104 protein-coding genes, 2 tRNA genes and 1 pseudogene are annotated in these 100,407 nt (G+C 35.3%); 44 read left to right on the forward strand and 63 right to left on the reverse strand.

Translation table 11 applies throughout. The features are described from left to right. Positions 1-661: 661 nt before the first annotated feature. Both Q4Q55_RS00720 and Q4Q55_RS00725 read left to right on the forward strand, forming a co-directional pair. Positions 662-2,410: a hypothetical protein gene (locus tag Q4Q55_RS00720; protein WP_303370909.1), complete on the forward strand. Its 1,749-nt coding sequence runs from the start codon at positions 662-664 to the stop codon at positions 2,408-2,410. Positions 2,411-2,662: 252 nt separating this feature from the next. After that, positions 2,663-2,872 (forward strand): hypothetical protein, encoded by a 210-nt coding sequence (locus tag Q4Q55_RS00725; RefSeq protein WP_303370910.1) that lies wholly within the window; start codon positions 2,663-2,665, stop codon positions 2,870-2,872. Positions 2,873-3,041: 169 nt separating this feature from the next. Here Q4Q55_RS00725 and Q4Q55_RS00730 read toward each other — a convergent pair whose 3' ends face one another. Further along, positions 3,042-4,496 carry a sodium-dependent transporter gene (locus tag Q4Q55_RS00730; protein WP_303370911.1) on the reverse strand — a complete coding sequence of 485 codons (1,455 nt, stop codon included), beginning with the start codon at positions 4,494-4,496 and terminating at the stop codon, positions 3,042-3,044. A gap of 73 nt (positions 4,497-4,569) precedes the next feature. Here Q4Q55_RS00730 and Q4Q55_RS00735 point away from each other — a divergent pair, with 73 nt between their 5' ends. Further along, positions 4,570-4,947 (forward strand): hypothetical protein, encoded by a 378-nt coding sequence (locus Q4Q55_RS00735; RefSeq protein ID WP_303370912.1) that lies wholly within the window; start codon positions 4,570-4,572, stop codon positions 4,945-4,947. Positions 4,948-4,954: 7 nt separating this feature from the next. On the opposite strand, the gene Q4Q55_RS00740 is transcribed toward Q4Q55_RS00735, so the two are convergent. The 22 genes from Q4Q55_RS00740 to Q4Q55_RS00845 all read right to left on the reverse strand — a co-directional run bounded on the left by Q4Q55_RS00740 (position 4,955) and on the right by Q4Q55_RS00845 (position 25,741). After that, entirely contained in the window at positions 4,955-6,526 is a 1,572-nt protein-coding gene (locus Q4Q55_RS00740; RefSeq protein WP_303370913.1) for an Ig-like domain-containing protein, read from the reverse strand. A 44-nt stretch (positions 6,527-6,570) separates the two neighbouring features. Then, a complete protein-coding gene (locus Q4Q55_RS00745) occupies positions 6,571-8,400 on the reverse strand; it encodes an Ig-like domain repeat protein (protein ID WP_303370914.1) in 1,830 nt (609 codons plus the stop codon). 428 nt (positions 8,401-8,828) lie between these two features. After that, positions 8,829-9,902, reverse strand: coding sequence for a CapA family protein (locus Q4Q55_RS00750; RefSeq protein WP_303370915.1), 1,074 nt, complete (start codon positions 9,900-9,902; stop codon positions 8,829-8,831). Positions 9,903-9,906: 4 nt separating this feature from the next. Beyond that, complete coding sequence (gene ftsY, locus Q4Q55_RS00755) at positions 9,907-11,406, reverse strand: signal recognition particle-docking protein FtsY (RefSeq protein ID WP_303370916.1); 1,500 nt, start codon at positions 11,404-11,406, stop codon at positions 9,907-9,909. Positions 11,407-11,525: 119 nt separating this feature from the next. Next, positions 11,526-11,933, reverse strand: a complete 408-nt coding sequence (locus tag Q4Q55_RS00760) for a hypothetical protein (RefSeq protein WP_303370917.1) — start codon at positions 11,931-11,933, stop codon at positions 11,526-11,528. Positions 11,934-12,048: 115 nt separating this feature from the next. Next, entirely contained in the window at positions 12,049-12,483 is a 435-nt protein-coding gene (gene pfdA, locus Q4Q55_RS00765; RefSeq protein ID WP_303370918.1) for a prefoldin subunit alpha, read from the reverse strand. 19 nt (positions 12,484-12,502) lie between these two features. Then, positions 12,503-12,727 (reverse strand): 50S ribosomal protein L18Ae, encoded by a 225-nt coding sequence (rpl18a, locus tag Q4Q55_RS00770; RefSeq protein ID WP_303370919.1) that lies wholly within the window; start codon positions 12,725-12,727, stop codon positions 12,503-12,505. A 24-nt stretch (positions 12,728-12,751) separates the two neighbouring features. Beyond that, positions 12,752-13,426, reverse strand: coding sequence for a translation initiation factor IF-6 (locus Q4Q55_RS00775; protein WP_303370920.1), 675 nt, complete (start codon positions 13,424-13,426; stop codon positions 12,752-12,754). 45 nt (positions 13,427-13,471) lie between these two features. Beyond that, positions 13,472-13,717 carry a 50S ribosomal protein L31e gene (locus tag Q4Q55_RS00780; protein ID WP_296881772.1) on the reverse strand — a complete coding sequence of 82 codons (246 nt, stop codon included), beginning with the start codon at positions 13,715-13,717 and terminating at the stop codon, positions 13,472-13,474. Positions 13,718-13,728: 11 nt separating this feature from the next. Continuing rightward, positions 13,729-13,884: a 50S ribosomal protein L39e gene (locus Q4Q55_RS00785; protein WP_004032463.1), complete on the reverse strand. Its 156-nt coding sequence runs from the start codon at positions 13,882-13,884 to the stop codon at positions 13,729-13,731. A 20-nt stretch (positions 13,885-13,904) separates the two neighbouring features. Beyond that, positions 13,905-14,489 (reverse strand): hypothetical protein, encoded by a 585-nt coding sequence (locus Q4Q55_RS00790; protein ID WP_303370921.1) that lies wholly within the window; start codon positions 14,487-14,489, stop codon positions 13,905-13,907. A gap of 5 nt (positions 14,490-14,494) precedes the next feature. Beyond that, positions 14,495-14,860, reverse strand: coding sequence for a DNA-binding protein (locus tag Q4Q55_RS00795; RefSeq protein ID WP_303370922.1), 366 nt, complete (start codon positions 14,858-14,860; stop codon positions 14,495-14,497). 21 nt (positions 14,861-14,881) lie between these two features. Then, complete coding sequence (locus tag Q4Q55_RS00800) at positions 14,882-15,319, reverse strand: 30S ribosomal protein S19e (RefSeq protein WP_303370923.1); 438 nt, start codon at positions 15,317-15,319, stop codon at positions 14,882-14,884. A 98-nt stretch (positions 15,320-15,417) separates the two neighbouring features. After that, on the reverse strand, positions 15,418-15,675 hold the full coding sequence (locus Q4Q55_RS00805) for a YhbY family RNA-binding protein (protein ID WP_303370924.1): 258 nt from the start codon (positions 15,673-15,675) through the stop codon (positions 15,418-15,420). Next, positions 15,644-16,009 carry a ribonuclease P protein component 4 gene (locus Q4Q55_RS00810; RefSeq protein ID WP_303370925.1) on the reverse strand — a complete coding sequence of 122 codons (366 nt, stop codon included), beginning with the start codon at positions 16,007-16,009 and terminating at the stop codon, positions 15,644-15,646. The genes Q4Q55_RS00805 and Q4Q55_RS00810 overlap by 32 nt, the downstream gene beginning before the upstream one ends. 384 nt (positions 16,010-16,393) lie before the next feature. Further along, positions 16,394-16,930: an adenylate kinase family protein gene (locus Q4Q55_RS00815; protein ID WP_303370926.1), complete on the reverse strand. Its 537-nt coding sequence runs from the start codon at positions 16,928-16,930 to the stop codon at positions 16,394-16,396. Positions 16,931-16,957: 27 nt separating this feature from the next. Continuing rightward, on the reverse strand, positions 16,958-18,052 hold the full coding sequence (locus Q4Q55_RS00820) for a GTP-binding protein (protein ID WP_303370927.1): 1,095 nt from the start codon (positions 18,050-18,052) through the stop codon (positions 16,958-16,960). Between the two features lie 48 nt (positions 18,053-18,100). Next, entirely contained in the window at positions 18,101-20,812 is a 2,712-nt protein-coding gene (locus Q4Q55_RS00825) for an STT3 domain-containing protein (RefSeq protein WP_303370928.1), read from the reverse strand. Between the two features lie 194 nt (positions 20,813-21,006). Further along, positions 21,007-23,160 carry a DNA topoisomerase I gene (gene topA, locus Q4Q55_RS00830; protein ID WP_303370929.1) on the reverse strand — a complete coding sequence of 718 codons (2,154 nt, stop codon included), beginning with the start codon at positions 23,158-23,160 and terminating at the stop codon, positions 21,007-21,009. A gap of 113 nt (positions 23,161-23,273) precedes the next feature. After that, positions 23,274-23,435: a hypothetical protein gene (locus Q4Q55_RS00835; protein ID WP_303370930.1), complete on the reverse strand. Its 162-nt coding sequence runs from the start codon at positions 23,433-23,435 to the stop codon at positions 23,274-23,276. A 44-nt stretch (positions 23,436-23,479) separates the two neighbouring features. Next, a complete protein-coding gene (gene serB, locus Q4Q55_RS00840) occupies positions 23,480-25,183 on the reverse strand; it encodes a phosphoserine phosphatase SerB (protein WP_303370931.1) in 1,704 nt (567 codons plus the stop codon). A gap of 12 nt (positions 25,184-25,195) precedes the next feature. Beyond that, entirely contained in the window at positions 25,196-25,741 is a 546-nt protein-coding gene (locus tag Q4Q55_RS00845; protein WP_303370932.1) for a TATA-box-binding protein, read from the reverse strand. A 460-nt stretch (positions 25,742-26,201) separates the two neighbouring features. Between Q4Q55_RS00845 and cyaB the strand changes: the two genes are divergently transcribed. From cyaB to fen, 6 genes are read left to right on the forward strand one after another with little or no spacing between them, the layout of a single operon-like run. Then, positions 26,202-26,750 carry a class IV adenylate cyclase gene (gene cyaB, locus Q4Q55_RS00850; protein WP_303370933.1) on the forward strand — a complete coding sequence of 183 codons (549 nt, stop codon included), beginning with the start codon at positions 26,202-26,204 and terminating at the stop codon, positions 26,748-26,750. 46 nt (positions 26,751-26,796) lie between these two features. Further along, a complete protein-coding gene (locus Q4Q55_RS00855) occupies positions 26,797-27,960 on the forward strand; it encodes a homocitrate synthase family protein (RefSeq protein ID WP_303370934.1) in 1,164 nt (387 codons plus the stop codon). A gap of 9 nt (positions 27,961-27,969) precedes the next feature. Further along, entirely contained in the window at positions 27,970-29,223 is a 1,254-nt protein-coding gene (gene hacA, locus Q4Q55_RS00860; protein WP_303370935.1) for a homoaconitase large subunit, read from the forward strand. Between the two features lie 9 nt (positions 29,224-29,232). Beyond that, positions 29,233-29,793, forward strand: coding sequence for a chorismate lyase (locus Q4Q55_RS00865; protein WP_303370936.1), 561 nt, complete (start codon positions 29,233-29,235; stop codon positions 29,791-29,793). Positions 29,794-29,802: 9 nt separating this feature from the next. Then, positions 29,803-30,363, forward strand: coding sequence for a chorismate pyruvate-lyase family protein (locus Q4Q55_RS00870; protein WP_303370937.1), 561 nt, complete (start codon positions 29,803-29,805; stop codon positions 30,361-30,363). Positions 30,364-30,371: 8 nt separating this feature from the next. Continuing rightward, positions 30,372-31,355 carry a flap endonuclease-1 gene (gene fen / locus Q4Q55_RS00875; RefSeq protein WP_303370938.1) on the forward strand — a complete coding sequence of 328 codons (984 nt, stop codon included), beginning with the start codon at positions 30,372-30,374 and terminating at the stop codon, positions 31,353-31,355. 216 nt (positions 31,356-31,571) lie between these two features. On the opposite strand, the gene Q4Q55_RS00880 is transcribed toward fen, so the two are convergent. Next, positions 31,572-32,222 (reverse strand): DUF2119 domain-containing protein, encoded by a 651-nt coding sequence (locus tag Q4Q55_RS00880; protein WP_303370939.1) that lies wholly within the window; start codon positions 32,220-32,222, stop codon positions 31,572-31,574. Positions 32,223-32,245: 23 nt separating this feature from the next. After that, positions 32,246-33,496 carry an adenosylhomocysteinase gene (locus Q4Q55_RS00885; protein WP_303370940.1) on the reverse strand — a complete coding sequence of 417 codons (1,251 nt, stop codon included), beginning with the start codon at positions 33,494-33,496 and terminating at the stop codon, positions 32,246-32,248. 146 nt (positions 33,497-33,642) lie between these two features. Between Q4Q55_RS00885 and Q4Q55_RS00890 the strand changes: the two genes are divergently transcribed. From Q4Q55_RS00890 to Q4Q55_RS00905, 4 genes are all read left to right on the forward strand, one after another. Further along, positions 33,643-33,752 (forward strand) — tRNA-Met (locus Q4Q55_RS00890). A 117-nt stretch (positions 33,753-33,869) separates the two neighbouring features. After that, the gene (locus Q4Q55_RS00895) at positions 33,870-35,036 is read left to right on the forward strand and encodes an aldo/keto reductase (protein ID WP_303370941.1); all 1,167 of its coding nucleotides are present in this window, start codon (positions 33,870-33,872) and stop codon (positions 35,034-35,036) included. 283 nt (positions 35,037-35,319) lie between these two features. After that, positions 35,320-36,675: a type I glutamate--ammonia ligase gene (glnA, locus tag Q4Q55_RS00900; protein ID WP_303370942.1), complete on the forward strand. Its 1,356-nt coding sequence runs from the start codon at positions 35,320-35,322 to the stop codon at positions 36,673-36,675. Positions 36,676-36,758: 83 nt separating this feature from the next. Continuing rightward, positions 36,759-38,441, forward strand: coding sequence for a DUF128 domain-containing protein (locus Q4Q55_RS00905; RefSeq protein WP_303370943.1), 1,683 nt, complete (start codon positions 36,759-36,761; stop codon positions 38,439-38,441). On the opposite strand, the gene Q4Q55_RS00910 is transcribed toward Q4Q55_RS00905, so the two are convergent. The 9 genes from Q4Q55_RS00910 to Q4Q55_RS00950 all read right to left on the reverse strand — a co-directional run bounded on the left by Q4Q55_RS00910 (position 38,442) and on the right by Q4Q55_RS00950 (position 45,542). Then, entirely contained in the window at positions 38,442-38,732 is a 291-nt protein-coding gene (locus Q4Q55_RS00910; RefSeq protein WP_303370944.1) for a DUF2097 domain-containing protein, read from the reverse strand. It abuts the gene before it with no gap. 123 nt (positions 38,733-38,855) lie between these two features. Then, the gene (locus Q4Q55_RS00915; protein WP_303370945.1) at positions 38,856-39,146 is read right to left on the reverse strand and encodes a DUF2097 domain-containing protein; all 291 of its coding nucleotides are present in this window, start codon (positions 39,144-39,146) and stop codon (positions 38,856-38,858) included. A gap of 46 nt (positions 39,147-39,192) precedes the next feature. Continuing rightward, positions 39,193-40,068: a formylmethanofuran dehydrogenase subunit C gene (locus Q4Q55_RS00920; RefSeq protein WP_303370946.1), complete on the reverse strand. Its 876-nt coding sequence runs from the start codon at positions 40,066-40,068 to the stop codon at positions 39,193-39,195. A gap of 2 nt (positions 40,069-40,070) precedes the next feature. Then, a complete protein-coding gene (locus Q4Q55_RS00925; RefSeq protein WP_303371007.1) occupies positions 40,071-41,786 on the reverse strand; it encodes a formylmethanofuran dehydrogenase subunit A in 1,716 nt (571 codons plus the stop codon). A 7-nt stretch (positions 41,787-41,793) separates the two neighbouring features. Continuing rightward, complete coding sequence (locus tag Q4Q55_RS00930; protein WP_303370947.1) at positions 41,794-43,170, reverse strand: formylmethanofuran dehydrogenase subunit B; 1,377 nt, start codon at positions 43,168-43,170, stop codon at positions 41,794-41,796. Continuing rightward, entirely contained in the window at positions 43,160-43,729 is a 570-nt protein-coding gene (locus tag Q4Q55_RS00935; protein WP_292845856.1) for a molybdopterin dinucleotide binding domain-containing protein, read from the reverse strand. The genes Q4Q55_RS00930 and Q4Q55_RS00935 overlap by 11 nt, the downstream gene beginning before the upstream one ends. Before the next feature lie 12 nt (positions 43,730-43,741). Then, complete coding sequence (locus Q4Q55_RS00940) at positions 43,742-43,972, reverse strand: 4Fe-4S binding protein (RefSeq protein WP_296802190.1); 231 nt, start codon at positions 43,970-43,972, stop codon at positions 43,742-43,744. A gap of 9 nt (positions 43,973-43,981) precedes the next feature. Next, positions 43,982-45,079, reverse strand: a complete 1,098-nt coding sequence (gene fwdF / locus Q4Q55_RS00945; RefSeq protein WP_303370948.1) for a tungsten-dependent formylmethanofuran dehydrogenase subunit FwdF — start codon at positions 45,077-45,079, stop codon at positions 43,982-43,984. Between the two features lies 1 nt (position 45,080). Next, complete coding sequence (locus Q4Q55_RS00950; protein WP_303370949.1) at positions 45,081-45,542, reverse strand: 4Fe-4S binding protein; 462 nt, start codon at positions 45,540-45,542, stop codon at positions 45,081-45,083. Positions 45,543-45,943: 401 nt separating this feature from the next. Here Q4Q55_RS00950 and mobB point away from each other — a divergent pair, with 401 nt between their 5' ends. Both mobB and moaA read left to right on the forward strand, forming a co-directional pair. Further along, the gene (mobB, locus tag Q4Q55_RS00955; RefSeq protein ID WP_303370950.1) at positions 45,944-46,981 is read left to right on the forward strand and encodes a molybdopterin-guanine dinucleotide biosynthesis protein B; all 1,038 of its coding nucleotides are present in this window, start codon (positions 45,944-45,946) and stop codon (positions 46,979-46,981) included. A 4-nt stretch (positions 46,982-46,985) separates the two neighbouring features. Beyond that, entirely contained in the window at positions 46,986-47,915 is a 930-nt protein-coding gene (gene moaA / locus Q4Q55_RS00960; RefSeq protein ID WP_303370951.1) for a GTP 3',8-cyclase MoaA, read from the forward strand. 81 nt (positions 47,916-47,996) lie between these two features. On the opposite strand, the gene Q4Q55_RS00965 is transcribed toward moaA, so the two are convergent. The 10 genes and pseudogenes from Q4Q55_RS00965 to Q4Q55_RS01010 form a co-directional block, all read right to left on the reverse strand. Continuing rightward, on the reverse strand, positions 47,997-49,202 hold the full coding sequence (locus Q4Q55_RS00965; protein ID WP_303370952.1) for a Coenzyme F420 hydrogenase/dehydrogenase, beta subunit C-terminal domain: 1,206 nt from the start codon (positions 49,200-49,202) through the stop codon (positions 47,997-47,999). 113 nt (positions 49,203-49,315) lie between these two features. Next, positions 49,316-51,385: pseudogene (gene fdhF, locus Q4Q55_RS00970) on the reverse strand (formate dehydrogenase subunit alpha); the annotation flags it as partial. A gap of 84 nt (positions 51,386-51,469) precedes the next feature. Next, the gene (locus Q4Q55_RS00975; RefSeq protein WP_303370953.1) at positions 51,470-52,264 is read right to left on the reverse strand and encodes a formate/nitrite transporter family protein; all 795 of its coding nucleotides are present in this window, start codon (positions 52,262-52,264) and stop codon (positions 51,470-51,472) included. 516 nt (positions 52,265-52,780) lie between these two features. Continuing rightward, positions 52,781-53,080 (reverse strand): DUF2149 domain-containing protein, encoded by a 300-nt coding sequence (locus tag Q4Q55_RS00980; RefSeq protein ID WP_303370954.1) that lies wholly within the window; start codon positions 53,078-53,080, stop codon positions 52,781-52,783. A gap of 4 nt (positions 53,081-53,084) precedes the next feature. Further along, a complete protein-coding gene (locus Q4Q55_RS00985; protein WP_303370955.1) occupies positions 53,085-53,726 on the reverse strand; it encodes a MotA/TolQ/ExbB proton channel family protein in 642 nt (213 codons plus the stop codon). Continuing rightward, entirely contained in the window at positions 53,723-53,914 is a 192-nt protein-coding gene (locus tag Q4Q55_RS00990) for a hypothetical protein (RefSeq protein WP_303370956.1), read from the reverse strand. The genes Q4Q55_RS00985 and Q4Q55_RS00990 overlap by 4 nt, the downstream gene beginning before the upstream one ends. Before the next feature lie 692 nt (positions 53,915-54,606). Continuing rightward, positions 54,607-55,176: an FmdE family protein gene (locus Q4Q55_RS00995; protein WP_303370957.1), complete on the reverse strand. Its 570-nt coding sequence runs from the start codon at positions 55,174-55,176 to the stop codon at positions 54,607-54,609. Between the two features lie 10 nt (positions 55,177-55,186). After that, positions 55,187-55,990: an ABC transporter ATP-binding protein gene (locus Q4Q55_RS01000; RefSeq protein WP_303370958.1), complete on the reverse strand. Its 804-nt coding sequence runs from the start codon at positions 55,988-55,990 to the stop codon at positions 55,187-55,189. After that, positions 55,981-56,994, reverse strand: coding sequence for an iron ABC transporter permease (locus Q4Q55_RS01005; protein WP_303370959.1), 1,014 nt, complete (start codon positions 56,992-56,994; stop codon positions 55,981-55,983). The genes Q4Q55_RS01000 and Q4Q55_RS01005 overlap by 10 nt, the downstream gene beginning before the upstream one ends. 9 nt (positions 56,995-57,003) lie before the next feature. Then, positions 57,004-58,110, reverse strand: coding sequence for an ABC transporter substrate-binding protein (locus tag Q4Q55_RS01010; protein ID WP_303370960.1), 1,107 nt, complete (start codon positions 58,108-58,110; stop codon positions 57,004-57,006). Between the two features lie 256 nt (positions 58,111-58,366). On the opposite strand from Q4Q55_RS01010, the gene fdhD reads away from it, so the two are divergent. Then, entirely contained in the window at positions 58,367-59,116 is a 750-nt protein-coding gene (fdhD, locus tag Q4Q55_RS01015; protein ID WP_368660126.1) for a formate dehydrogenase accessory sulfurtransferase FdhD, read from the forward strand. Here the strand turns inward: fdhD and hxlB are convergent, their stop codons facing one another. Next, positions 59,117-59,707, reverse strand: a complete 591-nt coding sequence (gene hxlB, locus Q4Q55_RS01020) for a 6-phospho-3-hexuloisomerase (RefSeq protein ID WP_303370962.1) — start codon at positions 59,705-59,707, stop codon at positions 59,117-59,119. It lies immediately after the preceding gene. A 123-nt stretch (positions 59,708-59,830) separates the two neighbouring features. Here hxlB and Q4Q55_RS01025 point away from each other — a divergent pair, with 123 nt between their 5' ends. The 8 genes from Q4Q55_RS01025 (at position 59,831) to lysS (ending at position 68,231) form a co-directional block, all read left to right on the forward strand. Then, positions 59,831-60,697 carry a LysR family transcriptional regulator gene (locus Q4Q55_RS01025; protein ID WP_303370963.1) on the forward strand — a complete coding sequence of 289 codons (867 nt, stop codon included), beginning with the start codon at positions 59,831-59,833 and terminating at the stop codon, positions 60,695-60,697. Positions 60,698-60,853: 156 nt separating this feature from the next. After that, the gene (locus Q4Q55_RS01030) at positions 60,854-61,768 is read left to right on the forward strand and encodes a carbohydrate kinase family protein (protein WP_303370964.1); all 915 of its coding nucleotides are present in this window, start codon (positions 60,854-60,856) and stop codon (positions 61,766-61,768) included. Between the two features lie 245 nt (positions 61,769-62,013). After that, a complete protein-coding gene (thiC, locus tag Q4Q55_RS01035) occupies positions 62,014-63,312 on the forward strand; it encodes a phosphomethylpyrimidine synthase (RefSeq protein WP_303370965.1) in 1,299 nt (432 codons plus the stop codon). Between the two features lie 280 nt (positions 63,313-63,592). Further along, complete coding sequence (locus tag Q4Q55_RS01040) at positions 63,593-64,042, forward strand: hypothetical protein (RefSeq protein ID WP_303370966.1); 450 nt, start codon at positions 63,593-63,595, stop codon at positions 64,040-64,042. A 5-nt stretch (positions 64,043-64,047) separates the two neighbouring features. Next, on the forward strand, positions 64,048-64,713 hold the full coding sequence (locus Q4Q55_RS01045) for a hypothetical protein (RefSeq protein ID WP_303370967.1): 666 nt from the start codon (positions 64,048-64,050) through the stop codon (positions 64,711-64,713). Positions 64,714-64,731: 18 nt separating this feature from the next. Then, positions 64,732-65,253 (forward strand): hypothetical protein, encoded by a 522-nt coding sequence (locus tag Q4Q55_RS01050; RefSeq protein WP_303370968.1) that lies wholly within the window; start codon positions 64,732-64,734, stop codon positions 65,251-65,253. Between the two features lie 122 nt (positions 65,254-65,375). Continuing rightward, positions 65,376-66,554 (forward strand): proteasome-activating nucleotidase, encoded by a 1,179-nt coding sequence (locus Q4Q55_RS01055; protein WP_303370969.1) that lies wholly within the window; start codon positions 65,376-65,378, stop codon positions 66,552-66,554. Positions 66,555-66,647: 93 nt separating this feature from the next. Next, positions 66,648-68,231 carry a lysine--tRNA ligase gene (gene lysS, locus Q4Q55_RS01060; protein ID WP_303370970.1) on the forward strand — a complete coding sequence of 528 codons (1,584 nt, stop codon included), beginning with the start codon at positions 66,648-66,650 and terminating at the stop codon, positions 68,229-68,231. A gap of 27 nt (positions 68,232-68,258) precedes the next feature. Here the strand turns inward: lysS and Q4Q55_RS01065 are convergent, their stop codons facing one another. Genes Q4Q55_RS01065 through Q4Q55_RS01075 form a run of 3 tightly spaced genes read right to left on the reverse strand, consistent with a single transcriptional unit; the run spans position 68,259 to position 70,165 of the window. Further along, the gene (locus tag Q4Q55_RS01065; RefSeq protein ID WP_303370971.1) at positions 68,259-68,636 is read right to left on the reverse strand and encodes a GNAT family N-acetyltransferase; all 378 of its coding nucleotides are present in this window, start codon (positions 68,634-68,636) and stop codon (positions 68,259-68,261) included. Next, positions 68,636-69,106, reverse strand: a complete 471-nt coding sequence (locus Q4Q55_RS01070; protein ID WP_303370972.1) for a nucleoside deaminase — start codon at positions 69,104-69,106, stop codon at positions 68,636-68,638. The genes Q4Q55_RS01065 and Q4Q55_RS01070 overlap by 1 nt, the downstream gene beginning before the upstream one ends. Before the next feature lie 39 nt (positions 69,107-69,145). After that, complete coding sequence (locus tag Q4Q55_RS01075) at positions 69,146-70,165, reverse strand: hypothetical protein (protein ID WP_303370973.1); 1,020 nt, start codon at positions 70,163-70,165, stop codon at positions 69,146-69,148. A gap of 203 nt (positions 70,166-70,368) precedes the next feature. Here Q4Q55_RS01075 and polC point away from each other — a divergent pair, with 203 nt between their 5' ends. The 8 genes from polC to Q4Q55_RS01115 all read left to right on the forward strand — a co-directional run bounded on the left by polC (position 70,369) and on the right by Q4Q55_RS01115 (position 79,552). Then, positions 70,369-73,668, forward strand: coding sequence for a DNA polymerase II large subunit (gene polC / locus Q4Q55_RS01080; RefSeq protein WP_303370974.1), 3,300 nt, complete (start codon positions 70,369-70,371; stop codon positions 73,666-73,668). Between the two features lie 206 nt (positions 73,669-73,874). After that, positions 73,875-76,205 (forward strand): anaerobic ribonucleoside-triphosphate reductase, encoded by a 2,331-nt coding sequence (gene nrdD / locus Q4Q55_RS01085; protein WP_303370975.1) that lies wholly within the window; start codon positions 73,875-73,877, stop codon positions 76,203-76,205. Between the two features lie 263 nt (positions 76,206-76,468). After that, complete coding sequence (locus Q4Q55_RS01090; protein WP_294999928.1) at positions 76,469-76,759, forward strand: 50S ribosomal protein L21e; 291 nt, start codon at positions 76,469-76,471, stop codon at positions 76,757-76,759. Between the two features lie 5 nt (positions 76,760-76,764). After that, positions 76,765-77,112, forward strand: coding sequence for an RNA polymerase Rpb4 family protein (locus tag Q4Q55_RS01095; protein WP_303370976.1), 348 nt, complete (start codon positions 76,765-76,767; stop codon positions 77,110-77,112). 152 nt (positions 77,113-77,264) lie between these two features. After that, a complete protein-coding gene (locus tag Q4Q55_RS01100; RefSeq protein ID WP_303370977.1) occupies positions 77,265-77,909 on the forward strand; it encodes a DUF655 domain-containing protein in 645 nt (214 codons plus the stop codon). Between the two features lie 8 nt (positions 77,910-77,917). Further along, positions 77,918-78,790 carry a 16S rRNA (adenine(1518)-N(6)/adenine(1519)-N(6))-dimethyltransferase RsmA gene (gene rsmA / locus Q4Q55_RS01105; RefSeq protein ID WP_303370978.1) on the forward strand — a complete coding sequence of 291 codons (873 nt, stop codon included), beginning with the start codon at positions 77,918-77,920 and terminating at the stop codon, positions 78,788-78,790. A 5-nt stretch (positions 78,791-78,795) separates the two neighbouring features. Further along, positions 78,796-79,380 carry a HemK2/MTQ2 family protein methyltransferase gene (locus Q4Q55_RS01110; protein WP_303370979.1) on the forward strand — a complete coding sequence of 195 codons (585 nt, stop codon included), beginning with the start codon at positions 78,796-78,798 and terminating at the stop codon, positions 79,378-79,380. Between the two features lie 13 nt (positions 79,381-79,393). Then, positions 79,394-79,552: a hypothetical protein gene (locus tag Q4Q55_RS01115; protein ID WP_303370980.1), complete on the forward strand. Its 159-nt coding sequence runs from the start codon at positions 79,394-79,396 to the stop codon at positions 79,550-79,552. Between the two features lie 9 nt (positions 79,553-79,561). Here the strand turns inward: Q4Q55_RS01115 and dapF are convergent, their stop codons facing one another. Together dapF and lysA are read right to left on the reverse strand one after the other, a co-directional pair. Next, complete coding sequence (gene dapF, locus Q4Q55_RS01120; RefSeq protein WP_303370981.1) at positions 79,562-80,422, reverse strand: diaminopimelate epimerase; 861 nt, start codon at positions 80,420-80,422, stop codon at positions 79,562-79,564. Positions 80,423-80,432: 10 nt separating this feature from the next. After that, a complete protein-coding gene (gene lysA, locus Q4Q55_RS01125; protein ID WP_303370982.1) occupies positions 80,433-81,716 on the reverse strand; it encodes a diaminopimelate decarboxylase in 1,284 nt (427 codons plus the stop codon). A 129-nt stretch (positions 81,717-81,845) separates the two neighbouring features. Between lysA and Q4Q55_RS01130 the strand changes: the two genes are divergently transcribed. Further along, on the forward strand, positions 81,846-82,250 hold the full coding sequence (locus tag Q4Q55_RS01130; RefSeq protein WP_303370983.1) for an NUDIX domain-containing protein: 405 nt from the start codon (positions 81,846-81,848) through the stop codon (positions 82,248-82,250). Here the strand turns inward: Q4Q55_RS01130 and Q4Q55_RS01135 are convergent. From Q4Q55_RS01135 to Q4Q55_RS01145, 3 genes are all read right to left on the reverse strand, one after another. Beyond that, positions 82,247-82,948 carry a hypothetical protein gene (locus Q4Q55_RS01135; RefSeq protein WP_303370984.1) on the reverse strand — a complete coding sequence of 234 codons (702 nt, stop codon included), beginning with the start codon at positions 82,946-82,948 and terminating at the stop codon, positions 82,247-82,249. The genes Q4Q55_RS01130 and Q4Q55_RS01135 overlap by 4 nt on opposite strands. A 27-nt stretch (positions 82,949-82,975) precedes the next feature. Next, positions 82,976-84,136, reverse strand: coding sequence for an acetylornithine transaminase (locus Q4Q55_RS01140; protein ID WP_303370985.1), 1,161 nt, complete (start codon positions 84,134-84,136; stop codon positions 82,976-82,978). A 140-nt stretch (positions 84,137-84,276) separates the two neighbouring features. Next, the gene (locus tag Q4Q55_RS01145) at positions 84,277-84,507 is read right to left on the reverse strand and encodes a hypothetical protein (RefSeq protein ID WP_303370986.1); all 231 of its coding nucleotides are present in this window, start codon (positions 84,505-84,507) and stop codon (positions 84,277-84,279) included. Positions 84,508-84,719: 212 nt separating this feature from the next. On the opposite strand from Q4Q55_RS01145, the gene Q4Q55_RS01150 reads away from it, so the two are divergent. Continuing rightward, entirely contained in the window at positions 84,720-85,151 is a 432-nt protein-coding gene (locus Q4Q55_RS01150) for a peptidylprolyl isomerase (RefSeq protein ID WP_303370987.1), read from the forward strand. 214 nt (positions 85,152-85,365) lie between these two features. Next, positions 85,366-85,665 (forward strand): hypothetical protein, encoded by a 300-nt coding sequence (locus Q4Q55_RS01155; RefSeq protein WP_303370988.1) that lies wholly within the window; start codon positions 85,366-85,368, stop codon positions 85,663-85,665. 48 nt (positions 85,666-85,713) lie between these two features. On the opposite strand, the gene Q4Q55_RS01160 is transcribed toward Q4Q55_RS01155, so the two are convergent. The 8 genes from Q4Q55_RS01160 to Q4Q55_RS01195 form a co-directional block, all read right to left on the reverse strand. Beyond that, positions 85,714-87,081, reverse strand: a complete 1,368-nt coding sequence (locus tag Q4Q55_RS01160; protein WP_303370989.1) for an MFS transporter — start codon at positions 87,079-87,081, stop codon at positions 85,714-85,716. A 587-nt stretch (positions 87,082-87,668) separates the two neighbouring features. Beyond that, on the reverse strand, positions 87,669-87,845 hold the full coding sequence (locus Q4Q55_RS01165; protein ID WP_303370990.1) for a hypothetical protein: 177 nt from the start codon (positions 87,843-87,845) through the stop codon (positions 87,669-87,671). Between the two features lie 195 nt (positions 87,846-88,040). Continuing rightward, positions 88,041-88,949 carry a DNA glycosylase gene (locus Q4Q55_RS01170; protein WP_303370991.1) on the reverse strand — a complete coding sequence of 303 codons (909 nt, stop codon included), beginning with the start codon at positions 88,947-88,949 and terminating at the stop codon, positions 88,041-88,043. Then, positions 88,946-89,770: an imidazole glycerol phosphate synthase subunit HisF gene (gene hisF, locus Q4Q55_RS01175; protein ID WP_303370992.1), complete on the reverse strand. Its 825-nt coding sequence runs from the start codon at positions 89,768-89,770 to the stop codon at positions 88,946-88,948. Before hisF ends, Q4Q55_RS01170 begins: the two co-directional genes overlap by 4 nt. 53 nt (positions 89,771-89,823) lie before the next feature. Beyond that, the gene (locus Q4Q55_RS01180) at positions 89,824-89,985 is read right to left on the reverse strand and encodes a preprotein translocase subunit Sec61beta (RefSeq protein ID WP_303370993.1); all 162 of its coding nucleotides are present in this window, start codon (positions 89,983-89,985) and stop codon (positions 89,824-89,826) included. A gap of 70 nt (positions 89,986-90,055) precedes the next feature. Continuing rightward, positions 90,056-90,523, reverse strand: coding sequence for a cyclic pyranopterin monophosphate synthase MoaC (gene moaC / locus Q4Q55_RS01185; RefSeq protein ID WP_303370994.1), 468 nt, complete (start codon positions 90,521-90,523; stop codon positions 90,056-90,058). A gap of 5 nt (positions 90,524-90,528) precedes the next feature. Next, positions 90,529-91,737 carry a tRNA pseudouridine(54/55) synthase Pus10 gene (locus tag Q4Q55_RS01190; RefSeq protein ID WP_303370995.1) on the reverse strand — a complete coding sequence of 403 codons (1,209 nt, stop codon included), beginning with the start codon at positions 91,735-91,737 and terminating at the stop codon, positions 90,529-90,531. Between the two features lies 1 nt (position 91,738). Beyond that, positions 91,739-93,088: a signal recognition particle protein Srp54 gene (locus Q4Q55_RS01195; RefSeq protein ID WP_303370996.1), complete on the reverse strand. Its 1,350-nt coding sequence runs from the start codon at positions 93,086-93,088 to the stop codon at positions 91,739-91,741. 97 nt (positions 93,089-93,185) lie between these two features. On the opposite strand from Q4Q55_RS01195, the gene hpt reads away from it, so the two are divergent. The 8 genes from hpt to Q4Q55_RS01235 all read left to right on the forward strand — a co-directional run bounded on the left by hpt (position 93,186) and on the right by Q4Q55_RS01235 (position 97,601). Then, positions 93,186-93,755, forward strand: coding sequence for a hypoxanthine/guanine phosphoribosyltransferase (gene hpt / locus Q4Q55_RS01200; protein WP_303370997.1), 570 nt, complete (start codon positions 93,186-93,188; stop codon positions 93,753-93,755). Between the two features lies 1 nt (position 93,756). Next, positions 93,757-94,761, forward strand: a complete 1,005-nt coding sequence (gene dph2, locus Q4Q55_RS01205; RefSeq protein WP_303370998.1) for a diphthamide biosynthesis enzyme Dph2 — start codon at positions 93,757-93,759, stop codon at positions 94,759-94,761. Between the two features lie 58 nt (positions 94,762-94,819). Continuing rightward, on the forward strand, positions 94,820-95,386 hold the full coding sequence (locus tag Q4Q55_RS01210; RefSeq protein WP_303370999.1) for an exosome complex RNA-binding protein Csl4: 567 nt from the start codon (positions 94,820-94,822) through the stop codon (positions 95,384-95,386). An 11-nt stretch (positions 95,387-95,397) separates the two neighbouring features. Then, the gene (locus Q4Q55_RS01215; RefSeq protein ID WP_368660127.1) at positions 95,398-95,682 is read left to right on the forward strand and encodes a DNA-directed RNA polymerase subunit L; all 285 of its coding nucleotides are present in this window, start codon (positions 95,398-95,400) and stop codon (positions 95,680-95,682) included. A 28-nt stretch (positions 95,683-95,710) separates the two neighbouring features. Continuing rightward, entirely contained in the window at positions 95,711-96,133 is a 423-nt protein-coding gene (locus tag Q4Q55_RS01220) for an NUDIX hydrolase (RefSeq protein ID WP_303371001.1), read from the forward strand. 74 nt (positions 96,134-96,207) lie between these two features. Next, entirely contained in the window at positions 96,208-96,519 is a 312-nt protein-coding gene (locus Q4Q55_RS01225) for a transcription factor S (protein ID WP_303371002.1), read from the forward strand. 9 nt (positions 96,520-96,528) lie between these two features. Beyond that, the gene (locus Q4Q55_RS01230; protein ID WP_303371003.1) at positions 96,529-97,506 is read left to right on the forward strand and encodes a topoisomerase IV; all 978 of its coding nucleotides are present in this window, start codon (positions 96,529-96,531) and stop codon (positions 97,504-97,506) included. 21 nt (positions 97,507-97,527) lie between these two features. Then, a tRNA-Arg gene (locus Q4Q55_RS01235) sits at positions 97,528-97,601 on the forward strand. On the opposite strand, the gene Q4Q55_RS01240 is transcribed toward Q4Q55_RS01235, so the two are convergent. Next, positions 97,602-99,431: a helicase C-terminal domain-containing protein gene (locus tag Q4Q55_RS01240; RefSeq protein ID WP_303371004.1), complete on the reverse strand. Its 1,830-nt coding sequence runs from the start codon at positions 99,429-99,431 to the stop codon at positions 97,602-97,604. It abuts the tRNA gene before it with no gap. Positions 99,432-99,526: 95 nt separating this feature from the next. Here Q4Q55_RS01240 and cobI point away from each other — a divergent pair, with 95 nt between their 5' ends. Then, the gene (gene cobI, locus Q4Q55_RS01245; protein ID WP_303371005.1) at positions 99,527-100,231 is read left to right on the forward strand and encodes a precorrin-2 C(20)-methyltransferase; all 705 of its coding nucleotides are present in this window, start codon (positions 99,527-99,529) and stop codon (positions 100,229-100,231) included. Here cobI and Q4Q55_RS01250 read toward each other — a convergent pair. Further along, the coding region (locus tag Q4Q55_RS01250) for a 4-vinyl reductase (protein WP_303371006.1) at positions 100,228-100,407 on the reverse strand (180 nt) is incomplete at its 5' end. The two genes, cobI and Q4Q55_RS01250, sit on opposite strands and share 4 nt — an antisense overlap.

The raw sequence follows: 100,407 nt of genomic DNA on the forward strand, positions 1-100,407 counted from the left end.
GTTGACTTAGGAAATGAACCGAACTAGATTGAAAAAATCTGGGAGGATTCATTCCCCCTCTTTTTTTAATTTTTCACATAAATGAGGACATGACTAAAGCTTTTGGTTTAACTCATTTAAATTGACTGAATTCAATACTATTAATCAGGAGTTTATAGTTGATTAAAAAAAATTCTTTTCGTTCTAAAACATCATGGCTATCGGTTTACCTGTTTAAGCACTACTGAATTGAGAATATGGCGGAAAACAACATTATTGACAACAATACACTAAAACCGAAATAATCCGTATGGGAAACAATTCTGCATTGAACACCAATCCAGAAATCACTGACGAAGCAACAGAATAGGGGACAGTATATTGTATAGACTCACCGACAAGAATGCAACAAAAAACCCTGTCAAATGTTGAATATGCAGTCTGCAAAAACTAACGACAATGATAATAAAAAAAATCCTTACAGATTCAGGAAAAATAGCCATCTATAAACTCCTTTCAAATTGAGATGCAAATCGCCGCAAGTCATGGATGAAACAGGCCGGCAAAACATCACAAAAACATGACATTACTTTTAAAATAAGCTCGCCACAATGAAAGCATTTTCTTTAACTGACTTAATATGTCATCCGTCCAATATATTACCAGTTAAGGAGTTTTTATTATGGCCAATAAGAAATTTTATATTTTTACACTGATTCTAGTCATAGTCTCCATCAGCCTTGCTTCGGCCGTTAGCGCAGGTGACAACACTGCAGATTCACTCGCCAACATTGAAAATGGCAATGATGTCGACGGACTGCTTCCAGATGATGATTATGACCCTGATGACGACTGGGAAGATGACGATGACTGGGAAGAGAAAATTATAACTGCCAAACTGGAAATAATCGACTATCCAAAACAGTATGGTGAAAACAAGGTTACATTCAAATTAACAAATGAAGCGGACAATTCCTCATTGGCAAACGTTGACTTATCCGTCATAGGATATGTTCCTAACTCACCAAAAAACGTTTCAGGCAATGACAAGTTAGGCGCCGATTCAAATTCAAAACCGTTGACATTCCTGGGAGACATATATAACCTCACCAAAATAACTACCGATTCAAACGGGATTGCCATCTACACAATCCCGGAGATATTCACAGACGATTTCTGTTTAATGGCAGGATTCTATATTGATGACGGCATCTCTTCATCAACCACAATCAACTACAATGGCGTGGAAACAGAAGTATACCTGACAGACTTTGTAAATGCAAACATGACCAGTTTTGCAACTGTCGCATCAATAGGTCTTTCAAAGGAAGGCTCATATTACGGTGATGTTGTCCTGAAAGTTTCAATGATTACCGTTCTCAACCATCCTCTATCAAACAAGACTGTTGAAATCAGATTTTCAAATGGAAAAACCGTAAGATTAACCACAAATTCCAATGGAACCGCTACATATAAAATTCCATTCGGCGCAGGAACCTATTCTGCCACTGCGAATGTTGTTTCAGAAAGGATTGTTGCAAATTCCACAAAATTGGATGGCATAGTGATTTCAAAAGCGCCGGTAAATATCAAGCCAACCAAAATAGCAACCACTTATGCTTCCGGAAAATACTTCCAGATAAAACTGATAAACACACAGACCAACAAGGCAGTCAGTGGAGCCCGATTGACTTTAAAAATATACACAGGAAGCAAATATAAAACAGTTACAGTGACCACCGATTCCAAAGGCGTTGCAAAGTATTCAACATCATCATTAAGTGTCGGTGCACATAAGGTGGTCATAAGCATTAAGGACACTGCATATTGCACAGGATCATCAAAAACCAGTTCAATTACAGTTTCCAAATCAGCAATTTCCATTTCCGCTCCAAAACAGTATTCAGTGTACAAGAAAGGTCCTGCTTTCAAGGTTACAGTTACTAACAAAGTATCCAAAAAAGCTGTCAATGGAATTGCAGTTACAGTTAAAATCAAAAACGGAAAAACCTATCAGACATTGACTGCAAAAACAAACAGCAAAGGTGAAGCTAGCTTTTCAACAAAAGCGCTCACAAAAGGCAGCCATGTGGTTTCAATCACTACAAAAGCCAATAGCAATTACAAGGCTGCAAGCGCAAAAAGTTCTGCGGTTGTTCTGGCCAAAAAAATAACAACCTCATTAAGTGTATGGGAAGGCGTTCGTTTCATTGCAAACGGCTATGTAATGTCATATACATTCGGCCCAACCTTAAGGGATGCTAATGGAAAGGAATTAGTCAAGCCGATTAAGATTTATTCCGGAGCGTATACCTGGACTGAAAATTCCGGCAGCATCTTCGGACTTCCTCCATCAGGCTATAACACATATACCTTCAGATTCGAGGGAGATGGCCTCTACGAGGGATCCCATTGGATAGTGACTGTGTAAATCGAAAAATATATCAAATGTAAAGGAAATTAAAACCTTTACACTTCTCTTTTTTTAAAATATTCATCATTATGATTTTTTTAAGAATCGACCGAATTTTAGGCAAACTTAAATAACTAAATCTTTAAATAAAATCCGATTGAAACTATTAACTGTAACTCCCAAGTTACACTAAAAAAATTTTTAGTTTAAGTCTGGAAAACTTGTTTTTCCAGACAATCTTGTTTTAGAAATTGACAGAGGTGATTTTTTATGAGTGCATTGACCAATGCAGTTCTTTCATTCATTATACCAGGACTTGGCCAGGCAATTAACGGAGACCGACAGAAAGGAATTATAATGTTTGCAATAGTGATTTTCCTCAACATCTTCATATACTTCTTCATAAACAACCAGTTCGGGCATTTCATAAGCATAATCTATTCCGCATATGCCGCATATGATGCATACAGAACATACTAATCAAAAAGCATCAGTAATTCTTAAAGTACCGGACAATAATTTTATAAGTTTCATTGATAACTATAATAATAATCAATTAAAACATTAATTAAAACATTTCAAATAACAAAAGAGACTCTTTTTAAAAAAGGAATATATATTAAAAAATAAAAAAAGTGAATAAAATTGATTATTCACGTGCAGGTTTGATTTTGGTCAGCACCACAGCAAAGACCAAAACGGCAATGATGATAATCAAATCAATAATTATCTCAAACTGTTTTGCTGTGCTGAACAGTGAAACAATACCGATTATCCACATTATGATTAAAACAATCGGAAGAAGGTATTTAATTACAAAAGACCATGTTCTGCCAACTTTAAATGTTGAATATTCGTTTAAAGCTGGAAGGAAGTGTTCCACACCATAGAACCATGCAAATATTATACATTGAATTCCAATCAGGAGCAATATTCCGAATTCGTTGACGAATGAATCAACGATACCGACCAGATAACTGCTGATACCGGTAGTCAAAACAATTGAGCATGCGCAGCCTATAACCGCCAGCACTGTTGCGGTTTTCTTACGGGACCATCCAAGTTTGTCGGATGTTGAGTTCAGCATCGGCTCGAAAAATCCCAATGCTGAAGTTACTCCTGCAAATAAAATAGCCAGGAACAGCAATGGAGCCAATATACGTCCAATAGGACCCATTATGTTAAAAATCATTGGGAAAACAATGAAAATCAAACCGGTTCCTTCAGTAATAAGCTGAACCATAGGGGTTCCGGCAGTAGCTGACATATAACCCAAAATTGAAAATACACCAAATGCAGTGAATATTTCAAAAGCAGAATTGGATGCCACCACAATCAATACATTGTCAATCAGTTTGGAGTTTTCAGGCAGGTAGCTTGCATATGTAAGTGCAATGGCCTGACCCATACTTAGTGAAAATATGATTTGGGCAAATGCTGCAAGCCATATGTTTACATCAAGAAGCATTCCCCAGTTAGGAGTAAGAAGAGTGCTGATACCAATGCCCGCACCAGGCAGGGTCAAGGCATATACAACAATGATTCCCATTATGACAAACAATGCTGGAATGAGTATTTTTGAAGCTTTTCCGATACCCTTATCAACATTCTTATGGGCGATGAACCATAAGATAACCCATAATATCAAAACGCCGACAGTTGTAGGAATAAGCAGGAAGCTGGCATTGGAGAGGTTTGAACTTCCACCTACAGTCTGTGTAAAGTAAGCCGCAGCATCGGTTCCCCAACTAAATGTAAAGCTGCTTAACAGGTAAACCAAATCCCAGCTCAGGATTACCATATAATAAATTGTTACTACAAATACAAAAAGAACCAGTATCCAAGCAATGATTTCAAATTGCGGCTTGATTTTGCGCATTATCTTTGAAAAAGACTCCTTGAAACTGAATCCCACACCATATTCCAATATTAAAAACGGAATTCCCATAATAGCTATCGCTGTAAAGTAAGGAATAAAAAATGATCCCCCACCATTAGAATAAAGAACATAACTGAAACGCCAGATGTTTCCAAGACCCACTGCCGCTCCGATCATTGCAAAAATAAATGCTATTGATGAATCCCACTGAGCTTGTTCAGACATAATAATTCCCTCAATGATACTAATTATGGAAATAATATATAATAAATCTAACATAATAATTACTAGTGAAAAAATGAATGTCTTCGATAAATTTATGGTGGGAGATACTGCAGGCATAAACTGGTGTTTTGAAAACAGACACTTTCAACAGAGACTTGATGAAAACGGCCTTCAGAGAAGCTACATTATAGACTGCCTAATGAATGAAGAACCTGTCAGCTGGGAACATGTTGAAAAAGACATCTATGCTGTAGTATACAAAGCTCCAAAGTCCAAGGAATATAAAGAAATCAGAATTCTGATGGCATGCAGCGGTAACTCAATAGATTTGGTAACCATCATGAGAAATAACGAAACAACAACCAATCGCCAAAATAAGCAGTTCCAGTCCGAAAAAAAGAAAAATATAGAAAAAAAGAGATTGAAGGCTCTCTCAAAAAGAAAATGGTAAAAAAGAATTATACCAGTTTAAAGTTAAGATATTTTGATATGCCTATTCTGAACAGCACTATTCCTTTTGCACCCCCGCTTTTAGCGGCTTTTGCATCTTTAAGCAACTCAGAATATGACAGTGGGTTTGTATTGTCATCAGAATGGTATGCTTGCAGTCCTGTCCAGATTTGAGCGCCCATGGATTGCTTTACAAAAGTGTTGGTGACGCCTTTAATCCAATTGGTATTTTTGCCGTAATTGCCTTTGTATGCCATTGGAATCAATGCATCGACATATTTGCTTAGGGAAGGAACATCCTGACCGTAATAATAATGCATCATGCTAGGTTCAGGCATCAAAGCTACAGAAACTATGCAATTTTTATTTACCTTATGGACACTATAGCTTATCTTTTTAACGATATAGTTTATTGAAGCGATCGCATTGATGTGCTTGTGGGCGGTTCCGCCGTATCTCATATAATCAAGGTGAATTCCATCCACTCCGGCAATTTTGGCGTATCGAACAGCACTGTCAATCTTCTGATTGATAAAGTAGTACTTGAAGGATCCGTCATCCCTTACTGGAGAAACCCAATTTTCACCGTCACTGCATACGCACATCCATATATGAACCTTAATACCGTAGCTGTGTGCCTTTTTAATCCATGATGCAACATAGGAAGTTCCATATGCGGATATTGCATAGCTTTCTAGGAAAATGTGTTTTGTTCCTCTGCTTGCAAGAGTCTTGAGGTTTGTGGAGCTCATGTGAGACGGCCACATCCAATAGCCGTTACCTTTTGCCATTGGATGTTTGAAAAACAATTTGGCGCTTCCTTTTGAAGACAGGTAAGGGCTGTCCTTAACAAAACAGTAATAGACCATATGGTTTCCATATTTGAGGTTAAGATAAATCCTTGCATTTCCTTTTGAATCCGTTTTCGCAGTGTAGGTTTTTCCAAGCACCTTGAAAATGACTTTTTTTGACTTTATGGGATTTCCTTTAACATCAGTCAGCTTGACATAAAATATTGTTTTCAGACCCTGACGGTAACTGATGTAGTTGTCTCCCACCTTCAACTTGGTTTTTATGGCATCCTTGATATTGATTGAGCCAACACCGCTTGAAGCGCTGGTGTTCTTATCTCCAGCATATGAGTAGATGACCTTATAATTTCCTTTTGCAAGATAAATATTCAATGTGGCATCACCGTTTTTATCAGTGAGTCTTGTGTAATTTTTGTTATTTACAAAAATATTGACTTTCTTTCCGGCTATTTTCTTACCGTCGACTGTTAGTTTGACTGTAAATTTTGTTGGAAATGTTGTGTAACCCACTGCTTTTGAAGCTGATACCTTAGAGCTTGCTTTGGAAACATCTGAAGTGGAATTACTAACACTAACCTCATCTGAAATTTCACTGGCCTGAAGAGGCTCCGTATCATCACCAGACTGAATATCTTCAACTGTCTGAAGAGCTTCGATATCATCACCGGTATCAGTGAGGTTATCTGATATATCCTCGCCGGCAGATACGGAAGATATCGCCAAAAGAAGCGTTAATGAAAATATTAGAATTAAAAGAATTTTTCGCATATTTTTCACCTAAAAAAAAATTAAAAAAAATAGAAAATTAAATTCTATAGTTTAGAGAAATCAAAGAAACTGCTTAATCCCCATCTGAACATTATAACTCCAGTTGCTCCACCTGACACTGCAGCATTGGAATCCTTTAAAAGGGCAGATGCAGACAGTTTGCTCACATCATCGTCAGAGTTATATGATTGCAGTCCTGTCCATACTTGGGCTTTTTTGGAATTTGTAACAAACCATTTGGTTGTTTTTGTAATCCAAGAGGAAGATGCACCATAATTTCCTTTATAAACCATTGGAATCAGCACATCAAGTGACTGGCTAAGTGAGGAGATATCCTGACCGTAATAATATTTGTTGCTGGTTGTTTCAGGCATTAATGCTGCGGAAACTATGAGTTTGGAATTCACTTTATGGACTGCAGTTGCCAGTTGCTTGGTGAAGTAATTGATTGCGGATACACCATTTTTATAATTGTATGCAGTTCCGGGGAATCTAAGATAGTCCAGATGAACGCCGGCCACACCTTTGAGAGATGCGTATTTTTTGGCCTCGTTTATCTTGGATGTGAAGAAGGAATACTTATAGGACCCATCACTGTTTACCGGAGAGACCCAATTTCCATTATAAAAGACCTGCATCCATATATGAACTTTTATGCCTTTAGCGTTCGCATTTTTGATGAAAGTCTCAACAGCGGATTTTCCATGCAATTCCAGAGCGTAGTAATTTAGGAAAATGTGTTTTGTATTGTACTTGGCCAGAGTGTTCAGGTTGACATTTTTCATATCTGAACCGAATAGCCAAAATCCGTTGTTTTTGGCATGGGATTTGACTGCGAGTTTGACTGATCCTGTGCTGGCGGCATATTTGTTTGTCCTGTAAAAAGTGTATGTTATCTTATAGGTTCCTGCACTTAACTTGACGCCCAGCTGCGCAATACCTTTTGAATTGAGATTTCTTGTATATTTCTTACCGTTCAATGTAAAAATGACTTTACCTGAAGCAGGATTTCCCTTTCCATCGATTACCCTGACCTTAAACGGAGTCAATACATTAGGGGAGTATACCTCAGAATTTGCCCTGGATATTTTAGTGGAAATTCTTTTGAAGGTCACAATTGCCTTGCCGCTTGAAGATTCAATATTATCTTCGCCTTCAAAGTAATACCTGATGGTGTGTGAGGAAACACGGCTGTAGCTTAAATACAGGCAGGCTACGCCTTTTGAATTTGTGTACCTGTAATATGTTTTACCATTGATTACAAATTTAACCCTTTTATTTTTTAATACTACACCATCTGCAGTCAGGGTTACCTTAAATGGATTTTTATAACCGACATATGCAACGGTGTTTGAACCTTTGATTTTTGAAGCAGAATCGGATATTAAAAGAATTGTGCTTTTGGATGTGAGTGTATTGTAACCGCTTTCCGCGAACTTATAGAATATGGCATAATATTTGCTATCACCATATAATTTCAGATAAGCCGCACCGTTTTTTTGTGTGACTGATTTGTGAACTGCTCCATTGAATGAAAATACCACAGTTTTGCCAACCAAGGGGTTTCCATTTTCATCCAAAAGTTTTACATAAAAATTGCTTCCGTTAAGAATGGTTGAGCCTGAATACGGACTGAATGAAGCATTCTTATTGGAAGTGGCCAATACTTCTTCATTTACTGCAGTCAGATTATCTTTACTTTCATCATCAACTGCATCAACCACATCCAACTTGGCAGAAGCGCTTAAATTTTCATTAGCGGATGATTCTAAATTCAAATCATCGCTTACAGATAATAAATCATGATTATCATAAGAATTTTCAATACTTGAAACATTGCCGTCATCACTTGCACATGCGCTACCGAGCAGCATGAAAAAAATCAAAGCGAATGATATGAACAATGCTTTAGTTTTTATCGAAATTTTTTCACCTTCTTTGATTATATTAAAAAAAATATATTGTAAGTAAAATTATATCATTAAATGATATATAAATGTTTTTAAAACTTAAAACAAGCCAAAATAGACCAAATTAGCTAAAAAATACTGAAAACATATAGAAATAGAAAATAAAACAATTATTCAGTTGAAATAAGTTATAATAAGCTTAAATAAAGTGAATTTAAATTAAAAAAATACTCGCCTAATCATCAATGAAACATTAATATTAACAAAGTTTATACATTAAAACACATCAATTCAACGGACAATATAAACAAATACCTGATTTAAAATGATTTTCAAAAAAATAAGATGATTTAATGATAAAAAAAAGAAAATAAAGAATTTATTAAAAAATTCTAGTTTTCAGTTAAATTAAAGCTCAGCTTTCCGACACCATCTTCAATATGAAGTTCACTGCATTGTGGAGACAATCCTTCAAGAAGTGAAGTTCCGTCCTCTGCAGACATGAACTGTGGAAGGTAGCCAGAAATATGAATCGGGTAAACGCTGCATTCACCGGTATTTCCAACGAGATCTATCTCAACAAAGTATGCAACATGAGTATCTTCATTTGATTGGTCGAATATGAAGTTTCCAAGACTGTAAAAGATCGGTTTTCCGTTGTACATCTCAATACCCTGCGGAACGTGAGGATGTGAGCCGATTACAACATCTGCACCATAATCTATCAGTTCATGTGCAATTTTGGTCTGATCCTCATTTGGAGATGTTGAATATTCGTTTCCGAAATGCATATATGCCACAATCAAATCAGAATCGTTTCTGGCATCTGCAACCTGTTTTTGTGCAACCTGAGAGTTGTACGCTGAATAACCAGGTGAAGACCCGTTGGCATAAGGCATCACATCATAGTCATATTCTGCGAAATTGTTTGAATCCATATAATTCAATATGGTTATTTTACGGCCGTTGACATCTTTGACAACCGCATTGTGAGCATCACTTTCGTTTTCACCGGCACCGATAGGAGTTATTCCCGCATCCTCAAGATTTCTGACTGTATCTCTCATTCCATCAACACCATAATCAAATGCATGATTATTTGCAAGAGATGCAACAGTGTTTTCATTAGCTTTGGCCAATGGAACATAACTTGGGTCGCATTTTAAAGGAACATCCCCTTTTACAGCATTTTCAGAAGTGGTTGCCGCATTTTCAAAGTTAATCAAAAGCAAATCCACATTTGAAGTTACATTGCTTACACCCTCAAAGGGACTTGAATCCAAACTTAAAACACCAGGCATGTTACGTGCAAACATGACATCCCCTGTCACCGCCATGGAAGCGTTTTCCTTAACTTTTAAAGATTCAGCTAACGGATTGTTATTTTTAAAACCCATCAAAGTGAAGGCTGCCGCCATTATGATTAGGATTATTAAAACTATTAACAGTACTTTTTTGATGTCCATATAATTATTCCTCAGCTACTTCTGCCTCTTCGCTTTCACTGAACAGCTGATCCAGCATCCATTCAGCATCATATTCCTTAATGTCATCATAACCCTGTCCTACACCTAAAAACATGATAGGCCTTTTGATTACATAACCGATTGAAAGGGAAGCTCCCCCTTTACTGTCGGCATCTGCCTTGGTTAAGATAACTCCATCAATATCAATTGCATCGTTGAATTTGACTGCCTGCTCGGTAGCATCGTTACCTGTCAATGCATCACCTACAAATATAACAAGGTCAGGTTTTGCAACCCTCTTAATCTTTTTCATTTCGTCCATAAGGTTTGTGTTGGTTTGCATCCTTCCTGCAGTGTCAATCAATACCAGTTCTTTTCCCTGTGCTTTTGCATGTTCAACGGCGTCAAATGCAACAGCGGCAGGATCTGATCCTTTTTTATGTTTGATTATTTTAACTCCAACATTGTCAGCATGATATGTTACCTGTTCGATAGCTCCTGCTCTGAATGTATCTGAAGCAGCTATTACCGGAGTATATCCTTTTTTAAGATAATAGTTGGCCAATTTACCGATAGTTGTTGTTTTTCCGGTTCCGTTGATTCCGACAAACATGACGACAAGAGGCTCTCCCTGAGCTTTTTTCTCTTCAATCATTTCTGTCATGGATTTGCCAGGAATGTCTATGATTTCGCCAACAGCATTTCTCAAAGCAAGGAAAGTGTATTCAGTGATGTCATTGCTTCTTTTGATTTTTTTACCGACCAAATCATTTTTAACACTTTCAACAACTGCATTAGCCACTTCCATAGCAACATCGCCCTGTAAAAGTTCCATTTCAAGTTCCCATAGAATATCTTCCACATGCTTTTCGGAAATGGTTTTTTCACGAACGAATGAGAAAATACCGCCGGTAGCTTCACCGTCAGCAGAGACATCATCTTTTTTATCCTTATTCCTGCTCCAGAAGTGAGATTTCTTTTCTTCGTCTTCTTCGCTTTCTTCATCTTCTTCAGGAACCTTTTCTTTTTTATCCTTATTCCTGCTCCAGAAATGGGATTTCTTCTCTTCCTCAACTTCTTCAGCATCTACTGACTCATCCAAATCGTTCTCATCATCAGTTTCATCTTCATCAGACTTGTCCTTATTCCTGCTCCAGAAATGGGATTTCTTCTCTTCCTCAACTTCTTCGGTTTCTTCTATCGCATCACTTTCCTCATCTTCATCGGATTTACTTTTAAAACTAAAGAAACCTGATTTTTTCTCTTCATCTTCTTCAACGGTTTCTTCTTCGATTGATTCGGCTTCCACATCATCACTAGCTTCCGGAAGTAAATTGGAATCATCTTCTTTTTCATCCTCTTGTTTTTTGCGTCCGAATGAGAAAAATGAAAATCTTTTACCCTCTTCTTCCTGGAGGTTGTCCTCTTTTTCCGCTTCTTCTATAAGTTCCTCTTCTAATTTTTCACTTGTGCGTGAAAATTTCTTTTTTAATGATTCAAACAAAAATAACCCAACCTTAATAGTTAGTCAATGAAATTAATTATTAGTATTTTATATCTTTAATATTATAAATAATTATGAAAAAATTGAAAAAAAAGAAGACTTTGATATAAAGCCTTAAGTTATTTCCTGCGTTTTAATGAAGATATACCAATGCCTGCTACAGCAGCCAGCAATACCACTAAAGGATTACCTGTGGCGTAGGTATCCTGAATCGGAGTGGATTCTGCACCAGCAGAACCTGATTCATTGGTTTCATTATATGTTGCCGCATCGATGACACTGCCTTCCTGCATGCTATCTTCAAAATCATTGGTTTCATCGGCATATGCACCTGTTTCACCTACAGTCTCTTCAACATCATCAGCATCTCCACCAGTTTCATCTACAGTCTCTTCAGTATCATCAAGAGTGGTTTCTTCGCCGTCATCATCCTGATTTTGTGAAGCATCATCTGCTGAAACCATACCTGCACTTAAAATGAGCATGAAAACTGCTAAAAGTGCAATTAATACCTTACTTAACTTCAATATTGTCACCTCATAACATGTAGTTAAGTATACTTTGAGAGTAATTTAAAATAAATGTTTTGAAAAAAATAGTTGAAAATAAAAAAAAATAGAAAAAAGAAAAAATTGTATGGTATTATCTCATTTGAGTCATGTTGCCTTGAGCAGCGGCTGCGATTTGTTCAGCCTGAGCCTGAAGATTGCCGACAATGTCTGTGACCTGTTGCAAGTTAGCCAACATTTTGTCCAAGCTGTCTTTCAAGTCGTCTTTTTGCCCAGAGATAATTTCGCGAGCACCGTCTGCATCTTTTTTAACAGCAAAACCTGATCCAATACTTACAATAATTTCATCAGTACTTTTAAGTTCTCCTTTAATGAAAGAACCAGCACCTACAGGAACAAAAGCTTCAATAGACTCTTTTCCTTCGATGTCGTCTAAAGTGTTGGACAATGCATCGATTTCAGCCATGGAAGCCTGAATCAATTCAATCTGTTGTTTGATTAATTCCGCCTGTTGTGAATATGCATTGATTTCATTAAGAAGATTGTTTAATCTTTGCTGATCTTCCATGTTAACACCTTAAATGCATCTATAAAATTTCTTTTACGATTGGGTCTAAAACATCTTCAGGAGCAATTTCCTCGATTTCATTAATAGAAATTTGGTTCCTGTTAATACCATGTTTACTTCCGAAACGTTCGTAGATTTTTTGTTCTACATCAGCTTCACAAGTAGCTTTGTATTCTTTAGTAAACTCATGATATTCATCGCCCATTACAAAAGTACCTTTAACTCTGTAAATTTTTGTTATCATATTAAATCCCTCATGATATATTAATTAAAAATCATCATCCAAAAAGCCTAATGCTTCTTCAACTCTAGCCATTTCAGGACCAGTACTGTCTTTAGCCACTATTGCACCGTTTGAATTGGAAATAGTGCATGCGCCAACCAAAGGAATACCTTTACCAACAGTACCAATATCTCCTTCTACACCAAATACTTCTTGAGCAAAATTAATTTCACTTTTAACAGCCCGGCTACTAATTAAAAATCCTTTATTAGTAACGGTAATTAAAGAACCTATTATATCGCTTCCGACCATCGAAGTGGACTCGACATTAACATCCAAAGTTTCTTCAACCACCTGAATAGCTTCAGAATCTAAAAATGGGCTTACAATAGCTCCAGTATCATTTGCTGCGATAATGTTGCCGACAGCAGTGTACTGACCTGGAAGTGTAGCGACATTCAAACCAAGCTTTTCAAACTGTTCTATTTCTCTATCTAAAACATGTGGGGAAACAACGATACCATTTGAATTAGCTACAGCTAAAGATCCGATGAGACTGCTACCTGATATAGAAGATTTAACAACATCTACTTCTAATGTTTCCTTAATAATTTCCGCTTTTTCATCTAAAAGGGTATAAGGGACAATAGCTAAATCATCAGTTGCCAGAATAAAAACTCCTACATTCGGATTTCCTACAATATCTACTCTTTTTAACATATTGTTACCTCACATTACTCAATAGCATGGTAAAAGGTACTATAGCTATTCTGCTAAAGTAGCTTTAACAACACCATCATCATCTTTGACTGCTTTTACAGTAATTTTAGAAGGTATTTTTTGAATACCTCTTTCCCAAATAGCATGATTGATAGATTCATCAATTTTAACTTCTTCAGCTTTCATGTGTTTGGTTAAAAAGTTTTTAACTTCTCTGATAGCTCTAGGAGCTCTGATAGTCCTTTTAACATTTTTAACATTTCTAAGTGGAATTGTGTAAACTCTTTCCATAATAACCCCTCTTATAATTTAAGACTGTTTCTTCTCCAATGTCTAGGTTTTGGTCTGTATCTAAGTTTACGGTTAGTTTTAGCATAAGCCCAGATTGGAATTCTCCTATTTTGTTTGTTTGCTTTAGCCATTCTTAATTTTTTAGCTAATGGTTTATTTCTACTCATTTTATCACCTGTAATAATAATTATTTTTTGTATCCAATAACACGAGTTTGATAATGTTCTGGGAATATATCTAGAGAATTTCCTCCCTTTTCGTCAATTAAAGTCCTGATTTCAACCTCATAATCTGAACTGTTGTCCTTATTTGATTTCTCATGGGAAATCTCAAAGAGATTGGAGGTTATTAGCTTGACAGATTTATGTCCGAAACTGTCCAAATTTATATATTGGACGTTTTTTCTGTCTTCAAGACTTCTGATTTGATTGACGTTCAATTTAGGAGTTCTGTCATCCCTTCTTGTCCCGTCTGCAATAATATCATATTTTTCTGCAACCTGTTCCACGACATTTTCATGAATGAACTTTATTCCGTCATTCGGAAATCCGTCTTCCATTATCATATCACAAGTCTTATCTAAAAGGTCAATATCCAAATTTAAAACCTTATGGGTAAACCCTAAAGATGCAGCTGATTTGCTGGCTGGAACATATGAATCATAAACGCCAAAATTGGCTGTGCACAATTCTACATCAAGACCTAATCTTTTGAGCATGACTGCCATGAAAGATGAGTCTTTTCCACCACTATATAGTACACCAGCTTTCATCGATATTATTTCCTTGTAATTTTAATTTCTCTTTTTTGACCGGAAATCTGCCTTAAGAGCACTTTTAACTGATCGTCAGTTACTTTTCCTCTTAGACTTCCTGCTTGAGCTGATTGAATTAATTGAAGTTCAATGTTTTCAACGAGTTCAGGTTTGGTCAATTTAAGATTGCTTAATCTAGCACGAGCTTCAGGAGTCATAATCTGACCCAAAATCTGTTTTTTCTGAGCTTCGAACTGTTGCCTTTGTGCTTCTTGCTGTTGTGCCTGCATAGCAGCCTGTTGTTGCTGCATTTGCTGATTTTGCATAGCAGCTTGTTGAGCTTGTAATTCTGCCATTCTTTTTTGACGAATTTCATCTAAATCGCTCATATCAAACTCTCCGAAATATAATTAGTATTTTTCAAGTTCAGGAATATCTTTAATGATTTCACCAGAAAGTTTATCTAAGAATGATCTTCCTGCTGGGGAAACAACTCTTCCACCTTCAACTTTTTCAACATATCCTGCGTCTTCTAATTGATGGAGTGCAGTTCTAACAATAGATCCGCTTCCTTTTCTGAAAACTTCAGGACGTACACCACGGTCTTTTTTACCACCGTAGAAAGTTCTTAAACTCATAACTCCTACTGGACCATCCATGTAGACTCTTCTAATGATAGAAGCAGTTCTTATATACCACCAATCAGCATTTTCTGGTTTTCTTTCTTTGTGAACACCAGTTTTAACAAAATTGGACCATGCAGGGGAATTGATTTTTTCATTATTTTTAAATTCTTCTGCGACTTTTTTAATTAATAAATCTGCAGGTACATCAAATACAGTAGTCATATTAATTCTCCAATATTTATTTTTAAATAATTGTAGCTTAATCCACTGTAAATTTAAGACCTAAAAAAATAGGGCCTGTAACTCTAAATTTAAAATGTTTAAGGCTTTTTCTTGTAGATTACAGCAACGTGTCCTCTAACATCTATGAGCTTTGCTCTGGTTTTAGTGACAATTTCATCGATGTAATCATCTTTATCTCTAGCGATATTTTTTGCAAATTTAAGTTTAACAATTTCATTAGCTTTAAGTTGGCGTTTAATCTCTTCAATTACATTTTCATTGACACCAGCTTTACCAATATTAATTGTCATCGCGGAAAGAGCTCTATTCATCATTTCTTTTTTTGATTGACTCATATTTAGCTCTCCTTTTATTTTTCTTTTCCTTGCGATAAGGAATCTTCATAACATGGCCACATTCACCACAAAAAATATTAACTTCTGAGTTAATTAGCCGGACGGTGCAATTATGACCAGGGTAAAGGAATTTCTTGCATTTTCTACAATACCTTTTTCTCCATTGCTTGGGAACCTTGGTATTGTATTTTGTGGACAGCTTTAAGGCAAGCTCAACATAGCGGTCACTGCGCTCAGGATGGGTGATGAATTCCATCTCAGCACGTTCAAAAAGAATATTCATTCTTTCAGTTGCTATATCAATCATCCACTTCGGTCTTTTTCCTCTACTCAAAAATATCCTCCTCATAATTATGAAAATAGGATATAATATTCAAAATTGAATTAAAATGATTTGCGCAAATTAAAACAAAAACCATAGTTAAAATAAACCTTAGGTTAATATGAATATTAAGAATAATTATGTTCATTACCATTTATAAAGGTTATGGATTTTATTGTCATTAATATTCAAATTAAGTATTTTGAAAAATAAAAAAATAAATGAGTTTTAAAACCCACTTATTCTTTCAATGCCTTTGACTTTATCGAAATCCCCGTCAAATGATGCTATTTTTGTTATTCAAATATTGAAAAATAAGAAAAATTGTAATGACTTAGAAAAATTAAAGTGATTTAATAAAATTGTTACGACATGGTAAAATTGATGTAAAGCAGATTAAATCAGCCAGTCCATAAAATCGATTTCACCAACCGGAAAATCAGTCTTGCCATCCACCACATCAGTCAGCAGTTCAACAATCTCATCAACAGTCAAATCACTTGCATCGATTTCACAGACACTTTCACCGTAAATATCATAAGCCTCAGCAGTGCATACACCCATTGCTTCCGCTTCCAGGTTTTCACGGATTTTCGCTTCGGAATAGTTGCGTGCTTCCAACCTTTCGCGTAAAATCTCAGGTCTAACCCTTAAAACAATTATTTTGTCTGCACCGTTGCACAAATGGGCCAGGTGCCCTTCAAAAATAATCAATTCATCACTGGATTCGATGATTTGTGAAACCTTCCCCTCCAAAGCGTCAATGTCGATGATTTTATATCCCTTTTCATCATCTATTCCAAGAACAAAGTCATTTTCGATTGCCAAATCGTTGATTTTGATTAGTTTACAGTTTAAACTAGAAGCTAAAACTTCACTGACAGTGGTTTTACCAGTACATGGAGTACCACTAATAAAAACAGTATTTCTCATAATAATCAAAAAATAAAAAAAAGAGAATTATTTCTTTAAAATAATCCTTAATACATCCTCATCCTCAAGTACATGGTCTGGACCGACTTTTTGACCTGGGAATTTAACGGATGTTCCCCAGACCTTGGCGTGACGGAAGTTTTTAACAAATTCCCTGTGTAATTTCCTACAGGCGTCAATGACTGTAGAACCTTTTTTGATAACTAAAGGGTCTTCCATGTCTGCCTTTCTTCCCTGCGGTTTTAGATACACACGAACCAAGTCCAGATTATCAAAAATGATATCCTTCAGTTCGTCTATGTTTGTATTTTTATCTGCAGAAATCGGAATGAAATCAGGAATATATTTTTTTAACTCCTTAATATATGCATCATCAACCAAATCCACCTTATTCAACAGGACCAGCATCGGAACATAGGATTTGTTTCTGTCCAAAACATCTATGAACTGATCCATTGTTACATCATCTCTGAAGAGCACATCTGCATTGATATAACCGTATTCATTCAGAATAGACCTTATTGTTTTTTCATCCATATGAGTCAGCGAACAAGTGGAAGAAACCTTTACACCACCTAATTTTTTTCTTTTAACAGTTACATCAGGAGGCTGTTCATTTGGCCTGATTCCAATGGCTCTCAACTCTTTAATAATAACGTCGATATGTTGTGGATTTAGAGTATCCAATACAACCAATATCAAATCGGCAGTTCTTGCAACAGACAGAATTTCCTTACCTCTTCCCTTACCACTACTTGCACCAGTAATAATCCCAGGAATATCAAAAACCTGAATTTTAGCGTTTTTATGCTCCATTACACCGGGAACAATATCCAATGTGGTAAACTGATAAGCGCCGACTTTACTTTCAGCATTGGTAATATTATTTAAGAGAGTAGATTTTCCAACAGAAGGAAATCCTACAAGGACTACGGTAGCGTCACCGGATTTTTTAACATGAAATCCCTGGCCTTTAGACCCTCCGCTACTTCTTTGCAGTGATTCCTCTTTAAGTTTTGATAATTTCGCTTTAAGTTTACCTATATGGTGAGAAGTAGCTTTATTATATGGTGTCTTTTGAATCTCTTCTTCAATATCTTTTATTTTCTCTTCTATCCCCATTAAATCACCATAATAAAATAAAAAAAGAAAGATTAGGAAACTCCTAATCTAATTGCTTGATGTTGTATTTTCACTAGTTGAGTTGCTGCTACCATCAAAGTTTACTTTGAACAGCATTACACCAGGTTCTGTGTGAACATTGGTGAACACATCCTGTCCGGCTCCACCCATAAGGTAAAGTCTGGTAAACATCGAATTTGCCAATTCATTGCTAATCAGGAACGGAGTGTAGTCATCTCCAGTACCCATCAGGAAAATAGTGAAGTTTCCGTTTTCAGCACCCTTAATCGATTCGTTTTTCATGATGTATCCATCTTCTATAACAATGATGTTGGATGCATTGTAAGGATTGTATTCGGAATTGTTTACCATAATCTTTTCACCGCTTTCTGTGTATACTGATTCTATGTGAGCTGAAGTTGTATTGTTGCCAGCTCCTCTTTGAATGACAGCATTTACAGTCAATCCTTGATCTTCCATCAGGGTCAAGTTAGCGGTCTGATTAGCCTTGACAGTTACTGTGCTTGTTGGAACCAGATAGTTGTAGTTTTGGGAAGATTGGTTTTCGAAGTTCCATTTACCGAAGTAACTCCACCAGCCAGCTTTTTGAAGCATATCTGAAGATGCTACAAATATCACAGGGCGTGGATTGTCAGGGTGTGTGTAATTTACAACATCACTAGCCTGAGCTGAAGTCAATTTATACTTATCGACCAATGTTTTTTGAGCATCACTTGATGATTTAGGCAGGATATCAATTAATATATCGGTTGCCTTACCGGTATCTTCATTGGTTACATTTTCAACCAGATACTGAGTTGCCCTCTCACCAGTGGTGTCCAACATTCTAAATATACCTGCAGACAGATCCAGGTTATCGGTACTCATTGCCTGACCCAACCAGAAAGCACGGCTTCCTGTCTGGGAACCCCCATCGAATGTTACTTGTTTGTCAGCAGCAATCTCAAAGAGGTAACCGAAGTCCCACCAGGATGTGATTACAGTATCATTAGATTGAGTTTCGTTAATCCATTGCATTGCATTCCACATTGAATCACTGGTACCCGGAACTACATTTTCTGAAGTCTGATAAGCTCCGCATACGGTCGGAGTGATAAGTGCAATTACAATTGCAATGATAACAACATATTTTTTAATTGGAACTTTAACAGAAGCACTGGATTTAATACCATAGACAGTTATTAAACCGGCTGCAACGATTACAGCAAATATTGCAATTCCATAAACGGTATTGATAGTTGCTAAAGGAACAGCAGCTAAAAATGCGCAAAATACTGTAATTGCAATAAGCCATCTGTCATCGGACAATCTGTTTTTAATGTAATCGGTAGCGTAAGTTACAAATACACCAGCCAACAAACCAAATGGCAATACGATTGTGGTAATGAACCTTGAACCTCTACTTACCGCAAGGGCTGTGATTACAATCCACACTACGAACAATGTAGCGTACAATATTGTCAAACGTTTATCGGCTAAAATATCTATATTTTCACCGAATTTCAAATCGGTCAATGAAAGTTTGAATCTACGGTCATTATCAATTTTCTTGGAAGCTGAAAGCCTGTTTCCTTTCTGTGGTTTTCCAACTGATTTGATAGTCTCTTTGACAGAGCGGAATTTTAAAGATCTTGAAACTAAAATATAAGCTGAAGTCAAAGCGGCAAAGAATACTGCAATACCACCAATACCGTTGATGAAACCACTGGTATTAGCTAAGAACATTGAAGTCATTCCACTGCCCAGCATAGAAGGCATTTGCATCTCTGCAACAGAAATAAGAACATTCGGGAATCCACCCACAACTCTTGAAGCAGATTGCAAGCTTAATAATGAAGTTAAACTTCCAAATATGCCAAATACTCCATCTACACCTTTAAATACTGCAAGACCTGCAAATCCTAATACTCCTAAGAGTACAATTGATAACAGTTCTTTATTATGGACAAACCAGGAGATTTTGCTTGGATAATCACTTTGGTCATCACCCACATTAAAGTAGTAGCATGCAATTAAGTACACGATTGAGAATATTCCCATTAAACCTATATAAAAGATATAACCAGTCCAAGATTGTGAGAACAATCCAATTGAAATAATGGACAGTGCAGCATAGATTACTTTAAGAATAATATTATCTGTCCTTATACATTCAACAAAGAAGAATATGAAGAACAGTGAAAATATGTAATAGAACATATCTGTATCGAAGAATCCTGGGAATGTGTGTGCAAAGTAGTTTGGAGCAAGAACGATGATTATTGTTGCAACGATTGCACCATAATCATTGGAAATTCTTCTAGAAAATATAAATGCCGGAATTACGGCAAGTGTAGAAATTAATGCACCAGTCCAAAATGCAGTCTCCTTAATAGAATAGTTTCCTCCAAAGAAACTGTTTGCCACATCATGCAACCAGTTAGTGACATATACGATACCCAGTTCATAATTAATTTCATTTCCGTCAGGAGCATATCTGTGCATATCCCATGCACTATCATTTATCAATACATCTCCCACATGACCATGATCTACATAATTCTCTGTCAACCTTAAGTTATAATATGAATCCATTTCACTGAAATAAGGAAGACCAGATGAATCAACATATTCTGCCTTAATATCATTGCCTAACATAGGCAAATCAGCTGCAGGAGCTTTTAACGCGAAAACAACAGCTAACAAAATCAAAATAATGATTATTGATTTGCTTATTGTTAAAATTGTTTGTTTATTCATATAAATCCTCTGTATATCTCATTAAGATTAAAATCCCATAAAATACAAGATTTTAAATAAATTTAATTAAAATTATTAAAAACAAATAAAAATATTCATAGTTGATGTGAAAAAATATTTTTATTGAATAGTATATATTTAATTCACCATTATTAAATATTATGGATTAATCTAAAAAGAAGAAAAATTAAAAATTAATTTAATTTTGATTCAAGTTCATCAACAGAACACGTGAAGTTGCATTTTGGAAAACCTTTGCATCCTATAAATTCTCCAAACCTACCAGATCTTTTCAAAAGAGGTTTTCCACATTTTGGACACTTGCCAACCTCTTCAGGTTTGTATTTTTTCGTATTGTCCTTACCACAGTTAGGATCAAGGCACATTTCGCGCCTGTTTTTACCTTTTCCCGCAGCAATCATTGGAAGGCCGCACTTTTCACAGGTCTTTTTAATAACTGAAGCATTTTTCGGAAGAGAATAAGTGACATTGCAATCCGGATAATTTGTGCATCCCACAAAACTCCCATAACGGCCTGATCTTTTAACAAGCTTGCCTCCACACTCACATTCGCCAACAATATTTGTTGCCTGATAAGCTTCATACAATTTAGAACCTATTCCTTTCTGATTTTTATCAATGTCAACCAGAATACCTTTAACGTCCTTTTCACCTTCATTGATGACACTTTCTTTAGTGGCTTCATCCTTATTGATGCCCTCAAGCTTGTTTTCCAAATCTCTTGTGAGTTCCTCACTTGTCAGATTACTACAATAGGTATTCAAAGTATCGATAAGGTCCTCACCCAATTTATTGACTTCTATTTTGGTACCTTCTATATATTTCCTATCATAGAGTTTGTCAACGATGTCTGCCCGGGTTGCCTTGGTTCCGAGGTTTTTCTTTTCAAGCTCTTTTATTAGAGATGCCTGGTTATAGCGAGCAGGAGGTTTGGTTTCCTTTTCATCTTTGATAAGCTCCTTAACGCTCATCAAATCCCCTTCACTGACTTCCGGGAATCTCTCATCATCGATTTTTTTAAACGGATAATGCTCCATCCATCCCTTATGAGTAACCCGTCTGCGCTTGAATTTGAATTTCTCATCTTCAATGTCCAAAGTTGCACTCATGGTTTCAAATTCTGCAGATTCGAAAAATACCGCAATAAACCTATAAACAATTAACTCATAAATCTTCTTCTCGTCACTGTTAAGAGACTTAGGAAGTATTCCTGTTGGATGGATTGGAGGGTGAGCTGCATCCTCTTTTTTACCATTGTTAGGTTTTAATTTTGAAGGCAATTTAGAAATATGCTTTTTAAACTCAGGGTTTGCTGACAATTGCTTAAAAATATTGTCAAAACCTAAGCTTTCAGGTAATTTTTGAGATGAAGTACGTGGATAAGAAGTATAACCTGCACTGTAAAGGTTTTGAGCGGCAACCTGAGTTCTTTTTGGTGAAAAACCAAATACACTATAAGCTTCGGCCTGAAGACCGCTTAAGTTAAAAGGAACAGGAGGTCTTGTTTTTGATTTTGTAAACTTTATTTCATCAACAACAGCATCCTTGCCTTTGCATTTATTATAAATCTCATCGGCACGGGCCTTATCAAAGATATTCCTATCCACATGCCTGATTTCAATATCTTCAAAGTCCAGAATTGCTCTTATAACCCAGTAAGGTTCAGGGACAAATTCCCTAATTTCTTTTTCACGTTTTACTAAAATTGATAGAGTAGGAGTCTGAACTCTTCCAACAGATAATTTTAAGAATCTGTGCTTTGTTTTTTTAACGGAATCTGATAAAGCAATGGAAATGTTCATTCCAAAGTAATAGTCAAGGATATGACGTGCAATACCATTATCCACCTGATGCATGTCAATGTCAATTCTGTTTTCGTAAGCATCGACAATGTCCTTTTTAGTTAAAGTGGAAAACTTCATTCTTGAAACGTTATTTAATGAATCCTGGCCACAAGCATATTTTAAAGCATTGTAACCAATTAAAGTTCCTTCAACATCATAATCGCAAGCATGAATATAGGAATCAGCATTTTTACCAAATTTTTTAATAGCTCTAAGGTAGTCCCGTGTAAAAGCACTGCTTTTGTTGATTTCATGGGAAGGAGCCCAATGAAGATCAAAAGAAACTCTGTACCTTTTGTTTTTTTCAGGAACCAATGAATACAAATGGCCAACACCAGATAAAACTGTTATGTCCTTTGAATCTCTTTTAAGTTCCCAATATTTAACTTTTTTATTATATACCTTCTTTTTTGCACTTGGTGAAAGTGCTTTTGCTATTTTTTCTGCTGAACTCGGTTTTTCGCAAATTATTACTTCATGCATTATACTCTTACCTAACAAAAATTTTTTATAAAATATTTTAATGAAATTTTTAATATAAAAATATTACTATTTTTTCAGCTAACAGCAAAACAGTATTAAAATCTTAAAATTAGTTATTCCTTTTTGGTTGGAATGTCTTCATTGTAGAAACGGTAGAAATCAGCGCAAAAATCACAAATCGGAAACTGACCATTTCTGTAGTAAGCAAGGTCCGCTTTGTTCATGTCAAATTTTTTACCGCAAATAAAACAAGTTTCAATTTTCTCTTCGCACATGGTATGACCTTAAAAAAAAGTAAAAAAAAGTAGGTTAAATGAATTTAACCTATGTTGTATTTTTGCAAGAGTAAAATCTCTTCGGTAGATACTTTTCCACCTTTTTTGAATTTTTCAAAGATTTCTTCAGCTCTTTCTTTTTCTTCACGGTTTTTATTAGCACCAGGTGAAGATTTGTTATCGGATTTTCTGCGTTTAGGTTTGTTGGAACCTAACTTTTTGTTGATAACATGAATATCACTTAAGATAGCTTTGAATTCTTCATGTTTAGCTGAAGCGTTTTTACGAGCTTCAATAAATTTTTTGTGAGCTTCATCAGCTGCAGTTCTGATATCATCAGTTTTTCTGAAGTAAGTGAGCATTTCTTCGTGAGCTGCTTGAGCTTTTTCGGAAAGTTCAATTACTTTAGTGTGTTCTTCTTCAGATAATTTTTTGAGCTCTTGAGCTTCAGATTTAACGGATTCATCTTCATGAATTTCCATTAATTGTTTTCTTAAATCATTAGCATTTTTAACAAGCTGATTTTCTTTTTTAATGTCTAAAACGCGAGTTTCAATGATTTTATCAATTTTTTTGATTTCATTTTCTATTTTAATTTTGTCACGTTTACCTGAAGACCATTCGAGATTTTTGATCTTGGTATTAGCATCGTTACGAGCCTTTTTAGCAGCTTCAACAGCTTTGTTGATTTCATTACGCTCGTTTCTGAATTCGATAGCTTTGTTTAAGTTTTCTTTTAAAGATGCATTTAATTCATCTCTAATTTTACGTTGTTCTTTAGCTATTTTGTTGAATTCTTCCCTTTCTTCAGCAACTTTGGAGATTTCAGCTTCTTTTTCATCTTTTTGTTTTCTTACACCTTCCATGGTGTCAGCGAGAACAAAATTGGATTCAGGAAGACCTTTATCAGCTTTTTTAGATTTTGCTTTTTTAGCTTCAGCATCTTCTTCTGCAGGTTCAGCAGCATCTTCAACAACTTCTTCCCCTACAGCTTCTTCAGCATCTTCTTCTGCAGGTTCAGCAGCATCTTCAACAACTTCTTCCCCTACAGCTTCTTCAGCTTCAGCTTCTTCAGCAATTTCTTCTTCTACAGTTTCAGTTTCAGCATCATCAGTGGTTAATTGATTAAGGATTTCATCTAAGACTTTGCATAAGTCTTTTTCTTCTACTACTACATCAGCAATTTCTTTTACGGAATCTTTTGCATTGAATGCAATACCGCAACCTGCTGATTCGATCATGGAAATGTCGTTAGCGCCATCTCCAACAGCAACTACTTCATCCAAAGTAATTCCTGCTTCTTCAACATGGTCTTTTAATACATCCAATTTGGAACCTGATACTAAAGGACCAGTCACTTCACCAGTTAATTTACCATCTTCGACTGTGAAACTATTTGTGTAAACTGTGTCAACTCCAAGTTTATCTTTAATTTTATCAGCCACTACATCAAAACTACCACTAATGATAGCTACATCTACATCTTTGTCTTTTAAACATTTGACGGTTTTGCAAGCTCCAGGCATTAATGGAAGTTCATCAGCAACTTTTTCGATTTCTTCAATTGAAGTTCCTTCAAGAAGTTGTACTCTGTCTTTAATAGAAGTTTCAAAGTCTATTTCACCTTGCATAGCTTTTTCAGTAATTTCAGCTATGTCATCTTCAACATTTGCTAATTTTCCTATCTCATCTATCGCTTCACCATCAATAATAACGTTATCTAAGTCAAATACTACAAGTTTAATCAATAATACCACCAATTATATTAAATCTAGCTCACTTAATCTGTCGTAAGCTCTTTCGACACCAAGTTTAGCGTCGCTTTTTGTTTTAGCTCCAGTACATACAACCTTACCGGAACCGAATAATAATAAGACCACTTTAGGGTCTGATAATCTATATACCAAACCAGGGAATTGTTCTGGTTCGTATTCAGTATCTTCAAGTTCTAAAGCTACTGCTTCTAAATTTAATGTGGATTCTAAGTTAGCAGAAGCCACAATGTTTTGAATTTTAATTTCAAACTCATGAGGAATTTCCGTATCGACAGTCCTCATTAAATCTACAGTTTTTTTGATTGCCAATTTGGAATCATCTATAGATTTTGCTCCAGTACATACAAGCTTACCAGAGCTGAAAATTAATGCTGCGGTTTTAGGATCTTTAAGTTTAAAAACTAATCCCGGAAACTGTTCACGATTAAAATTAACCCCTTCCAAAGCTTGTGACACTTCAGTAAGAACTATGTCTTTACCAATGCTTGCAGAAGCAACAATGTTTTCAATTTTTATGTCAACATCGGTCAATTTAAAACCTCCAATTATGTTATTAAAATAAGAAAGTAAAATTTAAGAAAACAAAAAAAATATGTTAAATTTTTACTAATAAAATATTTAATTTAAATAGTATATAAATGTATGTTTATATAACAGATATATCGAATTTTTTAAAAATTATTGAAAATTTATTTTTTCAAAGATGACAAAAAATAATCAGAGCATTTATAAAACAAATATGATAATTAAAGTCCTGCTTAAAAACATCCTTATATAAAGACTTATAAATAAAATCAAAAAATTATATAAATATTCCAAAAAAATCATTTTCAAAAAAAATCATACAACCTTTAAAAAAGAAAATTAACAGCACACATCATCATGAAACCAAAAAATGTAAAAATTAGAGATTTGAACTGAGAAAAAATACCTGTTGGAATAACATAATTTTTTAACCACAAAACATCAAAAAATTAACCAGTTGATTAAAATGATAGAAGTTGAAGTCAAAGCCAAGATTAATAGTTTCGATGAAATCGAAGAAAAGCTCGCACAAATAGGTGCCAGGAAAACTAAAAATGAATTTCAGGAAGACATTTACTTTAATAGCCCAGTAGTTGATTTTGCAGAAACTGATGAGGCGTTAAGAATCAGAACCACAAAACAGAACAATGAAACCAATATTTTCATAACATACAAGGGTCCAAAGATTGACAAATCATCGAAAACACGAAAAGAAATAGAAATGGGCATTGCGAACAGCAGTCAGTGCAGTGACATATTTGAAGCAATCGGATTTAGAAAAGTCAGAACTGTGAGAAAAAACAGACAATACTTTACTTATGAAAATTTTGAAATATCTCTTGATGACATTGAAGGTTTGGACCCCTATATGGAAATTGAAATAGCTTTAGAAGATGGTGAAGATTACAGTGAAGCTCAAAAGTCCATATTCAAATTATTTGAAAAATTAGGAATTACTGATGGATTTGAGAGAACTTCATATCTGGAACTTTTAGAAAAGTTAAATAATGACTAAATAATAATATTATATATTAAATTTATATTCCAGAGAAGTGATTATATTGCAATATTTCATAAGTCATTATAATAAGGAAAGTGAAATTGCTTTTCCAGAGGATTTCATTATTTATGATACAACATTAAGAGATGGTGAACAAACCCCTGGTGTCTGTTTCAGTCTTGATAATAAATTAGAAATAGCCAGGAAACTTGACCAATTCAAGATTCATCAAATTGAAGCCGGTTTTCCGATAGTTTCACAAAGAGAACGTGAATCAGTGAAAACAATAGCCAACGAAGGTTTAAGTGCAGACATTCTTGCTTTGACCAGGACAAAACCTGAAGACATTGATGCGGCACTCGATTGTGACGTGGACGGAATCATCACATTCGTCGGAACATCCGACATTCACCTGGATCACAAAATGCACATCACACGCCAAGATGCGATTAATCTATGTGAAACTGCAGTGGATTATGCTAAGGACCATGGTTTATATGTTGCATTCTCTGCGGAAGATGCTACCAGAACAGACATTGACTTTTTGAAAAGAATCTATTCGAAGGCACAGGAATGCGGAGCTGACAGGGTGCATATTGCAGACACCACAGGCGCAATCACACCACAGGGAATCGATTATCTGGTAAGGGAACTTGTTAAGGATATTGATATCAACATTGCCCTTCACTGTCACAACGACTTCGGTCTTGCTGTCATCAACTCAATTACTGGAGTTTTAGCCGGTGCAAAAGGAATTTCCACAACAGTGAACGGTATCGGTGAAAGAGCAGGAAATGCATCACTTGAAGAATTGATCATGGCTTTGAAAATATTATACGGCAAAGATTTGGGATTCAAAACAAAATACATTAAGGAATTATCCGACATCGTATCCAAAGCAAGCGGGCTTCCTATTCCATACAACAAACCTGTCGTTGGAAACAATGTATTCAGGCATGAATCAGGAATCCATGTTGATGCAGTTATTGAAGAACCTTTATGCTACGAACCCTATGTTCCGGAACTTGTCGGTCAAAAAAGGCAGCTCGTTTTAGGAAAGCATTCAGGATGCAGAGCAGTGAGGGCAAAATTGAATGAATGCGAATTGGATGTAAGTGACGATGAGCTAATTGAAATTGTCAGACAAGTTAAAAAGCAAAGGGAAGAAGGAAAATACATTAACGACACTGTATTTAAAGAAATCGTTAAAAATACAAAGAAATAAGGTCATATTATGAACATTACTGAAAAGATATTATCTTCAAAAGCAGGTCATGAAGTAAGTCCCGGCGAGATTATAGAAATACCTGTTGACCTTGCAATGTCACATGACGGAACATCACCGCCAGCAATTAAAACTTTTGAAAAGGTTGCTGATAAAGTATGGGACAGTAATAAAATAGCTATTATCTTTGATCATAACGTTCCGGCAAATACAATCGGTTCTGCGGAGTTTCAAAAAGTTTGCCGTGATTTCATTAAAACCCAGAATATCACCAAAAATTTCATCCACGGCGAAGGAATCTGCCATCAGGTGGTTCCTGAAATGGGATTGGTGGAACCTGGAAAAGTCATTGTAGGTGCAGATTCACACACATGCACATATGGTGCATTTGGAGCATTCTCAACAGGAATGGGTGCAACAGATCTTGCAATGGTTTGGGCAACAGGTAAAACCTGGTTTATGGTTCCAGAAGCCATCAGAATGGAAATTGAAGGTGAATTCAATCCGTATATTGCGCCAAAAGATATAATTTTAAATATCATCGGAGAAGTTGGAATAGCCGGTGCGACTTATAAAACTGCTGAATTTTGCGGTCCTACAATAGAGAACATGGGCGTTGAAGGAAGGGCGACCATGTGCAATATGGCCATTGAAATGGGGGCTAAAAATGGAATAATGGAACCCAACAGAGAGGTCATTGATTATATCTGCCAAAGAACAGGCAAAAAAGAATCGCAATTGAATATCATCAAATCAGACCGTGATGCTGTTTACGAAAAGGAAATGCACTTTGACATCAGCGATATTGAACCTCAAATTGCATGTCCGAATGATGTTGACAATGTCAAGGACATCTCAAAAGTTGAAGGAACACATATTGACCAATGTTTGGTCGGTTCCTGTACCAACGGCAGATTGTCCGACCTTAAAGATGCTGCAGACATTCTAAAAGATAATAAAATCAACGATGATGTAAGATTACTGATACTCCCAGCATCCCGTGAAATCTACAGACAGGCAATGCATGAAGGATATATCGAAACATTCATCGATGCCGGAGCAATCATTTGCAATCCCGGTTGCGGACCTTGCTTAGGAGGACATATGGGAGTGCTGTCAGAAGGAGAAGTCTGCATATCAACAACAAACAGAAATTTTAAGGGAAGAATGGGCGATCCTGCTTCCTCAGTATATTTATCCAACTCCAAAGTGGTGGCTGCCTCAGCAATCACAGGAGTTATTACAAATCCGAAAGACATATAGCTGGTTAAAATGACAGGAAAAAACGAAGCGAACAAAGCATTAATTGACAAGATAAACGAAGTGGAAAAAGAAAACAACAAGAAATTCTCCAATACTCAAAAAATTCTTCTGACAACAGACGGGTCCATTACAGCCATTTTGGATGTGCTGTACGGCAAAATCACACTGACAACTATTGACCAACACTTTGAAAATGCCGATGCTGAACATGCCCAATTGGTTAACGTTCCAATAGGAGAACAGATTAACTTTAGAGAAGTTATAATGCACAAGGACGATAAACCGTTAATATATGCAATATCACACATTCCCCTATCAAGATGTAACGATGAGATATGTGCGGATTTAATCAGGGCAGACATACCTATCGGAAGAATATTGAAAAACTATGATATCGAATCAAGAAGGGAAATCAATAATATATACATTGAAAAGCCAAATGACAAATTAAAGGAGATATTCGGCACCGATGAGGAAATGCTGGCCCGCGATTATGTTATTATTAATTGTGATAAAATTTTAATGTGGATTAAAGAAGTATTCCCAATAAGCCAATTTACTGAAATCTGAGTGATAGGAATGACAACCGAAGGCGAATCTATAAACAATGAAATTAGAGAGAAAATAATGGAACTGGAGGAGCAGCATGATGTATCCCTTTCAACTATCCAAAAGATATTATTAACAATCGAAGGGCAGATTGTAACAATATTGGACGTCTTATACGGGAACGTCAAATTGTTCATAATAGACCAGTGCATGATAAAAGCTGACAAACAGACCGCTGAAAAACTGGACGTGAGTGAAGGAGACGAAATAGATTTGAGAGAAGTCATTGTCCATAAGAAAGGTCATCCGTTAGTTTATGCAAAATCCTATATTCCTAAAGACCGCTGCAGCGACAGAGTTATCGATGAACTGTTTAAAGAAGAGTCAACGACAAGCCGAATAATGTTGGCCCATGAAATCGAGACTACAAGAAAAATCAAGGAAATTTCAATTGAAAAACCAACAGCACTACTGAGAGAATTATTCAATACAACCGAAGACATGTTATCACGCGAATATGTAATGATACACAAAAAGAAAGTTGTAATATGGACTAAAGAGTTATATCCTTTAAGTCATTTTAAAGAATAGGTGATATTGTGGGTGTTAAACTGAAAGACATTGTGGAACCAAAAGCGATTAGCTTTAAAGACCTTGAAGGCAGAAGCGTTTCAATAGATGCATTTAACACACTATATCAGTTTTTATCCACAATCAGACAGAGAGATGGCAGACCCTTAAGCGATGAAAATGGAAACATAACATCCCATCTAAGTGGAATACTATACAGAAACTCTTCAATGATTGAAAAGGATATAAAACCAATTTATGTTTTTGACGGCAAAGCCCCAGAGCTTAAAAGTGAAACTCAGGCAAAAAGAAGAGAAATAAGAGAGGAATCAGAGAAAATCTACAAGGAAGCTTTAGCCGCAGGAGATACTGAAAAGGCCCGTAAATTCGCAATGAGGTCATCAAAACTTTCACCGGAAATTATCGAATCATCTAAAAAACTGTTAACATTAATGGGCATCCCATATATTGAAGCCAAAGGAGAAGGAGAAGCCCAAGCGGCATATCTGGTAGCGAATGGGGACGCATATGCTGTAGCATCACAGGATTACGATTGTCTACTGTTTGGAGCAAAAAGGGTTGTAAGAAACCTTGCAGTCAGTTCCAACTTGGGAAATCTGGAATTCTATGAACTGGACAAAGTGCTAAGACAGCTTGACATTACCCGTGAAGAGCTTGTTGACATGGGAATATTAATCGGTACTGACTTTTGTGAAGGTCTGAAAGGAGTGGGAGCCAAAACCGCTCTAAAATTAGCCAAAAAAGGACAGCTTAAAGAGAAATTGGCGAAACTTCAAAAGGAATCAACTCATGATTTGGAGGAAGTTCGTGACATTTTCCTAAACCACCATGTTAACACAGATTATAAAATCAAATGGGAAAAACCAAAACAGGACAAGATTATTGAGTTTTTATGCTATGAACATGGTTTTTCAGAAGACCGCGTTATTAAAGCATCAGACAAACTTAAAAATTTAAGTTCATCACAAGGCAGTCTTGATGCATGGTTTTAAACCTCCCAACATGTAAACGACGACAAATAAAGTTAAATAATGAAATCAACTAATATTATAATTGATTCAGATAATTTTGTCTACAATATCACCACAAACCACGTTGTAGATGATTAGTAATGGCTGCTGTAATGGATGCAGGAAAGCTATTGCATTTTAGTTATTTGAATCTGGTTGATGATTCCTCACCACCCTTAGACAGGAATCATTAACTATCTAATAAGGTGGAAAATCCTCACCAAAGACTTTTTTTGCATATTGAATAGCCAAATCAACTTGCTCCCTGTATCGAATCATCATCTCCCTTTCAAAATGCTGCCTGGAAGGAGATTCTAAAATTAGCTTAAGCAGATTTTCATAAGTTTCAATAGCCGCTTTTTTATCAAATCCGTATTCTTTAACAATTTCCGGATTCAGTTTTTCAATGCAGGGAAATTCCAATGTTTTACAAACGGTTTCTGTTGAAAAATAAGTCATTCTGATTAATGGAGATACTGATGACACCAGAACATGATTTCCCAATTTAATCAACGGAGGAATGCCTGTACGTTTATATCTTCCCATTGAAGTCAGCCGATTATAATTTTTAAGGTTATAGCAGTGAAGTTCCGTATAAAAATCAGGTTCAAAGTATTTAATCAAATCAAGAATTTTCAATCCCAGTTCGGATTTATAATACTCTTTTTTAATTGTTGAGATATATTCTGTCTTATCAAAATTATAAAAATAGAATTGTCCGTCGGACAGGTCATCAGTTTTAATTCTTTTGATGAACTTTAGAGAAGTTACACCTTCATTTCCGTGAATTCCGCCAATGAATAACTTGGTTGGACCTTCACCATTGTCAATGTATCTAAAATAAGACATAAAAATAAAAAGTTGAAGGAATTTTATGTTCCTTCTTGCCAGTTAGCCATGTAAGCTTTTTGTTTATCTGTCAATAGGTCGATTTCAATGCCCATTGCATCCAATTTCATGCTTGCGACAGTGTAGTCGATTTCGTCAGGAGCTTTTGTTACGCCTACAGGCAAATCGTTTTCAAGGATGTGTTTTGCGGACAATGCCTGTACTGCAAAACTCATGTCCATGATTTCGGCAGGGTGTCCTTGGCCTCTTGCTGCTGACAAGTTAACCAATCTTCCGTCAGCCAACAGATAGATTTTTCTTCCGTCTTTGGTGGTGAATTCCTCGATGCTTTCACGCACTTCTTTAACACCGGTTGAAATTGCTTCCAAATCAGGTCTGTTGATTTCAACGTTGAAGTGTCCTGAGTTTGCAAGCATGCATCCGTCCTTCATATATTTGAAGTCATCACCTGAAATGATATCGGCATTTCCGGTTACGGTAATGATTAAATCTGCCTGTTTTACTGCTTCTCTGATGGTCATTACTCTGTATCCGTCCATTCTTGCTTCAAGTGCTCTTATAGGATCAACTTCTGTTACTATTACATCTGCACCTAAACCGGCCGCACGTAAAGCGAGGCCACGACCGCACCAGCCGTATCCGCAGACAACTACTGTTTTTCCTGCAATCACCATATTGGTTGTTCCCATGATTGCATCGAAACTTGATTGGCCAGTACCGTATCTGTTATCGAACAGGTATTTTGTATAAGCGTCATTCACTGCGATTACCGGGAATTTCAATGCTCCGTCTGCATGCATTGCCTGTAGCCTGTGCACACCGGTTGTGGTTTCTTCACAGGCCCCTTTAATATGGGACAATAACTCTTTTCTTTCGTTGTGAAGCACCATAATCATGTCTGCTCCGTCATCAATGATTATGTCCGGTTTGTGGTCAAGAACCATGTTGATAGTTTGATAATACTCTTCATCGTCCTGTTCTCTCCAACCGTAAACGTTCAATCCAAGGTCAGCCGCTCCGGCAACTGCATCGTCATGAGTGGATAACGGGTTGCATCCGGTCATTGCAACTTCAGCACCACCGGCCATTAAAGTCAAACCTAAATTGATTGTTTTAGGCTCCAAATGCAAACATGACCCAATTGTAATACCTTTGAACGGTTGAGTTTCAATATATTCTTTTTTAATGGATTCCAAAACAGGCATATGTTTTTGAACCCATTCAATCTTTCTAACACCTTCCGGCGCTAAAGACATGTCCTTAACTTTACTCATTTTAAATCACCATATATAAAAATAATATTAATATTATATAATTTGAAGTAATTAAATATATCTCAAAATTTCAAAAAAATATGGATTATAATAAAAAAAAACAAAAACTTTAAATGTAATGATAAAAATAAATATATTTGTTAGATGCCGGGGTGGCTCAGCTGGTTAGAGCGCACGGCTCATAGGGTAATAAAGCAGTGCTCTGACTTATTCCTGGGATACCGTGAGATCGCGGGTTCGAATCCCGCCCCCGGCATCCTAAATCCCAGGAATTTCCATCTTAACTACTTTTTTTAAAAATCATTTTTCAAATCATAACAATTTTATATTTTTATTGATTAAAATAATCATGTTAAAGAATTGGGGTTTGAAAATGTTATATAATACACTTGGAAAAACTGGTTTGAAAGTTTCAAGACTGGGTTTTGGAACCATGAGACTTCCAACAAAAGGTTCTAACGACAAAATCATGGAAAATGAAGCATCAGAAATGTTAACCTACGGAATAGAAAATGGGATTAATCTAATCGATACCGCTTATCCCTATCACAGCTCCACTTTAGAGGGTAGCGGAAATAGCGAAATATTCCTTGGTGAATTCTTGAAAGAAAATAGCTACAGGGACGATGTTTTAATTTCAACAAAATCCCCCTCATGGGCTATTGAAAAAAATGAAGATTTTGAATATTACCTTGATAAACAGCTTAAAAAACTCCAGACTGATTTTATAGACATTTATCTGCTCCACTCACTCACTGTTCCCGACTGGTTAAAGGTTAATGAACTTGGCGTTTTGGATTTTTTAGACGACTGTCTTTCAAGCGGTGTTGTAAAACACGTTGGATTTTCATCACATATTGAAGTTGACTATCTGATTGAGATTTTAGATGAATATCCAAAATGGGAAGTTGTCCTAACCCAAATGAACTATCTTGACGAGTATTACCAATCAGGAACAATGGGCCTTGATTATCTAAAAGAGGTCAATGTCGGAAGCATGATTATGGAACCCCTTAGAGGTGGCAGATTAGTTCAAAACATTCCTCAGCAAGTTAATGACCTATGGAACCAAGCGGATGTAAAAAGAACACCTGTAGAATGGGCACTGCAATATTTATGGAACAGGGATGACGTTGACTGTGTTCTAAGCGGAATGACAAGCCTTGAACAGGTAAAAGAGAATGTGAAACTTGCATCAACTGAAGACACAATCAATGAACATGACAGCGAACTGATCAGGGAAGTTGCACGAACTTACAGAACATTTTTGGGAAACAACTGCACCAGATGCGGTTATTGCATGCCATGCCCACAGGGAGTGGATATCATTAATTGCCTTACCGAGTACAATATCGCACATATGCTGAATGACCCTAAAGCCAGTGCCATGCAGTATTTTACATTGATTGATGACGATTCAAGAGCAGACAGCTGTATTCAATGTATGGAATGCATACCTTTCTGTACACAGATGCTCGATATTCCGGAAGAGCTGGTGAAAGTTCACGAATATTTCGGAAGTGAATTTGATCACTTTTAAACCTTCCAAATTTTCAAGATTCATTAAACAGTGAATCAAATTTTTAATCAAATTTCATCAAATATTATACAAAAATGTATTGTTTTTAAAAATAGCTAATAAATTATCCATTAAAAAAAATAAATGCTATATATTAATATACTAAAAGCTAAAAAATAGATAATAATCACTAATTTTTCAAAATATTTATATACTATTGCGTGGAAAAATATTTCCAAGGTAGGAAAATAGTTTCCGACTAATTTTTATAACTCAATATTCAAGGAATATTGGAGCTGATTAAATGAGCGATATTAATGAAGAAAAAATGCAAGCAGTAATCGAACAAATGAAAGAGGACAATATTAAATTTATCCGTTTACAATTTGTTGATATAAACGGTACCGTGAAAAATATTGTTATTCCATTTAACGAAGAAGATATTGAAGAGTTATTCAATGAAGGAATGTTATTTGACGGATCATCAATTGAAGGATTTGTTGGAATCAATGAAAGTGATTTAGTACTAAAACCGGACATCAACACATATTCAAGATTATCCTGGAGACCTGAAGAATCTGCTGTATGCAGATTTATATGTGACGTATGGACTCCTGAAAAAGAGCCTTTTGTTGGTGACCCAAGAAGCATCCTAAAAAAATCCTTGGCGAAAATTGGAAAAATGGGATTACAGTACAACATCGGTCCTGAACCTGAGTTTTTCATTGTTGATATTGATGAAAACGGATATCCGATGCCTTACGATGAAGCAGGTTACTTTGATGTGGAACCGCTCGACAAAGGTCCTGATTTCAGAAGAGAATTAACTTTAAACCTTGAGGAATTGGATTTTGAAGTTGAAGCTTCACACCACGAAGTGGCACCTGGACAAAACGAAATTGCATTTAAATTTAAAGATGCTCTAAAAACTGCTGATGCCGTAATTACCTTTAAACAGGCTATTAAAGCTATTGTAGACAATATGGCAACATTTGATCAGATGGACTATAGAGTAACATTTATGCCGAAACCATTCTTTGGTGTGAACGGAAGTGGTATGCACTGTCACCAATCCGTATTCAAAGGCGACAAAAACTTATTCTCCGATCCTGATTCTGAAACAGGCTTATCAAAAGATGCACTTCATTTCATGGGAGGACTGTTAAAACACGCTCCTGCTGTAACTGCAATTACAAACCCTATTGTAAACTCATACAAACGTTTAGTGCCTGGATATGAAGCTCCAGTATACAGGGCATACGGACTTAAAAATAGGTCCGCTTTAATCAGAGTCCCTGCAGCACGTGGAAAGGCAACCCGTATTGAATATCGGTCCCCAGACCCTGCATGTAACCCATATTTAGCATTTGCCGTGATGTTGGAAGCAGGTATTGACGGTATCCAAAATAAAATTGACCCTGGAGAACCGATTGAAGCAGACATCTACAAAATGACTGAAGAAGAAAGAGAAAAAATGGGCATTAAAGTCCTGCCATCAAGTTTATGGGAAGCTTACCATGCTCTTGAAGAAGACCCGCTCATATTGGGGGCTTTAGGTGACCACATTTCAGAAAAATTTCTTGAGCTCAAATATCAGGAATGGGACGAATACCGTGTACAGGTATTCGGATACGAACAAAGAAAATATTTAGATATCTAAATCTAAATATTATTTTTATTTTTTGAATCTAATGATAACTAATGCGTTAATTATGATTAGATTTAAAAAAGGGAGCTTTTTTTATGTCAGAATCTGAACACAGAATGATTGAAATCTTAAGAATATTGAATGCTCAAAACAAGCCAACAGGATCTAAATTAATTGCCGATGAACTAAAGAACAAAGGATTTAATTTAGGTGAACGTGCAGTTCGATATCATATGCAAATTTTAGATGAAAAAGGATACACTGAGAGAATGGGATACTCAGGCAGACAAATTACTGACCTCGGTCGTGAAAAACTAGAAAAGGGACTGATATATGACCAGGTTGATTTTATCCATTCAAAATTTGAAGAAATGATATATTTAACTGACTTTAACTATATCAACCAGAGCGGAAATGTTGTTGTAAATACTTCAACCATTTATAACGAAGAGTCAATTAATATACTTGAACATATTTTTGAAAGTGGTCTTTCTGTTAGTCCTTATGTTAATTTAAACAGAGTTGGAAACAAGGATGAAATTGAAGTGACAACAATATGCGGAACAACAATAGACGGCATACTCTTAAATGAAGGAATACCTTCACAACTCCAATATGGAGGACTTCTGAAAGTTGAAGATTCAAGACCTGTGAAATTCACAGAATTGATTTCATACAAGAAAACCTCCTTAACTCCACTGGATGCATTTGCAAACTCCAATTTAACATCAGTTCTGGACGTCATAACCAAAGGTTCCGGAATCATTCCTGCAAACTTCAGATTAATACCTGGAGTCAGCCGTCAAAAAACTATTGAAATCCTAAATAACCTGGATAGAATTGGTATTGGAGGAATAATAGCCATTTCAGAAGAGGGAAAAGACATTTTAGGACTACCTGTTCCTGATGGAATGGTGGGCATAAGCATGATTGGAGGAATAACCCCATTTTGCGCACTTAAAGAATTAGGGCAAGAGATTGACATAAAAATAGCAGAAGAAATAAAAGATTTTAAATCATTATCTCCGATTACATCATCCATAAGCTCCACTTTAAATCCAATAAAAGAAATTAATGAACCCAAAGTACCATTTTTACTTTCAAAATCCTGGAATTTGATACAGCAAGTTAATTTTGATGTTGAAAAAAGAAAAGGAGACATAATTACAAATATATCATACATATCCAAAGATGACCAGGACAATGCGTTAGGCATTATGGAAGAGACATACAACAACAACCCTAAATTCATCAATCCCTATTATAAACTAATTGACCATCCCACAGATGATGAAAAAATCGGGATTGCAACAATATGCAGTTTAAGTATTGACGGACTGTTAATAAACAATGGAATAATGAGTACACCAAAATACGGAGGGTTACTTGAGCTGACTGAACCGCCATTATTCATTGACCTGATATCCTACAACGGTACAACACTTGACCCCCATATAATATTCCTGTCCAAAAAAATGACATCAATCAGCAGAAATATCGGACCGAATAAGATTTTAGCCAGTGTAAAGGAAATTCCATACATTTCACGTGATTATGCAGTTCAATTATTGGACAGATTGAACAACATAGGATTCTCCATTTATAAAATCGGAAAACCAAGAGAACTGGTATACAATGCTAAAGTGGACAATTATAATTTCGGCATTGTCGCCGGGGGCGGACTTAACTCAATAGGTGCAATTAAAGAAAAAGGCGTAGATATAGAAGTTAAGGCTATTGAAAAATTAATTCCTTTTGAGGATATGGATAGACTGTAACTAAATTACAGTTACCTCCACATCTTCACCATCTTTAGGCTTATGAATAAACTCAATAATGTCTTCTTCTACCTCATAAATATCAATTTCGATTGTTCCACCCAAATCACTTTCATCAAGAGAAACCAATAATTTAAATCCTGGTTTTCCAAAATATTCTGAAAAATCAACATTTAAAACTTCTCCTTCTGCAAAAATTCTATCGTAGGCAATTTCCAAAACATCATGAATTTTTACATTTTCTTTTAAGTAATTGATAGCTTCTTGTGTTGTTAACTCTAATTCTTTCATGTCAATCAACTCCGCAATAACTATAATTATATCCGCAAGCATATAAAAGTTTGTTTGTATACAATGAAACAAATAATTTTTTCTATAAAAAATCAAATAAAATAATAAATATAAAAAAAGAGTTTAGATAACTTCGATGACGACTTCGTTACCATCATGAATATGGCGCATTTCCAATAAATCGTCTTCTATTTCTTTAAGGTCAATTTCAATAGACTGATTTAAGATTTCGCCTGTCAATTGCAAACCAATTCTTAGACCTTCACCAGTTACTTCATCTTCTTCAGTTATGCCCAATACTTCACCTGGAGCAAAAATACGATTATATGAGACTTCTAAAATGTCTGTTACATGAACATTATTTCTAACATATTCAACTGCTTCATCAAAGGTCATTTGAATTTCTTTAACCATTATATCGCCCTAATCATTATTAAAAAAAAAGAAAAGGAATTAGGAATTATAAATTCCTATATTCTCTAATTGAAGTATATTCGTCGTCAAGTTCGCCGTATGAAGATAATTTTTCTTTGTTTGCTTCAGCATCCAAGTATAAATTACCTTTACCGTTAAGACCAATATCTCCAGTATATTTAATATATTTACCTTCGAAAGTAGTTCCTTCAACTTCAGGATCAACAACTATACCATCGAGAACAAATCCTTCGAGTAATCTTCCGAGGAATCCGTGGATAACAATGTTACCGTTTTTCATTTGTCCACCAGGCCAACGGTTTACGTTACCGTCGATTTCAATAATACCTTTGGTCATGTGAATACCAGCTAAGATATCACAGTTACCTTTAACGTGGATTCTACCACCGGTTAAACATTCACCACATTGTTTACCAGCGTTACCGCCGACAACAATTTGTCCTCCAGTCATACCTCTCCATTCACCAATGTAAGAAGCACCAGTGAATTCTTTGGTGTTTCCTTCAATTTCAAGGTAACCACCAGACATTTCTCTTCCAGCGTGAGCAGCTGCATCACCTTTAACGAGAATGGATCCGCCAGACATTTCAGCACCAACGTGTAAATCTACACTGCTGTTACATACGATGTTTCCACCACTCATTTTACAACCGATGTATTTTACTCTGTTCAAATCACCGTTGAGAATCATTTCAACTTCATCAGGTCCGTTAGCTTCTCCAACTACAGTAATTTTGAAGAAGTCAGTGATTGGGAATCTTGAATTTCCAATAGGAACTTGATATTTTGCGAAATCAGCTTCAGTCCATGAATAAATTTCATCAGGAATTAATTCATCAAATTCTAAAGCGATTGAAGAAGTTTTTATTTGATCAAATGTAATAGTTTTCAAATTAAACACCCCTATTTACCTTCAACATCTATTCTAATTGGGTTAGATACATAGTGGTCGTGTACTGGATAGTTTTCCCATTTTACTGAGTAGTATTGAGTGAAGAACGGCATGATGTTGTCGATTACTTTTTGTTCTTCTCTTTCCCATCCTTTTACGTTAACCCAAACATTTTGACTTTCTTTAACTTTAACGATTTCTTTATCTTTTACCAATATTTGACCATCTTTAATAGTGTATTCAGCTACATTGAAACCTTTTTCAATTTCATCAGCTTGTTTGGATGGATCAATATCATTAGGATTTATGTCATATACTGCAATGTCTGCTCTGTATCCAGGAGTAAGTGCACCTTTATCAGTGAATCCGTAGATTTTAGCTGGAGCAGCCCTAGTAATAGTTGCAATATCGTAGAAATCATATTCTCTTTCGAGAGTTGGGAGAAGAGTTCTTTTGTGTACCCATTTGTGAACTTCATTGTCACACATGTCTTGTCTTTTCTCATTACTCATCAACCAAGAGATAATTCTAGGATATCTAGTAAATGGTCCTGCGTTAGGGTGGTCAGTAGTTAAACATACTCTCCATGGGTCTTCGATTAAGAGGAATAATTCAAGACCGATAGCCCATTGTAATGTACTAACAGGACTTTTCTTGGAGTAAATACAAGGAATGATACCTGCAGCAGTTTCACATTCAATATCCTTGTTGGTCCATTTAAGACCGGATAATTTGAATAAATCGTATTCCATAGGAGCGTCTGCAGTCATTGTAGTGGTTTCATCGAAGGTTACTTGACCGATATCACAAGTTATGTTGTCTTTTTTGTTGAAATGTTTAGCAACTTCTTCAGCACCGGAAGTTACATCTCTCCAGCTGTTACCTAAGTAAGAGTGGAACTGCAAGTGAGTCATGTGCATAACTTGGTCCCTGATTTCAGCTGCACCTTTACCTTTTTTAATGCCGTCCATAGCATCCATGGTTTCTAAGGTTGTAGGTACGTTACCTGGGTGTCCTAAGTCATTAGGGTGAATGTGTATAGAGTGAGGTAAGTTTAACATTTCGTTAGCTTTTGCTAAAGCGATAACAACTTCTTTTGAAGTTACGTCAAAGTATGGTGCTTTGTCGTTGAAACCGTGTACGTTCATACCCCATCCCCATGCTTCACTTCCACATGGGTTTACAATTTTTACACCGTAACCTTTGGAGATTTTTAACCATGCTGCAATGAATGCTGCAATGTCTTCAATATTATTATCTTTTGCGTATTCCATTACAAACCAGTTGTTACCGAATAATGGTAAAGCTGGAATATCTAATTGAGGAATAGTTGCAATTTCTTCGTGAGTGTGTTTTGCTTCAAGAGGAGGCATAGCTGCTTCTACAACAGTACCGTAACCTAATCTTGAGTATCTGTAACCAGTTGCAGGACAACTTGGAATAGAGAAACCAGATTCAGATCTTAATACGCTAGTTTTTTGAGTAACACCTCTTCTGGAATCTTCAGGTCTGTATAATCTTCCTACTACTAATTTAGGACCTGCAACGTGTGCGTGAGGGTCAATACCTGCTGGCATGACAATTTTATCGGTAACGTCTAAGACTTTAGCATCTGCAGATACGCTATCTACAATTTTGCCATCTTTGAACATGACATCCATCTTTTCCCCGTTAACTTCGTTAGCTGGGTCGTAGACTATACCATTTTTAAGAATATATTCCATTATATCACCTTTAGAGTGCGTTTGGATTTGGCACATATTTTGGAGCTACGTTTGGCTCTTCTCTGAGTTTCATTACTCTTTCTTTCAATTCACGGACAATCCATTCGTCATCACGACAGGTTTCTGGTTTGTCGATAGCTTTCTTCATGTAGATAGGAACTCCATCCATACGATAACTGGTACCGGCACATTCTACAGCAATGAATGAACCTGGCAATACTACATCAGCGAGTTCTGTTGATGGACCCCAGTGAATATCGATTTGAATAACAGGAATGTTAGCTAAGTGTTGGTTTGCTCCATTAGGGAAGTGAGCACCTGGGTCAGCTGCAATAACCATGAAACAGTCAGGTTCTTTCCTTACTAATAAATCGATGGTGTTGGTTTCTCCCATCATATATCTTGGGTAACCTCTACAGTAGTCAACACCGAAAGCAAATCCACATTCGAATGCCATGAAAATGTTGAATCCGTTTACGTTAAAGTGACCTCTCATTGGAGTAAGACCCCATTTACTGTATTTGTTTAAGTCTTGTACCATTTTAATTGCAATATCAATGTTTCTTTGTTTTGATAAAGTGTGGGTTAAACCTAAACCGAAGAAGAGAACACCGAATTCAGCGTTTTTCATTTCTTCTGCTAATTCATAAATATCTTCTTTAGGAATTCCAGAAATTACGTCTTGGTATAATTCTTTTCCTCTGAGAACTGCTCTAATAGCATTGTAGAAACCGTAGTCTCCGTTTTGTTCAAATCCAATCCATTTGTCTGAACATTTTGCAGTATCTGAGAATTTTGGATCCATTGTTACAACAGTTCTGTCGAATCTTCCTCTTTGTCTGAAGTATCCACGACAGAATACAGCATATCTTGCCATGTGTCTTGGGTGAGAGTTCATAGCGTTACTTCCAGAGTAAACAACCATGTCAGCTCTGTTTTGTACTTCACCTAAAGTTTGGATAGGGTAACCTGCGTTTTGTACAGCTTGCAGGGAAGGACCGTGACAGATAGTAGCTTGGTTATCCAATACAGCACCAATGTATTCACCTAATGCTACTCCTTCTTTCATACATTCGGTAGAAGTTTCAGACCAACCGTAAAATACCGGTCTGATGGAGTTAGCAATGTATTCAGCAGCTTTATCTAAAGCAGTATCCCAATCTACTTCTTTAAGTTCTCCGTTTTCATCCCTAATCATTGGAACAATTAATCTTTGATCCATATCTTCCATAATTTTACTTGCACCTAATCTGCATGCGTGTCTTACAGCAACAACATGATTGTTTTTAACTAAGTAATCTAAGTCGTCACAGTTACAACCACAGAAAGCACAGGTACAGTTTTCAACAATGTAATCATAATCAGTTACAGGTGGTTCATAAGTCATGATCAATCAACTCCTCCCATTTACGTCCGTGATAAACAGGTAATTCACCTAAAGATTCCATGTTTTCAACAACATCGTCATCTTCTTCATCAACGTATTTTTTGTATACCCATCTCATTAAGTCAGCCATGAGTAATACTTTTCTGTCTGTTTTTTCTACGGTACAGCGAATACCTTTGTAAGTAGGGTCAGAACAACAGTAAGTGTCGTGACTTACAATAGTGTTAGCCCATGGACCTTTACAAATGAATACAGTACCTTCGTGAGGTGCATCTCTTGAAACTGCACAGTTTACAACTACTTCACCGAAATCGGTTTTAACAAGTACAGTATCCCAGTTGTTTACACCTAATTTTGCCATATCTCTAGGATCCATGTAACAAGTACCTGAAGCGTTTTTGTATTCTTGTTTTAAGGTGGATCCTCTTTTTTTACAAGCACCTTGGTAGATGTCAGATCCGGTGTTTAACATACATTTTAAAACATCGGTAGTTCCTTCACCAGTGATTTTTACATCAGGCACTACAGGTTTTTCTAAATAAGTATTAGCATAATGCATATAATAATCCCCCTATTCTAACCATATAGCATTTACTGGGCAAAACATTTGACATGTTCCACATTTTTCACATTTTTCAGGACTGAAAAGTTTAATAAATCCGTTTTCTACCATCATAATAACTTCTTCAGTCTTTGCACCATTACCACCAGCATTTTCCGGACTGATAGCTGCATTAACAGGACAAGCAATTACACAAATCCCGCATCCTAAACAATTATCTTGTTCTACTTTAAGTTCCATCCAAATCACCTAGTCTTTAATAGCGTCTAAAGCTTCTTTCCAAGTAGCTGAGTTTATAGGAGTGTGATCAATTGCAGTTCTTTTAACTGTAATAGCACCGTTAGGACATGCATTTGCACATGCTTTACATTTAATACAGTAATCAGCATTAACAATAACATGTTCCATTCTGGAACCAGGACCGGTTGATACAGGGAATGCTAAAGCATTACAACTACAAATATCTACACAAGCACCACAAGCTTGACATTTGTCTTGGTCTACTTCTATAGTTCCTTCAAATGGTTTTTTGTGTTTTGCTGCATCAGTAGGACATACTCCTTCACACCATCCGCAGTATACACATGCATCTGAATCAATAACAGAGTTTCCGGTAACTACTGCTTTTGCAGGGTCTAAGTCATATTCTCCGTAAGAACAAGCTCTACATAGTGCTTTGATAGCTTTAGTAGGACAAGATTTTTTACATACAAGACAATATACACATTTCTCTTTGTCTATGACAATAGATTCTTTTCCGGTTTCACTGTCAACAACTATAGCTTCTGCAGGACATAATTCTTGGCATACACCACAGTAAATACAGTCATCTTCATTTACTTCAATTTCACCAGTTACTAAGTCTGCACGACTTGGTAAAACTCTTTCAATGACGATTGCATCACGAGGACATGCAACTTCACATCTTTTACAGTAAATACATTCATCATCATCAATTTCTGAGAAAGCATTATAATGAGGATATGCTTCAATTTCGCGGATAGGAACATCATTAATGGTTAATACTAATGCATCAACAGGACATAATCCGCTGCACATACCGCACAATACACATTTACTTTCGTCAATTTGAATTCTTTGAACATCAAAATCATCTTTGAAGTTTTGAGCAATCTTTTCATGACCACTGAAGTAAATGTCATTTGAAAGTCTGTGACGAGCATCGACAGCAATTGAATTTAATGTAATTGCTTCAACAGGACAAGTGGACTCACAAATTCCACAACCTAAACAGGTTTGGTCATTGAAAGTTAATTTCCTTACTTCTTCAGCATCTCTTGTGATGTCAAAGTTATTGTCATTAACCTCTTTTAAATTTCTAATCATATTAAATCTCCAAAATTTTTATAGAATCAGTTGGGCACTCATCTTCACAAAGCTGACAACCGCAACATTGTATGGAGTCTGCATGTGCTTGTAACGATTCTAATTGAATAGCTTTCATTGAACATGCATTTACACATAATCCACAACCAATACAAGAATCTTTTATAGTTACTTCGAAATTTCTTTCTTGGCAAATATTCACAATTTTTCGACTCTGTTCTGGTTCATCAAATATAACTTCAGCCATTTTCAAAAAATCCCTGGGATAAAGTTCCACTATAGTTCTTGCAACATCGATTGAGTTCCAGGATAAGTTGCTGCCATTCAAATAGTGTGAAATGGTAGACCTGTCAACTCCCAACTCATTTGCAATCGCCTGGTGACTTTCACCGGCATCCTTTAACTTGACTGCCGCCAAATATTTCAAACCAGATGCAATATGTTTTGGCATTTGAACCACCATGTGTAATGATTACACATATGTTTACTTATATAAATATATTTGCCTAAAAGAATTAAGACACAATCTTTATATATAACTGTGTGGATACTACAACAAAAAAATTCAAATAAAAGTTATAAATCAATATATAAAACTATAAATCATTCAAATTATTTAATTAATAAAAATAAAAAATAATAAGCATTTATATTAAAATTAAATATCGATTATCGATATTTAAAATGGTTTATATCGAGTATTTTTTAATAAAAAATTATGAAAAAGTATTAAAAAAATGAAAAAAAATCTCAGAAAGTGTCAATTTTTAGGCCATCCAAAATTAATGTGTAGTTACTACACATCACATAAAAAATAGTATTATTAATGTTGAAATACTAATAATATTATAGGGGGAAAATGAGATGAAAATCGCATCTATTGTAGGTAAAAAGAATACCGGAAAAACTTCACTAACAGTGAAGGTAATTAGTGAACTAACAAAAAGAGGTTATAATGTTGCTTCCATAAAACATTCCCACCATTCAATAGAGATGGATAAGGAAAACACAGACACATGGAAACATAAACAGGCCGGAGCAAATTTGGTTGTCGGTGTGGGATCAACTACTTTTTTCAATGCGCGAAAAGAGCATGACCTCAATAGAATATTATACTTACTGAAACATTTCGACAATTTTGATTATGTAATAATTGAAGGCTACAAAAGCTACAACTATCCGAAAATCATCACTTCCCCTGAAGTCAGAGACGAATACACAATAAAAGAAGTGGATTCATTCACAATAGATGATGAAGGCATTAGAGAACTTGCAGACTTAATAGAACAGAGAGGTCACGACATTGTGGACACCCTATTTGCAAACAACTGCGGATACAACAATGGTGAAGTTATCGCAGGAGATATACGTAACGGAAACTTAAGTGTCGAAAATCTTGACGATGTCTGCTGCTACATGTCAATAGACGATAAAGTTGTTGGACTGAACAGATTTGTCAGTGATTACTTAAAGCAAAATATTTTGGGAATCATTAACACATTAAATCTTGATGATTATGGTGTTGAGGATGTTAAAAAGATTGAATTGATTGTGCCCGATTCACAGTCAAGGCCCAATAAAGCAAATAAAAGAACTACTGTTTTAATCAATGGCAAAAATCTTGTGATAAATAAATTTACAATGGACATTGTAACAAATTCAATTGCTGCAATGGTTAACTCCCTTAAAACACAGGAGGATGTAAATTCAATAGATATCGAAATATCAGGTATAAGTGATGACAATCTGATTGATGCTGAAATTGTCCTTAAAACAAACGGTAATGATGTAAAAATCAATGAATTCACCAGAGGAATTTTAAAAGAAACTATTTTTGCAATCATCAGTACTCTAAAAACAGATGACAAAATCAGCGATATAAAAATTAAGGTGGAAGAGTGATTGGATGGTTGATGAATATGTAAAAGATAACTTTGAAAGGCCAATAATATCACTCAGAATAACCATTACAAACAGATGCAATGAAAATTGCATTTATTGCCATCATGACGGCATGGTTTCTTCGAAAGATGAAATGACACCCGATGAAATTTACAAAATATGTCAAATAGCTAAAAAATTGGGAGTTAAAAAGATTAGGCTTTCAGGCGGTGACCCGCTGGTCAGAAAAGATATCGTGGAAATTGTTGAAAAAATCGGCAGTCTGGATTTCAAGGATATTTCTCTTACCACAAATGGCGTTCTGCTTGAAAAATATGCTGAAGGCTTAAAGAATGCCGGCCTCAACAGGGTAAACGTAAGTTTGGACACCCTCGATCATGATACCTACAAATTTGTTACAAAAAGAGATTATTTGGATAAAGCCAAAACAGGCATATTGAAAGCTGTTGAAGTTGGAATGAATCCTGTTAAAATCAACATGGTAGTAATGAAAGACCTCAATCAAAACGAAGTAAAAAATATGTTTAAATTCTGTAAAGATAATAACATGGTGCTTCAATTAATTGAATTGATTGAAAGTGAAAACTGTGATGACGATAAATTCAATGCCGAATACCACTACCCATTAGATTCCATTGAAAAAAGATTAATTGATATGGCTGATAATGTGAGAGAACGTAAGTTTATGCAAGGCCGTAAAAAATATTACATAAACGGTGGAGAAATCGAGGTAGTTAAACCTATGGACAACACTAAATTTTGCGCAAATTGCTCCAGATTAAGGATAACACCTGACGGGAAAATCAAACCCTGCCTGCTTAGAAACGATAATCTTGTTGAGTTGATTTCACACATCAGAAATGGTGAAAGTGATGAACAGTTAGAAGAAGTTTTCATGAAAGGTATCGCCAACCGTGAGCCTTACAATACCTGATTTATTTTATATTTTTTGACAGACTTATATAACAATGTTATTTATTATGGTTAAAAAAATAAAAAGGAAATAGGGTAAACCCTATAACCATTTAGCTTTGGATACGTGATCAGTGAATGGAAGTGGGTCGTCACTACCCATACCTGGGATGTATCCGTAGATTTCTCTTACTTTGTTGTTTACGGTACTCCATACTTTAGCTACAGGAATTTCACATGGACATACTTCGGAACATTGACCACAGTTGGTACATGCGTCAACCATGTGCACTAAACGTGTTAAGTGGAAGAATGGAGCTGCAGGAGTGTATCCACCAGGTACCCATTCAGGACCTTCAGCTTCAAGACAGCAGTCTTCACAGAAACATAATGGACATGCTTCACGACAACCGTAACATTTCATACATTTGGAGAATTCATCTTCGTATTGGTAGAATACATCAATGATGTCTCCAGTGGTACCTGCGTAGTCTACGTCTTTTTTAGCTTGAGATTCTTTTAACATGAAGTTGTTAATGTTTTCTCTGATTTTGATACCTTTTTCGATTGGTTCAGCGGTTTCAATTAAACCTGCTTCAATAACTTTGTCTAATACTTCAGCACCAGTTTCTGAGAATACTTCTACGAAAGTAGCTTTACCAGCTAATTGACCGATAACTCCCCAGTTACCTAAAGCTAAGTCAGCGTTGGAAGGGATTTTGAGGTTACATCTTTGACAGTTTTCTCTTCTACCCATGCCTTGTTCTTCTAATTCATCGATTTTGAAACCTTTTTCACCATCAGCTGTTTCCATGATGAGTTTTCCTTTTGAGATTTCTTCTTTGATAACATCTTTAGGATCTAATTCGTATACATCTCTAATCATGTTCATGGTAGGAACAGGTGACATAGTTCCTCCACAGTTTACTCCAATCATAATTACGTTATCTTCGATGATTTTACCTTTTTTCATTAATTCTCTGATGGTCATTGCGTCACAAGGTTTACATGCAACAGCGAGTTTCATGTATCTTGCACCATCTAAGTATTTGGATACAAATTTAGCAATGTTTAATGTACCACAGTGAATTGAACCTGCAGTTTTGATTACATCAGCAGGATCAGTTACAAGGGTTGGTACACCATCATAAATATCGTGACCTTCGGTTACACCTACAACACCGTCAACGATACCTTCTTCTAATAAGTATTTCATGATAGTAGTTACTACTCCACCATATTCTCCTTTTTCTTTGATATCTTCGATAGCAGAGTATGCGTAGTACATATCGTTAATTTTTGCGCTCATTTAAATCTACTCCTCATTTATTTTCCTACTTGTACGGTAGTAGTTGACATGTTTTCAGCTTTAATTTCAGTGTCAGTACCATCTTTGTAGACTTCTCCTTTCATTTCTAATACTTCAGGGAGTTTTTCTACTTGAATAGCACATGCTTTTAATTCAACCATTTTGGATTTAGGGTCGAAAGAATCGGAGTTGGTTAATACATTAGCTGCACATTCTACAAAGTGCATTGGAATGTTTACAATACCTTCTCTGATGTCATCGGTTACACGTGCAGGAATAGCGATTTCTCCTCTTCTGGAGAATGCTCTTACTACTTCACCGTTGAGAATTCCTCTAGCTTCAGCATCTTTGGTGTTGATTTCGATGAATCCAGTTTTAACTTCGTTGTTTAAGGTTTCACATCTTCTGGTCATTGCAGCGTGATAGTGGAATAAGATCCTTGTAGTAGTTAATAATAATGGGTATTCATCATCTACAGTTTCAACAGGTCCTTTGTGTTCTAATGCTTGGAAGACTCCTAAACCGTCAGGGTGTGCGAATTTTTCTTTGTGCATTAATGGTTGACATGGGTCATCTTCAGATGGGCAAGGCCAGTGAAGTGCTTCAGGAGTGTCTAATCTTTCACGGTTCATACCAGCCATGATAGGAGCACATTCTCTGATTTCATTGAAGATATCTTCAGAAGTTTCGTAGTGGAATAATTCTCTTGGAACTCCCATTCTGACTGCGATTTCTTCCATGATTTTCCAATCTAACCATGCGCCTTCAGGAGGTTCTTGAGCTTTGTGTAAGCATTGTACTCTTCTTTCACCACTGGTGAAGGTACCTTCTTGTTCACCCCAACCTGCTGCAGGAAGAACTACATCAGCACATTGTGCAGTATCGGTTAAGAAACATTCTTGAACAACTAACATTTCTAAGTTTTCAAGTGCTTCTTTGGTGTGAGCTACGTCAGCATCAGAGAGAACTGGGTCTTCCCCGTGGATGTATAATACTTTTAAGTCACCAGCGTGAGCAGCATTCATCATTTCTACTAAGGTTAAACCAGGAGTGGTTGGTAAGTTTACTTCATAACCGTATCCACTGTAGTAGTCGTTGAACCATGCAGTAGTTTCTGGGTCTTTAACTTTTCTGTATCCTACGTAATCGGAAGGTAATGCACCCATATCACAAGCACCTTGTACGTTGTTTTGTCCTCTTAATGGGTTTACACCAGTACCTTGTCTACCAATGTTACCAGTTAACATTGCGAGGTTTGCAGTGGACATAACGTTGTCTGCACCGTGGGAGTGTTCGGTAATACCTAATGAGTATACGATAGCTGCTTTGTCAGCAGATGCGTATTCTACAGCTAAGTGTTCGATTACTTCAGGTTTGATACCGGTAATTTCAGAAGCCATTTCTAAAGTGTATTTTTGAACGGTTTCTTTCATTTCTTCGTAACCTTTGGTTCTGTTTGCAATGAATTCGTCATCTTGTAAGTCTTTGTCGATGATAACTTTAATCATTGCGTTCATTAAAGCTACGTCAGTACCGGTTTCGAATTGTACATATTCATCTGCGATTTTAGCAGTAGGAGTGAATCTTGGGTCTAATACAACTAATTTAGCACCGTTTTGTTTAGCTTGGATCATTTTACGTCCAAATAATGGGTGTGCTTCCATGTTGTTTGAACCAATACAGAATATGTAGTCAGCTTCTTTGATACTGTCGAATCCGTTGGTCATAGCACCTGATCCGAAAGTGTTAGCCAAACCTGCTACAGTAGGACCGTGACAGATACGTGCACAGTGGTCTACGTTTTGAGTTTGACAAGCTACTCTTGCTAATTTTTGAGTAATGTAAATGTTTTCGTTTGGTGAACGAGCACATGCGTAGAATCCAACTTTGTTAGGATCTTCGTCAGATACTTCTTTGAGTTTTTTAGCAACCATGTCGAGTGCTTCATCCCATGAAGCTTCTCTAAATTCGCCATTTTCTTTTATTAAAGGAGTAGTTAATCTGTCTTCCCTATTAATAAATTGATATCCAAAATTACCTTTTGGACATACTTTACCCTCATTTACAGGGTGTCTTTTTAAAGGTTCTACACCAACAATTTTTCCGTCTTTTACAACGAAGTTGAGACCACAACCAGTCCCACAGTACGGACAGATTGTTGGTACATATTTTATTTCAACCATTTTATAATCTCCAAAATATATTATATGATAAAATAATTTAGAAAGAAGCTTTAAAAAGCTTCTTTAAATTTAAAATTTACTAGCTTAGTCTTTGAGGTAAGTGTACCAGTATATACATGCTACAAAGACTGCTCCACCGATGATGTTTCCGATTGTAACTGGAATTAAGTTGTTAATGATGATACTTCCCCAGTTTACACCTTCAGCACCTAAGAACATACCTAATGGTATGAAGAACATGTTTGCAACACTGTGCTCAAATCCGATACATACAAACGCCATGATTGGGAACCAGATACCAACGATTTTACCAATGATGTCGTCGGATGCGTTCGCTAACCATACAGCTAAACATACAAGCCAGTTACAACCAATACCTCTAATCATTGCTGTTACGAAGTCTAATTTAACTTTAGCTTCTGAAACTGCAATAGCTTTAGCAGTTATTGCGTTAGTTGGGTCAGCAGGAGCAATTCCTCCCATGAAAGCTAAAACGTAAGCAACAAATAATGCACCTACGAAGTTGAAAATCCAACTGAGTACCCAATTTTTAGCGAGACCTCCTACAGATGCATTACCATCTAATACACCTAGAGTCATGAACATTACGTTTCCTGTGAATAATTCAGATCCGGCAAGTACAACAATAATCAAACCTACAGGGAACACTGCACCGAATACGAATTTTTCTAAACCCATTGGTGCACCTGCTTTTAACATACCGGCACTTGCTACTACAGCTAATAAACCACCGAATGCAATATATGCTCCTGCTAAAAAGGAGAGTAATATTACATTTACAATATTTGCAGAGTCTTTTGCTCCAGCTGTTGCAGAAATTGCTTTTGCAGTTTCTACTGGACTTTTGAATGAACTCATTTTATCAACCTCTTTATCCCTTTTTTATAATTTATTATAATACTAATGAATCCCAAATTAAAATAGTTCAAAGTATTATGAGTAATATTATATCTTTTAATATATAAAAAGGGTTTGTTATTAGACTCTAAAAGAAATATTTAAATAGGATAAACGAGTTATATATAATTGTAATAATAAATCATTATAAAAGTTCCATCATATCGGAAAAAAACTTTTTTTTAGAAGAATAATAACTCATAACATTATTTAGAGAAATCAATTATTTTTAAACTCCAAATATTTAAAATTAATAGCAAATATCGTTTTTAAAGTTAAAATTAGATTTATTAGTATTTTATGTAATTTTCGAATTGAATAATATATCATGTCATATGTTTATATATACCTTGTATATCTACGTTGATAAAAATTTTATAAATCGGAGTGAAAAATAATAATAATTGAATTAAATCTAAAAAAAATAATTGAAAAAATTTAACTTAAAAAATGAAAAATTTCGAGTCAAATGATAATTTAACCCGATACCATTACCAGTTCACCAGTGTTGGGATCCTGATAAACCTTACCGACCTCACTGTAACCGCTGTCTTCAAGTCCACCAGCATCAGTGTAATTCTGTGTGAACGTATCGGCAGTAGAAACATCCTGTGTTGTAGAAGTATTGGAAATCATGTCCGGATTTGCAGACAAAGCCATGATTGCAAAAATTAAAAAACCTAACGCTAAAACAAGCATTGCATCTGAAAGGTTATTTAATCCACTCATAGGGTCATCATCGGCAGATTCAGAAATTCTCCTTTTCTTTCTAAGCATAATTTCACCATTTACTTATAGCTTCAAGTTCTGCTTCCGCTATTGTTTCTGTAACAATTAAATCAGACTCATACCATTGTTTCTTAAATCTGGAAATAACATAAGCAAGCGCACCTACAGACAGACCAGTGACAGTAGTGTCAAATGCAATGGTTAGAGATTGTGCCAGTGTTGAAATATCCCCAGTTCCCAAAGCGGCTAAACCAGGTCCTAACGGAATTAAAGTTCCTAAAAGACCCAAAATAGGTCCTACTTTAACAAGAATGTCTGTTTTGTTAGTGCTTTTAATTAATTTTGTTTCCTCATCTGAAATTAACTCACTGGCAAGGGCTTTTCTTGCCTCATTACCGATGTCATGATTATCTGCAATTCGACTAAGGACATTTTTTTGATAGTCGAACAGGCTGCTTTTGCCAATAACTTCCTTCATTTGAGATACATTATTTGAAAATGAAACGTTTCTAACTAATTCTTCCAATTCCTTAGAACTGATTGCCTTTCTTGAAATAAACTCATTAATTATACCACCAAAAGCCAACAGAACGATAATCACTGAAATCACAAGCAGTATAATGACCGGTGTTAACAAGCTTTCAGATATAATATGAATCAATGAGGTTAAAGTTTGGGTTCCTTCAAGTATCATAAACTTCCCCCTTTATTGTCATTATAAACTACACCAATTACCAAAACGACAATTATCCCTATAATAATATATATTAATTGATATGTTGGAGTCAGAATTAAGAATGGGCTGAACATTGAATAAACAAGATGTCTTGTGGATTCATATGTCAAACCAAAAATAAACAGCAATAGTGAAAATAAACACATGTACTCTCCAATAATAACCGGGTAGTCTCTTTTTGCATGAATTAATAATTTTGTAAGTTGATAAACAGAAAATAATGTTAAAAAACTGAATAAAGAATATAATGAGAAATCGAATAATGATAGCTCGGATTGTGATGAAAGACATATCAGCGAAATAATAAATAGTATCATGACTGAAACAATTGAAAACCTTAAATTATTTTTTTTAAAATAGCATATGAATGTTAAAAATACAAATATGCACAGTATCATGAAAAAATAGCTATAATAATCAAGTAAAAAAGATAGAGTATTTTCAAAATAGCCTGAAATATTCATTGAAACGAATGAAATGATTAAAATAGCAAATGATACTCCAATTAGTTTAAAATTATTAATTTTAAGATTTCCAATCAATAAAGAAATATTGGCCGTGAACAAGATTAAAATTACTAATAAATATCCTCCAATTAAATCCATATCACTGCAACTCTCATATCTTTATTACTTTTATTTTATCCATATAATTATTTAAACATATCGCAACGATAAATTTAAATAAAATAAAATTACTTAAAAATTTTTTAATAGATAAAATAAAGATTTAAACTAAAATAATTGAAAAAATAAAAATAATAAGCAAATATTTAGCAAAATAAAAAAATATAAAGAAAAATTATAAAATCCAATTAAAGATTAAAACATATTGCTCATCAATCTTCAATCAGTTCATAATATGATTCCTCTGCACAGGATTTGCACACGGGTTTTCCGCCTCTGAGCACGTGACGCCCATCAGATACTTTTTCACCGCAAACAGAACAGAATGTGGTTGTGTAAGGTTTGCCCGGCATGTCACCTAAAGACAATTCGATTTTAACCTTGTCAACTTTAAATAATTCTTCAGGAGGAGTCCTTCTAAAACGAGCGATCATCTCTTCTTTAGTTTCCTCATCCTTGAATTTTTTATTTGCATCCGCATCAGTTATCCTCAAAGCCTCTCCTGTATCCTGATTATAAAATGTTGCTGCAAATTTGCCGTAATACATCTGTTTAAGTGTTCTTTTACCCATAGAACAGCCAGTAACAGATTGAACCGCATCGGACATGCACCGGTCGATTTCCAAAAATACAATCAGATTTTTATGCCTTTGATTTAACTCCATTCCCAATAGTTCAAGACCGTACATTGCCAGTTTTGTTCCAATAGCAATACCTCCGCAGATATGACCATGAAACTCAGCGGCTTTTGCAAGTTGTTCATCATAATCTTGTTCATTCATTTTATCACCTTTATAAATCTAATTTTAAGTTTGTCTTTAAAGGTACACATACCTTTCTTTCATTATCCAATTCTATTAATTTAACATCGATAGAATAAGCTTTTCTTAAATTTTCTTCAGTTACAACATCTTCCGGCGTTCCAAAATCAATGAATTGCTTATTTTTCATTATGGCAACTTTTGTTGAGCTTAAAAATGCGTGATCCGGGAAATGAGAAGACATTATAATCGAAAGACCGGATTTTGATAAATTATCGATAATTTCCAAAAGTTTGATTTGATTGCCGAAGTCCAAGTGAGATGTCGGTTCATCCAATATAAGAATATCTGGCTGCTGACATAAGACACGCGCCAAGAATACCAATTGTCTTTCACCGCCACTCAAATTCGTGTATTCCTTATCCTTCAAATGATCTATGCCTAATGTTTTTAAAGAATTGATGGCTATGTCAATGTCCTTTTCTTTTGGAGAATCTGTTAAATTTAAATATGGTGCCCTTCCCATCACAACAACATCCAAAACAGTGAACGGAAATGAGGGTACGTGAGATTGTGGGATATAACCAATGTGTTTTGAAATCTCGGCAAAGGATAAATTTTTAATGTTATCCCCATTAACCAGGATTTCACCGCTTGCAACATCATTCAATCCATTGAGACATTTTATCAAAGTGGTTTTTCCAGTCCCGTTCGGACCAAGAATGCACAATACGTCCCCTTTATCAATTGAAAAACTGATATTACTGAAAATTTCTTCACCGCCATAAGAAAATGAAATGTTTTTAACTTCAAATAGCTTATTATCTACGACCATTCTGAATACCCCCTCTTAAGCAAGTATAAAAATATTGGAACGCCTATTACCGCTGTCAGAATACCAATTGGAATTTCGATTGAAATTACTGCACGTGAAATATTGTCCACAAGCAATAAGAAACAAGCTCCCAAACTTAATGAAGCGGGGATTAAAATTTTATTGTCCGGACCTACAATCATCCTTGCCATATGTGGAATGATTAAACCAATCCAGCCTATAATACCGCTTATTGAAACGGCAGCGGATGTGAGTAAAGTACATCCGGCAATGATCAGTAATCTGACTCTAACAGGGTTAACACCTAATGATTGAGCTTCTTCATCACCCATGGCAAGCAAATTCATATGCCACCTAAGCAATAGCAATATGACCGCGCCGATTATCACAGGTATTGCAATCATCAGCAATTTCTCCATTGTTACAGAAGCAAGACTGCCCATAAGCCAATAAACGATTTCGGGCAGTTTATCATCAGGGTCGGCTATGAATTTTATGGCTGAAATCAGTGCATTGAAAAATGCGGATATGGCGACACCGGATAAAACCAAAACTAGTATTCCTCCGGCTTTATAACTTCTTGAAATAATATACGTAAATGAAACGGAAATCAATCCGAAAATAAAAGCAAATATTTGAGTTACAACATTTGCCCCGCTGATTAAAATAGCCAGGGCCGCTCCAAAACCTGCCCCGTTAGAAACACCTAACAGATCTGATGAAACAAGAGGGTTTTTGAATATGCTTTGAAAAGCCGCACCAGCCATTGCAAGGCAAGCCCCGACAACCAATGCAGCGATGATTCTTGGAAGTCTTATTTCAAAGACAATTGTGGTTATTGTAGATGAAACTTCCAACTGTGGAAAAATAGGAGATAGGATTGTACTAACTACATCAATCGGACTGATAGGATATCTTCCCATTAAAAATGAAGCGAAAAATAAAATAATTGGAAGGAAAACTAGAAGTACAAAACTAGCAATTTCCTTTGTTTCCTTATCCATAAAATTCCCCTACAAATTAGACTCCTTAAGACCTGAATCCAATAATATCTGCTTAGCATTATCGTCATTTAAGTCGAAATGATAGAAATTACTATAAAATTCTTTAGTGGTTGAAACCATGTCAATGTCCTTATAGTCATCCGGATAGATTACTTTTGCAGTCCATGGAACGCCAATAATCATGTTTGCTCCAACCGGCCTATCAAACCATTTAAATGGAGATTGTGGGGATAAATAAACTTCCTTATTTTTAACGGCATTTATTTGCGCCCAGTTAGAATCAGAATAAACTTTTGCATAAAATTCAGGGTCTGTAGTGATAATTACATCAGGATTCCAGCTGATTACCTGTTCAATGGATACCTGAATGCCTGTTGTTGTATTGGCCTGATTGGCTGAATCCGCAACATTTTTTCCGCCAACAAGATCAATCAACTGGCCGTGAGTGGAATGAGAAGGATTGGTTTGGAGTCCGTCATCACCTTGAGCATAATAAACTGTTTTTTTATCGCTGTCTGATAATTTTGAAGCTCTGTCCTTAACCATCTTTAAATACTTATCATTGAATTCATTGAGTTGACCGGCCTTATCCTGAGCGCCGACTACTTCTCCCATAAATGTTATTGATTCACCGACAGTTTCAACATTGGTGGTGTCTTTAACTGCAACTACCGGCAGAGTACCGAATTTCTGTTGACGTTCCTGAACAGTGGAATTGTCACCGTCTCCACCTTCATCAATTGATTCTATGATGATTTCCGGTTCGGATGCAATGAACTCTTCATAACTGCCGTCCTGTGTACCATACCAGCCGCCAACAACCGGAAGATTAGCATATTGGCCCGGAACATATTTCAATTCATCATCAGTCCATTGAAAGTTAACAGCCTTTAATTTGTCCGGTGCTATCATATACAATACTGTAGTCATAGGAGGGCTTGTAGCAACAACATTGTCAACGGAAGCAGGTATTTCCAAAGACCTTCCAATCATATCGGTTATATTTTTAGACCCTTTAGTCTCAACAGTTGAAGGGGTTAAAAATAAGTGGGTGGCAGCAGCCGCCACAACCAGAATAACCAATACAAGAATAACGATTTTACTTTTTTTATTCATAATAATCACATAGCTTTTTACGATAAGAATATATGTAAATAACATTTTAAATAATTTACTAAAAACAAATATTGATTTAAAGAAGTTTAAATTAAAAAAAATGATTTAAAATCTTCAAAATTGAAATAAAAGAATAAATTGATTGTAGATACTGTCATGAAAAATAATGATTAAAATTTATAATCCTCAGTGATAATTATCAACATATCGGACTATTTATATACATATTCGATATAATAACAAACAAAGGAGCCAAATCATGAAAATTGAAGAAATAGATGCCATTAATTATAAAAACGGCAAAGCAACCGAAGCAAAGGAAATGGTTGTTAAAGATGAAACAATTACATTAACAATTAACGGAACCATCAGCCGCAGTTTATCTGCAATCGAAGACTCTCTTGAAGAATTTGCAGTAGGATATTTATTTAATGAGAATATGGTAAATTCAATGGATGCAATTAAAAAGATTGAAGTTGATGGAGTCCAAATTAATGCAGAAATTGATGACACTCTCTTAAAGACAAATGAAACAGTATTATGTTCCGATTCCGCTGGAGGATGGAGAAGTAAAATTAAAACTGTAAACCCCGTAGAATCCGATTTTCAGGTTAAGGTCGAAGAACTGATTTCAAGAATTGAAGAGCTGAAGGACAATGCCGAAATCTGGCAAGCGACCGGGGGAACACACGTTGCAGGAATTGTTTATAAAGACCACTTTATCGTAAAAGAAGATGTGAGTCGCCACGTTGCTGTTGATAAAGTAATCGGATACGGATTACTGAATGATTTTGATTTGTCACATTCATATGTAATTTATAGTGGAAGAATGCCTGCTGACATGGTAATAAAAATGACTAGGGCAGGCGTACCGATATTAGCATCAAATGCTGCGCCTGCAAATTCAGGATACAACATTGCAAAAAAAGGAAATATCACATTAGTTGGCTTTTTAAGAGGTCAAAGATGCAATATCTATAATAATCAGAATAGAATAATCTTTTGATTATTCCAATACTGTGTGTCTTGCTTTCAAATCACTTTCTGTCTGTTCCATTTTTTCCATCAATTCTGATACGATGGCATCCAAGAACACCAAAGTGGTCAATTCAAAAGCGGTTCCCAGGGGAGTTAAAGAAGTGTAATTCCCATGAATTTGACGTTTCATATAATTTTCATCGTCAACTTCCTTTTTGGTTCTTCCTTTAACAAAAAGATAACCATCAGCCAATTGGCCTAAAGTTGATTCCGGATAAGATGTAACGGCCAATACCTTAGAACCCCTATTTTTAGCTATTCTTGCTGCAGAAACAATCGTATTGGTTTCACCTGAACCGGAAATTGCTATTATGCAGTCATCCTCATTAATGGCCGGTGAAATTGTCTCGCCTACAACATATGATCTCAAACCCAAATGCATTAATCTCATCGCAAACGCTTTAGCTGCAAGCCCGGATCTTCCCGCTCCAGTAACAAAAATATTATCGGCACCAATAATAATATCTTCAAATTGGTCGATAGTATCCTCATCTAAAAATTCTTGAGCAGCCTCAATATTATCCAATATAGCCCTAATAGAAGTTTTCATTATATCCATTTTATCTGTCCTCAAAGTTTGAACTTATTTTTAATATATGTAAACAATTTTATAAATAATTATTCATGTAAAAAATATAATTCAAAAATTATTTTTTATGCGTTCTATAAATATAGAAATAGTATGAATCTTAAAAGCAAAGGGCTGATAAGTCTGGATATTGATGGAAAGATATATGATTATAAATTGTTTGAAAGTTTAGAATCATTAGTTAGGACAAAATCCCAAAGAAAATCTGCAAAAGAGTTAAACATCTCACATACTGTTTTTAACAGAAGATTGCTTAAAGCCGAAGACAAATTAGGTTTAAAGCTTACCGAAAAAGTTGGTAATGGCACCCGATTAACACAGGACGGTATTGACCTGCTTAATGAGTTTAGAAAATACGATATCCAAATTCAAAAAACATCAAACATCAATATTGCCGGAGGCCACATCAGTTCCGGGCTTTTGGAAAGCATTTCACATCCATTTAATGTCAATGTATACAGCAGCAGCGACAGGGATGCATTTGATCTTGCAAAAAGAGGTGCTGTAGATATTTTAACCCTTGATGACCCTTTACTTGCCTATGAATTAAACATTGATTTTACACCAATTGCCTACGATTACCTTGTTTTGATTTCAAGCCCCGATGCTGAAGAGATTAAAAGCATTAATGATTTGGAAGGCCTTGAATTTGTAAATGTTGAAGGTTCAGCTCAAAGACTTGCCTGGAACAGTTTAGAACACTATGATATTGATTACAGCTTAAAATATACTGTAAATTCACAATTTGATGCCTTCAAACTAGTTAAAAATTCCAATAATCTACATAGCTTCTTGAATGCCAGTTATTTTAAAGGAAATGAAATTTTAAAATTCGATACAAGACATGTTATCAGCATCATTAAAGTTAACGAAGATAAGCCAAAAGTAGATGAATTCATTGAATTTTTATTGAATGACGGTCAAAAAAGCATTGAAAACCAAGGTTTTACATTAATGTAATAGTTTTCAAATGCTCTCAGAAAAAAGGGATTATATATTATATATAAAACTATCACTTACCCGTGGTGACTTTGTGCAAAATCATACATATGATTTGTCAAAACATTAAATAATGATAAGAACAAATATTAAAATGAAATATTAAAAGGCGATATTATGGCAAAAAACAGAGATTTACTAGCAATTGGCCACTCTGCTCATGATTATATAATAAGAGTGCCTGAATTTCCAAAAGCGAACTTTTCAGCTCCCATCACCAACATGAAAACATTTAATGGTGGAGCAGCTGCGAATGTAGCTTGTGTTGGAGCAAACTTAGGACTAAAAACTTCATTGGTATCCGCCGTTGGTGGAGACTTCAAAAAAACTGAATATTATGAACATATGCAAAATTTAGGCATCGACACCGAAAATCTAATTATTGTTCCAGGTGAAGCGACACCTACAGCATTCGTTTTAACCGATGATAATGAAGACCAGATTAGTTACTTTTATTGGGGAGCTGCCCGTGAATTTGCAGAAAGTAAAGTACCGATATCTGCAATAAAAAATGCTGAAGCAGTTCATTTGGCTACTGGAGACCCTAACTTTAACTGGAAATGCTCTGAAGAAGCTAAAAATGAAGACTTATTAGTTTCATTTGATCCTGGACAAGACCTTGGAATGTACGACACTAAAAAATTAAAAGACGTTATCGAAAATACTACAATACTTTTCGGAAACCATCATGAAATTGAAAGGATTTTGGATGCCCTTGAAATTGACCTTGACGGTTTAAGAGAATTAGGTCCGAAAATAATCGTCAAGACCTGCGGTGCAAACGGCAGTGAAATCTATTCAAGCGAAGAGAAAATCAAAATCGATGCAATAACTAGAGAAGCTGTTGACCCTACCGGTGCCGGAGACTCATACAGGGCAGGATTTTTATCAAGATTCTTGAATGGTGCATCTTTAGAAGAATCCGCCAAATTTGCATCTTCCGTTTCATCATTTATTGTAGAGCACCAAGGTTGCCAAACCAATATGCCTAGTTTTGATGATGCGTTTGAAAGAATGAATGAATTCTATTAATTTCATTCTTTTTACTATTTTTTAAAGTACACTTTATTTTTCTCAATAGTGCTTTAATTTTAATATAAAAAATGAACCTAACTTATTTTCTAAAATAAACTTTATATATTTAAAATTATATAAAATTAAAAATAATCCTATTAATTTAAATAGTATTAAATAAAAATAACAGATTATCAATTAGATATGAGAAAAAATTAAATTAAATTTGACTGTTATAAATCTTAATTGAGGGATGATTTAAGATGACACAAATTAGTGATGCAAAAAAAGGTATTTTAACCGATGAGATGAAACATGTAGCGGAAATAGAAAATGTTTCAGAAGATTTTATTTTAAGATCAGTGGCTGAAGGTACTATCGTAATACCTAGCAATGTAAACAGAGATATTGAAGCATCAGGTATTGGTGCAGGGCTCAGAACCAAAGTAAATGCAACTGTAGGTACTTCAACTGATATTGTAAACTTTGATGAAGAAGTTTTAAAAGCACAAATTGCAATCGACAATGGTGCAGACTGTTTAATGGAATTAAGTATCGGCGGAGACTTAGACGTAATCAGAAACAGAGTTTTGGATATGTCTCCATTGCCAGTGGGTTCCGTGCCGGTTTATCAGGCAGCTATTGAAAGTATCAGAAGAGACGGTTCCGTAATTTACATGACTGAAGATGATTTATTTAACACCATCGAAAAGCAGGCAAAAGATGGTATTGACTTTATGGCAGTCCACAGTAGTATCAACATTGAAACCTTAACAAGACTCAAAAGACAGGGCCGTGTAACCGGACTTGTTTCAAGAGGAGGTTCATTCATGTCAGGATGGATTGTCGAAAACGAAAAGGAAAATCCTTTGTATGCAAACTTCGATTACGTTTTAGAAATTGCCAAAGAACATGATGTTGTTCTTTCACTTGCAAACGGTATGAGAGCAGGATCTATCGCAGACTCAACAGACAGGGCTCAAATACAAGAATTGATCATCTTAGGAGAATTAATTGATAGATCCCGTGAAGCCGGAGTACAATGTATGATTGAAGGGCCGGGACACATTCCAATCAACGAAATTCCAACAAACGTAATGATACAAAAGAAAATGTGTTCCAATGCTCCTTTCTACATGCTCGGACCTATTGTATGTGACGTGGCACCGGGTTATGACCACATCGTATCTGCAATCGGTGCAGCATCCTCTGCAAAAGCAGGAGCAGACTTCATCTGTTACGTAACTCCTGCAGAACACTTGGCTTTACCTAACCCTGATGATGTAAAAGAAGGTGTTATTGCAACCAAAATAGGGGCTTATGCTGGAGACCTTGCAAGCGGCCAAATTGACGGTTCACAGGACTTGGCTATGGCTCAGGCAAGGAAAAATCTCGATTGGGAAGCACAATATGCATGTGCAATGTTCCCGGAAGCTGCACGTGCAAAAAGAGATCAAAGACCTCCTGAAGAAGAAGACACATGTACAATGTGCGGTAACTTCTGTGCAGTGAAAATCGTTAACGAATGGTTGGATCAATCCGATTCCGACCTGATTAAATAGATACTCTTATCTATTTAACTTCTTTTTTTATTCTTTTTTTTCAATACAATTTTTTAAAGTGGCAACAATTTTACCAAATGACTTCAATTTTACCATAAAGTTGTAATATTAACTTATAATCCATATGCAACAACGTATGGTTCTTATTTTTCAAAATATTTATATATGATGTGAGTCATAATGATATCCAACCAAAATTAAGGTGAAAATTATGTATAGCAATATTGATGCAAAACCGACCATTGTTTATGACCCAAAAATCTTAACTAAAATAAAAGAAATGATAACAGAAGGATTTGAAAAACTTAAAACACTACTCAAATCAAAATCCAAATCTGATTTTGAAATTTATTATGAATTAGATAAAAATTTTAATAATATAGCATTAAAACTAGAAAAATATGAAATTTTACATGAGGAATTGGATTATTTCCTATTAACTTCAGACAAAATATTATATATTGTTTATAAAAATTGTGAAAACAATTCATTTGGTCATTATGAGTTCGCATTAGATTTATTCGACTTTTTCATCGATATATGGAATGCAAAACTCGATTTACTTAATAATTTTTCAACTTCAGAAATCGAAAAGCATGAAAAATTAAAAGAGGAATTTGACAAAAAATATTTTGAATTTAACAAAAAATTTCACACTGCAATTTATGAGCCTAGCGATAGCTACTGTGAAAAAGAAATTTATAAAATAATGAAATCAATGAGGAAATGATATAAATGAGTTTTTTCATTGATACAAATATGGCCATTGGCTACAGTGTTGTACACGACAAATGGCACGATAATGCAGTTAAATTTATTTGTGAAACTGAAGAGGATATTTTTTGGTCGAATCTAGTTCAAAAGGAATATTGTAAAAAACTTGGAAAGATCATATCTATTGTTGAAAGATTTTTAAAAAGGGCGAACCTCCTTTTAAAAAATAATGAAACTAGCTTTACTAATTACAAAGAATTTGAAAATTTCATTTTGAAAGAAACAAAAGACATTCCTCTTGATAAAAACAAAAAAATAACAATTTTAGAAAACTTCTGGTGGGAATTTGATTTTTGCTACGAAGTTCCTCAAATACTTTTTGAAAAATTTAATGATTATTATGATGGATTTCAAAATGTCTATTTCACACGGAACAGCAAATTAGAAAACATGATTAAACTTCATGATTGCGGCATAGATAACTATTTAAGATATTTGGATTATGCAAACAAATTATTTGAATGGGGAATTCACTCTCCGGACTGTAAAATAGTCACTGATGCCCACGACTGTGGACTAAAACACGACAAACTGGTTTTTGTTTCAACCGATGAGAAAATGATAAATAACATTTCAAGACACAACCATTCATTTTTAAGCATAATTGAATTTAGGTCTTGCAATTAACTCCCTTTGGAGGGTTTTATGGATTCAAACAACAATATCATCCTTGAATGCAACCGGCACAGAATTTCAGAAATTGAAGAATTGTCAAATGACGGATTTGAAAAACTTAAGTCAAGTATTGAAAAATCAAGCAGAACAACAGCCAATCCAAATTTTGAATTATATGGCGAATTAAATCAAACATTTTACGAAATATCACTCAAATTAAAAGAATTGAAATTATATAGTGAACATTACTATTTTGTTTCAATCAAAGATTACATATTATACATTGCTCGCCAAAATTCCGTTGATTCAACATTTGGGCATTGTAATTTCGCTCTTGAATTATTGGACTTTTTCATGGAATTATTTAAGAGCAATTTAAAGTTCTATGACTCAAAAATAGAAACTTGTGATGAGTTTAAAAGATTGCAAAAAAAATTTAAAGAAAGATATTGGGACTATAGATGCATCTTTTATAGCGACATTTATCATCCTAGCGGGGATTTCACTGAAGAAGAAATGTATGAACTCCATAAAAGTTTAAGGGATATATGAATTACTTGATGATAACCTCCCCATGGGATACATTTTCTCCTATAATAAAAAATAGCATATAATCCAACTAACAGAATACATCATAATTAAAAATTAACGTTGTTAATGTTAGGGGGAATCATATGGAATCTCTAGATAATGCTTCAAAAGAGGAATTACTTGAAACAATCGAATCATTAAAAGAGGAAAACTCAAAAATAGACGATTTGACTCAAAAACTAAGGGAACTTGAAGGTGAACAGCTGAAATCAAGCGTCAGCAATCGCCAGCTTGAAGGAAAAATAAAAGAGCTTAAAGGCGAAATCAACTCATTTAAAAAGACTCCTTTGGTTCTTGCAACCGTGACTGAAGTCTTTGACGACACCAAAATCGGAATCCAGGGCGCTGTGGGCCATGAGTTTCTTGTGACATGTCCAGGTTCAATCAACAGGGCCCTACTTGAACCGGGTGCCAGAGTGGCCCTGAATCAGAATAATCTGACAGTCGTCAATGTATTTCCTACAAAAAAGGACAAGAATGTCGCCGCAATGGAAATAGATGAAAAGCCTGAAACCACATATGCAGACATCGGAGGGCTTGACCCGCAGATTACCGAAGTCAAGGAAACCGTTGAGCTTCCAATCAAAAATCCGGAGCTTTTCAAGGAAATCGGAATCGACCCTCCAAAGGGAATTTTGCTTTACGGACCGCCGGGAACCGGAAAGACCCTGCTTGCAAAGGCTGTGGCAAATGAAACCAATGCAACATTCATTAAAATCGTAGCTTCCGAATTTGTAAACAAATACCTTGGAGAAGGTTCAAGAATAGTTCGTGATGTCTTTGACCTTGCAAAGGAAAAGACACCTGCAATAATATTCATTGACGAAATCGATGCAATCGGAACAAAAAGGGTTGGAAGCAGCGAAGGTGCCGACAGGGAAGTTCAAAGAACCCTGATGCAGCTCCTGGCAGAGCTTGACGGATTCGATTCAAGAGGAGATGTTGGAATTATCGGAGCCACCAACAGACCGGACATTTTGGATGAAGCCCTTTTAAGACCAGGCAGATTTGATAGGACAATTGAAGTTCCGAATCCTGTAAAGGAAAGCAGGCAAAAAATCCTTGAAATACACACGTCCAAAATGAAGATTGACGAGGAAATCGACTTTGACACAATTAGCGATTTGACAGAAGGTCTTTCAGGCGCTGATTTGAAGGCAGTATGTACCGAAGCCGGAATGTTTGCAATAAGGTCCGAGAGAAAGAAAGTCATCTCCAAAGATTTCCTTGATGCAATCGACAAAATAATGGACAACATTTAGATTGGTTTTAAACCAATCTTTTTATATTAATAACAACAAAAATAATCCCATACTTATTTTATGATAATTTTTTTATTAAAATGGTGAATATAGATGACACACTGGATTGAAAACATAGCTAATGAATTAAGTAAAATGGATGTAGAAGAACACATCATTGCAAGTGGAACCTCCATTTCAGGTTCAATACACATTGGAAACTCATGTGACATATTTGTAGCTAACGGAATCGGAAAAAAATTAAGAGAAAAAGGAAAAAAAGCCAAAACAATATGGATTGCAGATGACCACGACCCATTAAGAAAAGTTCCATATCCATTGCCAGAATCCTACGACAAATACCTTGGAATGCCTTACTCAATGATCCCATGTCCTGACGGATGCTGCGCCAACTTCGTTGAGCACTTCGAAAAACCTTTACTTTCTGTTATGGACAACTACGGAATAGAAATGGAAACCAAATCCGGTTTTGAAATGTACAAATCCGGAGTTTATAACGATTACATCAGAACTTCACTTGAAAAAGTTGAAGAGATTAAAGAAATCTTCAACCAATACAGAAGAGAACCTTTGGCTGATGATTGGCTTCCTTACAACCCGATTTGTGATGAATGCGGACGTGTGAACACCACTTATGCTTACGATTACGATGGAGACATCATAAAATACAGATGTGAATGCGGCCACGAAGGTGAAATGGACATCAAATCCGGAAACGGTAAACTCACCTGGAGAGTGGAATGGGCTGCAAGATGGAAAATATTCGGAACCACATGCGAACCTTTCGGAAAAGACCACGCAGCAAGCGGAGGATCATACGACGTAAGTAGCGTAATATCTGAGAAAATCTTTGATTATCCTGCACCTTACCCAGTACCATACGAATGGATTACACTAGATGGCGAAGCAATGAGTAAATCCCATGGAGTGTTTTTCGCACCTGAAGAATGGCTGAAAATCGGACCTGCTGAAAGTCTCCACTATTACCTGTTCAGATCAAAACCAATGAAGGCAAAAGATTTCTCACCAAAAATGCCTTTCCTTGACTTTATTGACCAGTTCGATACTGTGGAAAAAGTGTTCTACGATGAAGTGGAAGCTCCATCTGAAAAAGAAGCTAGAAAATTCAAGGAAATCTATGAAATAGTTCAAATCAATGAAGGCAGTCCTTTGCCTTTCAGACCGCCGTTCAGATTCCTGGTTAATGCTTATCAGATTGCTGGAGACGACCTTGAAAAAATATTTTCAATATTAAAGAAAAACTCACAATTAACCAAAAGCTTTAAAGACAAAGAATTCGGTGATTTGACTGATTTGGAAATGGCCCAATACCGTGAAAGGGTTGACAATGTAATCTACTGGTTGGACACTTACGCCCCTAAATTCGTTAAATTCCAAGTACAAGAAAAGAATATTCCAAAATTACCATTAACCGACGATCAAACTAAATTCCTAGGTGATTTAGCTGATTTAATGGAAAACACTGAATTCACTGACGCAACAGAATTGCATGATGCGATGTATGAAATCCTGGAATCTCAAGGCTTGAAACCGCAGAAAGGTTTCCAAGCAATCTATAAAATGATTCTCGGTCAAAAACAAGGCCCTAGGGCAGCATCATTTTTATTAAGTCTTGATAAGGACTTTGTTGTAAAAAGATTAAGACAGGAAGCTTAATCTTTTAACTTTTTATTTTTTAAAAAATTAAATTAAACTTTTAAACTCTTTTTTCATCAGCAAATCATCTACAAAAGAGTAGTCTAGTTTTTCAAATATTTCAACAAGAATATCTTCAGTTGAATCGAAACTAACATAAACATTTTTGAATTCATAATCAATAGCAATTTTTTCAAGTTGTCTTATTAACTTATAAGCTATTCTTTCACGGTCATCATAGGAATTTAAGAATAAAGTTGTAATCTCACAGGAATCTTCATCATATACTTTAAAACTGCTGCATCCTACAATTTTGCCAAAATTATCTAAAAGCAGTACTACCTGAGGTTCTTCGACTAAACAACCAAATGATTTGCAGAATTTTTTAAAACGTTCATCTCGTTCATCAGTTACAATTATCTCCATTATTTTACCTCCGTTGTGTTTCCAACTTTTTCAAGTTCTTTTTCCCAAACACTAGGATTGTTACAAGCAAATTTTAAAAATAAATCCCTACATCTACTATCATTTAAAACAACAACTTCAACATCATTACATTTAAGCAAGTTTTCAGCTCCAAGTAATGTGGTATTCTCACCAATCACAACACGAGGTATATTGTACAGTATCACTGCGCCAGAACACATCGGACATGGTGAAAGGGTAGTGTATAATGTGCATTTTATATAATCTTCATAATTCAAGCGACCTGCATTTTCAATTGCATCCATTTCAGCATGCAAAACTACAGAGTCCTCCTGAATTAATCTATTGTGTCCTCTCGAAATTATTTCCCCATCTTTAACCAGAACTGCTCCAATTGGAATTCCATCTTCCATTAAGGATTTTTCAGCTTCCCTAATAGCTTCATTCATAAAATAAGTATCGTCAGTCATTTTAAAAAAAAAGTAAAGTTAATAGATGAAATCAATCATCTATTTAAATCTGTTGAATAATCCTTTATTGGATTCTTTTTCTAAAGCCTCTTCGAGTTTGGCTATTTGTTTTCTTAAATCAGAAATTGTTTTATTAGACTCATTAGCTAATTTGTCGTAGCTGCTTTCTTTAGCTTTCAGTTGAGCGCTAATTAAAGAGTTTTCTTCTTTAAGTTTAGCGATTGTATGTTTGTTTTTCCTATCAACTTCCTCTTTATAATCGCCAATTTCAATCAAGTCATTTCTTAAATCGATGATTTCATCACTGAGCTTATTATTTTCATCTTTGGATTTATTTAATTTATCATTGACTTCTTTAAGCTCATTACGTAATTTCTGATTCATTTCTTTTAAATGATTAAGTTCAGATAGGTCAATTGAATCTATCTCTTTTTTCAAATCATCAATTTTAGCTTCGTAGTCTTCTTTAATAGTATCGAGTTCAGATTCTAATTTATCTGCTCTTACCTTATTAACTGCACTTTCAGCGCCGATTTTTCCGATTTTATTACTTAAATCTGCACTGATATCCAATTGATCAAAGTATTTTCTAGTACTTTTTTCTAAAGCATCAGTTAATTCCATCTTAATGCTTTTTAATTCTGAATTTTCCTTTTTAAGTCTTGGAATGACTTTATTAGTTAAGTAATTTAGTTCACTGGATTGATTAGATAATTTCTCAGATTTTTCGGAAAGTTCTTTTTTCAAATTATCAACGATATTGTAATCGGTTGAAGCTTCAACATTTTCTTCAACAGACTTTTCGATTGTTTTAGGAACTTCCTCAACAACCTCTTCAGAAACATCCTCTTCAGCTTCCTCAACAGCAGGCTCAACAACCTCTTCAACAACTTCCTCAGAAGTGGTTTCTTCGATAGGAGCTTCCACAACAGGCTCATCTACTTTTTCAACAACAGGAACTTCTTCAGTTTCTTCTTTTTTAGATTTATTTTTAATTTTATCGAGATTTAAACTCATTTTAGTACCATACATGGCATTAATTGGTTTTTTATCAGACATTCATATCACCAAAATAGCAATAAAAATATATAATTCAACAACTAATTACTAAAATAAAACTTTCTTTTACAATCTATTTAAACATTATTAAAATTAATTTTCAACACTTACTTTGACTCATATTTTCACACTTGCAAATACTATTAATATTATGAAAATCAATAGTAATATACTGAATTAATTTTATAATTTGTGGCGATAAAATGGATTATTTTGACAGATTAGAAGCTGAAACCCATCACCTATACGAAATAGCCAATGAAGCTAGATCAAAAGGATTAGATGTTGAAACAAAGACTGAAGTACCTCTTGCAAAGGATTTAGCTGAAAGAGTTGAAGGGCTTGTCGGTCCTGAAGGCGTGGCTCAGCGTATTAAAGAATTAGAACAGGACATTACCAGAGAAGAAGTTGCCTTTGAAATAGCTGCCGAGATTGCATCAGGAAAGTTTGAACTCAAAGGTGAGAAGGCAGACTACAATGAGGAGCAAAGATGCGACCAGGGTCTTAGAACCGCACTAGCGATTCTGACTGAAGGAGTTGTGGCAGCACCTCTTGAGGGAATTTCTGCAGTAAAAATCAAGAATAATTTTGACGGAACAAAATACATCGGAGTTTACTTTGCGGGACCTATCAGAAGTGCTGGAGGAACAGCCGCTGCACTTGCAGTTCTTTTAGGAGATAAAATCAGACAAGCTATCAACATCGATGCATTCAAGCCTATCGATGATGAAATTGAAAGATACGTGGAGGAAGTTGAACTTTACGAATCTGAAGTTACAAACTTACAATACTCACCAACACCAGAAGAAGTGAGATTCGCTGCAAACAACATTCCTGTTGAAGTCACCGGAGAACAGACAGACAAAGTGGAAGTGTCACACAGAGATTTGGAGCGTGTCGAAACAAACAACATCCGTGGAGGAGCGCTTCTTGCGATGGTTGAAGGTGTAATCCAGAAATCAAAAAAGATTCATAAGATTTCCAAAAAATTAAATCTTAATTGGGAATGGCTTACAGAATACTCAAAACCCAAAAAGGATGATTCCGGAAGCGATGATTCCGGTGATTCCGATATTGTCAGTGAACCAAAATACATTCAGGATATTATCGGTGGAAGGCCTATTTTAGGCTATCCTTCTGAAAAGGGAGGATTCAGACTAAGATACGGAAGAAGCAGAAATACCGGTCTTGCAACAATGGGAGTTCATCCGGCAACCATGGCGCTGCTTGAATTTTTGGCTGTTGGAACACAGCTTAAAATTGAATATCCAGGAAAGGGTAACTGCGTTGTTCCGGTTGACTCAATTGAAGGTCCTACAGTTAAACTTAAGAACGGTGACGTTGTAGCCATCAACAGTATTCGCCAAGCCCGTGAGCTTAAGAAGGACGTTGTTGAAATACTGTTTTTAGGAGATATGCTTGTAGCATTCGGAGAATTTTTAAGAAACAACCAACCTTTATATCCTTCAGGATGGTGCGAGGAATGGTGGATTCAGTTACTGACCAGAAGCGAAAACTTTGATGAAAACAATAACGACCTTGACTTGCACAAGCTTGAATATGAATACCTGTCCTCAATAGAAGCATTCACATTATCTAAAAACTACAACATTCCACTTCATCCAAAATACACCTATTGCTATAACGATGTGACAATTCAAGATTTAAATGCCTTAATTGACCTAATAAATGAATGTAAATCCAGTTATAATCCTGAAGAAGGAATCAAATTAGATTTATCCTATCAAAAAAGAACATTGGAAATAATCGGTGTTCCGCATATTGTTCGTGACGGAAAAATAATCATTGACAATGACCATTCATACGCATTGCTTATCACACTATCCAAAAGACTGCCTCAAATGAAAACCACAATTGAGGCTGTAAATGCAGTGTCTCCAGTTGAAATTAAAAACAAAGCTCCGGCTTATATCGGTACCCGTGTAGGCAGGCCTGAAAAATCAAAAGAAAGACTTATGAAGCCAGCACCTCACGGATTGTTTCCGATTGGAAACTATGGAGGATCCAGAAGACTGGTGGCTACTGCAGCCAAAAAAGGAAAGATTAAAGTCGAACTGTCCAGAAGAAGATGTACAAATCCCGAATGTGGAATCAGCTCATTTAATTCCCTTTGCCCTAAATGTGGCCATCCAACTGAAATGAGCTCACCAAGTGCAAAAAATATTCCCCTTTCCAGCATGCTTAAAAAAGCATCCGATAATGTTAAAGTAAGAAGGGTTGATGAGGTGAAAGGAGTTGTAGGAATGATTTCTGAAGCTAAATTACCTGAACCTCTTGAAAAAGGAATATTAAGAGCTAAAAATGAAGTATTCACTTTTAAAGACGGTACCATACGTCATGATTCAACCGATTTGCCGTTGACCCATTTTATTCCAAAAGAGATAGGAGTTACAGTTGAAAAGCTCCTTGATATGGGTTATGAAAAGGACTGTTATGGAAATCCTATCGAAAGTGAAGATCAGATTATAGAGCTTAGGGTTCAGGACATTGTGATTTCAGACAACTGTGGAGAATATCTGCTCAGGACCGCCCAATTTATTGACGACGAACTTACCAGATATTACGGCATGGATGCCTTCTACAATGTTAAGGAAAAAAGTGATTTGATAGGGCATCTGGTTGCAGGTCTCGCACCCCACACATCCGCAGGAGTGCTTGGAAGGATTGTCGGATTTACAAAAGCATTGGGATGTTATGCACACCCGTACTTCCACTCAGCAAAACGTAGAAACTGTGATAGTGATGAGGATGCAATAATGTTGCTTTTGGATGCATTGATTAACTTTTCAAAAACATACTTGCCGAATACAAGAGGAGGAAGTATGGATGCTCCTTTGGTTTTATCTTCAAGAATTGATCCCGAAGAGATAGACGATGAATCTCACAACCTGGACATATTCGAAAGATTCCCTGTTGAATTTTATGAAGAAACATATACTCCCCACAAGCCCGCAGAGGTTTTGGAATATATTGACAATGTGGAAATGCATTTGGGAACTCCAAAGCAATATGAAGGGCTGATGTTTTCACACCACACCTCAAGCATTCATGCAGGGCCAACGGTGTGTTTGTACAAGAGATTGCCTTCAATGAAAGAAAAAGTCGAAGCCCAAATCAGTCTTGCTGAAACCATCCGGGCTGTTGACCAAAGGGGAGTTGTGGAGAAAGTATTGTCTTCACACTTTTTACCGGACATCATGGGTAACTCAAGGGCATTTTCCAAGCAAAAGGTCAGATGTACTAAATGCGGTGCAAAATATAGAAGAATGCCTCTTACCGGAAAATGTAAGTGTGGAGGCAATTTGATTTTATCCGTTTCAAAAGGATCTGTTACAAAGTATCTTGAAATTTCAAGGGATTTGGTTAACAGATATCCTGTTTCACATTATCTGGAGCAACGTTTGGAAATACAGGAATTTGGTATCAACTCGCTGTTTGAAAGTGATAAATCCAAACAAAGTTCTTTAGATATTTTCTTCTAAAGAACACATTACTTTTCTTTTGCTCTCGGACTTTTGATTTATATATTAAAATATATATTAAATTTCAGAGCGAACAATAAATGTTCGGCTCAAGACGAACAATTTATATATCAAAAAAGATAAAACACTTAATTAGAAAAAGTTCGTATAAATACGAACAATAATTATACAATTAAGTTCAATAGTATATTAGACTACAAAATAAGGTGGATAATAATATGGAAAGAAGTTCAGAAATCGGACATAATTTAAATGAATCCGTTAAAATAAACGTAGAGAAGAATAACGGAATTACAGAAAGATTCAGTTATGAAAAGCTAGTTAAATCATTAGTAATGGTTGAAACACCATTTTTTGAATCTGATAAGATTGTGGCAACTGTTGTATCACAATTATACGACGGAATTACAACCAAAGAAATCAAAAAAATAGTTTACGAATGCTTAGAAGACATTGATCCAGAAATCGCAAACAAATACTTGGCAAGCACCCAATTGAAAGTACGTACTTCCAGAGATACAATCGAAGCATTCGATTTATCAAAAATTGCAAATACCTTGATGGAAGAAACCGGTGCAAGTCAAGAAACCGCTTTTGAAATCGCTACCGAAACCTGGAAAGAACTCAAAAAGTTAAATGTAGAATACTTAACCGCACCTATGATCAGGGAAATGGTTAACACAAAATTAATCGAATACGGATTGGAAGATTTAAGAAGCCGTTACACCCGTTTAGGTATCCCTGTTTACAACATTACCTCCCTCATTGAAAATGGTAATAGAGATAACGCAAACATGATACACAACCCTGAAAGTATTCATAAACACGTAGCAGACGAAGCATTAAAACAATACGCATTATTAAAAATGCTCCCGGCACACTTGGCAGATGCACACATGGCCGGTGACATTCACATTCACGATTTAGAATTCTTCGCAGGAAGACCATTGAACTGTCTTCAACATGATATCAGAACTTTCATAAGATATGGACTTAAAGTAGACGGTACCGGTGACCACACTTCCATTGCAGGCGCACCAAATCACATGGAAACATTGATGAACCACACTGGTGAAATCATGCTTGCAGCACAACAGAACATGTCCGGAGGACAATCAATGTCCTTATGGAATGTGTTCGTTGCACCATTTGCAAGAGGAAGAAGCTATGAGGAAATCAAACAGGCTGTTCAAATGCTGGTTTACAACTTAAATATGGCTTATGCAGCACGTGGATCTCAAGTACCATTCACAAGTATGGCATTAGAATTCGGTGTCCCTGACTTCTTAAAAGATGAAACCGCATACGGACCAAAAGGTCAAGTAGTTGGAACCTATGCTGATTTTGAAGACGAAACCAGATTAATCCAAAGAGCATTCACTGAAACTTTACTTGAAGGAGACAATGAAGGCAAACCTCACTTATTCCCAAATACCATTTACACATTACGTAAAGAAACCATGACTAGCGAATATGAAGATGACCTTCGTTTAGTACATGAATTATCCGCAAAATACGGTTCATCTTACTTTGTAAACATGTTCCCTAAATACAGGGGAAAAATGGCAAACTACATGGGATGCAGAACCTGTTTACAAGATACCTGGACAGGTGACTGGGATCAAGACTGTTTAAGAACAGGTAACCTTGCATACGTTACCTTGAACTTCCCAAGAATCGGATACCAATCCAAAGACGAATCCCAAGTATTCGAATACTTGGATGAATACATGGATTTAGCAGTTGAAACCTTGATGCTAAGAAGAGAACAAGGACTAAAATGTTTAAACGATTTCCACATTTTACCATTCTTAAAACAAGACGTTGGTGGAGAATCCTACTACAGAATTGAAAATTCAACTTTATCATTCGGTTTCGTTGGACTTAACGAAATGTTATTATCCTTATTCGGAGAAGGTATTGAAAACAAAGATGCAAATAAATTTGGTGTAAAATGTCTTGAATATATTAACCAAAGAGCTGACGAATTGAAAAATGAAACTGGACTCAGATGGAGTGTTCTTCAAACTCCTGCAGAATCTACTGCATACAGATTTGCAACTCTCGATAAAAAACTATTCGGCGATCAGGCAATCGTTCAGGGTGAAGGTAATGCAAACTACTACACTAACTCTTCACATGTGCCAGTAGATACCGGAGCTTCATTAATTGAAAAAATTAAAATTGAAGAAAAATACCACAGCTTGACTCCTGGTGGACACATCTTCCATGCATTCATGGGAGAATCCTACTCAGATCCGGATTCATTAATGAGCTTAACCAATAAAATTGCTAAAAAATCCGATATCGGATTCTGGGCTTACAGCTCTGCATTAAGTTTCTGTCTTAAATGTAAAACCTTAATGAAAGGATTGAATACAACTTGCCCTACCTGTGGTGAAAAAGAAGATGTAGAATGGTATGACAGAATTACTGGATACGTACAACAAGTTGGACGTGCAAAATCCGCTTCCGGTGGATGGAACCCAGGTAAACGTCAAGAATTAATTGACAGAAGAAGATTTGAAGATAACTAAATTTTTAGTTATCTTATCCCACCTTATTTTTTTACACCCCAACCATTTCACTAAAAAAAATTCAAAATTCCAAAAATTTTTAAAAATTGCTGAAAAACTAAAAGTATATTAATAACATTAAACTTAAATTATATTATTATCATATCACTGGTGATAATTTATTATTTTCACATTCCATGTTACTAGTATTTATGGGCTTTTTAATACTAGGCAGCTGATAACATGGATTTATACCCAGACTAGAACTGATTAGAGGTTATATAATGCAAAGATCAAGAGGATTAAAAAGTAGATCAAGAAAAAAAATGACTAAAGTACAAAGGCCAGGTAGAACTAACCCGATTACAAACAGATTACAAAAATTTGAAGAAGGGGACTTAGTTCACATTACCATCAATCCAAGTATTCAAAAAGGGCAACCTGCTCCTAGATTCCATGGTAAAACTGGAAAAATCACTGGTCAAAAAGGAAAAGCTTACATCGTATCCTTAAAAGATGGAAACAAAGCTAAAGAATTAATTGTTAGACCAGACCACTTAAAATTACAAAACTGATTTCTATGATTGGAAAAGAAATAATTGAAAGTGAACCAATATCAAGCGCAGAAGTAAAAGAAATACTTGAAGAGTTTTCACAAGATAACGAGTTAAACTATGAACAGAACCTTACTTTAAACCATCTTTCAAGATTCAAAAAATACTCTGCAGAGGACAGCAAAGAAATTATGGAAAAACTTCATGAAACTTTTCCTAACTTAAGAACTAGAGTTATAGTTCACATAGTAGATTTAGTTCCTAAAGATTTAGCAGACTTAAGATTAATTTTTGCTAAAGAACCTACACAATTAGATAAAGAAGAAATGGAACAAATTTTAGAAATTTTAGAACAGTACAATATTGAAGAATAGTTCTAAAATTATTCTCTTTTTTTTATTTTTACATTTTTTACATTAATTGATAGCTTTTTTTAGATATGTTTATTACATTTAAAAATAAAATTTAATAATAAGTTTATCTATTGTCAATTAGATAATGAAAAAAACAATAGTGAAGTGATAACATGGATAATAAAAACAAAAAAGAAAAAGCACCAGCAGCAAAAAAAGAAGAATATGCTGTTGTACTTGACTATTTAAGTCGAGGGTATGTGAAATCTGACATGTCCAAATTTGGTGGAAAAGCCATTGCTCAAGCTATTGGTACAGAACAATTCACTTTACTAGAATTAGCTCCTAAGACTGGAGTGGATTTAGAAATCCAAGATACCGTATATATCGGAAAAGGTAAAAGAGACAAAGTATATAGGGTTCTTGGAAGATTAGATTATGAAAACTTAACCGCAACCAGCAGAATTGAATTAGAATATGCTATTCGCGATATTGTCGAAGCACAAGAAGAAAGATTTGTTGAATTTTTCAATAGTGCTGAAGCATTAAGTACCAGACTTCACACATTAGAGTTAATTCCTGGAATTGGTAAAAAATACATGTGGGAAATTATTGAAGCAAGAGAAGAAAAACCTTTTGAAAGTTTTAAAGAAATAACCGAAAGGCTTCCTACTTTAACTGACCCTGCAGGAATGATTGTGAAAAGAGTTCAACAAGAACTAGACACTTCAACCCCTAAGCGAGGAAAAAATAAATATAATATCTTTACTCAAGCTCCAAGAGCTCCAAGAGGCTCTCAGAGAAAACCAAGAAGATAAGTGATAAATTGAATAGTGATACCACCCAATCTTTATCTAAAATAACTAAAAATATTTTAAATCAACACGGGATTACATTAAATAAAAACCTTGGTCAAAATTACTTAATTGATAGAAATAAAAGAGATCAAATTATTAATTTTGGAAATATTGATAAAAATGATGTTGTTTTGGAAATAGGAACTGGGATAGGTACACTAACAATTGAACTTGCAAAAAAAGCTAAAAAAGTAATAGCAATCGAGCAGGATGAAGACATCTGTAAAATATTAGCCAAACGACTTAACGATGAAAAAATAGATAATGTAGAGTTAATAAATGATGATGCACTAAAAGTTGATTTTCCCAAATTCAATAAGATCATTTCAAACCTACCTTATCAAATTTCCTCACCCATCACATTTAAATTTTTAAATTATGATTTTGACTTGGCCATTCTAATGTATCAAAAGGAGTTTGCAGAGCGTATGAATGGTGAAGTCGGAAGCAAAAACTATTCCAGACTTTCAGCAATGTTATATTTCAAATGTGATGTTGAAACATTGACTGATGTAAGTTCCGAAAGCTTTATTCCAAAACCGAAAATCGACTCTATTGTTGTTAAACTTACACCGAAAGAGAATAAGATTACTGATATTGATTTTAAAACATATTCCAATTTTACAAAAGCACTATTTCAACATAGAAACAAGAAAATCAGAAATGCTCTGATTGATTCAAGACATATCATAAGCAATATTGATAAAAAAGTTCTAAAAGACAGATTGAACAGAATTGAATCTGATGAACTTAACGATTATCTCTCAAAAAGAGTAATTACGTTAAAGCCTGAAGAAATATTATTCTTATCAAAGGAATTGAACCCTATTTTTAATGAGTAGATACCATGCCGGATTTTATAATCAATACAGATGACAATGTTTACATTCCTGCGGAAGATAGCTATCTGCTTGCAGACAATTTGCTGATAAAAGAAAATCAAAGTGTTTTGGAGATAGGAACAGGATCAGGAATAGTCGCAATGTATGCATCTAAGTTAACGGATGAAATCACAGTAACAGATATCAATTTTGATGCCTGCCAACTTGCAGAGAAAAATTTCAAAGAAAATAACATTGAAAATATAGAAATATTATGGGGAAATCTATTTGAACCTGTAAAAAATAGAAAGTTTGATGTAATTTTATTTAATACTCCATATCTACCTACTGAAGATGACGAAGTTTTAGATGACACTATAAATTATGCATTCGACGGTGGATTAAATGGAAGGAAAGTTATAGAATTATTCTTAAATGAAGTGGGAAATCACTTAAATGATGGTGGGATTGTCCAACTGATTCAGTCTTCACTTTCCGGAAATGAAGAAACCCTAAACAAACTCGATGAGATGGGATTCATAGCTGAAATTGCGGCAAAAGAACATTTCTTTTTTGAGGATATCACATTAATTAATGCTTACAAAATTTAAAAAGGTGAAAAAAATGGAACAATGGAAAATGTCAATTTTAACAGGAGTAGCACTCATAGTTCTTGGAATAATATTCATGATACTTAGAAACCACATAAGCATTTGGTTAGTAATAGTGGTCGTATTGGGTATAATTGATATTATACTGGGAATAGTTAGAAAAAATAGATAATAAGGAGAATTAGTATTCTCCATCAAAAACAAGCTCTGCCGGACCTTCCATGAAGGCTCCAAGAGCATCTTCTTTTTCATAAACAGTGAATTTTAAGTCACCACCGGGCAAGTGAAGCAATATATCATCATCAAATAAGCCTAGTTTAAAGCCGGAAATGGCAGTAGATGTTGCTCCGGTTCCGCATGCAAGAGTTACTCCTGCACCCCTTTCCCAGGTAATCATTTTGCCCTCATTTTTAGAAATCACTTCAACAAAGTGCACATTGATCTTTTCAGGAAAGACTTCATGAGCTTCAATAGCAGGACCATACTTGTCAATGTCTATTTCATCAACATCATCAACAAAGATAATTGCATGAGGATTTCCAACACTGATAGCAGTCAAGTTGAATTTTGTATCCAATACATCCAGCTCACCATCTAAAAATTCTTCTTTATCACAAGTCATTGGAATTTCAGGAGTTTTAAATGTTGATAAGCCCATATCCACTTTAAATAGCACAGGTTCATCATTTTCCAATGTAATTTCTATTGTTTTAATCCCTGCCCTAGTTTCAACAGTCATTTTTTCCTGCTTTAAAATGCCTTTTCTGTATACGAAATCTCCAAAGCATCTTATACCATTACCACACATTTCAGCTTCGCTTCCATCCGGATTGAACATTCTATACCCTATGTCAGCGACTTCAGATGGTTCTACAAATAATACTCCATCCCCACCTACTCCAAAGTTTCTGTGGCATAATATTCTACATGCTTCAGGTTTATCGGCTTCAGGAATTACTTCTCCTTTACTTTCATCGATTATAGGGAAGTCATTTCCGATTCCATGCATTTTTGAAAATTTTAATCCTTTTAAATCTACCATATCAATCAACTTATTTTAGGTGTGGTGGAACTCTTTGTTTTGCGTATAAATCTTCGAAAGTTTCTTTTTCACGGACCAGATTGCATTTGCCGTCAGTTACCAATACTTCAGAAGCTAAAGGCCTTGAGTTGTAATTTGAAGACATTGTAAATCCATATGCTCCGGCATTTAATATGCCCAAAACATCCCCTTCTTCCACATCAGGCATAGGTCTGTCACGTGCAAACAAGTCTCCGGATTCGCATACATTTCCTGCGATATCCACTTCCTGAGTGTTTTCCGCATCCATTCTGCTTGCATCAACAATATGATGGTATGAATCATACATTGCCGGTCTGAGTAGTGTGTGGAAACCTGCATCAACACCTATGAATTTTCTGTAACTTTGTTTTATGCTGTTGACAGTTACAAGAAGTACGCTTGCGTCCCCAACAAGATATCTTCCAGGTTCCAAATACATTGTAGGATTTCCCATTCCGTATTGCTCTAATTTCTCTTTGAATAATCCGATGTTAACTTCTGCAAATTTATCCAAATCAACGATATTTTCTTCAGGAGTGTATGGAATACCAACACCTCCACCAAAGTCAACAAATTCAAAGTCGATTCCAGCTTCCTGGTGAACTTTTCCTGCAATATCCATTGTGGATTCAATAGCCAATTTGAATGGTTCAGGGTCCAAAATTCCAGACCCTATGTGGGAGTGCATACCGACAGGATTGAAACCTAATTCTTTAGCTAATGTATAAACTTCAACTGCTTCATTATCCATTATACCGAATTTACTCATCACCCCACCAGTAATGCAGTGATCATGATGTCCTGCACCGACCATTGGGTTTACTCTAAATGATATTTTTAAACCTTCCGGATCAACTACACTGGCCAGTCTTTTTAAAGCGGAAACGGAGTCTATGTTTAATACCGCACCTTCATCATGGACAAATTTTAACTCATCATTTGTGATGTTGTTTCCTGTAAAAAGGATTCTGTCACCAGAAAATCCAATCATTTTGGATATGTGAACTTCACCGGGAGACACTGCATCAATGCAGCATCCTTCAGATTCTAAAATTTTCATTACAGCAAGGTTAGTGTTGGCTTTACATGCATAGAATACTTTGAAATCAGGATAGTATTTTGTGAATGCTGAGTAAAATCTATTATAATTATCTCTTATTCTATTTTCATCAATTACATAGGTTGGAGTTCCGAATTCTTCTGCAATATCGATTGCATCTGCTCCACCAATATCCAAGTGGTTTTTTTCATTGACTTTAATATTTAAATCCATAATTAAAACTCCTAAAAAAGTTACATTATGTGTTTACATATTAACTTGATAATATTTATAATTAGTGAAGGAAGGGATTTTTCCGATTAAATTAATTAATATTAAAAAAATAACTAATATTGTGATAAAATGGACATACCATACGGACTTACTGTAAGAGGAATAATTAAAAACGAAAATGGCGAAATTCTGATCGTGAAAAGACATCCAAAATCAAGAACCGACCCTGAAATGTGGGAACTTCCAGGAGGCAAGGTGGAAAAAGGAGAATTTTTTGTTGATGCTTTAATCCGGGAAATAAAAGAGGAAACCAATTTGGATGCTGAAGTTGGAGACTTTGCTGAAGCCATCCAAAACGATTACATGCACAAAAGGACTGTGCAAATAATAATGTATTTAAAAGACATGACCGGCAACGTTGAAATAAGTGATGAACATACGGACTGGATGTGGGTGGATTTAGAAAAAATTAAAACATTGAATCTATCAAGTACACTGAAAAAAGTATTAGAAAAAAGAAAATGGAAGATTTAGTCAACCATCATGTGACTTACAATGGTTAAACTATCTCTTCTGCAGCTTGGGCAGGTTGAATTTTGATTAAGGTAATAAACTTCTTCACCGCAATCCGGACATATATCAAAATCACGGCGAATGAATATTGTTAAATCATTGGTGTGTTCATTGAGAATTTCTTTGATTTCAGAATCCGATAAATCTGCTTTATTTTCTGTGATAACAAATTTATTAATTTGTTTTTTACATTTTGAGCAGAAGTATCCATGATAGACCCCTGCAAATTTAAATGCCTCACCATTTGAGAAGTCATAATCGTCCTCACCAATATGGAATTCACCATCTATATCCAGTGCAAATGAATAGTCCGCTTTGGAAGGCAATTCCCCTCCACAGTTTAAACATTTTTGAAATGCATCATCAAATTGAATGATTTTTGAATTTTCACTGGACTGTTCGAGTAATTGAATTATTTCCCCATCCTCCATTTCGGAAGACTTTTTATAGATAATGAATTTATCTACGAATTTTTGACATTCATAACAGAAATATTTTGCAAAAAATCCCTTAACAGAAGCATTGGCACTTTCAGCAGATGTGGACATTACCAACGGTTTAATAATAACCTCACCTTTATCATCAATCCAAAATATTTTATCTATGGAAGTGTAAGTATATCCGCAGGTATTGCATAAGTATTCAACTTGTCTTGCCATAAAAAGACCTCCAAATTGATTGTTCAATTATAAAATTTCATCCAAAGCTTTTACAAATTCGTCTATGTCTTCTTTTGTAATTATTAATGGAGGTACAAATCTTAAAACATTTCCAGCAGTGCAATTAATTAAAAATCCTGCTTCACGAAGTTTATCGACATATTCCGCACCCGGTTTGGTTAACTCCAAGCCCACCATCAAACCTTTACCTCTTACATCGGCAATGATGTCCTTATCTAATTTTTTTAGCTCGTCAATGAAGTATTGGCCGACTTCATTAACATTATCCAAGATGTTTTCTTCATCAAAGGTATCTAAAATAGCGTTTGCCGCTGCACATACTAAAGGACCACCACCAAATGTGGTTCCATGATCACCAGGCACAAAAGCGCTAGCTACTTTTTCTGTTGCGAGAATTCCACCCATTGGAACTCCCCCACCAATTCCTTTAGCCATTGTCATGATGTCAGGTTTAACATCAAACAGTTCGTGAGCAAAAAGTGTTCCACATCTTCCAAAACCTGTTTGAACTTCATCTACGATAAATACAATATCTTTTTCATGGCAAAGCTCTTCAACTTGCTTGAGATAGTCAATATCCGGAACGTTCACTCCACCTTCACCCTGGATAGGTTCAACGATGATTGCAGCAGTATTTTCTGTAATTGCCTCTTTAATGGCATCAATATCATTATATGGAACGTTTATGAATCCCTGTGGCATCACCTGCTTGAATGGTTCGTGATATTCCTCATGACCGGTAGCTGCCAAAGTCATTATTGTTCTTCCGTGGAATGAATCCACAGTGGAAATTACTTCACTTTTACCTGTGTATTTTACAGCAAGCTTAATAGCTCCTTCATTTGCCTCAGCCCCGCTGTTTGCATAAAATATTCTGTCAAAATTGGTTTTATCAATTAATTTTTTAGCATAAATCAAAGCAGGTTCATTGTAATAAATGCTTGAAACGTGAATCAGCTTTTCAGCCTGATTTTGAATAGCCTTTACAAGTTTTGGGTGATTGTGACCTAATGCATTTACAGCTATTCCCGCAAACATGTCCAAGTACTCATTTCCATCGATATCTGTAACTCTTACCCCATTACCATGATCCAAAACCACAGGTTGTCTTGTAAAAGTGTTAATGAAATAATCATCTTCAATCTTAATCAATTCTTCAGTATTCATATTAAACCTCCATACATTATTTAATCATTAGTATTTTAAGATTTCATCTATTATAAATACTTCTACGAATTATCCAAATATCTAAAAAACAGCTAAGTTTCAAGCATTATTTAAAAAAAGAAAAAAATAGGATTTGTATTCTATTCACCGTTGACGGTTTTGACTTGTTTGTAAGTTGCATACAAGGAATAAATCCAAACAATGGAGACAAGCATTCCAAAGATTTGGTTTACCAAATATAACAATACATAACCGATTACAGCCAAGACAGCCAGAATGATACCTCTGTTTGTGTCTTCGGCATAGATTAAACCTAATCCTGACCATATGAATGAAAGAATCAATGCAATTATCATATTCTTATTAGCCATTGTAATTACCTCTTATAGTATTTAAATAAGTCATATTATTTAAAAATTAATATAAAGTGCAATAATATTTTTACATTACTTGAAATAGCATCTAACACATTTGCAATTTCCACAAAAAATTAGACCCAAAGCCAAAATATTTTCAAACACTGAAAACATATTTAACATAGAAGTAAATAATAGATTAAACTATATAATAATTAGGTGATAAAATGAAAGTCGCAATAATCGAAACTGACAAGGGAAACATTGAACTCGAACTGTTCCCAAATGAAGCACCTGGAACTGTAGCAAACTTTGAAAAATTAGCCAATGAAGGCTTTTACGATGGATTAACTTTCCACAGAGTAATCCCTAACTTCGTAATTCAAGGAGGATGCCCTATCGGTAACGGAACCGGAGGACCGGGTTACACCATCAAATGTGAAACCGAAGGAAACCCTCACAAACACGGTACTGGTGCATTATCCATGGCACATGCCGGTAAAGACACCGGAGGAAGCCAATTCTTCATTACCCACTCACCACAACCGCACCTGGATGGTGTTCACACCGTATTCGGTCAGGTTATCAAAGGCCAGGATGTTGTGAATGCAATCCGCCAAGGTGACAAAATGAATAAGGTCACCGTTGAAGAAAGATAAGTATTTATCTTTCCTTATTTTTTTATTTTTATTTCAAAATTGCTTTTACTTTGTAAAATTGACCTCATAATAAAGTAAAATTATAAATAGAGCCTCCAATATAATTGAAATTAAATTAAAAAGAAATTCTGGAGGCAAAATTATGAAACTTGTTATGTCTCAAAAATTGGAAATGCAAATTCCATAGGAAAATGCATACACCGGATTGACAACTATGGTAAATGACACTAATTTTGATAAATTAATAAAGAATTTTATTGGAAAACACAGTGAAATTATTGACTATATCCATGAAATTACACCATTACTCAACAATTACTTCCCAGATTATCCAAAAATTATTGAATTTTGTGAGGATTCCAAAACCAATAATTTAGATTTCATAATGATTTACATTAAAGGTTCTGTTTTTAATGAAGACTACAAAACATTGAAAAAATTTAAAAGAGAAGCATTGTATAGGTCAAAATATTCAAAAAACATTAACGGATCAGTGTGCGTGGAGTTATGGTAGTTATGGCTTAATTTTAATTTAAAAAATTAAATATTGCTGGTAAAAATCTTAAACTCCATCATTAGATTTAATCCCCACAAGAGAAGCGAATACAGACGCTATGCATAACACCACACAGATAATGCAGGTTATCTGACAGCTGCTTATCAGTAGAGGATAGTACTGCTCCACAATAGGAACATCACCCATCACGAATGCAAACACCAGTGTCAAAAGTCCCAAACTCATCGCCTGGCCAACCGTACGCATTGTTGCAACGGACGCTGATGCCACCGATGTGTCCTTTGGCGGAACTGAGCTCATTATGACATTCGTATTAGGCGGTGAAAACAGCCCGAATCCGATACCATAGATTATCATGGAAACGATTAAAAATTCAAGAGATGTTGCCTCATTTAAAAAGGAGAATAGGAATAATGATATTGTTCCAAGTCCCATTCCAATGGCTGCCAGGACCTGCGGAACATGCTTATCTGATAATCTGCCTGCAATCGGAGCAAGGATTACCTGACATAACGGTGCTGCAAGCAGGATTATTCCTGCAGTCTGTGAATCGTATCCTTTGACATACTGCAGATGGTAATTCAGGATTGTGGTAACTGCAAATGTGGCCAGATATGCACACAATGACGCGAAATTTGATGAAAGGAATTTACGATTTTTGAAAAACCTGATATCGAATACCGGATGAGTTTGCCTCAATTCTATTACTCCAAAAATCAGCAAAACAACTATACCCAAAACTGTCAATATCACTCCCAACGGCTGATTCAGTATTGTAAAACCATACATGAACAATACCATCCCAATACCGTATGTCAGTGCCCCCTTTGCATCGAGAGGCACGTTTTCAAATGTAATCCACTCTTCATCAACCTTGGTTAAAAGTAACACCAGAATGACAAGAAGGAATGGAACACCGAATAAAACTACAGATCTCCAGCCCAACTGATAATTCAGAACCCCCCCAAGAACCGGTGAAAGGGACAATGCAATATATACTCCAGTAATGGTTACTCCCAATGCCTTTCCCCTCTCTTCAGGGTCAAATACTGTTACAACCATTGCCATTGAAGTGACGTTGAAAAACGCCAGGGAAATCCCCAATACCAGACGGCACAATAAAAACTGCTCGGAAGAAGTTACAAGAATATTGAAAATGGATATGATAATAAACAATACGACACTTATGATTGTGACTTTTTTAAGACCATATTTTCCGGAAATCTGGCCTGCCGGAACGGACAATACTGCCACAACCAATAAAAAGATAATTACAGCCCAGTTCTGAACAATATTGCTCATGTGGAATTCTGCCGCTATTGACGGAATTACAACCATGACTGCATTTACGGCAAATACAGCGAAAAACGACAATACTGTACAGATTAAAAGGATTAAATTTTTCTTTTCCATTGTATGAATATTTGGCGTTTATAGAATATAAGATTATTTTTCTGTGTGTTGGACTAAAACAATATTGATTCCATTTGGATTAATGAATCTTGCCATATAACCTACCTGTGTTTTATTGAACTACCTCGACGTGTAGACGTCGAGGATTCTTACTTCACGAGCTGTAGATACTAATGTACCTAGATTTACCGTGCTATCGCCCCTGTTCCAGAGGTTCTTTATCATATTTTTTTTATAAAGATATTTGAGTCGTTGCCATTGACGATTGCATTTTTGAATGGGAAATCTGTTTTTGAAAAGTCTTTGATATATCATCGTTTAAAATCTTATTTGATTTTCTAAAAGCTGTCCGTTAATGTGAAATCGGCTAAATTAAAATTATAATTATGAAATTTATTTTGTTTAAATCTATGCTGATGTTAATTATTCTATAGGCAAAAAAAATACTTTACTTACAATTAAAATATTGACAGTACCAACAGGCATACACCCATCACAATATTCAAGTATTCCTTGATCTTATATCCCAAGAAAATTACTGTTAAACATAATATAATTTGAATTAACATTATCACTAGCTTTAACATTTAATAACCCCCCAAAAAAAGTTTTTTAATAAATGTAGGAAGTATTAATACTATCGAACTAGAAAAATATGAGTAAGTATTATGGGAAATTAATCCCCTAATATATCTCAGCAGGTTAAGTAATGCAGTAATCAACATTATGACTGCTGAGATGAATCTCATTTTTTCTTTGTCCATAGCAGCATCACCTCCTACGAAATACTTGTTTTATTTGTCCTTATATATAAATTTCAAGCAATATTATGCCTTAAAAATTGTTTTCACTTTGAAAAATTGCTTTGAAAAAACCATACTATTTAAATGTTTGCTTAAATTTAAAAATAAGATTAAAAAAAGATTCTTTTTAAAAGTTTAAAATAAGTTAATTTACAATTATTTTTTCAGTTTGCTCATCAATCCGGACATTCTCGCATAATGAAACATGTAGAGTTGAACATAACCTGCATTATCGCCGAACTCATCCATTCCAAACTCACGAACCTTTGAAACAGGAATATCCTTACCGTCAAAGTAGAGATGAGAAACAATACGTTTTATCCAAACATCTGAAGGAAACGCCTCCCTAAAGTTAAAACCGTAAAGCAAAATGCAGTCTGCAACCTTCGGACCGACACCCGGAACCTTTAAAATGGTCTCGAATGCTTCGTCATAAGACATTTTAGGAATTTCCGAAAGGTCCATTTCAAGTGTAAATATTTCTGAAGCCTTTTTCATATAGGGTGCTCTGTAACCAACCCCACATGATTTCAAGTTATTTCCAATACATTTTCCGCAAATCAACGATTCTTCATCGTCATCCTCATACAGATCCTGAATTATGGACTTGTCCGGAAAAGTATAGAAATCATCAAAATAGTTGTTTCCCCATTTACATTTCATATCGCTGATTGACTTTGTCCAGCGTTTGATGGAATTGTTGGCAGAACAAATCGATGATATGATGCATTCAAATTCATCCTTTGCTAAAAAAAGTCTCAAACCGCTGCAGAACTCGGACATCTCACAAAGCTCCGCCTGGTTGGACAAATACTTATAAAATTTATTTAAATCAAAATCCAAATCATAAATATACTTTAAACTAGAAACAGATTCCTTTTTAGAAACGTCCCCAGTAAAATCAAAATCAAGGTACTCTCTTGATTGTCTTACATCAAAAAGAACCGGCTTTTCATTGACGAATACGACTTCCCTAAATGAATCGTTAACTTGTCTCCAGGGAGGCTGTGAAGTCTGACCTGACAGTTGGGTCAATTCCAAATCGATTGGAGCTTTGATAATCATAAGCGAACAGCCACATTATTGTCTTTTAAGTACTCCTTAACGGTACCGATTGAATATTGGTTAAAATGAAAGATACTTGCTGCAAGGGCCGCTGAAACGTCAGTCTTTTCAAAAACTTCCAAAATATGTTTTGGCTCTCCAACACCGCCGCTGGCTATAACCGGAATGTCAACAGCATCATTGATTGTTTTATTAAGCTCAATGTCATACCCGTTTCGGGTTCCGTCACCATCCATACTGGTCAAGAGAATCTCACCTGCACCCAAATCCTGGCATTTCTGAGCCCATTTGATTGCATCAATTCCTGTAAATTCACGTCCGCCGTAAATGCTTGTATCAAACCAGCAATATCCCTTATCGGTTTCAATAACAATTTTGTCAGGTTCATCATCTGGATGTTCAACATATCTTCTTTTGGCATCTATTCCAATGACGACGGCCTGTGATCCGACGACTTTTGAAGCTTCAGTAAGCAATTCCGGGTTTTTAATGGCCGCAGTGTTTGTGGAACACTTGTCGGCACCTGCCTTAAGCATTTTGATGTAATCGTCAACCTTTCTTATTCCACCGCCGACACATATAGGCATGAAAACGTTTTCTGTAAGCCTGTCTATAACGTCAGCCATTGTCGCACGTCTTTCATGTGATGCTGTGATGTCCAATACAACAACTTCATCTGCTCCTTCCTCATAGTAACGGGTTGCCAGGTCTACAGGGTTTCCTGCATATTTAATCTGTTTAAATTCAACACCTTTTACAACCCTTCCCTCAGGAACCTGTAAATCACAATCTAGACATGGAATAATTCTTTTGGTCAACATAATATCTAATATAATAAAAAAAAGTAGTATTGTTTTTTGAAAAAACAATAATTTTAAGCAGAATATCTTAAAACGAAACAAAGTATTGCTAAAATGATTGTAGCAACAATAACATGTTCAGGAGAAAGTTTTGGGCCTACACTTTCTTCATCAAAATATCTTACTAAACCTGCACCTGTTTGAGGCATAGAAATCTTATTATCTTTTTTTGCCATAGTAATCTCCCTTTAAATTAATTCATAAAAATAACTATTATATAACTTTTATTTTCATGATATATAAACTTTATATTTTTTCCTTTTTGATAACTTGAATATCACTTATTCTTGTATCAGGATACTGTCCGTTCTCATCTTTCTCAACAGCTTTCACCATATCCCAGACTGTCAATAACGCAACGCTGACACCGGTGATAGCTTCCATTTCAACTCCGGTTTTGCCTAATGTATTGACTGCACAGGTAGCAATTATTTCTGTGTCTTTAACTTCAAAATCAAGTTCTATACCTGTCAAAGCCAAAGGATGGCAAAGGGGAATTATTGAAGAGGTGTTCTTGACTGCCTGTATTCCTGCAATTTGAGCAGTAGTCAAAACATTTCCTTTTTTTATTTCTTCATTTTGAATTAATTTGATTGTATTTTTATCTAAACATATTTTTCCGCTTGCAATTGCTCTTCTTTTCTGATCCGGTTTTGCGCCCACTTCAACCATGTGCACACCGCTATCTGTTAAATGTGTAAATTCATCTGCCATATTATCTACTTCTCACTTACTTCAATTACATCCAATTGTATGCATTTTGCCTTGACGCCTAAAATATCGCTGACGTTAGGCTGGCTTCTGCCGTCATCGCCTGAAATCAATTCTTTAATATAAAGACCGCCTTCAGTTTTAAGAGTCATTGAAAATCTTTTATCATCAATTATTTCATATGATGTGTTCAAAACGCTTTTTACACGAATCATGTCAGTTCTTCTTCTTAAAACTCTTTGGGGGGTTTGCTGGTTAATTTCACCAAGATTCAACAATTCCTTTAATTTATCTTCATCGTAATTATCTTCACATTCCACCAGTGCCTTATAGACTTTATAGGCATCAGGTGAAGATTGTTTAATTATTGCTTTTCTGCTTCTCTTGCAAACCTGCAGATTATGATAAGAAGTTTTACCCTCATTGATTTTATTAATTTTATCTTCAACAGATTTTAAATCCAGTTTCCTGATTTTCGGCTCTTTTATTTCAAGGACAAATTGTCTTCCTGAACCAAGCATCAAAACATCAATGTCTTCACGGCCGGCACCATGGAATTTGGCTTCTCTGCCTTTGGTTAACTTTAAAAAATGCTCAGAAATTAATTCTTCAACTGATTCAGGGTATTGTTTTCCTGTATAGTTGCACTCTTCACATCCCCGACCCTTACATTTGCTGCATGGCCATTTTGTCTGGGGAATGCCACGTTTGAATTTGTTGTATTTGCCTTCAATATACAGCGGATTGATTTGAATTCTTACTTTAGGCTCATCAATCAAATCAATGTTGAAAACAATATCTTGGCTTTCAAACTCAGCATCTTTATCAAAACGTTGCCAAATTCCAAGGCCAATTAACCTGTTAACTTCCTTTTTTATAGTCTCAACACTTAAATTAAATTGTGACGATAATTCTTCATCCCTTTTCTGGATATCCTTGCTGATTTTGGAACCTACCAGAAATGTGTCAAATTCAATGCCCAGTTTACTGATTTTTTCATCGATTTTTTCATATAGATTTTCATCGAGCTTATCAAATAGATTATCACAGATAACGCAACCTGCATCATCCAAATCAATATTCAGCTCCCCACATACTTTTTCGGCACGTTCAATATTGTTTGACCCGTCAATTGTTTTAGACAACTTACGGCCAAGACAATTTTTACAAATCTTACCATCAGTTGCATCCAAAATCTGTTTAGCTAAATCATACATGTTATCTGTTCATGAATTGTCCCATCATACGGTTCATTGCTCCGCCGCCCAAACGACCACCACGTCTTCCGATGCCCTTCATAGTCTTTTTAGTATTGTTATAATATTTTAAAAGCTCTTTAACCTCACTTTCATCGACCCCAGACCCTCTGGCTATTCTCTGAACACGGGATTGTTTAATGATTTTCGGATTCAGCATTTCTTCTTCAGTCATTGAGGACATCATAATCTTATATGACTCAATCTTTTCTTCAGTCATTTTGGAAGCTTCTTTAGGGATTTTGTTTCCCATACCCGGTATCATGTTCAATACCTGTTGCATAGGACCCATCTTGTTCATCATTTCGAACTGGTTTTTCATGTCCATTAATGTGAATTTACCGGTCAGCATGTTATTCATGGTTTTCTCAGCAATATCCTCATCAATATTTTCCTCAGCCTTTTCTATGAGGCTTTGAAGGTCACCCATACCGAGCAATCTTGAAATAAATCTTTGAGGGTCAAATAATTCAAAGTCATCCACTCTTTCACCTGTACCGATGAATTTGATTGGAGCACCGGTTTCGGCTACAGCTGACATTGCTCCACCACCTTTAGCAGAACCGTCCAATTTTGTAATGATGATTGACCCGATGTCGGTTGCCTGTGAAAATGCTCTTGCCTGTTCACCAGCCTGTTGACCGATTGTTCCATCAATTACCAGAATGGCTTCAGTCGGATTGATGATGTTATCCAATTCATCCATTTCAGCAATTAAATCTTCTTCCTGCTTATGTCTACCTGCAGTATCGAAGATGATAACTTTTCTGTTTTTGAATTCCTGCAAACCTTTTTGAGCCAAATCAAGAGCATCCTTATTATTCGGATCACCATATAACGGAACATCCATCTCCTCTGTAAGCTGCCTTAATTGTTCATATGCAGCCGGCCTCCATGTGTCTGTACAAACAACCGCCGGATTGAAACCTTTTTTCTGCAGATATCTGCATAACTTACCAATGGTAGTTGTCTTACCACTACCCTGCAGACCCAGGAATAAGATTTTATAAGGCTTTTGGTTAATGTCCAGACCTGCAGCCTCACTGCCTAAAAGATTTACCATTTCCTCATAGATAATTGTTATTACATGTTCTCTTGGAGTAATACCTTTTGGCGGTTCCTCTTCAAGAGCCCTGTTTTCAATTTTTTTTGATAAATCTAAAACTAATTTAATATTAACGTCAGATTGAATTAAAGCACGTTGTATATCTTTTACAACTTCTTTTATTGTCTTTTTATCAATAACAGACATTCCCACTAATTTTTTCATAGTATTAGTAAGATTTTCTCCTAAACTTCCAAGCATTGCCATTGTAATCACTTTAATAATAATTCATTTTAGCAAAATTATATAATTGTATTAAATTATATTTATATTTAATAAGTTTTTATAATTTGTGTGTGATACCATGTTAGAAGAAGTAAAGAAATCATTGGAAGCGTCCCCTATTGTGAAGAAAGGAGATTATAATTACTTTGTAAATCCTATAAGTGACGGAGTTCCTGCAATGGATCCTAAAATGCTTAGGGAATTATCCCTAGCAGTTTATAAACATGCCGATTTAAACATTGACAAGATTGTTGCTGTCGAAGCCATGGGAATACATTTGGCTACTGCACTATCTCTTGCAACAGACATTCCGTTTGTCGTAATCCGTAAAAGACAATATGGCCTCGAAGGAGAAAAAGAAGTATATCAGAAGACAGGCTACGGCTCATCAGACCTCTATATTAATGACTTACATCCAGGCGAAAGGATATTGCTCATCGATGATGTGGTAAGTACCGGAGGAACATTCATCGCATTGCTCAACACCTTAAAGGATTTAGGTCTGGAAATCAAATCCGCTGTTGCCGTGATTGAAAAGGGCGACGGGAAAAAGAAAGTTGAAGAGGAAACCGGCGTGGAAATATTGTCCATCGTTAAACTGGACGTCATCGACGGAAAAGTAGTAATTGAAAAGACAATCGAAGATTAAAATGTCAATGTATAATATGGATTTGGACAAGGTAATCCGCAAGATTAATTCCAAAAACGCAGAAACCGTTGGCCTGCAGTTTCCCGAAGGATTGAAAATGCAGGCGGTGAAGATTGCCCGTGCAATCGAAAGTGAAACCGAAGCCACCGTCATAATATCAGGAGACCCCTGCTTCGGAGCGTGCGATGTTAGCGACTACAAGATGAAAGGTTCCGTTGACCTGATTGTCCACTACGGACACACGCCGCTTCCCCTAAAGTATGAGGTTCCCACAATTTTCATTGAAGCATTTTCAAACATTGACATCAAAAAGGATTTGGAGAAGTCACTGGATGTTCTGAAGGATTACTCGAAAATAGCATTAGTGACTACAACACAACATCTGCATCTTTTAAATGAAATAAAGGATTTTTTAGAAGATAATGGAAAAGAAGTGGTTCTTGGATCTTCAAAATCAACCAGGAAAGGACAAGTGCTTGGATGCAACTTCTCATCAATCAAGAATCTGGATGCTGAAATATTTCTATTCATAGGCAGTGGAAATTTCCACCCATTAGGAATTAATCTATTTACAAACACTCCTGTTTTAGCTCTTGATCCGTACAATAGTGAAATTAGAAGAATGGATGAATATGCAGACAGAATCCTGAGAATAAGGTTTGCCAGAATAACAAAGGCAAGAAGCGCTAAAAAATGGGGAATTATCGTATCATCGAAGGAAGGACAATACAGAATGGCTCTTGCAAAAGAAATTAAAAAAACTCTTGAAGAAAAAGGAATGGAAGCTTATATAATATTGGCAGATAATGTAAATCCAGATATACTCCTACCCTATTTGGAATTAGAAGCGTTTGTTGTAAGCGCTTGTCCAAGAATCGCTATTGATGATTCGCAGATGTATAAAAAACCATTATTAACACCCCAAGAGTTAGAAATTGTATTGGACAAAAGAGAATGGAAAAACTATCAACTTGACGAAATATTATTCCATGAGAGATACAAATAATTTAAATAGTAATATAAATAAAATTATTTTATTAAATCTTTATTTTGGTGATTTTAATATGAGTATAGAAGAAGAACAAATTGTAATGCCTGGAGATAAACTTGGAATCGTAGAACAATATCTTCCGGGAGAAGGTACTTATGATGATAATGGTGAAATAAAATCATCAGTACTTGGTAATGTTAAAATTAATCAAAAAATGAAGGTTATATCTGTTGATTCAGATGCCAAACCAGCTTTATTAAAAGTTGGAGACATTGTTTATGGACAAATTACTGATATTAAACCTCAAAGAGCTAATGTAAATATTGAATGTATAAAAGACAATGCAAGACCTTTAGCATTACCATATATGGGAGCTATCCACATATCACAAGCAAAAAAAGATTACTTGGAAAAATTATCTGATGCATTTAGAATAGGAGACATCGTTCAAGCAAAAGTAGTTAAAATTACTGGAGATAATGTTGATTTAGGTACTGTAGATGATGATTGTGGAGTTCTGAAAGCCATGTGTACTCGTTGTAGAGATTTCATGCACACAACCAAAAAGCAAAATGAACTTCAATGTAATACATGCAATAAAAAAGAAAAAAGAAAAGTTTCTAAAAACTACATTGATTAATTAAGGTTGATATAATGGATGAGAATTTTAAAATTATTGAAGAAAAAACATTAGAATTAACATTTAGAGTAGAAGATGAAAGTCATGGCGTTTTTAATGCACTTAGACACATTTTAATGCAAAACCCTGATGTTGAATATGCTGTTTATAATATTGATCACCCTCTTACTGGAAAACCAGAAATGACCATCAAAACAAAAAGAGGAAAAAGGCCAAGAATAGTATTAAAACAAGCTGCAGAAGAACTTCAAAAAGAAAGTTCTGAATTTAAAAAACTTATTGACGAAGCTTTATAGCTTCATTATTCATTTTTTAAGTGGTTAAATGAGCGAATATAAAATTCCTTCAATCACTACTGATATATTTATTTTTGATGATGATTTTAATTTTATTTTAATTAAAAGAAAAAACAATCCTTTTAAAAATCAGTGGGCAATACCTGGAGGATACGTCGAATATGGGGAAACTGTAGAAAATGCAGCCATAAGAGAAGCAAAAGAAGAGACTAACATCGATGTTGAACTTATAGACTTGGTGGGAGTATATTCCAAACCGAATAGAGACCCAAGAGGTCACTCTATAACAATAGCTTATACAGCAAGAGGAAATTTTAAAGATATGAAAGCAGATAGTGATGCAAAAGAAATAGCCATATTTTCATTTGAAAAATTAGATGAAATTGAACTTGCATTCGACCATGAAATAATTATCAAAGATTGTTTAAATAAAGCTAAAACTACTTTTTAAGGTATATATTTAAATATATTAAAAAAAAGATTACATAGATAAGAGGGATTAATAAGTTATAGAGGAGGAGTTAAATGGAATTTTGTCCAGAATGTGGAGCAATGATGCTTCCTAACAATGGCATTTTAAAATGTAATTCATGCGGATATTCTAATGAACTTGACAATACCGAAGAATATAAAGTTTCAGAAGAAATTGAAGAACATGAGAATGTTAAAATGCTTGGTGAAGTTGATGATATGCGTTCAACCATAAAAGAAACCTGTCCTGAATGTGGGCATGATGAAGCTTATTATGAATTAAAGCAAACCCGTAGTGCCGATGAAGCACCTACACGTATTTTTACATGTGCCAAATGTAAACATACCTGGAGAGCCTATCACTGAGGTCTTTTTATGAAAGATTCTAAAGAAAAAGAGCATAGGATTTCTAATCTCAAAGAAATGATTAATTCTGTTAAAGATGAAGATATCAGCAATATTGAAGATATTGAAGAAGATAGTGAATTAATTAATTATTTAAATGAGAATCACGACTATGGCGATTTAGAAATTGATGATGAATTTATTTATCGCCCTGACGACAATGAAGACTATGCAGTTAATTTGGAAGAAAACCCAATTGATGAAGAGTTTCTTATTAAAACACCTAATGAAAGTGAAAATTCTGAAGAGAATTCTGAAATGGACGATGTCGGCGATGCCATTACCGGAGAAATAAGTGAAAGCTTCGATAACATAATGAATGCTAAAATTGGCAGAACCCCCGTTTTAGGAGTTGTAAGCACTATTTTAGGATTAATCTTTATCGTTTTAGCTGCAATAACTTTCAATTCCCGCAGTGATAAAATTGTAGACAATGTTATTTCAGGAGAAAACAGTTTTATTGTTGTAATATTCATCATACTTGGTTTATTACTTTTAATTTATGGATTATACAGAGTTATCGGATTTAAAAATCCTCTGTCAAATATTTCAAATAGTATTGACTCCATTGAAAATGAAGATCAAAACGAAAGCGAAAAAATGGAAAATGATGAAAATATAATTCCAAAAAGCAACATTCCATTGGACAAGGAATCCTACAAAATAGGTGAATTCGATTTCGATGATTTAAAAAATAATCTTAAAAAACCAAAAACTGTTTTTAAAACCAAAACCGCACCAATTGAAGAAAATATTGAGGACATTCCTCCGGCACGTGAAAAACCTAAAGAGAAAAAAGGTTTGACTGCTGAAGAAATAGAAGAAATAGAATATGAACAGGTAATACTTGAAAACGAATCTATTGACGATATTTTCGCTGAAGTTGAAGACATTGAAGATATTCCCATAATTTCCATCGATTCCAAAGAAGGTAAAAATGAGGAATAACTTTTATTATTTTTATTTTATGGGCCTGTAGTCTAGTCAGGAATGACGCAGGACTTCGGATCCTGAGATCGGGGGTTCAAATCCCTCCAGGTCCGCTAATTTTTAATCCTAACTACCGCTTCTTTGAAAAAGTCAGGTATTAGAGATCTGTACATTGGGCTTTTGAATAGCATATTAATATCACTATCAATAATATAGGTGTAACATGAATCATCTTCTGCCCTCATTCCACGGCCGTAGGCCTGCATAAGAGTCATTACAGTTTTATAAGCATACCATTTTTTATCCCGTTTCATTCGCATATTTACTTGCTTATCGCCAAGATATGGGAAAGGTATTTTATAGATAACCTGAAATCTGCATTTATCATACGGTAAATCCACACCTTCACTCATTGAAGGCGAAACTAAAACTAGAGGATTCTCGTCTTTTTCAAATAAATTCAATATCTGCTCCCTGTTTTGTGGTGTGTGAGATATTAAACGTGAATTGTACAAATTATTGGTAATATACCTTTGGCATTTGTAACTATGTGTGTGAATTAATCCTTTGTCTCCCTCATGCTTTTTTAATATTTCTTGCAGAATAGGTATTGTTTTAGGAGCAGTATTTTTAATCCTATTTGCAGACATCTTGCCGGCCAGATTGAGAATTATAGGCCGTTTTTCTTTTGTAAATGGACTATCTACCTTAATATGATAAACTTCAGCGGGATTTAACCCTAACCATTTGGAAAACATTTTATGAGAAAGGATTGTTGCACTCATAAAAATAACAACATCCCCGTACTTCAATAAATTATTTTTAGCATAATGATGAACTCTTAACGGTTTAAATGTGACTCCAAATTCATCACTATCAATGACCCAATTTCCAGGTTCTTTTTCAAGATTGTCCCTAAGAGTTTTTAGTCTTGAAATTGTTGATTTAATCCTGTCTGCTTTATTTTTAGTTACATTTTTTAAATCAATATCCCCATAACTCTCCCCAATAGCTTCTATTTCCATTTTCCAATCTTCAAGTTCACCATCTTTTAATGTTTGTGGAGAAATTGCCTTATTAATATCTTTTTCAAGAGTCCTATTGTATAGAGTAACTTCCATAGTTGCCATCAATTTGTTTTCAATATTGTGTGCTTCGTCTAAAATCAATAAAGAACGAGTCCCAAAATGCTTAACGTAATTTAATTCCACTATGGCATAATCATAGTTCATTAATGTAATGGGAGAGTTTATTGCATTAGCTTTTTGATTCCAGTAATGACAGTGGCTACCAGATTGATAAAAAATAGTTCCGCCAAATGAATCCTCAAAAGCTAATTCTGCATCCAAAGTTGGATTTTTAGCAACACCATATTGGCAGAAAAAATTGCTTGATGTAGGTGTTGTTTTGCAGGTACCCATGTCACAGGTAGTTTCCAAATTATCATTCAAACAGGCAAAATTGCCTCTGCCTTTTACTAATGGAAAATCAAATTCATCAGAGTATTGTGACTGCAATTGCTTTGTCATTGTTAAAATATATGCGGATTCATACATTTTAGCCAAAGTTGTAGCTATTGCGGATTTGCCTGTACCTGTGCCCGCTTCCAATATGATATACTTATACCCTTTTCTGATAGCATCATTAATATCCTGAATGATATCCAACTGTCCCACTCTGGGACGTTCAAACGGAAAATTTTCAATAATCTCATCATCAATATTTGGGTAGATTTCTTTTAGATATGCGATTGTACCTTCATCTAACTTATGGTCATCCACGGAATACACTTCAGGAATCTCATCATCTAAAATTGAAGAAGTAATTTTTTTAGAAAAACTAAATAAATTAGTTGGACCTTTAGTTTTCTTTTTACCGCTTGTTTTACAAGTACAATTACTTTTAAGCATACCACAATTTGGACAAAAAATAGAATTAGACATTAAGATTATATTAGTTAATATACTATAAATAAATTATAGAAAGAGCATTTGAAAAATAATTATCAAATTAAATAATTCTTAAATAAAGTGATTATATGGAAAAAAAAGGAAAACTGATAGGAATTGGTGTTGGACCTGGAGATACAGAACTACTTACTTTAAAAGCGGCTAATGTTTTAAAAACTGTACCCGTCATTTTCTCACCGAAATCCTCAAAAGAAAAAGAAAGCATTGCATTATCTATTGTAAGACCAATACTTGAAGAAAGAAAAGATTACAAAAGATTAATGATTGTGGCACCAATATTCCCAATGATTGAAGATAAAGAGGAACTTGAAAAAGTTTGGACAAGCGCATCAGAAATGATTGCCCAATACTTAGACAGCGGAAGGGATGTGGCATTTATAACTCTTGGAGACAGTTCAATATTCAGTACATATTCATATGTGCAAAAAAGATTAGCTGGAAGATACGAAATTGAAACAATCCCTGGAATCACATCATTTACTGCCTGTGCTGCCGCTAAAAACGAAGCACTTGTTGAACAAAATGACATCTTGACTATCGTTCCTAAAATTGATGAACGATTATCAGAAGTATTGGAATATAGTGATTCTGTTGTATTAATGAAAGCTTCCAGAAATACAACTGACCTGGAAAAAACCATCGAAGAAAAAAATAGGCCTAAAGAAATTTATTCCGTGCAAAACTGCACTAGAGAAGATGAAAAGATTATTAAAGGATTTTCTAATGAAAAACCTTATCTTACAACAACAATTATAAAATTTAATGATGATTAGTAATTTTTGATAGGCAGAGGCTCTACCTCAAAAACACACTTTTCATCACCCATAGTGTAACATTGAGTTTCAATTACACTGACTGGTAACTTGAAGTATTGTGAAAATAATGCTTCAAAAATTCCAGTATCTAAAAAACATGCAGGCTTACCAGTCTTCGGAAGCAGTTCACATTC

Origin of the sequence: Methanobrevibacter sp., assembly GCF_030539555.1 — an archaeon.
GTDB lineage: Archaea > Methanobacteriota > Methanobacteria > Methanobacteriales > Methanobacteriaceae > Methanocatella.

Coding starts and splice junctions, on each gene's coding strand:
- Q4Q55_RS00720 (WP_303370909.1), top strand. CDS start 662: ATGGCCAATAAGAAATTTTATATTTTTACACTGATTCTAGTCATAGTC.
- Q4Q55_RS00725 (WP_303370910.1), top strand. CDS start 2,663: ATGAGTGCATTGACCAATGCAGTTCTTTCATTCATTATACCAGGACTT.
- Q4Q55_RS00730 (WP_303370911.1), bottom strand. CDS start 4,496: ATGTCTGAACAAGCTCAGTGGGATTCATCAATAGCATTTATTTTTGCA.
- Q4Q55_RS00735 (WP_303370912.1), top strand. CDS start 4,570: ATGAATGTCTTCGATAAATTTATGGTGGGAGATACTGCAGGCATAAAC.
- Q4Q55_RS00740 (WP_303370913.1), bottom strand. CDS start 6,526: ATGCGAAAAATTCTTTTAATTCTAATATTTTCATTAACGCTTCTTTTG.
- Q4Q55_RS00745 (WP_303370914.1), bottom strand. CDS start 8,400: ATGCTGCTCGGTAGCGCATGTGCAAGTGATGACGGCAATGTTTCAAGT.
- Q4Q55_RS00750 (WP_303370915.1), bottom strand. CDS start 9,902: ATGGACATCAAAAAAGTACTGTTAATAGTTTTAATAATCCTAATCATA.
- pfdA (WP_303370918.1), bottom strand. CDS start 12,483: ATGGAAGATCAGCAAAGATTAAACAATCTTCTTAATGAAATCAATGCA.
- rpl18a (WP_303370919.1), bottom strand. CDS start 12,727: ATGATAACAAAAATTTACAGAGTTAAAGGTACTTTTGTAATGGGCGAT.
- Q4Q55_RS00775 (WP_303370920.1), bottom strand. CDS start 13,426: ATGTTAAAAAGAGTAGATATTGTAGGAAATCCGAATGTAGGAGTTTTT.
- Q4Q55_RS00780 (WP_296881772.1), bottom strand. CDS start 13,717: ATGGAAAGAGTTTACACAATTCCACTTAGAAATGTTAAAAATGTTAAA.
- Q4Q55_RS00785 (WP_004032463.1), bottom strand. CDS start 13,884: ATGAGTAGAAATAAACCATTAGCTAAAAAATTAAGAATGGCTAAAGCA.
- Q4Q55_RS00790 (WP_303370921.1), bottom strand. CDS start 14,489: ATGAAAGCTGGTGTACTATATAGTGGTGGAAAAGACTCATCTTTCATG.
- Q4Q55_RS00795 (WP_303370922.1), bottom strand. CDS start 14,860: ATGAGCGATTTAGATGAAATTCGTCAAAAAAGAATGGCAGAATTACAA.
- Q4Q55_RS00800 (WP_303370923.1), bottom strand. CDS start 15,319: ATGACTACTGTATTTGATGTACCTGCAGATTTATTAATTAAAAAAGTC.
- Q4Q55_RS00805 (WP_303370924.1), bottom strand. CDS start 15,675: ATGAGTCAATCAAAAAAAGAAATGATGAATAGAGCTCTTTCCGCGATG.
- Q4Q55_RS00815 (WP_303370926.1), bottom strand. CDS start 16,930: ATGAGAAATACTGTTTTTATTAGTGGTACTCCATGTACTGGTAAAACC.
- Q4Q55_RS00820 (WP_303370927.1), bottom strand. CDS start 18,052: ATGGGGATAGAAGAGAAAATAAAAGATATTGAAGAAGAGATTCAAAAG.
- Q4Q55_RS00825 (WP_303370928.1), bottom strand. CDS start 20,812: ATGAATAAACAAACAATTTTAACAATAAGCAAATCAATAATCATTATT.
- topA (WP_303370929.1), bottom strand. CDS start 23,160: ATGCATGAAGTAATAATTTGCGAAAAACCGAGTTCAGCAGAAAAAATA.
- Q4Q55_RS00835 (WP_303370930.1), bottom strand. CDS start 23,435: ATGTGCGAAGAGAAAATTGAAACTTGTTTTATTTGCGGTAAAAAATTT.
- cyaB (WP_303370933.1), top strand. CDS start 26,202: ATGATAGAAGTTGAAGTCAAAGCCAAGATTAATAGTTTCGATGAAATC.
- hacA (WP_303370935.1), top strand. CDS start 27,970: ATGAACATTACTGAAAAGATATTATCTTCAAAAGCAGGTCATGAAGTA.
- Q4Q55_RS00865 (WP_303370936.1), top strand. CDS start 29,233: ATGACAGGAAAAAACGAAGCGAACAAAGCATTAATTGACAAGATAAAC.
- Q4Q55_RS00870 (WP_303370937.1), top strand. CDS start 29,803: ATGACAACCGAAGGCGAATCTATAAACAATGAAATTAGAGAGAAAATA.
- Q4Q55_RS00880 (WP_303370939.1), bottom strand. CDS start 32,222: ATGTCTTATTTTAGATACATTGACAATGGTGAAGGTCCAACCAAGTTA.
- Q4Q55_RS00885 (WP_303370940.1), bottom strand. CDS start 33,496: ATGAGTAAAGTTAAGGACATGTCTTTAGCGCCGGAAGGTGTTAGAAAG.
- Q4Q55_RS00895 (WP_303370941.1), top strand. CDS start 33,870: ATGTTATATAATACACTTGGAAAAACTGGTTTGAAAGTTTCAAGACTG.
- glnA (WP_303370942.1), top strand. CDS start 35,320: ATGAGCGATATTAATGAAGAAAAAATGCAAGCAGTAATCGAACAAATG.
- Q4Q55_RS00905 (WP_303370943.1), top strand. CDS start 36,759: ATGTCAGAATCTGAACACAGAATGATTGAAATCTTAAGAATATTGAAT.
- Q4Q55_RS00910 (WP_303370944.1), bottom strand. CDS start 38,732: ATGAAAGAATTAGAGTTAACAACACAAGAAGCTATCAATTACTTAAAA.
- Q4Q55_RS00915 (WP_303370945.1), bottom strand. CDS start 39,146: ATGGTTAAAGAAATTCAAATGACCTTTGATGAAGCAGTTGAATATGTT.
- Q4Q55_RS00930 (WP_303370947.1), bottom strand. CDS start 43,170: ATGACTTATGAACCACCTGTAACTGATTATGATTACATTGTTGAAAAC.
- Q4Q55_RS00935 (WP_292845856.1), bottom strand. CDS start 43,729: ATGCATTATGCTAATACTTATTTAGAAAAACCTGTAGTGCCTGATGTA.
- Q4Q55_RS00940 (WP_296802190.1), bottom strand. CDS start 43,972: ATGGAACTTAAAGTAGAACAAGATAATTGTTTAGGATGCGGGATTTGT.
- fwdF (WP_303370948.1), bottom strand. CDS start 45,079: ATGATTAGAAATTTAAAAGAGGTTAATGACAATAACTTTGACATCACA.
- Q4Q55_RS00950 (WP_303370949.1), bottom strand. CDS start 45,542: ATGGTGGTTCAAATGCCAAAACATATTGCATCTGGTTTGAAATATTTG.
- mobB (WP_303370950.1), top strand. CDS start 45,944: ATGAAAATCGCATCTATTGTAGGTAAAAAGAATACCGGAAAAACTTCA.
- moaA (WP_303370951.1), top strand. CDS start 46,986: ATGGTTGATGAATATGTAAAAGATAACTTTGAAAGGCCAATAATATCA.
- Q4Q55_RS00965 (WP_303370952.1), bottom strand. CDS start 49,202: ATGAGCGCAAAAATTAACGATATGTACTACGCATACTCTGCTATCGAA.
- Q4Q55_RS00975 (WP_303370953.1), bottom strand. CDS start 52,264: ATGAGTTCATTCAAAAGTCCAGTAGAAACTGCAAAAGCAATTTCTGCA.
- Q4Q55_RS00980 (WP_303370954.1), bottom strand. CDS start 53,080: ATGCTTAGAAAGAAAAGGAGAATTTCTGAATCTGCCGATGATGACCCT.
- Q4Q55_RS00985 (WP_303370955.1), bottom strand. CDS start 53,726: ATGATACTTGAAGGAACCCAAACTTTAACCTCATTGATTCATATTATA.
- Q4Q55_RS00990 (WP_303370956.1), bottom strand. CDS start 53,914: ATGTGTTTATTTTCACTATTGCTGTTTATTTTTGGTTTGACATATGAA.
- Q4Q55_RS00995 (WP_303370957.1), bottom strand. CDS start 55,176: ATGAATGAACAAGATTATGATGAACAACTTGCAAAAGCCGCTGAGTTT.
- Q4Q55_RS01000 (WP_303370958.1), bottom strand. CDS start 55,990: ATGGTCGTAGATAATAAGCTATTTGAAGTTAAAAACATTTCATTTTCT.
- Q4Q55_RS01005 (WP_303370959.1), bottom strand. CDS start 56,994: ATGGATAAGGAAACAAAGGAAATTGCTAGTTTTGTACTTCTAGTTTTC.
- Q4Q55_RS01010 (WP_303370960.1), bottom strand. CDS start 58,110: ATGAATAAAAAAAGTAAAATCGTTATTCTTGTATTGGTTATTCTGGTT.
- hxlB (WP_303370962.1), bottom strand. CDS start 59,707: ATGGATATAATGAAAACTTCTATTAGGGCTATATTGGATAATATTGAG.
- Q4Q55_RS01025 (WP_303370963.1), top strand. CDS start 59,831: ATGAATCTTAAAAGCAAAGGGCTGATAAGTCTGGATATTGATGGAAAG.
- Q4Q55_RS01030 (WP_303370964.1), top strand. CDS start 60,854: ATGGCAAAAAACAGAGATTTACTAGCAATTGGCCACTCTGCTCATGAT.
- thiC (WP_303370965.1), top strand. CDS start 62,014: ATGACACAAATTAGTGATGCAAAAAAAGGTATTTTAACCGATGAGATG.
- Q4Q55_RS01040 (WP_303370966.1), top strand. CDS start 63,593: ATGATAACAGAAGGATTTGAAAAACTTAAAACACTACTCAAATCAAAA.
- Q4Q55_RS01045 (WP_303370967.1), top strand. CDS start 64,048: ATGAGTTTTTTCATTGATACAAATATGGCCATTGGCTACAGTGTTGTA.
- Q4Q55_RS01050 (WP_303370968.1), top strand. CDS start 64,732: ATGGATTCAAACAACAATATCATCCTTGAATGCAACCGGCACAGAATT.
- Q4Q55_RS01055 (WP_303370969.1), top strand. CDS start 65,376: ATGGAATCTCTAGATAATGCTTCAAAAGAGGAATTACTTGAAACAATC.
- lysS (WP_303370970.1), top strand. CDS start 66,648: ATGACACACTGGATTGAAAACATAGCTAATGAATTAAGTAAAATGGAT.
- Q4Q55_RS01065 (WP_303370971.1), bottom strand. CDS start 68,636: ATGGAGATAATTGTAACTGATGAACGAGATGAACGTTTTAAAAAATTC.
- Q4Q55_RS01070 (WP_303370972.1), bottom strand. CDS start 69,106: ATGACTGACGATACTTATTTTATGAATGAAGCTATTAGGGAAGCTGAA.
- Q4Q55_RS01075 (WP_303370973.1), bottom strand. CDS start 70,165: ATGTCTGATAAAAAACCAATTAATGCCATGTATGGTACTAAAATGAGT.
- polC (WP_303370974.1), top strand. CDS start 70,369: ATGGATTATTTTGACAGATTAGAAGCTGAAACCCATCACCTATACGAA.
- Q4Q55_RS01090 (WP_294999928.1), top strand. CDS start 76,469: ATGCAAAGATCAAGAGGATTAAAAAGTAGATCAAGAAAAAAAATGACT.
- Q4Q55_RS01095 (WP_303370976.1), top strand. CDS start 76,765: ATGATTGGAAAAGAAATAATTGAAAGTGAACCAATATCAAGCGCAGAA.
- Q4Q55_RS01100 (WP_303370977.1), top strand. CDS start 77,265: ATGGATAATAAAAACAAAAAAGAAAAAGCACCAGCAGCAAAAAAAGAA.
- Q4Q55_RS01110 (WP_303370979.1), top strand. CDS start 78,796: ATGCCGGATTTTATAATCAATACAGATGACAATGTTTACATTCCTGCG.
- Q4Q55_RS01115 (WP_303370980.1), top strand. CDS start 79,394: ATGGAACAATGGAAAATGTCAATTTTAACAGGAGTAGCACTCATAGTT.
- dapF (WP_303370981.1), bottom strand. CDS start 80,422: ATGGTAGATTTAAAAGGATTAAAATTTTCAAAAATGCATGGAATCGGA.
- lysA (WP_303370982.1), bottom strand. CDS start 81,716: ATGGATTTAAATATTAAAGTCAATGAAAAAAACCACTTGGATATTGGT.
- Q4Q55_RS01130 (WP_303370983.1), top strand. CDS start 81,846: ATGGACATACCATACGGACTTACTGTAAGAGGAATAATTAAAAACGAA.
- Q4Q55_RS01135 (WP_303370984.1), bottom strand. CDS start 82,948: ATGGCAAGACAAGTTGAATACTTATGCAATACCTGCGGATATACTTAC.
- Q4Q55_RS01140 (WP_303370985.1), bottom strand. CDS start 84,136: ATGAATACTGAAGAATTGATTAAGATTGAAGATGATTATTTCATTAAC.
- Q4Q55_RS01145 (WP_303370986.1), bottom strand. CDS start 84,507: ATGGCTAATAAGAATATGATAATTGCATTGATTCTTTCATTCATATGG.
- Q4Q55_RS01150 (WP_303370987.1), top strand. CDS start 84,720: ATGAAAGTCGCAATAATCGAAACTGACAAGGGAAACATTGAACTCGAA.
- Q4Q55_RS01155 (WP_303370988.1), top strand. CDS start 85,366: ATGGTAAATGACACTAATTTTGATAAATTAATAAAGAATTTTATTGGA.
- Q4Q55_RS01160 (WP_303370989.1), bottom strand. CDS start 87,081: ATGGAAAAGAAAAATTTAATCCTTTTAATCTGTACAGTATTGTCGTTT.
- Q4Q55_RS01165 (WP_303370990.1), bottom strand. CDS start 87,845: ATGGACAAAGAAAAAATGAGATTCATCTCAGCAGTCATAATGTTGATT.
- Q4Q55_RS01170 (WP_303370991.1), bottom strand. CDS start 88,949: ATGATTATCAAAGCTCCAATCGATTTGGAATTGACCCAACTGTCAGGT.
- hisF (WP_303370992.1), bottom strand. CDS start 89,770: ATGTTGACCAAAAGAATTATTCCATGTCTAGATTGTGATTTACAGGTT.
- Q4Q55_RS01180 (WP_303370993.1), bottom strand. CDS start 89,985: ATGGCAAAAAAAGATAATAAGATTTCTATGCCTCAAACAGGTGCAGGT.
- moaC (WP_303370994.1), bottom strand. CDS start 90,523: ATGGCAGATGAATTTACACATTTAACAGATAGCGGTGTGCACATGGTT.
- Q4Q55_RS01190 (WP_303370995.1), bottom strand. CDS start 91,737: ATGTATGATTTAGCTAAACAGATTTTGGATGCAACTGATGGTAAGATT.
- Q4Q55_RS01195 (WP_303370996.1), bottom strand. CDS start 93,088: ATGGCAATGCTTGGAAGTTTAGGAGAAAATCTTACTAATACTATGAAA.
- hpt (WP_303370997.1), top strand. CDS start 93,186: ATGTTAGAAGAAGTAAAGAAATCATTGGAAGCGTCCCCTATTGTGAAG.
- dph2 (WP_303370998.1), top strand. CDS start 93,757: ATGTCAATGTATAATATGGATTTGGACAAGGTAATCCGCAAGATTAAT.
- Q4Q55_RS01210 (WP_303370999.1), top strand. CDS start 94,820: ATGAGTATAGAAGAAGAACAAATTGTAATGCCTGGAGATAAACTTGGA.
- Q4Q55_RS01220 (WP_303371001.1), top strand. CDS start 95,711: ATGAGCGAATATAAAATTCCTTCAATCACTACTGATATATTTATTTTT.
- Q4Q55_RS01225 (WP_303371002.1), top strand. CDS start 96,208: ATGGAATTTTGTCCAGAATGTGGAGCAATGATGCTTCCTAACAATGGC.
- Q4Q55_RS01230 (WP_303371003.1), top strand. CDS start 96,529: ATGAAAGATTCTAAAGAAAAAGAGCATAGGATTTCTAATCTCAAAGAA.
- Q4Q55_RS01240 (WP_303371004.1), bottom strand. CDS start 99,431: ATGTCTAATTCTATTTTTTGTCCAAATTGTGGTATGCTTAAAAGTAAT.
- cobI (WP_303371005.1), top strand. CDS start 99,527: ATGGAAAAAAAAGGAAAACTGATAGGAATTGGTGTTGGACCTGGAGAT.